We start from the raw sequence: 103,716 nt of genomic DNA, 5'->3' as shown, positions 1-103,716 counted from the left end.
CCCTGTAAAGCCCGCCCTCTCGGCGCATCCATGCGCCTCGCCCCGGCCTGCAGGAAACGCCTCAGCGATTTACAGCCGGACCAGAGCATCGCTGAAAGTCTTCACTCGTTCTGAAACAAGGTTATTGCTTCTGCTTATAAATTACTGGGGAGCCCACAGTCCAAAGGGAGAGGGAATAAACAAAAAAAAGCTCCCGATTGGGAGCTTTTTCACGGTCAGGACAGGTTAGTCGTCCAGGAAGCTACGCAGCACTTCAGAGCGGCTTGGATGACGCAGCTTACGCAGCGCCTTCGCTTCGATCTGACGGATACGTTCGCGGGTAACGTCGAACTGTTTACCCACTTCTTCCAGCGTGTGGTCGGTGTTCATATCGATACCGAAACGCATACGCAGGACTTTCGCTTCACGGGCGGTCAGGCCAGCCAGGACGTCGTGCGTTGCGGCACGCAGGCTCTCGGTGGTGGCAGAGTCCAGCGGCAGCTCGAGGGTGGTATCCTCGATGAAATCACCCAGATGCGAATCTTCATCATCACCGATTGGTGTTTCCATGGAGATTGGCTCTTTGGCGATCTTCAGCACTTTACGGATCTTGTCTTCCGGCATCAGCATGCGCTCGGCCAGCTCTTCTGGCGTCGGCTCGCGGCCCATCTCCTGCAGCATCTGGCGGGAGATACGGTTGAGCTTGTTGATGGTCTCAATCATATGCACCGGAATACGGATGGTGCGCGCCTGATCCGCGATAGAGCGGGTGATAGCCTGACGGATCCACCAGGTTGCGTAGGTGGAGAACTTGTAACCACGACGGTATTCAAACTTATCTACCGCTTTCATCAGACCGATGTTGCCTTCCTGAATCAGATCCAGGAACTGCAGACCACGGTTGGTGTATTTCTTGGCGATAGAGATAACCAGACGCAAGTTCGCTTCAACCATCTCTTTCTTCGCACGGCGGGCTTTCGCTTCACCGATGGACATGCGACGGTTGATGTCTTTGACCTGCTCGATGGTCAGGCCGGTCTCTTCTTCAATCTGCTGCAGCTTCTGCAGACCGCGATAGACATCGTCCTTCACGTCGTGCAGTTTTTCAGACCATGGCTTGTTCATCGCGATAGCCGCGTTGAACCAGGTTTCGCTGGTTTCGTTGCCGGTGAAGAGGGTGATGAAGTTCTTCTTCGGCATTTTGCACTGCTCAACGCACAGCTTCATGATGATGCGTTCCTGGGTGCGTACGCGATCCATCATCACGCGCATGCTGTTCACCAGGTAGTCGAACTGTTTTGGCACCAGGCGGAACTGTTTGAACACTTCAGACAGCTTCAGGATCTCTTCCTGAGCGGCAGCGTGGCTGCGGCCTTTCGCTTTGATGGTGTCACGCGTCACTTCGTACTGGGTACGCAGCTCGGCAAACTTCTCACGCGCCAGTTCCGGGTCGATGCTGTTGTCATCGTCCGCGGTGTCGTCGTCGCTCTCTTCCTCATCTTCGTCTTCGTCGTCATCCATCTCTTCCTGAGACAGCTCAGAACCGACGTGAGTGGCGGTAGGCGCCATATCTTCTTCAGCGTTCGGGTCGACAAAACCGGTGATCAGGTCAGACAGGCGCGCTTCTTCCGCTTCAACGCGATCGTACTGCTCCAGCAGATAGGTGATCGCTTCCGGGTACTCGGCAACAGAGCACTGAACCTGGTTGATCCCGTCTTCGATGCGTTTTGCGATGTCAATTTCGCCTTCGCGGGTCAACAGTTCAACGGTACCCATTTCGCGCATGTACATGCGGACCGGGTCAGTGGTACGCCCGATTTCAGATTCCACGCTGGACAGTACCTGTGCAGCAGCTTCTTCCGCATCTTCGTCAGTGTTGTTGGAGGTTTCAGCCAGCAACAGATCATCGGCATCCGGTGCTTCTTCCATCACCTGAATGCCCATGTCATTGATCATTTGGATGATGTCTTCGATTTGATCTGAATCGACGATATCTTCCGGCAGATGGTCATTGACCTCGGCATAGGTCAGATAGCCTTGCTCCTTACCACGTTGGACAAGAAGTTTCAGCTGTGACTGCGGGTTTTGCTCCATAAGACGGTATCCACACTTAATTCGTTTGATTGGTGTCGGCGATGGGGCTGCCAACCTTTAAAGCGAGGGCGTACTTATATTTTTGCCGCTGCCTCTCAGTGCGGCTGCCGGGGGCTTCCCGATCGATATTCGGCACTTAAGCCGTTAAATACTTCATCCTTCACGTTGTCTCTGCGTTAGCTGCGTTCTCTCATCCTGGTCATGTACTTATGTACACTCCCAGGACTTCGTTCGCTTGCTGCCTTGATACAACGCGAATGATTTTGTCTTTCACTTATTTTCTTGCCAGTTCCTGGTTAATCATCCAGAGCTCCCGGCGTTCTTCGCTGCTTAAACCGTGTGTGCGCTCGCGAGCTATCAACTCTTCCTGGCGCAGCTCAAGCATCGAATCAAACATATGGTTGAGTGAGTCGGTGAACGTTTTTTCTGCAATGTCCTTATCTGCTATATCGTCCCACATCGACAATTTTTCAAGGGTAGCGGCCTCTTTTGTGCCGCGATAATGCTCTAAAAGTTGTCCGGTGGTCAGACCTGGCTGAGACAAACACGTGTTGACCAGTTCTGAAAATAAGCCAAGTCCGGGCAATTTTTCGTGGTCCAAACCCGCCAGCGACGGCACCTGCGGCGCCAGCTCGGGGTTTTGGACCAGTAACCCTATCAGTATACGCATGGTTGTACGTTTTAGCTGAGGCGCGGGGCGAACCGTGCCGTTTTCAGCCTGTTTAGGCATTAAACGTTCAAGCTGGCTGTCATCCAGAATGCCGAGCTTGTTGCCTAGCTCCTGACGCAGGTAGATGCGCAGCGTTTCGCCGGGCACTTGACTGATTAACGGCAGCGCCAGCGTGCTGAGCTGCGCGCGCCCGTCAGGGGTACTCAAATCGACCTGCGGCATCAGGCTGTTAAACAAAAACGTGGAGAGCGGCTGAGCCTGCTCCATCCGCGCTTCAAACGCCGCTTTACCCTCTTTACGCACCAGCGTATCCGGGTCTTCACCGTCGGGCAGGAACATAAAGCGCAACTGACGCCCGTCGGTCATATAGGGTAGCGCGGTTTCCAGCGCGCGCCAGGCGGCGTCGCGTCCGGCGCGGTCTCCGTCGTAACAACAAATCACGTTGTTGGTCACGCGGAACAGCAGCTGAATGTGATCCGCTGTCGTGGACGTTCCTAACGACGCCACCGCGTAGTTGATGTCGTACTGCGCCAGCGCAACGACGTCCATATAGCCTTCGACGACCAGAAGACGCGGAGGTTCCGCGTTATCCTGCTGCGCCTCATAAAGACCGTAAAGCTGGCGGCCCTTATGGAAAATATCGGTTTCCGGAGAGTTGAGGTACTTCGGCAGGGCATCACCCAGCACGCGACCACCAAAACCAATTACCCGGCCTCGCTTGTCGCGGATTGGGAACATCACCCGTTCGCGGAAGCGGTCGTAGCTTCGTCCCTGGTCGTTGGTGACCAGCATGCCTGCATCGATGAGAGATTTACGATCTTCGCTATTGCCGCCAAAACGCTTTAACACGTTGTCCCAGCCGGGCGGGGCGTAGCCAATAGCGAAACGCGCAATGACATCGTCGCTCAGTCCGCGCTTGTTCAGATACTGACGCGCAGGCTCAGCCGCAGAGTGCTTAAGAGACTGTTGGTAAAACGAATTCAGGCCATCCATCAGTTGATACAGCGTTTGCCGTTGATGGCGCTCGATCTGACTTGGCCCACTGCCTGCTTCATACGGCACTTCAAGGTTATGCATTGCCGCCAGCTCTTCGACGGTTTCAACGAACTCGAGCTTGTCGTAGTTCATTAAAAAATCAACGGCATTACCGTGAGCACCACAGCCGAAGCAATGGTAAAACTGCTTTTCACCGTTTACGGTGAAGGAGGGGGTTTTTTCGTTATGGAACGGACAGCACGCATGGTAATTCTTGCCCTGCTTTTTCAGCTTTACCCGCGCGTCGATGAGATCGACGATGTCGGTTCTGGCGAGCAGGTCATTGATGAAAACGCGTGGGATTCTTCCGGCCATATGCCCCAAAATTTAAGCGACTTATAAACGAAAACAAGCCGCGCATTCCTTCCGGAAGCACGGCCTTACGACTATTACTCTGTCTGTCAATTGAGGGCTGAGGCCCTCAACCAATTAGTACAGACGAGTACGGCGTGCGTTTTCGCGAGCCAGTTTCTTCGCGTGACGTTTCACAGCGGAAGCTTTAGCGCGCTTACGTTCGGTCGTTGGTTTTTCATAAAACTCACGACGACGAACTTCAGCCAGAACACCTGCTTTCTCGCATGAACGTTTGAAGCGACGCAGTGCTACGTCGAACGGCTCGTTTTCACGTACTTTAATTACCGGCATGTAACTCTCACCTTTAATAAATTCGGTTTGCCGCTGGCATCAACGCCAGCTTATTTCAAAATGGTGCGGAATTTTACTGCAAATGCTGCTGCTTTGTAAAGCACCGATGCGATTTTGAAAGGGACTTTAATAAGGGTGAGGAGTATACACGAGCCTTCTTCCTGGGGCGAACAAAGTTTTACATCAACCCGCCCAGGCTCTACACTGCGCGGTATTGAAACGAGGTAAAACAAGTCATGCGTGTACTGGGTATTGAAACATCCTGCGATGAAACCGGCATCGCCATTTACGACGACGAACAAGGGCTTCTGGCCAACCAACTGTATAGTCAGGTGAAATTGCACGCTGACTACGGCGGCGTCGTGCCTGAACTGGCCTCTCGTGACCACGTGCGTAAAACGGTTCCCCTGATTCAGGCGGCGCTGAAAGAGGCCGGGTTAAGTTCAACCGATATTGATGCCGTAGCCTATACCGCCGGCCCGGGCCTGGTCGGCGCGCTGCTGGTCGGCGCGACGGTTGGCCGTTCGCTGGCCTTCGCGTGGGACGTGCCGGCCATCCCGGTTCACCATATGGAAGGGCACCTTCTGGCGCCGATGCTGGAAGAGAATCCGCCTGAATTCCCGTTTGTGGCGCTGCTGGTCTCCGGCGGCCATACGCAGTTGATTAGCGTCACGGGCATTGGCAAGTACGAGCTGCTGGGCGAGTCGATCGACGACGCCGCCGGTGAAGCGTTCGACAAAACCGCCAAGCTGCTGGGACTCGATTACCCAGGCGGCCCGATGCTGTCCAAAATGGCGTCGCAGGGAACGGAAGGGCGCTTTGTCTTCCCGCGTCCGATGACCGACCGTCCGGGGCTGGACTTCAGCTTCTCCGGGTTGAAAACCTTCGCAGCCAACACGATCCGCAATAACGACGACAGCGATCAGACCCGCGCCGATATCGCCCGCGCGTTTGAAGATGCAGTGGTGGATACGCTGATGATCAAGTGCAAGCGCGCGCTGGATCAGACCGGCTTCAAGCGTCTGGTGATGGCGGGCGGCGTCAGCGCCAACCGCACGCTGCGCGCGAAGCTCGCCGAGATGATGCAAAAGCGTCGCGGAGAAGTGTTCTACGCGCGTCCGGAATTCTGCACCGATAACGGGGCGATGATCGCCTACGCGGGGATGGTGCGCCTGAACGCTGGCGCAACGTCTGACCTGAGCGTGTCCGTGCGTCCGCGCTGGCCGCTGGCGGAACTGCCTGAGGCGTGAGTTTTTTTGCCCGGTGGCGCTGCGCTTACCGGGCCTACAAAACCGTAGGCCGGGTCAGGCGAAGCCGCCACCCGGCAACAAACCGCACTACACCCGCAGCATCCCTTTCTCTTCCAGAAACGCAATAATCGTCCCCAGGCCGTCCCCCGCCTTCAGGTTGGTAAACGTCCATGGACGCTCGCCGCGCATGCGGTTGGTATCGCGTTCCATCACCTCCAGCGAGGCGCCGACGTACGGCGCGAGATCGGTTTTGTTGATCACCAGAAAATCGGATTTGGTGATCCCCGGTCCGCCCTTGCGCGGAATTTTTTCCCCTTCGGCCACGTCGATCACGTAGATGGTCAGATCCGCCAGCTCCGGGCTGAACGTCGCGCTCAGGTTGTCCCCGCCGCTTTCCACGAAGATCAGATCCAGATTACCGAATTTCTCGCTGAGCGCTTCCACCGCCGCAAGGTTCATTGAGGCATCTTCGCGGATGGCGGTATGCGGGCAGCCGCCGGTCTCCACGCCCACAATGCGCTCCGGCGCCAGCGCGCCCGCTTCGGTCAGGATGCGCTGATCCTCTTTGGTGTAGATATCGTTGGTTACCACCGCAAGATGGTAGGTATCGCGCATCGCCTTGCAGAGCGCTTCCAGCAGCGCGGTTTTACCCGACCCTACCGGGCCACCCACGCCCACGCGCAGGGGATGTTTGTAATCAGCCATGTTGACTCCTCAGGAACGGAATAGTCGTGAATATTGGGTTTCGTGGCGCGCGGAAGCGATGGCGGACAGCGGCGTTGCTGCGCCCAGCGCGTCGTCGCGACGTAAAAAGGCCTGTTCAAGCCCAGCGGCAAAATGGTCGCTCAGTTCGATAATCAGCTGCTGCGCGGCCTGCTGCCCAAACGGCACCAGCTTAACGCCCGCCATGACCGCGCTCTCAATCCAGCTGTATCCCAGGCTCAGCGCCAGCTCGCGCACGTCAATGCCCCATCGCACGCCGAGCCACGCCATGCCGCAGAGCTGGCTTTGCCTGCACAGCGCCAGCCATTCTGCCGGGCAGTCCGGCTCCCAGCTTTTAATCAGGCGCGTAAAGGCCGCCCCGCGGTTGCGTTCTTCTTCACGCAGCTCTCGCGTTTCCCGGCAGGCGAGCAGGTATGCCGTCCAGCGTTTGGCCGTTGCCAGATCGTGCCGATCGCAGGCCTGACAGAGACGGTGAAACAGCGGCAGATCGACGCAGAAAAAACTCTGCTCCATCTGCTGGATCTGCCAGCGTTTAAAGGCGTCGGCGTCCGTGACCCAGCCCGCCTCAACGGCCCACTCCAGCCCCTGCGACCAGGTAAACGACCCGACCGGCAGGCTGCTGCTGGAGAGCTGCATCAGGCGCAGCCTCTGACGGGCGTGCTCCATCAGCTCATCAGCGCCAGCAGGGCGGAAACAATCAGCCCGCCGCCAAAGGTTTTACGCAGCCCGTCGTGACGGCGCAGCAGCACTCCTGCGGCGAAACTGGCGCACAGCACCGTGGCGCTGGCGAACATAAACCCGCTGGTGAAGAGCCAGAAGTTATGGCCGGACATCTCCACGCCGTGCGCCCAGCCGTGGAACATCGCCAGGGCAGGCACCGCCAGCAGCAGGCGATTTTCGGTTTTAAACATCATCACGCCGCTGACCGCCAGCGAGGCGATAATCAGCATCTCCATGCCGCTAAAGCCGCCGAGCAGGCTGCCCGCAACGGCGCCGACAAGCATCATCCCGAGGGTGGCAAACGGCAGCAGGAGCCTGCGGCCGCTCAGCGCTGAAAGCACGCCAGCACCGGTCAGCATCAGGAGATGATCGAGCCCGGTCAGCGGATGGAAAAAACCGGCCTGAAAGCTGTCGGCGCCGTGGCCGGGATGCGCGAGCGCGGGAACGGAAAAGGCCAGCAGTAACAGGAGGAGTAACTTGCGCATGATGGATCCTTAATGTGAATGGGTATGAGCGTGGCTATGGCTGTGGGCATCGCTGGCGTACGCGCCCGCTTCCGGTTCAAACGGCAGGCTGGCGTAGGTTACCTCCAGCCCAAACTGGCGCAGCATGTCGTCGAGAACGTGATCGTGGTGATAGCGCAGCTCGCCGGGCATGACCTGCAGCGGCACGTGGCGGTTGCCCAGGTGGTAGCAGGCGCGGGCGAGCAGGAACGGATCGGCGCAGCGCACCACGGAGACCGACTCCGGGGCGGCGATCACTTCGATCACTTCGCTGCCGTCGTCGGTGGTCAGCAGGTCGCCCCCGCGCAGCAGCAGGCCGCGCGGCAGCATCAGCCCGGCTTCGCGGCCGTCGTTAAGCGCCACGCGGGCGCGGCTTTTCACCCGCACGTCAATCGGCAGCGTGACGCTGGCGGTAGTCGGGTGCGCGTGGTCCAGGCGTTGGGTCAGATAAATCATCATCACTCCTCAAAACAGGAAATAGCGTTGCGCCATCGGCAGAACGTCAGCCGGTTCGCTGGTAATCAGTTCACCGTCGACGCGCACCTCGTAGGTTTGCGAATCGACGGTGATGTTCGGCTGCAGAGCGTTGTGGATCATGTCGGCCTTTTTCACCGTCCGGCAGCCTTTTACCACCGCCGTGGCGCTCTGCAGGTTGAGCTGCTGGGGGATACCGTTCGCGTGAGCCGCCTGCGAGACAAACGTCAGCCGCGTGGCGTGGCGCGCGGCACCCAGCGCGCCAAACATCGGGCGGTAATGGACCGGCTGCGGCGTGGGGATTGAAGCGTTGATGTCACCCATCGGCGCACAGGCGATCATCCCGCCTTTGACGATGGTGGCGGGTTTTACGCCGAAGAACGCCGGGGACCAGACCACCAGATCTGCCAGCTTGCCCGCCTCAATCGAGCCCACTTCATGGGCGATACCGTGGGTCAGCGCCGGGTTAATGGTGTATTTGGCGACGTAGCGCTTCACGCGGAAATTGTCGTTCTCGCCGGTCTCTTCCGGCAGCGCGCCGCGCTGGACCTTCATGCGGTGCGCCACCTGCCAGGTACGGATAATCACTTCCCCGACGCGGCCCATAGCCTGCGAGTCTGACGACGTGAGCGAGAACGCGCCGATGTCGTGCAGCACGTCTTCGGCGGCGATGGTCTCCCGACGAATGCGGGATTCGGCAAACGCCACGTCCTCGGCGATATCCGGGTCGAGGTGATGACAAACCATCAGCATGTCGAGATGCTCGTCGATGGTATTGACCGTGTAGGGCAGCGTCGGGTTGGTGGAGGAGGGCAGAATATTCGGGTGTGCGCAGGCGGTGATGATATCCGGCGCGTGGCCACCGCCCGCCCCTTCGGTGTGGAAGGTGTGGATGGTGCGCCCGCCAATGGCGGCCAGCGTATCTTCGACAAACCCGGACTCGTTCAGCGTGTCGCTGTGCAGCGCCACCTGAATGTCCATCTCTTCGGCCACCTCCAGCGAGCAGTTGATCGCCGCAGGCGTGGCGCCCCAGTCTTCGTGGATTTTAAGCCCGATGGCACCCGCGGCAATCTGTTCGCGCAGGGCGTCCGGATTGGATCCGTTACCTTTGCCGAGCAGGCCGATATTCACCGGCAGCGTATCGGCGGCCTGCAGCATGCGGGCGATATACCACGGCCCTGGCGTGCAGGTGGTGGCGTTGGTGCCCGCCGCGGGTCCAGTGCCGCCGCCGATCATGGTGGTGACGCCGGAGACCAGCGCCTCCTCCGCCTGCTGCGGGCAGATCCAGTGGATGTGGGTGTCGATCCCACCTGCGGTGACGATCTTCCCTTCGGCGGCGATGACTTCGGTTGCGGCACCAATTGGGATCGTCACGCCGGGCTGAATGTCCGGGTTGCCGGCTTTGCCGACGGCAAAGATCCGCCCGTTCTTGACGCCGATATCGGCTTTCACGATCCCCCAGTGATCGACGATCAGCGCGTTGGTCAGCACCAGATCCACGCAGTCGTCTGCGGTCATCTGCCCCTGACCCATGCCGTCGCGGATCACCTTCCCGCCGCCGAACTTGACCTCTTCGCCGTAGATCGTGAGATCGTCTTCCACTTCAATCCACAGCTCGCTGTCGGCCAGCCGCACTTTATCGCCGGTAGTAGGGCCGAACATATCGGCATAGGCCTGGCGCGAAATCTCAGCCATGTTTCACCTCACCCATTACCTCGCCGCGAAAGCCGACAATGCGCTGCGCACCCGTGACCTGAACCAGCGTCACTTCGCGCTTCTGGCCGGGCTCAAAGCGCACGGCGGTGCCTGCCGGGATGTTCAGCCGGTAGCCCCGGGTGACCTCACGGTCAAACTTCAGCGCCGGGTTGACCTCGTAAAAGTGATAGTGCGATCCGACCTGGATCGGCCTGTCGCCGTGATTTTCGACAACCACGGTTTGGGTTTCGCGTCCGACGTTGATCGCAATCGCGCCGGGCTGGATCTGGTATTCGCCTGGGATCATCACGCGCTCCTTAGACGATCGGGTTGTGGACGGTGACGAGCTTGGACCCGTCCGGGAAGGTGGCTTCCACCTGAATGTCCGGGATCATCTCCGGTACGCCCTCCATCACCTGGTCGCGGGTCAGGACGTGGCGGCCTGCCTCCATCAGCGAGGCGACGGTTTCACCATCGCGCGCGCCTTCCATGATGAAGGCGCTGATCAGCGCGACCGATTCCGGGTAATTGAGCTTTACCCCGCGCGCAAGGCGGCGTTCGGCAACCAGCGCGGCGGTGAACAGCAACAGCTTGTCTTTTTCTCTGGGGGTCAGTTCCATAACGTTTCTCTTATGTCTGCCAGATACGCGGCGAACAGGCGGTTTTGGTGGTGAGAAGCGGGCGAAGCGACTGCCAGACGTCGCGCATCACCCGCTGACAAATCAGGTTATCGTGGGAGAGAAAGCGCACCGACATGAGATCGTCTGCGAGCGTGGCGCCCGCATACGTATCCAGCGGGGCGAGCAGCGCACGCGCCGCGTCGAGATGTTCTTCTCTGGCCGGGTAGAACAGCAGCGTGCCAATCCACGGATGCCCGGCGACGGGCGTGAGATCGCCGTCGGCAAGGTGCTGACGTTCAATCAGGCGTGGCTCGTCCTCAACCCAGACTTCAAGGCGGCTTTCCAGCGTGCCGTGGCTGAAGGTCTCATTGATTACCGGTCGTCCCAGGCAGTACAGTTCCCACGCCAGCAGCGTGCTGGAGGCCTTCAGGTGGAAGACGGAGCGCAGCGCGGCATTCGCACCGGGGAAGATAATGGTGTCCTGCGGCAGCCACTCCAGCGTGGATCCCTCATCGAGATAAAAGTGCTGATGCAGGCGAGCCTGCGGGCCGCTGCTGCGATAGAACTTGCTGGCGCCGGGCATGGTGATAAGCGCATGGCTTTTGGCGTCCAGACGCACGGTGATATCCAGCGTATCGCCGCCCACAACCCCGCCCGGCGGGTGCAGAAGATAGAGGTGGCAGGTCTCGCCTTCGGGATAAAATGGACGCTGAACGGTAAGCGGCCCGACGTGATGAGCGGAGTGCAGGAGGGTTTTCTCAGGGGTGTGACAAAACTGCAGGGCAAGCGACGCCTGCCAGCCTTTGTACGAATTATCAGTGACCTGAGCTGCTAACATGCTGCATCCATCTGCTCATCATCGGGTCGTTTCAGTATGCCCTGGCAGAAATGAAGGCTGTCATATGAGTCGCTTATGGATAGCGGTTAAGACGAAACAAAAAAGCACGCCCGGAGGGCGTGCTGTCTGACAAACATCGCGATGCCGTTATTTCAGGTGCTCATGCAGCGCTGCGCCAGCCTGCTCCAGGGCAACCTTGACCGTAGGCTCTTCGCTCAGTGGATTGAGCAGGCCGTAATCGTGGATCATGCCGTTATAGCGCGTGACGGTCACCGGGACGCCAGCCGCATCCAGCTTACGCCCGAATGCTTCACCTTCATCCCGCAGAACGTCCAGCTCAGCTGTCTGAATCAGCGTCTCCGGGAAGCCTTTCAACTGCGCGGCGCTGGCGCGAAGCGGAGAGGCAAGGATATTGTTGCGATCGGCCGCGTTGGTGGTGTAGTTATCCCAGAACCATTTCATCATGTTTTTCGACAGGAAATAGCCGTTCTCGAACTGGTTATACGAGGCAGTATCAAAATTCGCATCGGTCACAGGCCAGAGCATGACGTTGTAGCGAATTTTTGGCCCATTAAATTGTTTTGCCTGTAGCGCCACGGAAGCCACCATATTGCCGCCCACGCTGTTACCGACCAGACCCAGACGGCTACCGTCCACGCCAATTTCCTGACCGTGCTCGGCTACCCATTTTGTCGCTTCAAAGGCCTGATGAATGGCCACCGGGAAATGGGCCTCAGGTGACGGCGTGTAATCAACGTAAACCGCTGCGGCACCTGACGCGCGAACCAGATCTCGGATTAAGCGTTCGTGAGTTGGGAAATCACCCAGCACCCAGCCGCCGCCGTGGAAGAACATAAATGCCGGGAGCGTGCCGGTCGCGTTTTCAGGTTTCACTATTTTCAGTTTGATCGCCTGACCATTTACCTGGATCGTTTTTTCTGAAACCTGAGCGGGCGGCAGTTTTGCGCCTTGCTGCGCGCCGATCAGTACCTGGCGGGCCTCCTGCGGGGTCATCTGTTCCATTGGTTTACCCTTGCCCGAATTCAGAACATTAAGAAATGCCTGTACGCCTGCGGTCGGAATAGGGGTATTGGTGGTGTGAGCGGACGCTGCAGCAGACGCGAATACGGAAGAAACCAGGATGGCGGCTAATGTTTTCATGGTAGTACCTCTTTAAGCGAGTGTTAGACAGTGATGTTAATTAAGTAGTGCGCTATTAAGTTGTTGTTATAATACTTGCGCGCAAGATACTTTTAGTCAAACTTTATTTATAATTTTTTTATAAAACTGGCTAAGGGTTGAAAGAGAAATGAAAGAAAACAAGACGTTAGATGATTTACTTTGCTTCTCACTGTACTCAGTCACCAACGCGTTCGTTCGGCAATATCGTCCCTTATTGCAGGAAATGGATCTTACCTATCCGCAATTTGTTGTTTTGATGGCGCTTTATGAGAAAGACAACATTCCACTTCGCGATCTCAGCGATAAGACGTTTTTTGATTCGGGCACATTGACCCCGCTGGTGCAAAAGCTTGAGGCCAAAGGGTTTCTCAACCGTATCGCGGTTGTGGGTGACGAAAGAATGAAAAATGTCGTTCTGACGGAGAAGGCTAACGCACTGAAAAAGCAGGTGATGGCGCTGCCGGACCAGATACGCTGCAGCATGCGGATGAATGATGAAGAGCTTGAGATGCTGAAAAAACTTTCCCGAACGCTGCTGGATGATTTGTAAGAATCCTTCGGTGGGGTTAACCCACCGAAGCGAGGTCATTAGCGGTAATCCTCCGCATCCACATCATACCCCGATGGCTCCCAGCGGATCGCCAGCAGCGAGGCCAGGCCGATAAACGGCGCCAGCGCAATTACCCAGAACACGGCGGTATCCAGCGAGGCGACCAGTAGCGGGAACAAGAACAGCGACAGCGTCGAGCTGCTGCGCATCAGCGTCTGGTTAAGGCCCACGCCAACGCCGCGCAGCGAGGTCGGGTAGCTCAGCGAGGCAAACGTCATGGTATGTGCGCCCGGTCCGAAGCCCTGGCCGAACAGGAAGAGCGCCAGCATCGCCACGGCAAGCACGCCTTCGGTGGCGCCTTCCGGACGACCAATCAGCCCCAGGCCCAGCAGCGCGACCAGCTGGCAGGCGTAACCCGCCAGCGACATTCGCCATGCGCCGAAGCGTGGCACGTATCGTACCGCCAGCAGTCCGCCAACGAAGGCAAACAGCAGGTTAAGCGCCAGAGATATCAGGATGGTGGTCAGCATCGACTGGACAAAGAAGCTGGAGATGATCACTGGCAGACCAAACGCCACCGCGTTATAGGCGAACGAGGAGACGACGGACAGCAGCGTGGCGAGCGTGGTGCGCCGCAAGTAGATGCCGCGGAACAGGTTCAGGTAGTTGGACCATTTCGCTTTATTCACGACGGGGGCTGGCTGGCTCAGCGCATCCTGCGGCACGTGGGCATTGATGTTGTATGAGTGGCGTAAAATGGATGCTGCCTCCTTCAGGTTGCCCTGATTTGCCGCCCAGACCGGCGATTCGCTCATATAGCGGCTGCGGATGGCAATAATCACCAGCGCCGGCACGGCGCCAAAGCCGAGAATCAAACGCCACAGCCAGTCGCTGTGGCTTTCCGGCAGCACGGCGTAGAAGAAAAGCACCAGCAGGTAGGAGATACTGATGGCGGCATACCAGGTGGGGCACCACATGGCGACGCTGGAGGCCTTATTGCCGGGGCCTTTCAGCCTGGCGAACTCGCTTAAAAACGCCATCGCCACGGGAAGGTCGATCCCGACGCCAAGCCCCATGACAAAGCGGGCACCCGCCAGCACATATTCGTTCGGAGCCAGCGCACAGGCAATAGCCGCTACGACGAAGAACACCATATCAGCCATAAAGACGCGATAGCGCCCGATTTTATCCGTGAGATAACCGCCGAGCAGCGCCCCGACAATGGCGCCAAAGGTAATGGCCGAGGCCACCATGCCGGTACCGGCGGGCGTCAGGTTAAATTCGCGGGTGATGTCTTTAATACCGAAGGCCAGCGCGCCCAGATCGTAGGCATCGAGGAAAATCCCGCCCAGCGCGATACCGACCACGATACGGGCGTTGGCCCGACCCTGAGAACCGTCATTAACGAGGCGTGAGACATCCGAGGCGCTGCGCACCCACTGGATGTCGCCATCGGGGTGTTTTCCTGCCGTTGAAAGGGGAGTGGTTTCTGTGATTTCTGCCATTTTCTTCTGATGTGGTTGTGTTGTGTCATTAACAGTTACCACAGGCAGAAGGTGACCAAAATCACATTTGGCTATAAGGCATAACTAACCTTACGGGGCGTCTTTTTTCTTCCTCTTGAGCTTCGTCCAGATTTTTGTCTCCTGACGACGCCACAGGCGCTGAATATTATCGTGATGACGCAGCAGGATAAGGCAGGAGAGCATCGACACCGGGAAGGTAAACTGGGGTTTAAACCACCAGACGTAGAACGGCGCGATCAGCGCGCTGACGATGGCGCCCAGCGACGAATAGCCGCTCAGCAGAATGGTCAGTAGCCAGGTCCCGGCCATCACGCCGGTCAGGTCCCAGCCGATTGGCGCAATGGCACCAAAGGCGGTCGCCACACCTTTGCCGCCTTTAAAGCCGAAGAATACGGGCCAGATGTGGCCGACACAGGCAGCAATCGCAATAAGCCCCAGCCAGAACGGCGTGACGCCCAGCGCATACGCGCCCCAGACGGGCAACATCCCTTTCAGAACATCAAAAATCAAAACCGCTACGGCTGCTCCCTTGCCGCCAATTCGTAGTACGTTGGTCGCTCCCGGATTCCCGGAACCACTTTCACGCGGGTCAGGTAACCCGGCGATGCGGCAGACCAGAATGGCGCTGGAGATTGAGCCGCAAAGATAGGCGAGGAGGATCATTCCAGGCGCGATTGCACTCATAACGCTGTTCCGTTTTGAAAATGTATCTGTATTCTCAGCATCTGTGGATAATACGCATAATTCGCCGGAAGTGGTATCCGGTTTAGCCAAAAAGCAGGCAGGTCGTGATGGATATTGTATTTATAGAGCAACTTTCGGTAATCACCACTATTGGTGTTTACGACTGGGAACAGACCATCGAGCAGAAGCTGGTGTTCGATATCGAAATGGGCTGGGATAACCGCAAGTCGGCAAAAAGTGATGACGTGAATGACTGTCTGAGCTACGCCGATATCAGTGAAACGGTCATCGCCCACGTTGAAGGGCAACGTTTTGCGCTGGTCGAACGGGTGGCGGAAGAAGTCGCAGAACTGCTGCTGAAAAAATTCAACTCACCGTGGGTGCGCATCAAGCTGAGCAAACCGGGCGCGGTGGCGCGCGCCGCCAACGTTGGCGTCATCATCGAGCGTGGCACAAATCTGAAAGGCAAGATTTAACGTCATAATAGCTAAACCCTTTTAGGTTATATCTGTCTTATAGCTGTATCTTTCACGGTAGCCGTTGGGGCGACCGTTTTTTTATATTTTTTTAGGGGTTTATAGATGAGCGATATGCACTCGCTGCTGGTGGCGGCAATACTGGGTGTGGTCGAAGGATTGACGGAGTTTTTACCGGTTTCCAGTACCGGCCATATGATTATCGTTGGCCATCTGCTGGGCTTTGAAGGCGATACCGCCAAAACGTTCGAAGTGGTTATCCAGCTGGGTTCGATTCTGGCGGTGGTGGTGATGTTCTGGCGCCGTCTGTTTGGCCTGATCGGTATCCATTTTGGCCGTCCGCCGCAGCACGAAGGGATGAGTAAAGGCCGCCTGTCGCTGATCCATATTCTGCTCGGGATGGTCCCGGCAGTGGTGCTGGGGCTGGTTTTCCACGACGCCATCAAATCGCTGTTTAACCCGATTAACGTGATGTACGCGCTGGTGGTGGGCGGCTTCCTGCTGATCGCCGCGGAAGTGCTGAAGCCAAAAACGCCGCGCGCGGAAGGGCTGGACGATATGACGTATCGTCAGGCGTTTATCATTGGCTGCTTCCAGTGTCTGGCGCTGTGGCCGGGCTTCTCACGTTCAGGCGCAACCATCTCCGGCGGGATGCTGATGGGCGTAAGCCGTTACGCCGCGTCAGAGTTCTCTTTCCTGCTGGCGGTGCCGATGATGATGGGTGCCACCGCGCTTGACCTCTATAAAAGCATCGGTTTCCTCACCACGGGCGACATTCCCATGTTCGCCGTTGGCTTCATCACCGCGTTTATCGTGGCGCTGATTGCCATCAAAACTTTCCTGCAGCTGATTAAGCGTATCTCGTTCATTCCGTTCGCGATCTACCGCTTTATCGTCGCGGCTGCCGTGTACGTGGTCTTCTTCTGATGACCAACCGCCCTCAGTCTTTCGGCTGAGGGCAATGCTTTTCCTTCCAGTCAGAGACCGCCTGAATTCGCCGTTTCGTGAGTTCTTCGCGAATTTCCGGTCCTTTGAATCCCGCCTCGACGACGTCCTTCGTCGGCACCGCTTTCGCTACCTCCCAGGCTTTACGCAGTAAACGTCCCTGCGGGTAGTCGCACGCTTCAAACCCGGTACGCCCGCGCACGTCAGCTTCGCTGGTCAGCGCGATTTGCTCCACGCGCTGGGGTTTGCGCCAGGCGTCGATGTTATCGAAAAGCTTAACGATGGTGGCCGGTTTCAGGATGGGGAAGGTGTGGATCAGATCGTGGAATTCAGCCACCAGTTTCGCCAGATCGCGGATTTCGTTCGGCACGCGCAGACGCTGGCACAGCCCCTCGACCAGCTTCACCCCGGCCGGACCGTGACCGTGGTGCCGTGGCCAGAGCTCTTTTGGCGTTAAGCCTTTGCCCAGATCGTGGCACAGGGTGGAAAAACGCACGTCCACGTCAGGGCTGAGCATGGCCGCCATGCTCAGGGTCATCAGCGTGTGCACGCCGGTATCAATTTCCGGGTGCCATTTCGCCGGAGCCGGGACGCCAAACAGCGCGTCTATTTCCGGGAACAGCACCTTCAGCGCGCCACAGTCGCGCAGGACCTGGAAAAAGACCTGCGGGTTACGCGTGGTGAGGGCATTCTCCGTCTCTTTCCAGACGCGCTCTGGCGTCAGGTGTTCAAGCTCGCCCGCCTCGGTCATGGCGGTCATCAGCGCCATTGTCTCATCGGCAATACGGAAGCTGAGATGGGCGTAACGCGCGGCAAAACGCGCCACGCGCAGCACGCGGAGCGGATCTTCAGAAAACGCCGGGGAGACGTGGCGTAAAAGACGGTTGCGCAGATCGTCCTGGCCGCCATAAGCGTCAACAATCTGGCCGTGCTCGTCCTGCGCCAGCGCGTTAATGGTCAGATCGCGACGCAGGAGATCTTCCTCCAGCGTGACGTCAGGCGCGGCATAGCAGGTGAAGCCCGTATAGCCCGAACCTGATTTCCGCTCGGTACGCGCCAGGGCATACTCTTCGCGGCTTTTCGGGTGCAGGAACACGGGAAAATCGCGGCCTACCTGCTGGTAGCCCGCGTCGAGCATCTCTTCCGGGGTGGCGCCCACCACCACCCAGTCTTTATCTTTGACCGGCAGACCTAACAACGCATCACGAACCGCACCACCGACCAGATAACTCTTCACGCCTGACACTCCCGTTTTCTCTTTTCCAGAATGATACGTAAGTCTGGCAGAGAAGACGAATTAGTTCATCCAGCGATCTTTACGCTTACGGCTTGGGATCAGGTGCGGCAGAACCAGACCCAGCACCAGACCGACGCCCAGCACGCCGCCGCCATACATAAACCACTGCATGATGATGGTGCGCTGTTTGTCATCGAGCTGCAGGTTGGCGGCATTCACTTTCTTCTGCGCGACAATCAGCTCGTTTTTCAGCTTCTGGTTCTCTTCTTTCAGCCCGTTAATCACACCGTCGCTCTGCGCCACTTTCTGCTGCATTTCGGCGGTACGCTGGTTCCAGGTTCCGTCGATGTTGTTCAGCTTGTCGGTCAGGGTTTTCACCTGATTTTCCAGATCCGGCACGCGGGTGCGCAGGCTTGGCACGGTGCTCAGCTCTTTCAGCGGGATCCAGGACGTACGGCCAGAACTGTCGCGAACCTGACCGTAGTTGGTGTCCGCGTTGGTCTGTAACAGGGTGACTTCCTCGCCGGCATTGACCGTGCCCACGAGGCGATAATTATCTCCGGGGCCACTGCGTACCCAGGTGTTCAGTTCGTCAGAAACGTAACGCTTCTCTTCAGCGTGCACGGCTGTTGCGGCGCTAAAAGCGAGTAAAGTAAGTCCAATCAGGCGTAATTTAAGCATCATTAGTCGTTATTTTCATAAATAGTGGAACGATAGTAGTGGCAACAGTGTCTCTACGCAAAGCATTCGTCAGCAATCAGAATCATCTGTGTCACGACTCTGGACATTTACGCCCGACAAATTGCTCATTGCATGGCAATTTGGCGCAAAATACTATGTACTGACAAACAAATGGCGAGGAAGTTCGCCCTCATTGACGCGTCTGTGACGCCCGCAAAAGTACAAGGCTATGGCTCAGGAAATCGAATTAAAATTTATCGTCGAAAAAGACAGCGTTGACGCACTCCGCCAGCATCTGCATACGCTCTCCGGCGAACACCATGCACCGGTACAACTGCTTAATATCTATTACGAAACGCCGGACAACTGGCTGCGCCGCCACGATATGGGGCTGCGCATCCGTGGCGCGAGCGGGCGCTACGAGATGACGATGAAAATTGCCGGCCGCGTGGTCGGCGGGTTACATCAGCGTCCGGAATACAATATCGACATCAGTCAGCCAGAACTTGAGCTCGAACGCTTCCCGACGGACGTCTGGCCGGAAGGCGAGCTGCCTGCCACGCTGGCAGAACAGGTGCAGCCGCTGTTCAGCACCGATTTCTGGCGCGAGAAATGGCTGGTGACGGAAGGTAAAAGCCGCATCGAAATCGCTCTCGATCTCGGTGAGGTGAAGGCGGGAGAGTTCCAGGAACCCATTTGTGAACTGGAGCTTGAACTGCTGGAAGGGGACGCGAATGACGTGCTGAAGCTGGCGCGCAGGCTGGTGAGCCAGTCCGGACTGCGTCAGGGAAGCCTGAGTAAAGCCGCGCGGGGTTACCATCTGGCGGCCGGAAATGCGCCGCGCGTCCTGAAAGAGACGACCATTTTGCGCGTCGCGCCGAAAGCCAGCGTTGAGCAGGGGCTGGAAGCCGCGCTGGAGCTGGCGCTTTCGCAGTGGCAGTACCACGAAGAGTTGTGGGTGCGAAATGTGAAAAACGCCAAATCCCACGTGCTCGCGGCGATTGCCCTGGTGCGCCATACCCTGGCGCTGTTCGGCGGTATCGTTCCTCGCAAAGCGAGCGCTCACTTACGTGATCTGCTGGCGCAAACCGAAACGCTGATGCTCTCGGACGTCTCGGCGCAAACGGCGATTTACAGCCCGCAAGCCGCTTCGGCAAAACTGGCGCTGACCGAGTTTCTGGTCACGCGCGGCTGGCGCGCGTTCCTGGATGCGAAAGCCGAGGCCAAAATTGCGGAAAACTTTAAGCGTTTCGCGGACATTCATCTTTCCCGTCATGCCGCTGAACTGAAGAGCACCTTTGCGTATCCGCTCGGCGATAAATATGGCGATCAGCTTCCCCGTCTTTCGCGCAACATCGACAGCATGCTGCTCCTTTCCGGTGCCTACGACGGGCCACAGGCGCAGGCGTGGCTGGAAAACTGGCAGGGGCTGAAGCATGCCATCGAAACCCGTCAGCATATTGAAATTGAGCATTTCCGTAATGAGGCCATTTCGCAGGAGCCGTACTGGCTGCACAGCGGAAAACGTTAACTCTGGCAAGGAACCCCTAGAATGCCGCTTTCTTCACCGTTACAGCAGCAGTGGCAGACCGTTTGCGAACGTCTGCCTGAGTCATTACCGGCGTCATCGTTAAGTGAGCAGGCGAAAAGCGTGCTCGTCTTCAGTGATTTTGTGCAGGAAAGCATCGCCGTCTACTCGGACTGGCTGGCGGAGCTTGAGAACGCACCGCCGCAGGCGGACGAGTGGCGGCACTATGCCGGCTGGCTGCAGGCCGCGCTTGAAGACGTCGCAGATGAGGCGACGCTAATGCGCGTCCTGCGTCAGTTCCGCCGTCGTGTGATGGTGCGCATTGCCTGGGCGCAGGCGCTGGAGCTGGTGAGTGAAGAGAGTACGCTGCAGCAGTTAAGCGAGCTGGCGCAGACGTTGATTGTCGCCGCGCGCGACTGGCTCTACGCCGCCTGCTGTAAAGAATGGGGCACGCCGTGCAGCGAGGAAGGGGTTCCTCAGCCGCTGTTGATTCTGGGGATGGGCAAGCTGGGCGGTTGCGAGCTGAACTTTTCCTCCGATATCGACCTGATTTTCGCCTGGCCTGAGAACGGCTCCACACGCGGCGGCCGTCGCGAGCTGGACAACGCCCAGTTCTTTACCCGTCTCGGTCAGCGTCTGATTAAGGCGCTGGATCAGCCGACGCAGGATGGTTTTGTCTACCGCGTGGACATGCGCCTGCGTCCGTTCGGCGATAGCGGGCCGCTGGTGTTGAGCTTTGCCGCGCTGGAGGACTACTACCAGGAGCAGGGGCGCGACTGGGAGCGTTATGCGATGGTCAAAGCGCGGATCATGGGCGACAGCGATGACGCCTACGCCAACGAGCTGCGTGCCATGCTGCGCCCGTTCGTGTTCCGTCGCTATATCGACTTCAGCGTCATCCAGTCCCTGCGCAATATGAAAGGGATGATTGCCCGTGAGGTTCGCCGTCGCGGGCTGAAGGACAACATCAAGCTTGGCGCGGGTGGTATTCGCGAAATCGAATTTATCGTCCAGGTCTTCCAGCTGATTCGCGGCGGGCGCGAGCCGTCGCTACAATCCCGCTCGCTGCTCCCGACGCTGAGCGCCATCGAGCAGCTTCACCTGCTGCCGGACGGCGACGCGCAAACCCTGCGCGAGGCCTATCTGTTCCTGCGTCGTCTGGAAAACCTGCTGCAAAGCATCAACGACGAACAGACCCAGACCCTGCCGGGGGATGACCTTAACCGGGCGCGTCTGGCCTGGGGCATGCGCGTGGATGACTGGTCAACGCTGACCGAACGGCTCGATGCCCATATGGCAGGCGTGCGCCGCATCTTTAACGAACTGATTGGTGATGATGAAAGTGAATCGCAGGACGATGCGCTTTCCGAGCACTGGCGCGAGCTGTGGCAGGACGCGCTCCAGGAAGATGACACCACGCCGGTGCTGACGCATTTAACCGACGACGCGCGCCATCGCGTGGTGGCGCTGATTGCCGATTTCCGTCTTGAGCTGAACAAGCGCGCCATCGGCCCGCGCGGTCGACAGGTGCTGGATCACCTGATGCCGCACCTGCTGAGCGAGGTCTGCTCGCGGGCGGATGCGCCGGTGCCGCTGTCGCGCATGATGCCGCTGCTGAGCGGGATCATCACGCGCACCACGTACCTTGAACTTTTGAGCGAGTTTCCGGGGGCACTCAAGCACCTGATTACGCTCTGCGCCGCCTCCCCGATGGTGGCCAACAAGCTGGCGAGCTATCCGCTGCTGCTGGATGAACTGCTCGACCCGAATACGCTGTATCAACCCACGGCGACGGATGCCTACCGGGACGAGCTGCGTCAGTATCTGCTGCGCGTGCCGGAAGAGGACGAAGAGCAGCAGCTGGAGGCGCTGCGTCAGTTTAAGCAGGCCCAGATGCTGCGCGTGGCGGCGGCGGACATCGCCGGAACGCTGCCAGTGATGAAAGTGAGCGATCACTTAACCTGGCTCGCGGAGGCGATCATCGACGCGGTCGTGCAGCAGGCGTGGGTGCAGATGGTGGCCCGCTATGGCCAGCCAAAGCACCTTGCTGACCGTGAGGGGCGAGGCTTTGCCGTGGTCGGTTACGGCAAGCTCGGCGGCTGGGAGCTGGGATACAGCTCCGATCTGGATTTAATCTTCCTGCACGACTGCCCGGTTGACGTGATGACCGACGGCGAGCGCGAGATTGACGGGCGTCAGTTCTATCTGCGCCTGGCCCAGCGCATTATGCACCTGTTCAGCACCCGCACCTCGTCGGGCATTTTGTATGAAGTCGATGCGCGCCTGCGTCCGTCCGGCGCGGCGGGCATGCTGGTCACCTCAACGGAATCCTTCGCCGATTACCAGAAGAATGAAGCCTGGACATGGGAGCATCAGGCGCTGGTGCGCGCCCGCGTGGTGTATGGCGATCCGCAACTCAAAACGCAGTTCGATGCCATTCGTAAGGACGTCATGACCACCCCGCGCGAGGGCAGTACGCTGCAGACCGAAGTGCGCGAGATGCGCGAGAAAATGCGCGCGCACCTGGGTAATAAACACCGCGATCGCTTTGATATCAAAGCCGACGAGGGCGGGATTACCGATATTGAGTTTATTACCCAGTATCTGGTGCTGCTCCACGCGCACGACAAGCCGAAGCTGACCCGCTGGTCCGATAACGTGCGCATTCTGGAACTGCTGGCGCAAAACGACATCATGGACGAGCAGGAGGCGCAGGCCTTAACCCGCGCCTACACGACGCTGCGCGACGAGCTTCACCACCTGGCGCTGCAGGAGCAGCCGGGCCACGTGGCGCTGGACTGTTTTGTCGCAGAACGCGCTCAGGTAACGGCCAGCTGGCAGAAGTGGCTGGTGGAACCGTGCGTAACAAATCAAGTGTGATATTATCGCGCGCAAATTGTGAATCTTTCTGGAGTCAGGAATGAAAGTAACACTGCCAGAGTTTGAACGTGCTGGAGTAATGGTTGTTGGGGATGTGATGCTGGATCGCTACTGGTATGGACCGACCAGCCGCATCTCTCCGGAAGCACCGGTACCGGTGGTTAAGGTCGACACCATTGAAGAGCGTCCAGGCGGCGCGGCAAACGTGGCGATGAACATAGCCTCTCTGGGCGCGCACTCGCGTCTGGTTGGCCTGACCGGTATCGACGATGCGGCGCGCGCGCTGAGCAAGTCGCTGGCGGACGTGAACGTGAAGTGCGACTTCGTTTCTGTTCCGACCCACCCAACCATCACCAAGCTGCGCGTGCTGTCACGCAACCAGCAGCTGATCCGCCTCGACTTTGAAGAAGGGTTCGAAGGCGTTGATCCCGAGCCGCTGCACGAGCGGATTAACCAGGCGCTGGGCAATATCGGCGCGCTGGTGCTGTCCGACTACGCGAAAGGCGCGCTGGCCAGCGTACAGACAATGATCCAGCTGGCGCGTAAGGCCAGCGTACCGGTGCTGATCGACCCGAAAGGCACCGACTTTGAGCGCTATCGCGGCGCAACCCTGCTGACGCCAAACCTCTCCGAGTTTGAAGCGGTGGCGGGCAAATGCAAAACCGAGGAAGAGCTGGTTGAGCGCGGCATGAAGATCATTGCTGACTTCGAGCTCTCTGCGCTGCTGGTGACCCGCTCCGAGCAGGGGATGACGCTGCTGCAGCCGGGCAAGGCGCCGCTGCATATGCCAACCCAGGCGCAGGAAGTGTATGACGTGACCGGTGCTGGTGATACGGTGATCGGCGTGCTGGCGGCGACGCTGGCCGCGGGTAACTCCCTGGAAGAGGCGTGCTACTTCGCTAACGCCGCGGCGGGTGTGGTCGTCGGTAAACTCGGTACCTCAACCGTGTCCCCAATCGAGCTGGAAAACGCGGTGCGCGGCCGTGCTGACACCGGTTTTGGTGTGATGACCGAAGACGAGCTTAAAGTGGCCGTCGCCGCCGCGCGCAAGCGCGGTGAGAAAGTGGTAATGACCAACGGTGTGTTCGACATTCTGCACGCGGGCCATGTCTCCTATCTGGCGAATGCGCGCAAGCTGGGCGATCGTCTGATTGTGGCAGTGAACAGCGATGCGTCGACCAAACGTCTGAAGGGTGAAACGCGTCCGGTGAACCCGCTGGAGCAGCGTATGATCGTGCTCGGCGCGCTGGAAGCCGTGGACTGGGTGGTGTCGTTTGAAGAAGACACGCCGCAGCGCCTGATTGCAGGTATTCTGCCGGACCTGCTGGTGAAAGGCGGAGATTACAAGCCGGAGCAAATCGCGGGCAGCGAAGAGGTCTGGGCCAACGGCGGCGAGGTGATGGTGCTCAACTTTGAGGACGGGTGTTCCACCACCAACATCATCAAGAAGATCCAGAAAGACAGTCAGTAAAAAACGGGCCTGTTGGCCCGTTTTTTTATGTCGGGTGGCGGCTGCGCCTTACCCGACCTACGCGTTCATGTAGGCCCGGTAAGGCGTAGCCGCCACCGGGCACAACAGGCCGCACTTACTCCTGGTCGTCCACCGGTGGAATAGCCGGTGCTGGCTTCACTTCTTCCGGCGCATTGCGGTTTTCCAGCTCGGTCAGACGCTGTTCCAGCAGTGCCAGCTTCTCGCGGGTGCGCAGCAGAACCTGGGTCTGCACGTCAAACTCTTCGCGGCTGACTAGATCAAGGCGAACCAACTGCGCCTGCAGCGTCTGGCGGATTTTCTTCTCAACATCATCACCAAATTCACGAATGCCTTTCGGCATGGATTCATGAACCTGACGCGCAATTTGCTCAATTTTCTTCGGGTCAATCATTGTCGTTTCCCTTGATGGAAAGGTGTCAGTGTCCATTGTAGCGCGTCATGCCCGGGGTAAACAAAATTGTTTGATGCTTATGCATTGCCCAGGATAATCAATAGCGTTATAGTTATCTCGCTTATTCTCAGGGCGGGGCGAAATTCCCCACCGGCGGTAAATCAGCTTAACGCTGAAAGCCCGCGAGCGCTTTGGGTGAATTCTCAAAGGTCAGCAGATCCGGTGTAATTCCGGGGCCGACGGTTAGAGTCCGGATGGGAGAGAGTAACGATCCAGTCGGGCATGGGCCCGCTCACGTTATCTTTTTGCCGCTTATACGGCGCTCCTAAGACTGCCCTGATTCTGGTAACCATAATGTTAATGAGGTTTTTTTACCATGAATCAGACGCTACTTTCCTCTTTTGGCACTTCAACTCAACGTGTTGAACATGCACTGGATGCACTGCGCGAAGGCCGCGGTGTGATGGTGCTTGACGATGAAAACCGTGAAAACGAAGGCGACATGATTTTCGCCGCCGAAAACATGACCGTTGAACAGATGGCGCTGACCATCCGTCACGGCAGCGGCATCGTATGCCTGTGTATTACCGAAGATCGTCGTAAGCAGCTCGAGCTGCCGATGATGGTCGAAAACAACACCAGCGCCTTTGGTACCGGATTTACCGTGACCATTGAAGCGGCGCATGGCGTGACCACTGGTGTGTCTGCGGCTGACCGTCTGACCACCGTACGTGCCGCCATTGCTGATGATGCGAAGCCCTCCGATCTGCATCGTCCAGGCCACGTCTTCCCACTGCGCGCGCAGGCTGGCGGCGTCCTGACCCGCGGCGGCCACACCGAAGCGACCATCGATCTGGTGACGCTGGCGGGCTTCAAACCTGCGGGCGTACTGTGTGAACTGACCAACGATGACGGCACCATGGCGCGCGCGCCGGAGTGCATCACCTTTGCGCGTCTGCACAACATGCCGGTGGTCACGATTGAAGATCTGGTCGAGTACCGCCAGGCGCACGAGCGCAAAGCCAGCTGAAACTGCTGATGTGAAAAAGCCGGGGAAACCCGGCTTTTTTACGTTTAGTGGTAGTTAATTTTGAACAGCACCACGGTTTCAAATGGTCCGGACTGGATCGCCTTTCCCGGCACCGGCGTCAGCTCAGCGGTATAGGTCTGTTCGTACTGCAACGTACTGCCGGTAAAATCGGCATACTCTTCGTATCGGTTAAAGGTGTAGGGCTGCGTTCCGTTAAGGATGCGTAATTTCAGGCCGTTACCGATGAGCAGGGCGGTATCTTCTTCGCTCAGCGTCTCGTTCGTATAGAACGACGAATCCATTTTAAACCCATCGGAACACTCGGCGTCCTGTATCTTGGTCGTTCTGACCGAGAACGTGCGCGTTCGCTTTCCCTGATTCATTATGTCGCGAGCGCTGAACGTACCAAAATCAATCTCCTGATTTTCCGGATAGATGCTGAAGGTCGCCCCGCAGTCGAGTACGGTGATATTGTTCAGGCCATTAATATGATACTTCAGGTTTTTCGCGTCGGACATCTGGTTGACGCCGCCCTTGCCGTCGAACTGCACCACGATATAATCCCCGAGCGTGCTGACGTAGCCGTGCGGCGGCATGACCTTGATTCTGACGTACAGACGAAAGCGCACGATGAACGTGCGTGAGGTGTGAATGTCGTTCGCATTGCCGGAACAGATGCGGTTCTCCCAGCCCATTTGCTGGATTTGGGCGGGGGTATAGATAGTGATCTGTTTGTTATCAAGGCACTGGGAGGTATCAACCCCGTTGGGTTGCCCCGTCGCATCGTAGTCAATCCCTTCATAGGTTACGCCGAGTTCGTAGTAGGGATCGGACGCCGACGGGTAGGGGTTAACCCAGGCGTAGATGTCCTCTTTTTCAAAATTACTGGTGGTGTTGTGGTCGCAGGTCACAGGGACTTTGATATCGTCAGATTCCCATATCTTTTCCCCCACCTGCGCGTTGCTGGGAATGGCAAAAGGGGAGATCGTTTTTGTCTCCTCGACGGGCCCGCCGGAAACGCCGAGATAGCAGTCAAGCGCCAGCGCCTCTCTGACGGGAAGAAGGGCGAACAGCAGCAAAAACAGGCAATTAGCGAGCTTGCGCATTGTTTTGACCCTTCCGCTCGCTGAGCTGGCATGGCGCCTTACCTGCACAGGTAACGTCCACTTTTTTCAGCGCGCCGTAATCATCAATGTAACCCACGCTGTAGTAGCTCCCGTGGTAGTCGCCGGTAGAGGTGGACGCCGTGGCAAACGGAGCAATCATCAGGCTGTCGAAGCCCGGAAGCTGGGTTTTCGCATTTTTACTCAGCCACGCGAGGGTGATGTAATAGGGCGTGGGGTTATGCACGCTGAGCCCCGTTGCGGTGGCGGTAATTTCCATGCGCATTTCGCTTTGATCACCCGGCTTTTTGGTGATGGCTTTTGGCCGCCAGAACAGCTTAATGCGGCTCTGCATCGCCACCTGCATAACGCTGCGCGCCTCGCTGGCGCCGCTTTTGGGCGGAACTTCGCGCAGGTTGAAGTAAAACAGCGACTCTCTGTCCTTCGGCAACTGCCCAGCCGCCGCCTGCTTCACAATCCTGACCTGCGATGACGCGCCCGCTTCAATACGCTGAATGGGCGGCAGCGCCATGAAGTGGCTGTCCTCTTTGCGCCCGTTTTCGTCTTCAATCCAGGAAAGCGCCAGGTAGGGTAAGGTTTTGCTCTGGTTATCGACTTTCAGGCTGCTTGCCTTGTCCCCTTCGGGAAAAACGATCCGCGTGCGGTCCAGGTTAATGGCGGCATGCGCGTTCAATGCGGTGCCGAGCAACATCAGGCTCAGGGCCTTGAGTGGGGTGAGTTTCATCATGGTTTCTTACTGGCAAGGCAGCATGAGCTGCATACTGTTTTCAAGGTGAGAAGGTAACGAGAAGCGACACTGATGGTTGTCTCCCCACGTGACCAGGAACTGTTGCTCAGGCTGGACGGCGCCCAGCCAGACGCGGCCCTCCTCGGCGACCATGCCGACCTGCAGGCCGTTATCCTGCAGGCGGACCAGGGCGCCGAGCGGCGGTGTCCCGGAAGGCGTTCGCAAAATGCCGGCAATATCGTTACCGGCTCGGGTCGCGATTTGACGATAGCCGATGGCACCTTCTGTCCAGGTGGAAGTGACCACCCGCGTATCGACGTCAACGCCGTCAGGCAAATTGTTCATGTTGACCCGCACGCTGGCCGGGGTATAGCTGGAAAACGACGGCAGAACGCCGATACCCGACGCGTTGGTTTCGTCATGCGATACGTTCAGCGGGATATGGCCCACGCCGTCAGTGCTGACCATGACGCGTGGCTCATTGCCGTAGCTGCGACGGTGCAGGGCAAACCCTTTCGCCGTCCCGGTAAACGATCCGTTCCAGCTGGCGCTCATTGAGTTGTACTCATTCGCCTTATAGCTGCCCGAGACGTTGAGATCCCCCAGCGAAGAGTAGTGCTGATAGTTTCCGCTGAACTGTGCGCCCGCATCGGCTTTTTCGCTCTCGGTGCCAGCAGAGACGCCCCAGGTATTGTTCCGGTCAGAGGTATCGTACCAGGAGACGCTCTGGCTCAGGCTGTCGCCGTTGCGCAGGTCGTAGTTTAGGCGATGGTCAGGATCGAGCGGCACGCTCAGCGAGAGATAAAACTGGTTATCGTCCTCTTCATCATCTTCGTAATGGGTTCTGCTCAGCGACAGGGTCAGGCCAAGGTTTTTCCAGCGGCCAAGGTCGAAGTTATAGCCAGCGGTGACGCTGCCGGTCGTGGAAGGCGAGTCGTCCCACCAGGTTTGGCGCAGCATGCTCAGATAAAGGTTTAGCGAGAGGGCCGATATGTACTGACTGGCGGTGACGCTGAGGGTCTGTTTTTCCGTCTGGCTGTCGCTGTTGTCGTTATCCAGATAGCGCGCATAGCTCAGGAACTGACGGTCCGAGTAGCGGTAGCTCGCCAGCGTAAGCTGGCTACCGGTAGTGTCGAATCGTTTACTGTAGTTAAAACGGTAGCTGTAGCCCGTTTGCGGATCCGCGCCCGGCAGCTGGCTGGTGGCCCGGGTGATATCAAACGAGAGCGCGCCCAGATACGCCATGTTTTGTCCCAGCCCGGCGGCCAGGGCGCGGTAGTGGTCACCATCGGCCAGCGTTCCGCCATAGAGTGAGGTTTGCGACAGCATCCCCCAGGAAAACTCGCCGCTCATGAAGGTACTGTCCTCAACGTCATGCGATGCGTCCTTTCGCGGCTTGCCTGCCGCCAGCTTGTAGCGAACCTGGCCCTGACGCGTCAGGAAGGGGACGGATTCGGCGGAGACCTGGAACGTACTCACCCGGCCATCTTCTTCCGTCACCTTTACGTCGAGCGTGCCCTGCACCGACTGGTTGAGATCCTGAATGATGAACGGGCCCGGCGGGACTTTTGTTTGATAGATGACCCTGTCGGCGAGGCTTACGGTGACCGTCGCGTTGGTTTGGGCAATGCCGGAGATTTGTGGCGCATAGCCGCGCAGTGACCACGGCAGCATGCGTTCATCGCTGATAAGCGACGCGCCGGTGTAGGTGAAGGCGTCGAAAATCGACGACTGGAAATCCGTCTCCCCGAGCGTCAGCTTTGCGCCCATGGTGGGGAGGGGGCGGAACATATAAACGCGCGAGAAGCGCCCGTTATGCTCTGAACCGCCGTCCGCGTGCGTCTGGTTGTATTGATAATCGCTGCGCAGCCGCCAGGCGCCGACGTTCGCGCCCGCCGTGCCGTAAGTGTTGGCATTATCTGAACTGCTGCCGCTGTTGGGCTGGTAGTGGCTGGCAAAAAGATTGTAGTCCAGCAGGACGCCCGCCACGCCGTTATCCCAGGTTGACGGGGGCATCCAGTCGGCAGAACGGTACTGCAGCCACGCCTGGGGAATGGACACGTTTAGCGTCTGGCTTGCTTGTTCAAAGGTAAAATGAATGTCCGGCAGCGGGGCGAAGTCTATACAGCCCTCTTTTTCAGTGAGCGATTCCCGTATTTTATCCTGCAGGCCGAACGTGTCGGCCAGTTCGGCGGGAATACAGACCTGAACTGCATCATTCACTTTTTTCCACGTTAACTGCCAGCCGTTTGTTAAGGGGGTGTCATTAATTGAAACCGTAACAAAATAACGACCGGGGACGACGGAGGCGCGATCTTTAAACTGTGTTAAATCGACGCTGTTGCGCTGATCTTTATCGATGGCATTAATATTAAATTCGGTACCAGAGGCGACTTTCGTCATTAACAGGGCGGTAATGATGATTATGCATGTTGATTTATGTTTCATCATCCTGTTGCTCAAGGTAAATATAAAATGCCGACTGGCATAACGAGCCAGTCGGTAGATAACGAGGTAAATTCGAATTATTTATACGCCAGCACATAGTTTGCGGTGGCTTCAACCTGACCCGGCGTTGCCGTTTTGCCGCTCAGTACTTCCATCTGCGCCTTAAAGTGCAGCGTCTGGGTGGCGGAGCCTGCCAGCAGGGTAACTTCACTGGCGCTACCCAGGGTGATATTCGCTTCCGCATTATCCAGCAGGCGGACGCCCACGTTCTGCGCGCCGCTGGCATACGTGTTGGTCATCAGGCTGGTATCCGTTGTATCCGTAGCGGAGCTGGTGAACGTGACGTCAACTTTGGTGATTGGGGTATCGGTTTCATCGCCTGGATCGTCCAGCTGGCAGTTTTCCAGGTTGATATCTACCGCAACGGGAGACGATTTTTTATTGGCATTAATAACGGCAGTCGTAATTTCACCCAGATCGACTTCTTTATCAACGCTATCAGGAGCAATGCTGCACGGCGCATCAATCACCACCCCTTTGAATTTGATCTTGCCTGAGCCTTGTTCTGCAGCCAATGCCGAGCCAGAAATAAGCGTGGCCATTGCCACGGCTAAAAGCGCTTTTTTTCCTGTAAACATGAAAATATCCTTTTTCAGTTGAATTCATATCCTGAATATTAATCAGAATATTGCCAGGAAAGTATATCGACCTCCGGCGGGGTAATGCGATTAATCACGCTTAAAAATCATTGTAGATATAATTAAAATATAAATACGGGTTATTGTAAGTGGATGAATTTCAAGAAGTGTAAATTATAATGCTGGATGCATTGTTTAGTGTTATTACGCACAATAATGTTCAATAAAAAACTTGAGTTTTTTATAATGAAGGAGGCGGGGCGTATATACCGTAAAAAGTTATTCCTTTAACAAATAATAGGCGCCTCCATTTCAGGAGGCGCCCGTCACGTCAGCCAATGCCTGCGGCCTGAAGTAAGACCAGACTTAGCCCCATCACCGACATCCCGCACAGGACGCCATAGCTTGGGTTGTTGTTTGGATCGATCTCTTTCGCCAGCGGCATCAGCTCGTCTACCGACAGCGCAACCATAATCCCCGCAACCGCGGCCATAATGGCAGCCATGACGACCGGCGAAACCAGGCTACCGAGGATGAGCCAGGCCAGCACGCCGCCAAGAATTTCCGCCATGCCGGAGATCCCGGCCCAGAAGATTGCCGTGCGCTTTGAGCCCGTAGCGGCATAGACCGGACCGGCCACCGCGAGTCCTTCAGGAATATTGTGCAACGCCACCGCCAGGGCGATGCCGAGGCCCATTTCCAGGTTGCTGCTGGCGGTGACATACGTCGCCACGCCTTCCGGGAAGTTGTGCAGGCTTATGCCGAGCGTCAGCAAAATGGCGGTGCGCTTAATGTTGCGCGGCGCGGGCGCTACGTTTTTTTGCATTAAGTCCTGAGGGTGCGCGTGGGGCAACATGCGGTCGAGCGCGAAGTATCCCAGCAGGCCAACGACAAACATGCCGTAGCCCAGCAGCGGAGACATGCCTTCCGTGCCCAGCGCCGCAGGGAGCATCTCCATCAGGGAGATGAGCAGCATGATCCCGGCAGCAAAGCCCAGCGAGAAGGCCAGCACGCGGTTTGATGGCTTTTGACCAAGCACGCCGAGGATCGCGCCGATGAACGTCGCGGCGCCCGCCAGTATGGTCAGGATCAGAGGGACTGACATGCATTGCTCCTTATGATAATGATTCTCATTAATATAAATGATTCATTTCTGGCAAAGCGAGGGGTCAGCCCCGGCTTTACACATTCCTTACATTCAAATTTCCTGATGATGATCTTCACGCTTATCTGCGTTCATCTTTGCCGGATTGCGCGTAATGTAGCACCATTAAATTGACACCTTCTGTAAGGATATCATCATGACTTCTTCCCGTATGCCAGCCCTGTTTTTAGGCCACGGCAGCCCAATGAACGTTCTGGAAGACAACGTCTATACCCGCGCATGGCGTAGCCTGGGCGAGACGCTGCCGCGTCCAAAAGCGATTGTGGTGGTATCCGCGCATTGGTTCACCCGCGGCACGGGCGTGACCGCCATGGAAGCGCCGAAGACCATTCATGACTTTGGCGGCTTCCCGCAGGCGCTGTATGACACGCACTATCCGGCCCCCGGCTCGCCTGAGCTGGCACAAAGACTGGTGGAACTGCTGGCGCCTGTTCCGGTTGCGCTGGATAAAGAAGCCTGGGGTTTTGACCACGGCTCGTGGGGCGTGTTGATTAAAATGTATCCTGATGCGGATATCCCGATGGTGCAGCTGAGCATCGACAGCACCAAACCGGCCGCCTGGCATCTGGAGATGGGCCGTAAGCTGGCAACGCTTCGTGATGAAGGCATCATGCTGGTGGCAAGCGGCAACGTGGTGCACAACCTGCGTACGGCGCGCTGGCACGGTGAGAATACGCCTTACCCGTGGGCGACCGCTTTTAACGACTACGTTAAAGCGAACCTGACCTGGCAGGGTCCGGCTGAGGCACATCCGCTGGTTAACTATCTGGATCATGAGGGCGGTTCGCTCTCTAACCCGACGCCGGAGCATTTCCTGCCGCTGCTGTACGTGCTTGGCGCGTGGGACGGTCAGGAGCCGGTTACGATCCCGGTCGACGGGATTGAGATGGGAAGCCTGAGTATGCTGTCGGTGCAGGTGGGGTGAAAATATGCCGGGTGGCGGCTTCGCCTTACCCGGCCTACAGGTCGAGCGTAGGCCCGGTAAGCGCAGCGCCACCGGGCAAGTCTTACTCCACAAAAATATGCGGATAGAACCGTGACAGATCCTGCGTGATCAGCGCGCGATCTTCGCGAATGCCAATTCCGGCAGGCAGATCGTTGATCAGCCAGCTGCCAATCAGCGTATAGCTGTCGCCAAACTTCGGCAGTGGATAGAACTCCTGGACGATCATCCCTTCTTCGCCGTACGGCCCTTCAACCGCTTCCAGCGTTTTACCGTTTTCGATAATCGACACGTTCGCGCCTTCGCGGGAGAAGATCGGCTTAACGACGTATTTCTCCATCTGCGGGTAATTATCTTCCGCAAAGTACGCAGGCAGCAGGTTCGGGTGATTCGGGAACATCTCCCACAGCATCGGCAGCAGGGCCTTGTTGGAGATAATGCTCTTCCAGGCCGGTTCCAGCCAGCGCACGCCCGCGTCTTCCAGCTTGGTGGAGAACATCTCGCGCAGCATGTATTCCCACGGGTAGAGCTTGAACAGGTTGCTGATCACCTGATCCTGCATGTCCGTGAACTGACCTTTTTCACCCAGGCCGATATCCTCGATATAGAGGAACTCGGTCGCCACCTCCGCCTCGGCGGCGCAATCCTGCAGATACTGAACCGTGCCACGGTCTTCTTCCGTGTCGCGGCAGCAGGCGAGATGCAGCAGGTTAAAGCCAAACTGCTCGCGTAGCTCGGCGAAGCGCTCGATCAGCTTCTCCTGCAGGCTGTTGAACTGGTCGCTGCCTTCCGGCAGGTTGCCAGCATTGGCCTGGTCTTCCAGCCAGATCCACTGGAAGAACGCCGCCTCGTACAGGGACGTTGGGGTATCGGCGTTGTTTTCCAGCAGCTTAGGCTCGCCTTTGCCGTCCCACGCCAGATCCAGGCGAGAGTAAAGCGAAGGTTGATTCGTTTTCCACGACTGGCGGACAAAGCTCCAGGTGTGCTTTGGAATGCGGAACTTGGCCATCAGCTCGTCGCTGTCGATGACTTTTTCCACCACCTTGAGGCACATCTGGTGCAGCTCGGCCGTTACCTCTTCCAGCTTCTCAACCTGGGCCAGCGTGAGCTTGTAGTAAGCGTCTTCACACCAGTACGGCTCGCCGTACATGGTGTGGAAGTTAAAGCCGTACTCGGTGGCTTTTTCACGCCAGTCCGGACGCTCGGTAATACTGACTCGTTCCATGATCAGCCGCCCATTGAGCGAGTAGAAGAGATGCCTGTCGCGCTGCGCTGCATGCTGGTCTGTTTCGCCACAGACTCACCGAACCCGCCGCGGGTGATGGTGCTGGTGGTCGCAGGCTTCGGCGCCATCGCCGTTTTCGGTACCGTCACGGTGCGGCCAGGGGTGGCTGCGCCGTAGCCTTTGCCGCTGGCATCGGTATATTGACCGTAAGCCGGGCTGGCCGGGTTTTTCGAGCTAAACAGCGGCTGCTGCTGGTAGCCTGCACCGCCGCCCATCAGACGACCCATCATGTAACCGGCCATCAGCGGCATCCAGAAGCTGCCGCTGGACTGCGCCTGCGCCTGATTTTCTGGCGCAGTGCCGGCCTGAGCCGGTGCCTGCTGGCATTGACCTTCGCCAAACTCCGCTACGCAGTCTTCGCGTGAGGCATATTTCGGCGCGGTGCGTTCCGCTTCTTTCAGCGCGCTGGTGTAGGCCGTTTTACATTCGGCCGCTTTACCGGTGGCGGCAGAGCAGTCGTCCGCGTTTTGATACAGCGAAACCGTTTCATCGTTTTTTTCACAGCCTGCCAGCATAAAGACAGCGGTAACCGCCAGCGCAACAGGAGTGAGGTGACGTGCGTTCCAGCTCTTGCGGAACGACGCGTGATTGATCGTTTTTGTCCGTTTCATATTTGTCTTCCAGGACCCAGTGGTAATAACGCTCAGGATAGAGGATGAGTGGTTGAAAATGAAGCGAAGAGGGGCGGAATCAGGGGGATCTTTACGTTGGCTTACGTTCGGATGTGATTTTGCGCCGGGTGGCGCTGCGCTTACCCGGCCTACGATTCAGTAGGCCCGATAAGCGAAGCGCCATCGGGCAATGCTTAGTTACGGAACGGATTATTGCTCTTGCTGGCAGGCGCGGTAGTGCGCGCGGCAGCAGGCTGTGCAGCAGGGGTCGTGCCGTTAGCGTTGAAGTTATCAACCGCGGCAACCTGCTCCGGGTTCTCCGGCGCAACGCTGTCAGGAGAGGTAGAGACTGGTTTGCCCAGTGCGCTGTTCAGCATCTGCAGGTCTTGCTCGTTCAGCGTACCCAGAGCCTGCTTAATATTCAGCTGGTTAATCAGGTACTGATAACGCGCGCTGGAGAGTTGCTGTTTCGCGTTGTACAGCGTGGTGGTCGCGTCGAGCACGTCAACGATAGTACGGGTACCGACGGAGTAGCCGGCTTCCATCGCGTCCAGGGAGCTCTGTGCCGACACAACGGCCTGTTTGTAGGCGTTGATGCTGCTGATTGAGGCGTTCACGTTGTTGAAGGATGAACGTACGGTCTGCACCACGTTGCGGTGGGCGCTTTCCAGCTGCTCGCTCGCGCCAACAAAGTTGTACTGCGCCTGTTTCACCTGGGAGTTGACCTGACCGCCCTGATACAGCGGCAGGGAGAAGCTCAGACCCACCTTGTTCTGGCCCATATTGCTGTCGTCATACTGGGCAGAGTTGGTCTTAGAGCCGCTGTAAGTGGTGTCAGAGATGCCGGTAGAGGCGCTCAGGCTCAGGGTTGGCAGATGGCCATCCTGCGCCTGACGAATTTGCTCGCGGGCCAGGTCCTGGCTCAGACGCGCCTGCAGCAACGTCAGGTTGCGGTTTTCCGCCTCTTTCAGCAGGGCGTTAACGGCCTGCGGCTTATCCGTTTTGAAGCTGTCGACGTTCAGGGAGGCCAGCTCAGGATAGTAATTCCCGGTAACCTGACGCAGGGATTCCAGCGCGTTGTCGAGGTTGTTACGCGCGGTCACTTCGTTGGCCAGCACGGTATCGTACTGTGAACGGGCGTTCTGCACGTCGGTGATCGCCACCAGACCCACGTTGAAGCGCTGGGTGGTCTGATCTAACTGACGGTAAATGGCCTGTTTCTGCGCTTCGGTGTAGGAGAGCGCGTCAATGGCGCTCAGCACGTTGAAGTACGCCGTGGCCGTGTTCAGGATCAGCGTCTGCTGGTCGGTCTGATAGGTCACATCCTGGATGCCTGCGCTTTTTTCCTGCAGGGTCAGGGCACGCCATTTGGACATATCAAACAGCGTCTGTGTTAATTGCAGTGAGGCGCTGGTAGCATTGGAGTTTACGCCGTTAGCGTCGCGGAAACCGTTGCTGTAGGTATAATCTGCACCTAACCCTAACTGTGGCAGCAAGGGGCTACGCGCTTCGTTAATCTTTTCAAACGCAGCATCACGATCGGCCGCTGATTTACGTAAATCAGGGTTGCCCAGACGTGCCTGCTGGTAGACCTGTAACAGGTTTTCCGCCTGGCTCATTGCACTGAAGCCCGTCAGGCTCAGGCCGATAAGGATGGGGAGCAATTTCTTCATTTGCATTCCTTGTTGTGAAGCAGTATTAGCGCTGATCTAATTAAAAAATAATTGCCGATTCTAACAGAATCATCCACACCAAAAGGTTGGCGTTACGTGCCATCTGGCGGTAATTTGCACCAATCTACCATATAGCCTTACAAACGGCAGCCAAACAGCCTTGAAATTCACAATTTCATCACCATTGCTACCAGGACTCGACTCATGCAAAAACCAGATAAGTTGCCCGTGACTTTCGCCAAAAACGATGTAGAAATTATTGCACGAGAAACGCTTTATAGCGGTTTTTTTTCAATGGATCTTTACCGTTTCAGGCATCGCCTGTTTAACGGGGAAATGAGCGGCGAAATCAGACGCGAAATTTTTGAGCGCGGGCATGCGGCAGTCTTGCTACCCTTTGACCCAGTGCGTGACGAAGTTGTGCTGGTGGAGCAGATCCGCATCGCCGCTTATGACGTCAGTGAGAGCCCGTGGCTGCTGGAGATGGTGGCCGGGATGATCGAAGAAGGCGAGTCGGTTGAGGACGTCGCCCGGCGCGAGGCGCTGGAAGAGGCGGGGCTGGTGGTCGGCCGCACAAAACCGGTGCTGAGCTATCTGGCAAGCCCGGGAGGCACCAGCGAACGCTTATCCATAATGGTGGGCGAAGTGGACGCCACGACCGCAGAAGGCATTCACGGTCTGGCTGATGAAAACGAAGATATTCGGGTTCATGTGGTAAGCCGGGAACAGGCTTACCAGTGGGTAGAAGAGGGGAAAATCGACAACGCAGCGTCTGTCATCGCCCTGCAATGGCTGCAGCTGCATTATCAGACATTACGAAACGAGTGGAAAAAATGAAGCGCTATACGCCTGACTTCCCAGAAATGATGCGCCTGTGCGAAACCAATTTCGCACAATTGCGCCGCCTGCTGCCGAGAAACGACGCACCCGGCGAAACGGTAAGCTATCAGGTGAGCAACGCGCAGTATCGATTAACGATAACAGAATCAACGCGCTACACTACGCTGGTGGAAATTGAGCAAACGGCTCCCAGCATTAGCTACTGGAGCCTGCCGTCGATGACGGTACGCCTCTATCACGACGCGATGGTCGCTGAAGTGTGTTCAAGCCAGCAGATCTTTCGCTTCAAGGCGCGGTATGATTACCCGAATAAAAAGTTGCATCAACGCGACGAAAAGCATCAAATTAACCAGTTTTTAGCCGACTGGCTAAGATATTGTTTAGCACATGGAGCAATGGCGATTCCGGTTTGTTAGCGTCATAAACCTACCTAAGGACACCATTTGGAAAGCCTGTTGAACCTGACTGTTGCTGGTGGGGCGCCAGTCAGGATATTACAAATCACCGATACCCACCTTTTTGCCGAAAAGCATGAAACGCTGCTGGGGGTGAACACCTGGGAGAGTTATCAGGCGGTACTGAGCGCCATTCACGCTGAAAACCGTGCATGCGATCTGATTGTCGCAACGGGCGATCTGGCGCAGGACCAATCTTCCGCGGCCTACCAGCATTTTGCTGAAGGCATCGCGAGCTTTAGCGTGCCCTGCGTCTGGCTGCCAGGCAACCACGATTTCCAGCCCGCCATGTACAGTTCTCTCCAGGATGCGGGGATTTCTCCGGCGAAAAGTGTTTTTGCGGGTGACCAGTGGCAGATCCTGCTGCTGGATAGCCAGGTGTTTGGCGTCCCGCACGGTGAGTTAAGCGAGTTTCAGCTCGACTGGCTGGAGACCAAACTGGCTGCTGAACCTGAACGTCACACGCTGCTGTTGCTTCATCATCATCCTCTGCCGGCGGGCTGCAGCTGGCTCGATCAGCACAGTCTGCGCAACTCCGCGGCGCTGGATCGCGTGCTGGCGAAGTTCCCGCGGGTGAAAAATCTGCTGTGCGGGCATATTCACCAGGAGCAGGATCTCGACTGGAACGGGCGCCGCATGCTGGCGACACCGTCGACCTGCGTTCAGTTTAAGCCGCACTGCGCCAACTTTACGCTGGATACCATCGCGCCAGGCTGGCGCTGGCTGGAACTGCATGCCGACGGCACGCTGACCACGGAAGTCTGCCGTTTGACCGGTGCACAATTCCGCCCGGACACCGCTTCAGAAGGCTATTGATGTCTACGCTCCTTTATCTGCACGGATTCAACAGCTCGCCGCGCTCCGCAAAAGCGACACAGTTTCGCCAGTGGCTGAGCGAGCATCACCCCGACGTTGAGATGATTATCCCTCAGCTGCCGCCTTACCCGGCAGAAGCCGCGGAGATGCTGGAATCCATTGTGCTTGCGCACGGCGGCGAAACCTTCGGTGTGGTCGGTTCATCGCTGGGCGGGTATTACGCCACCTGGCTCTCGCAATGCTTTATGCTGCCCGCCGTGGTGGTTAATCCGGCGGTACGGCCATTTGAGCTGCTGCGGGACTTTCTTGGCGAAAACGAGAACCCCTACACCGGCCAGCAATATGTGCTAGAGTCACGCCATATTTACGATCTCAAAGTTATGCAGGTCGACCCGCTCGAGGCGCCGGATCTCATCTGGCTGCTGCAGCAGACGGGAGATGAAGTGCTGGATTACCGCCAGGCAGTGGCGTATTACGCCTCCTGCCGCCAGACTATAGAAGAGGGCGGAAACCATGCTTTCACGGGCTTTGAGAATCATTTCACCCAGATTGTCGATTTTCTTGGACTGCACAGCCACTGACAATCAATGCGAATTGCTAGTTTAAATCATGACGCAAACCTATAACGCTGATGCCATTGAGGTCCTCACCGGGCTTGAGCCGGTTCGCCGCCGCCCGGGGATGTACACCGATACGACGCGCCCAAACCATCTGGGCCAGGAAGTTATTGATAACAGTGTGGACGAAGCGCTGGCGGGCCATGCCAAACGCGTTGACGTCATCCTGCACGCCGATCAGTCGCTGGAAGTCATTGACGACGGGCGCGGCATGCCGGTGGATATCCACCCGGAAGAGGGCGTCCCGGCCGTTGAGCTGATCCTCTGTCGTCTGCATGCGGGCGGTAAGTTCTCCAACAAAAACTACCAGTTCTCCGGCGGCCTGCACGGCGTGGGGATTTCCGTCGTCAACGCCTTGTCCAAACGCGTGGAAGTGAACGTCCGTCGCGATGGTCAGGTGTACAACATCGCGTTTGAAAACGGCGAGAAGGTGCAGGATCTGCAGGTTGTCGGGACGTGCGGCAAACGCAACACCGGCACCAGCGTTCACTTCTGGCCTGACGAGAGTTTCTTCGACAGCCCGCGCTTTTCCGTTTCCCGCCTGACGCACCTGCTGAAAGCCAAAGCGGTGCTGTGCCCGGGCGTGGAAATTACCTTTAAGGATAACGTCAACAACACCGAGCAGACCTGGCGCTACGAAGATGGCCTTAATGACTATCTGTGCGAAGCGGTAAACGGCCTGCCGACGCTGCCGGAAAAACCGTTCGTCGGCAATTTCACCGGCGACACCGAAGCGGTGGACTGGGCGCTGCTGTGGCTGCCGGAAGGCGGCGAGCTGCTGACCGAAAGCTACGTTAACCTGATCCCCACCATGCTCGGCGGTACCCACGTCAACGGCCTGCGTCAGGGGCTGCTGGATGCGATGCGCGAATTCTGCGAATACCGCAATATCCTGCCGCGCGGCGTGAAGCTGTCGGCGGAAGATATCTGGGACCGCTGCGCTTATGTGCTCTCCGTGAAGATGCAGGATCCGCAGTTTGCCGGTCAGACCAAAGAGCGCCTGTCGTCACGCCAGTGCGCGGCGTTCGTTTCCGGCGTGGTGAAAGATGCGTTTACCCTGTGGCTGAACCAGAACGTTCAGGCGGCAGAAATGCTGGCTGAAATGGCGATTTCCAGCGCCCAGCGTCGTCTGCGCGCCGCGAAGAAAGTGGTGCGTAAAAAGCTGACCAGCGGCCCTGCGCTGCCGGGCAAGCTGGCAGACTGTACCGCGCAGGATCTCAACCGTACCGAACTGTTCCTCGTGGAAGGGGACTCGGCGGGCGGGTCGGCCAAGCAGGCGCGCGATCGTGAATATCAGGCCATCATGCCGCTCAAGGGTAAGATCCTGAACACCTGGGAGGTCTCGTCTGATGAAGTGCTGGCCTCGCAGGAAGTCCACGATATCTCGGTCGCGATCGGCATCGATCCGGACAGCGACGATCTGAGCCAGCTGCGCTACGGCAAGATCTGTATCCTCGCGGATGCGGACTCCGATGGTCTGCACATCGCCACGCTGCTGTGCGCGCTGTTTGTGAAGCACTTCCGCACGCTGGTGAAAAACGGTCACGTCTACGTGGCGCTGCCGCCGCTGTACCGTATCGACCTCGGCAAAGAGGTTTACTACGCGCTGACGGAAGAAGAGAAAGCGGGCGTGCTGGAGCAGCTGAAGCGTAAGAAGGGCAAGCCTAACGTGCAGCGCTTTAAAGGGCTGGGCGAGATGAACCCGATGCAGCTGCGCGAAACGACGCTGGATCCGAACACGCGCCGTCTGGTGCAGCTGACGATCAGCGACGAAGACGAACAGCAGACCAACGCTATGATGGATATGCTCCTTGCCAAGAAACGTTCGGAAGACCGTCGTAACTGGCTGCAGGAGAAAGGCGATATGGCGGATATTGAGGCCTGATGCTGAAAAAGCCCTGCGATGCAGGGCTTTTTTTTGCCCGGTGGCGCTGCGCTTACCGGGCCTACGATCGATCCCCTCGCCCCTTTGGGGAGAGGGTTAGGGTGAGGGGAACACCCCGCACTGACATCAAAACTCCATCTTCACCGTAAACTGCACTTCGCGCGGGTCGCCAATCTGGTTGCCCAGGTTGTTGGTCGCAATGGACGACGTGTAGTAGGTCTTATCAAACAGGTTCTTCACGTTCACCTGCAGCGTCACCGGATACTGCAGCTTCATCTTATACGCCGCAAACGCATCCGCCACGAAATAGCCCGGCAGATAGTAATCCGCGCCGTTGGTTGCTGAACGACGGCTCACGCCGTGCCCGCCGCCGCCCAGCGTCAGGGTATTCCCGGCAAACGCATTATGAATGTCGTAGGTCAGGAACAGGGAGCCGGTATGGCGCGGCACGTTCGGCAGCGGTTTGCCCGCGTAGTCCGGGTCTTCCAGCACCTTCGCGTCGGTATATCCGTAGCTGGCGATGATATTGGTGTTCTCGGTCAGCGATCCGGCAAGATCCACCTCCACGCCCTGGGAGCGCACGCGGCCCGCGGTTTTGGCGATGGTTTCACCTCCCACGCTTTCGTTGTACAGCACGTTGCGTTTGTGAATATCAAACAGCGCGATATTGGCGGTAACCCCGTCGAACAGGTCGAACTTTGCGCCCACTTCGTAAGCATTTGACGTTTCCGGCGGCAGGTCGCCGATGTAGCTCGCAATGGACGACTGCGGCATAAACGTCTGCGAGTAGTTGGCAAACAGCGAGACCGCTGGCGTGAGCTTATAGACCAGCCCCAGCTTCGGCGTCCACTGTTCGTCGCGGCTGTCGGTATTGACGTTGAACGGACGGCCTTTGCCCGCGTACTGGGTGTAATACTGATAGCGCATCCCGGCGACGGCGATCCACTTATCGGTCAGGTACAGGGCATCCTGCGCGTACGCAGAGTAGCTTTCCTGCTTGAGCGTCTGGTCGCTGTCGGACGCCGACACGGTGGTGCATTTGCCGAGATGGCCATACGTCGGGTGATAGATATTGAAATCCTTGACGTTTTTACAGCGCATCATGTCCGTACGCAGCAAATCGTAATTCTCATACGACACGCCGGTCAGGATCTCATTGTAAAAGCCCGCAATATCCACATTGCCCTGCAGATCCGCGCGGGTGCTGTGCATGCGTTGGGTCGAGCCCTGGGTCGCATCCACACGGCGGGTCAGGTTGCCGGTTTTTGCATCGTAGGCCATGACGCGGGCCTGGTTATCGCTGTATTTGTCCTGGCTGTAGCTGTAGTCGAACTTCGCGGTCCACTGGCTATTAAGACGGTATTCCGCGTTGAGCTGAGCGAGGTCGGACTGCCCGTCGGTGATGTTAAACGGTTCGTCAAAGCGGGTTTTGCGATCGACATCAACGGCCTTTTTGGTGTTGAGATCGAAGATCGTACCGCGATCGAACGGCGTCTTATAATCGCGATGTGAATAGAGCACGGTCACGGTGGCATCATCGCCGAACCAGGTGAGCGACGGGGCGATAAAGGTGCTGCGTTCGTTGCCAAAATTACGCCAGTAATCTTCGTCCTGATACTCCCCCGTGAGGCGATACGCCAGGCGCGTGCCGTCGATCGGGCCGGTCACATCGACCTGTCCGGTGCCGCCGCCAAAGCTGGAAGAGGTGGCGGAAAGGGAACCGCCGAAGGTCTTCTCCGGGCGTTTGGTGACGATGTTAATCAGGCCGCCCGGATCGAGAATGCCGTACAGCGTGGAGGCCGGACCTTTCAGCACCTCCACGCGCTCGGTGGCGGCGTTAAAGCTGCGCGGCAGGACGGTGCGCAGGCCGTTGGTCATGATTGACCCGTCGCGGTTCGCGCCAAACCCGCGGCGCACAAAGGCATCCTGCGTACCGCCGAGGGTATTCGTCTGCACCACGTTGCTGACGTTATAGAGCGCTTCATCCAGCGTGGTGGCGTGCTGATCCTCCAGCACGTTATCGCTGACGGTATTGACCACCTGCGGGATATCCAGCATCGGCATGTTGGTCAGCGTTGCGGTAGAGGTGTTCAGCGGCTGGTAGCCGTTGGTGGCTTCCGCCGGAGTATTTGGATCGGCAGTGACGGTAAGCGTTTCGCCGTCTTTAGCCGCGGTGGTGTCTGCTGCCTGCGCCAGCGGCGCCATAAACAGTAGTGAAAAGAGCGCGCGCCCTTTTATCCCTGAGAGTGAAGGTGTGAATGTAGTCATTACATCTGTTATCCCGAAATATCCCGCGAATGCGTTCGCGGCAAACTGTGTGAGTCATTGCCCTTTACGGTCTGTCCGTTAGCCGGAAGTGGCATCGGACATGTAATTGAGAATCATTCAATCATGAGGGAATGTAGTAGTAAATGGAAAAAAGAAAAAATCGACTACAGCAGTTAACCGCGTACGTAAGCGCAGCGGGTTGATATTTAACTCATTGAAATAAATGTTTTTAAAAGCCTTGATGGGCTCATTTGTTCTCTGGTTTACCCCTGGTTTTTTCAGGGTGTTTCTTCGCTTGACTACTACATTGCGCGGCGTCAAACTCTCAAAAGAGAATGAGTTTTATTTTTATTTGTTGGTTTTTCATTACGTTGGCGTTCACGTGGCTCACAACACACACAAACCGGGTCTGGTTCTGGAGAACCTCTCTGCGGGCTATCAGAAAAAAATCATCGTTGATGATATCTCCCTTGCGATCCCTCAGCAGAAAATGACGGTGCTGGTCGGGGCGAACGGCTGTGGAAAATCCACGCTGTTGAGCACTATCGCGCGGCTGCTGCAGCCGCTTGGGGGAACCGCGCTGCTGGACGGTAAAGCCATTCATGAGCAGCCCACCAAAGCGGTCGCCCGTCAGCTTGGCATTCTCCCGCAGTCGCCGCTGCTGCCGGAAGGGTTAACCGTTTTTGAGCTGGTCTCGCGCGGGCGCTTTCCCTGGCAAAACGTTATGCGTCAGTGGAGCGACGAGGACGAGCGGGCGGTGGAAGAGGCCCTTCGACTGACCGGCACGGCAGAGTTTGCCCATATGCCGGTGGAAAGCTTATCCGGCGGCCAGCGTCAGCGCTGCTGGATCGCCATGGCGCTGGCGCAGCAAACGCCGTATATCCTGCTTGACGAGCCGACGACGTATCTCGATCTCCGCTATCAGGTGGAGATCCTGGAACTGCTGCACGCCCTGACCCGTCAGCACGGGCGCACCGTGGTGGTGGTGCTGCACGATCTCAACTTTGCCGTGAACTACGGTGATTCACTGGTCTTTTTACGCCAGGGAAAAGTCGAGGGGGTGTTACATGAAGGCGACGCCTGCACGCCGGCGCTGATCAAAGCGGTGTTTGATGTGGACGTGCATATGTCCATCAATCCCCTGACCGGCAAACCGTTCTTTATGCCGTTTCGCCAGAGCCTTGAACACCCATGATGCGCGCTTCTCTCGCCTTCCTGATTTTTACATTGCTGCTGGTGCTGGGCGCGATTGTGCATCTTGGCATCGGGGCGCGGTTTATCCCTCCCCGAACGGTAGTGGAGGCGTTCTTCCACTTCGATCCGCGCAATTTCGACCATAACATCATCATCAGACTACGGCTGCTGCGCCTCTGCGCCGCAATGGTGACAGGCGCCGCGCTCGGCGTGGCGGGCGTGCTGCTGCAGTCCGTGATCCGCAACCCGCTCGGCGAGCCGCATATTCTGGGGCTCAACGCCGGGGCTGCGCTGGGGGGGGTGATCCCCGGCGCGCTTGGGCTTTCGCTGCCGTTTGGTCGCCCGCTGATTGCCGCCGTCGGTGCCGCCGCGCTGTTTCTGCTGGTGCTGATGTTCTCCTCGTCCGGTCGCATCGGGCTCACGCCGATGAAGGTCACCCTGTGCGGCGTGGCGATGTCGGCGTTTGCCTCGTCGATTACCGCCGCGGTGTTAATCCTGGATGAACAGACGCTGCTCTCTCTGCGCACCTGGCTGGCAGGTGATATCGCCGGAGTCAACGCGCAGATGCTCCAGAGTGCCCTGTGGGCTGCAGCAGCCGGTTTTATTCTTGCTATCGGGCTGTCGCCCTCGCTCAACATGCTGGCGCTGGGCGACAGAATGGCGCAGGGGCTTGGCGTGTCGCTGCTGAAAACCCGCCTTCTTGCCCTGCTGGCCATCGCGCTGCTCTGCGGCGCGGCCGTCTCCCTCGCCGGACCGATTGGCTTTATCGGCCTTGTGGTGCCGCAGCTCATCCGCCGTCTGGTGTCGGTCGATTTGCGCGTGATGGTGCCGCTGTCGGCCCTGTGCGGCGCGCTGGTGTTGCTGCTGGCGGATATCGCTGCCCGCACGCTGTTTACCCCCTGGGAGCTGGCAACCGGCATCATGACGGCCCTGGTCGGCGCGCCCGTGTTCATCTTTATGGCGTCGAGGATGTTCAAATGAACCGGGCCGGACTCCGCGCGATCCGCGTTGGCCACCTGTCGGCGCTGATTCGCCCGAAAGCGCTGGCGTACCTGTCGCTTTTCGCGCTGGCGGCGCTAAGCCTGCTGGGCTTTGGCCTGACGCACGGTTCTCTGCCCATTCCAACCTCCGTCATCGGGCGTGCGCTGTTTTCGCCTGAAAGTCTGACGGCGGAGACGCGCTACGTCGTGATGGATATCCGTCTGCCGCGCCTGCTGATGGCGGTGCTGTGCGGCGCGATGCTCGGCATGGCGGGGGCGGCGATGCAGTCCATCACCCGCAACGGTCTGGCTGACCCGGGGCTTATCGGCGTGAAGGAGGGCTGTAGCGCGGCGGTACTGCTGCTGATTTTTCAGTTCCCGGCACTCAGCCTGGCCTGGCGTCCGCTGGTCGGCATGGCCGGTGGGCTGCTCACCGCGCTGCTGGTGATCGTCCTGGCGCGCGATATCTCGCGCCCGCGGTTCATCCTGATCGGCATCGGCGTGTCGTGGGCGTTTGCCGCGGCGATGGGCGTCTTTATGACCACCGCCGACGTGCGTGACGTGCAGACGGCGATGCTGTGGCTGGCGGGAAGCCTGCATGCGGCAAACTGGACGCTGGTAGGCCTGGCCGCACTCTGGGCCGCCCCCGCGTTTGCGCTGCTGCTGTTTACCGCCCGGGCCGCGGACGTGGCGTTGCTCGGCAATCAGGCCGCTACGGGCCTTGGCGTGCGCACAACCCGGCTGGCGCTGCTGCGGGTTCTCGCTCCGGTGGTGCTAACGGCGGCCTGCGTCTCCTGCGTGGGCAGCATTGGCTTCGTGGGGCTGATTGCCCCGCACATGGCGCGCCTGCTGCTGCGCGGCGGGCAAACCGCGCTCCTGACGGGAAGCGCCGTGCTGGGGGCGCTGCTGGTGCTGCTGGCGGATAACGTCGGACGTCTGGCATTCCTCCCGCTGCAGCTGCCGGCGGGAATTGTGATTTCATTGATTGGCGGACCGTTTTTCCTGCTGCTGCTCTGGCAGCGTCGGGACAGATTTTAGGGGACTATGATGCGCGTACTGTTTTCGATGCTGTTGCTGGTGGGGTTCGCAGTGAGCGCGGCGGAGCCGACGCAGGTATTTACCGACGATTTGGGACGCAAGGTGGTTGTGCCGGTTCATCCGAAGCGGATTGTTTCATTACACGATCTGGATATCACCATTCCGCTGATTGAGCTTGGCGTGCCGCCGGTGGCGAGCCATGGCCGCACGCGGCCGGACGGCAGCCATTTTCTGCGCTCCAGCGGCATGTTGACCGGCGTCGACTTCGATAATTCCGATATCAAATTTATCGGCACGGCGGATATCGACATCGAAGCCATCGCCGCCGCAAAACCTGACCTGATCGTTACCGAGCCGACCCGCAACACCCCGGTGGAACAGCTGGCGAAAATTGCCCCGACGGTGAGCATCGATCATCTCGACGGCGGCGCGCCGGAAATCTACCGCAAGCTGGCGCAGCTCACGGGCACGCAGGCAAGGCTAAACATTCTGGAACGCCGCTATCAGGAACAAATCAAGGCGCTGAAGGCGACCATCGACACGCGCAAAATCACCGTGTCGGTGATTCAGGCCAATCAGGGGAAATTCAACGCCATGCACAGCTACCACTCGCTGGGCCGCGTGCTGCGCGACGCCGGATTCAAATTCCCGCCACTGATTGAGTCCATCCCGGACGGAGGGCGCATCGACGTCAGCGCCGAGCGCCTGCCGGAGCTGGATGCCGATTTCGTCTTCGCTACCTGGCGCGGGGATACGGGCGGTAAACCGCAGGACGAGCTGGCGGCAATGGAGGCGGTCATGCCGGGCTGGTGTCAGTTCCTGACTGCCTGCCGAACCGGGCACTACGTGCTGATCTCGCGTGAAGAGGCGATCTCGAATTCGTTCGCGTCATTAGGGCTGATGGCCGCGCAGGTGCAGTCGCAGATTGCCGGGCGTCCGCTGCCGGAGGCGTCACGGTGATCCGCAAAGAGAAAGGGCGCGTGGATGTCTATGGCGACCGCTTTCGCGCGCGGGCGCATCAGCTAACGCCGCGTCTGCTGCAGGTCGCACGCTATATCCATGACAACCGCGAGGCGGTGATGGAGCAGACCGCCATGGAGATTGCTGCCGTATTGAAAACCTCGGATGCCACGGTGGTCCGCGCCATACAGGCGCTCGGTTTCGCCGGGCTGCGCGATCTTAAGCAGACGCTGGAGCAGTGGTTTGGCCCGGTGGTCACCTCCAGCGAAAAGATGTCCACCACGGTGAACACGCTCGCCAGCGACGTCAACGCGAGCATTGATTTCGTGCTGGAGGGACATCAGCACACCTGCGAGGTGTTATCTGAGCCCCACAACCGCTACGCGATGGCGCAGGCGGTCTCACTGCTGGCACAGGCAAGGCAGGTCGCCATATTTGGCATTGGCGCCTCGGGCATTCTGGCCGAGTACACCGCCAGGCTGTTCAGCCGTATGGGGTTACCCGCCACGCCGCTCAACCGTACCGGGATAGGGCTTGCCGAGCAGTTGATTGCGCTTCAGCGCGGCGACGTGCTGGTGATGATGGCGCAGAAATCCGCGCACCGGGAGGGGCAAACCACCCTGCGTGAAGCAAAACGTCTGGGCATTCCCACCATCCTGCTGACTAACGCCCTTGATTCGCGTTTCAGTAAGGAGGCCAGCGTGGTGATCCACGTTCCGCGCGGCGGTGAAAAGGGCAAAATCCCGCTCCACGGCACGGTGCTGCTCTGTCTGGAGATGATCATTTTGTCCGTCGCTTCTACCGAGCCGCAGCGCACCATCAAGTCCATGAAGCGCATCAACGAGCTCCATCGCGGGTTAAAGCCGGGGAAGAAAAGCAGCTAAAAACAACAAAGCCCGGTGGCGCTAGCGCTTACCGGGCCTACGGTTCAGGTTTTGTTGGCCGGGTAAACGCAGTGCCACCCGGCAAATTCCACGAACTTAAACCCCTTGCTCCAGGATGCGGATGTGGGTTTCCAGCACGTCACCCTTCACCGCGTCGCTCCACGCTTTCATGTGCGCGGTCTGCAGATGCGCTTCAAGATGCGCGACGGTTTCCCACTGCTCAACCATGATGATCGAGTCTGGCGCGGTTGCCTGGAAGCTGGCGTCAGTGGCGGCATCCACCATCGGCGCGTAGCCGTGGCAGCCTTCTTCTTTCAGTACGGTCGGGATAATTTTCGCGAACTGATCCAGCACCGCCTGGCGGTGATGTTGACCTGGACGAGTACGGATTTCTGCGATAACGGTAAGCATGTTTACTACTCCTTTAATTCCAGGCTACCAGTTAAGCAAAAATTTTCGCGAGATGCTTGCGATATTCTGCGATATAGCTCGGGACATCAGGCATTTTAATCACGTCGTTGACGATAAAGGTCGGCAGCGGATCCATGCCCAGGAACTGATTCGCCTTGTGGAACGGCAGGTACGCGCCGTCCACGCCCACGCCTTCGAAGAACTGATCTTTCTCGGTGAAGGCTTCCAGCGGGGCGTTCCAGGTCAGTGACAGCATATATTTTTTGCCCTGAATCAGGCCGCCTGAACCGTATTTTTTGGACGCGTCAGAGCGGGTGCGGCCATCGCTGGCATACAGAGAGCCATGACCTTCGGTGAACACGTCGTCCATGTATTTTTTCACGGTCCACGGCGCGCCCATCCACCAGCCTGGCATCTGCCAGATCACCACGTCAGCCCACAGGAAGTTCTGCACTTCGGCCTTCACGTCGTAGTTACTGTCTGCACGCACGACCTTAACATCATGCCCGGCGTCGCGCAGGAAACCATCCGCGACCTCGGTCAGGGTGTCATTCAACTGGCCTTTAGAGTGCGCAAATTCTTTTGCACCGTTAATAATCAGAATGTTGCTCATTTTTTGTCCTCGGTGATGAGAGTATGCCGGGTATTCTACGCGCGAGGACGGAGCGGAAAAATGAGCAAAATGTGCAAAGTCTTTTGCTGGAGATGCAATAATCCGCTACCAGCTAACCTTCACCTCAAAGCCGCCTTCCGCCGCATTGCTCAGCGAGACGCGCATCCCATGGAGCGCGGCAATGCGCCTGACGATAGAGAGTCCCAGCCCGCTGCCCGTGGCGTTCTGGCCCGGTGGACGATAAAAACGCTCGCCGATGCGCGTCAGCACCTCGGGGTCAACGCCGGGACCGTTGTCGCGCACGCTAAAGCTACGCGCGTCCAGCGTAACGTCCACCACGCTGCCGCGCGGACTGTAGCGGATGGCATTGTCCAGCAGGTTGCGCACCAGCAGGCTGAGTAGCAGGGGCTGTCCCTGACGCTTGACCTGCGGGGCATGGTTGTTGAGGCGAATATCAATCCCTGCCTGCTGCGCCGGATGCCAGATATCCAGCACCGCCGACTGCAGTAAATCGGCAAGCGTTATCGGTTCGACATCGTCCAGGTTGTCCAGCGAGTCCAGACGCGACAGCGTGAGGAGTTGGTCCACCAGCCGGGAAGCGCGGTCGATGCCCGCATGCAGCTGCGCCAGCGCTCTTTCCCGCGCCTGCGGATCGTCCTGCGAGAGCTGCGCCACGTCAGTTTGCACCTTCAGGGCCGCCAGCGGGCTGCGCAGCTCATGGGCCGCGTCGGACGTAAATCGGCGCTCGCGCGTCATCATCTCCTGGGTACGCGCGAAGAGGTGATTCAGCGAGTCGAGCAGGGGGCGCACTTCCGTGGGGACGCCATGAAGCACAAGCGCCTCGGTCGCATCCGGCGAGCGAGAGCGCAGGGTCTGCGCCAGCTTTTTCAGCGGCCTCAGCTCCCGGCTCAGGAGGAGAATTAGCAAGAGCAGCATCACGGGCAGCGCCACCAGCCAGGGCGTGAGCTGCGAGCTGACCACGTCCAGCGCCATATCCTGGCGGTACTCCCACTCCTGACCGACCACCACGCGGTACTTCCCGTCGGGTGAGGTCAGCCACAGGAAACGCCATTCGTCGTTGTCGTCCTGGAGCTGCCCGTTAGCAAACCCGTCGCGGCGATAGTGATACGGAATATCGCGCCCGTTCTCGCCGTCGTTCAGCAGCATTTTGCCGTCGACGGCGTAAATGGCAAAAGCCAGCGCGTCGTCATCGAGACGGCCATGCTTTACTTTTTTCGGGATCTCGCGCATCCGTTCGGGGGCGCGGATCTCGTCAAGATCCATCGTCAGCAGCCGTTTGGCAAACAGCATCTGCTGCGTGTCGAAGAGCTTATCCAGCTTGTGGGTGGTCTGCTGCCAGGCCACCAGGCTGGCGGCAAACCATGCTGTCAGGGAGAGCGCTAAAAAGAGAAGCGTTAAGCGCAGCTTCAGGCTCAGGCGTTGCGTCAGCTTCATGCGTCACCCAAGGTATAGCCGATGCCGTGCACGGTGCGGATAAATTCGCTGCCAAGCTTGCGGCGCAGGTGATGAACGTGGACTTCTACCGCGTTGCTGGAGACGTCGTCATCCCAGGTATACAGTTTTTCCTCAATCGTCTTGCGAGGGAGCACGCGGCCTGCATTGCGCATCAGCAGTTCCAGCAGCGCGAACTCTTTCGGCTTCAGCGTCAGCGGCTCACCGTCCAGCGCGGCGACGAGTCGGGTCGGATCGAGCGTAACCTTGCCGTGGCGTAGTTCGCTATGCGTCTGGCCGTGGCTGCGGCGGACCAGCGCCTCAAGGCGGGCGCCCACTTCAATCAGCGCGAACGGCTTGCAGAGATAATCATCCGCGCCAAGACGCAGCCCCTCCACGCGCTGGTTAAGCGCATCCCGCGCGGTCAGGATCAATACCGGCTCGCTGCGCCCGCTTTCGCGCCACGCGCGCAGGATGTCCAGACCGTCGATTTCCGGCAGCGTCAGATCCAGCACCACGGCATCATAGGGCGCAGACGCGAGCGCGGCCTGACCGGTTTTGCCGTCGGTAAACCAGTCCACGCTAAAGCCCATTTTGCTTAAACCCGCCCTGATACCGTCGCCGATTAACGTGTCGTCTTCTACCAGTAAAATGCGCATATTCCCTCCTTGATGTCGTCAGTAAACCCTCTGTAAGCGCCTGCTGTACAGCAATAATAAATAAATTTTTCCCTTAAGAAGTTGTTAAGGATTACCCTGTTTAATGGACTGCGAAACCAGATTAAAGGGAGAGTTAATATGAAAAAATTCGCTGCTATTGCCGCCATCATGATGATGACCACTGCCCCCGTTTTTGCCGCGCAGAGCGGATTTAACGGCCCGTCTGCCGCACAGACCCAGACCCAAACGCAGGCAGGCGGTTTTGTCGATAATGACGCCAACCTCACCACCGCGGTGAAGGTAAAAGAGATGAAGGACGACAGCTGGGTGAAGCTGCGCGGGAACATCACCCAGCGCCTGTCCGATGACCGCTACACCTTCCGCGATGAGACCGGCACGGTGAACGTGGAAATTGACCACAAGCGCTGGAACGGCGTGACCGTCAGCCCTCAGGATAAAGTGGAAATCCAGGGCAAGGTCGATAAAGAGTGGAACGATTTTGAAATCGACGTGAAGCAGGTCATTAAGCTGAACAAATAACCCGGAAAGGGCCGCATAAGCGGCCCTTTTTCTTTGTGACTCAACTCGTCAGATAGGGTAGTATCTGCGGCAATATTGCCTGAAACCCTTCGGTTTCTGAGTTGAGGAATCACACGTAATGAGCGATATGGCAGAGCGCCTCGCGCTACATGAATTCACGGAAAACGCCTACCTGAACTACTCCATGTACGTCATCATGGACAGGGCGTTGCCGTTTATCGGGGATGGCCTGAAGCCCGTTCAGCGCCGCATCGTGTATGCGATGTCCGAACTGGGGCTGAACGCCACCGCCAAGTTCAAGAAATCCGCCCGTACCGTCGGTGACGTGCTGGGTAAATACCATCCGCACGGCGACAGCGCCTGTTATGAAGCGATGGTGCTGATGGCCCAGCCGTTCTCTTACCGCTACCCGCTGGTGGATGGTCAGGGGAACTGGGGTGCGCCGGACGATCCGAAATCCTTCGCGGCGATGCGTTATACCGAATCCCGCCTCTCTAAATATGCCGAAGTGCTGCTGGGCGAGCTGGGGCAGGGGACCGTTGACTGGGTACCGAACTTCGACGGTACGCTGCAGGAGCCGAAGATGCTGCCTGCGCGTCTGCCGAACATCCTGCTGAACGGCACCACCGGGATTGCGGTCGGTATGGCGACGGACATTCCGCCGCACAACCTGCGTGAAGTGGCGAAAGCCGCCATCACCCTGATTGAGCAGCCGAAAGCCTCGCTCGACGATCTGCTGGATATCGTGCAGGGTCCGGATTTCCCGACCGAAGCCGAAATCATCACCTCGCGCGCGGAAATCCGCAAAATCTACCAGAACGGTCGCGGCTCCGTACGCATGCGTGCGGTGTGGAATAAAGAAGACGGCGCCGTGGTCATCACCGCGCTGCCGCATCAGGTTTCCGGTGCCAAAGTGCTGGAGCAGATCGCCTCCCAGATGCGCAATAAAAAGCTGCCGATGGTCGACGACCTGCGCGACGAATCGGACCACGAGAACCCGACCCGTCTGGTGATCGTGCCGCGCTCCAACCGCGTGGACATGGAGCAGGTGATGAACCACCTGTTTGCCACCACCGATCTGGAAAAAAGCTATCGCATCAACCTGAACATGATCGGTCTCGACGGACGCCCGGCGGTGAAAAACCTTCTGGAGATCCTCACCGAATGGCTGACGTTCCGCCGCGATACGGTACGCCGTCGTCTGAACCATCGTCTCGAGAAAGTGCTTAAGCGTCTGCATATCCTTGAAGGTTTGCTGGTGGCGTTCCTCAATATCGACGAGGTGATTGAGATCATCCGTACCGAGGACGAGCCGAAGCCCGCCCTGATGTCGCGCTTTGGCATCAGCGAAACCCAGGCCGAAGCGATCCTCGAGCTGAAGCTGCGCCATCTCGCCAAACTGGAAGAGATGAAGATCCGCGGCGAGCAGAACGAGCTGGAAAAAGAGCGCGATCAGCTGCAGGCGATCCTCGCGTCCGAACGCAAGATGAACACCCTGCTGAAGAAAGAGCTGCAGGCCGATGCCGACGCGTTTGGCGACGACCGTCGTTCTCCGCTGCACGAGCGCGAAGAAGCGAAGGCGATGAACGAGCACGACATGCAGCCGTCCGAGCCGGTGACCATTGTCCTGTCGCAGAGCGGCTGGGTGCGCAGCGCCAAAGGCCACGATATCGACGCGCCGGGGCTCAGCTACAAAGCGGGCGACAGCTTCAAAGCGGCGGTGAAAGGCAAGAGCAACCAGCCGGTAGCGTTTATCGACTCCACCGGGCGCAGCTACGCCATTGACCCGATCACGCTGCCTTCCGCGCGTGGGCAGGGCGAGCCGCTCACCGGCAAGCTGACGCTGCCGCCGGGCGCGACGGTTGACCATATGCTGATGGAAGCCGATGACCAGAAGTTGCTGCTGGCGTCTGATGCGGGCTACGGCTTTATCTGTACCTTCAACGATCTGGTTTCCCGCAACCGTGCCGGTAAGGCGCTGATTAGCCTGCCGGACAACGCTCACGTGATGGCACCGCTGGTGATCGAGAACGAAAGCGACATGCTGCTGGCGATCACCACCGCCGGACGTATGCTGATGTTCCCGGTCAGCGATCTGCCTGAGCTGTCAAAAGGCAAGGGCAACAAGATCATCAACATCCCGTCGGCGGAGGCCGCGAAAGGCGAAGATGGCCTGGCGCACCTCTTCCTGCTGCCGCCGCAGAGCACGCTGACCATTCACGTCGGCAAGCGCAAAATCAAGCTTCGTCCGGAAGAGCTGCAGAAGGTGGTGGGTGAGCGCGGTCGCCGCGGTTCGCTGATGCGCGGTCTGCAGCGTATCGATCGCGTGGAGATAGACTCTCCTGCACGCAGCGCTGCGGGTGACAGCGAAGAGTAATGTCGTGATATCCCCCTCTGTTCGGAGGGGGAATTTCAATAAAATTTCCCGTAAAATCGTTGTTAATTCGTGCGTTGCGATTAACAATACGCGCTCGTAATAAAGTCCTTACCTGGCCACAGGTGAAGTATAATTGTCAGCTGTTAGGGCTTCAGAGGTCGCTATGCTATATATTGTTCGTCTTATTCTTACCGTTATCTACTGCATTCTGGTCTGTATTTTCGGCTCTATTTATTGCCTGCTCAGCCCGCGTAATCCGAAGCATGTCGCCACCTTTGGCCATATGTTCGGGCGCCTTGCGCCGCTGTTTGGTCTGAAAGTTGAAAAACGTCTGCCGGAAGGGGCGGAGAATTTCGGTAACGCCATCTATATCGCCAACCATCAGAACAACTACGATATGGTGACGGCCTCTAATATCGTGCTTCCACCGACCGTGACGGTGGGCAAAAAAAGCCTGCTGTGGATCCCGTTTTTTGGTCAGCTGTACTGGCTTACTGGTAACCTGCTGATTGACCGTAATAACCGTGCAAAAGCGCACAGCACCATTGCAGAAGTGGTGAATCATTTTAAAAAGCGTCGGATCTCAATCTGGATGTTCCCGGAAGGGACGCGTAGCCGCGGCCGCGGCCTGCTGCCGTTTAAAACCGGTGCGTTTCATGCCGCAATTGCGGCAGGTGTTCCAATTATTCCTGTGTGCGTTTCCAATACTTCGAATAAGATTAATCTTAACCGCCTGAATAACGGGCTGGTGATTGTCGAAATGCTGCCACCCGTCGATACCAGCAAATACGGTAAAGATCAGGTGCGCGAGCTGGCTGCGCACTGCCGTGATCTGATGGCTGAGCATATTGCGCTGCTCGACAAAGAAGTCGCAGAGAGAGAAGCCGCCGGTAAGATTTAATCCGGCGTTGAAGGGAAAACGAATTCCCGCGTTGTTAGTCGTTTCAGATGGAGCTTATATGTCACTCAGTCGGCGTCAGTTTATTCAGGCTTCGGGGATCGCCCTTTGTGCGGGTGCGATGCCGCTGACAGCCAGCGCCGCCGGGCAGCAACAGCCGCTGCCTATTCCGCCACTCATTGAATCCCGTCGCGGTCAGCCGCTTTTCCTGACGCTGCAGCGCAGCCACTGGTCCTTTACCCAGGGGACGCGTGCGCCGGTCTGGGGCATTAACGGACGTTACCTTGGGCCGACCATACGCGTGTGGAATGGCGATGACGTTAAGCTCATCTACAGTAACCGTACCCCTGAAAATGTCGCCATGACCATCAGCGGCCTGCAGGTGCCTGGCCCGCTGATTGGCGGCGCGGCGCGCATGATGTCACCCAGTGCCGACTGGGCGCCCGTTCTGCCGATTCGCCAGAGTGCGGCAACCCTGTGGTATCACGCCAACACGCCTAACCGCACGGCGCAGCAGGTCTATAACGGCCTGGCCGGCATGTGGCTGGTGGAAGATGAAGTCAGCAAATCCCTGCCGATCCCGAACCACTACGGCGTGGATGACTTCCCGATTATCATCCAGGACAAACGTCTGGATAATTTCGGCACGCCGGAATACAGCGAGCCGGGCAGCGGTGGCTTCGTCGGCGATACGCTGCTGGTTAACGGCGCGCAGAGCCCGTATGTCGAAGTGTCCCGTGGCTGGGTGCGCCTGCGCCTGCTCAACGCGTCTAACTCGCGCCGCTATCAGCTGCAGATGAGCGATGGCCGTCCGCTGCACGTCATATCCGGCGATCAGGGCTTTTTACCGGCGCCGGTGTCCGTCAAACAGCTGGCGCTCGCGCCGGGTGAGCGTCGCGAAATTCTCATTGATATGACCAACGGGGATGAAGTCTCTGTCACCTGCGGTGAAGCGGCCAGCATTGTCGACCGCATTCGCGGGTTCTTTGAACCGTCGAGCATACTTGTCTCCACCCTGGTGCTGACCCTGCGTCCAACCGGTCTGCTGCCGCTGGTGACCGACAGCCTGCCCATGCGTCTGCTGCCGCAGGAGATCATGAGCGGCTCGCCGGTGCGCAGCCGTGATATCAGTCTGGGCGACGACCCGGGCATCAACGGCGCGCTATGGGACGTCAACCGCATTGACATCACCGCGCAGCAGGGCACCTGGGAGCGCTGGACGGTGCGTTCAGATATGCCGCAGTCGTTCCATATTGAAGGGGTGTCGTTCCTGATCCGCAACGTCAACGGCGCGATGCCGTTCCCGGAGGATCGCGGCTGGAAAGATACCGTCTGGGTGGACGGTCAGGTTGAGCTGCTCGTCTACTACGGCCAGCCTTCGTGGCCGCACTTCCCGTTCCTGTTCCACAGCCAGACGCTGGAGATGATGGACAGGGGGTCGGTGGGTCAAATGCTGGTCAACCCGGCACCGTAAATTGCTTTTCTCCCTCTCCCTGTGGGAGAGGGGTGGGGTGAGGGCAACAGCCCGCATAATACCCCTTCATTTCCCACAATGATCCAGCGTATAATCCCCGCCCTTTTGTCTATTTTTTCTTCGGAAGCATTATGAGCGCAATTTCCCTGATCCAGCCGGATCGTGACCTCTTCTCCTGGCCCCAGTACTGGGCGGCCTGCTTTGGACCGGCGCCGTTCCTGCCGATGTCCCGGGAAGAGATGGACCAACTGGGCTGGGACAGCTGCGACATCATTCTGGTCACGGGCGATGCCTACGTTGACCACCCGAGCTTTGGCATGGCCATCTGTGGCCGTATGCTTGAAGCGCAGGGCTTCCGCGTGGGGATCATCTCCCAGCCTGACTGGAACAGCAAAGACGACTTTATGCGTCTGGGTAAACCCAACCTGTTCTTCGGCGTGACCGCAGGCAACATGGACTCGATGATCAACCGCTATACTGCCGACCGTAAGCTGCGTCATGACGACGCCTACACGCCGGATAACGTGGCGGGCAAACGTCCGGACCGCGCGACCCTCGTCTATACCCAGCGCTGCAAAGAAGCCTGGAAAGACGTCCCGGTGATCCTGGGCGGCATTGAGGCGAGCCTGCGCCGTACCGCGCACTACGATTACTGGTCTGATACTGTGCGCCGCTCGGTGCTGGTGGATTCCAAAGCCGACATGCTGATTTACGGAAACGGCGAGCGTCCGCTGGTGGAAGTGGCGCACCGTCTGTCGCAGGGCGAGCCGGTGAGCAGCATCCGCGACGTGCGCAATACCGCGCTCATGGTAAAAGAGGCGCTGCCGGGCTGGCGCGGCGTGGATTCCCGCATCATCGATATGCCGGGCAAAATCGACCCGATCCCACACCCGTATGGCGACGATCTGCCGTGTGCGGATAACAAACCGGTAGAGCCAAAGAAAGCGGAAGCGAAGGCTATCGTCGTGCAGCCGCCGCGCCCGAAGCCATGGGAAAAGACCTACGTGCTGCTGCCGTCCTATGAGAAGGTGAAAGCCGACAAGGTGCTCTACGCCCATGCGTCCCGTATTCTGCACCATGAAACCAACCCGGGTTGCGCCCGCGCGCTGATGCAGAAGCACGGCGAGCGCTTTATCTGGATCAACCCGCCGGCCATCCCGCTCTCCACCGAAGAGATGGACAGCGTCTTTGCGCTGCCGTACAAGCGCGTGCCGCACCCGGCGTATGGCAACGCCCGTATCCCGGCGTATGAGATGATCCGCTTCTCGATCAACATCATGCGCGGCTGCTTCGGCGGGTGCTCCTTCTGCTCCATTACCGAGCACGAGGGGCGCATCATTCAGAGCCGTTCGGAAGAGTCGATCATCAACGAGATCGAAGCCATTCGCGACACGGTGCCGGGCTTTACCGGTGTGATTTCCGATCTTGGCGGTCCAACCGCGAACATGTATATGCTGCGCTGCAAGTCGCCGCGTGCGGAGCAAACCTGCCGCCGTCTCTCCTGCGTCTATCCGAGCATTTGCGAGCACATGGATACCAACCACGAGCCAACGATTAACCTCTACCGACGCGCGCGCGATCTGAAGGGCATCAAGAAGATCCTCATCGCGTCCGGGGTACGTTATGACATTGCCGTGGAAGATCCGCGCTACATCAAAGAGCTGGCGACGCACCACGTCGGCGGCTATCTGAAGATTGCGCCGGAGCATACCGAAGAAGGCCCGCTGTCGAAGATGATGAAGCCGGGCATGGGCAGCTATGACCGCTTTAAAGAGCTGTTCGACACCTACTCGAAGCAGGCGGGCAAAGAGCAGTATCTGATCCCGTACTTCATCTCCGCGCACCCGGGCACGCGTGATGAGGACATGGTCAACCTGGCGCTGTGGCTGAAGCAGCGCCGCTTCCGCCTGGATCAGGTGCAGAACTTCTATCCGTCACCGCTCGCTAACTCGACGACCATGTATTACACCGGCAAGAACCCGCTGAGTAAGATTGGCTACAAGAGTGAAGAGGTGGTGGTGCCGAAAGGGGACAAACAGCGTCGTCTGCACAAAGCGCTGCTGCGTTACCACGATCCGAAAAACTGGCCGCTGATCCGCCAGGCGCTGGAAGAGATGGGTAAAAAACATCTGATCGGCTCGCGCCGCGACTGTCTGGTACCGGCCCCGACGCTGGAGGAGATGCGCGAAGCGCGTCGCCAGAACCGCAATACGCGCCCGGCGCTGACCAAGCACACGCCGATTATGCATCAGCGTTCGAACGGTGGAGCGGGAATGAAGAAGAACGTAAAACGTAAGATCGGTTAAACCTGTAACAAAGCCCGGTGGCGCTAGCGCTTACCGGGCCTACAGGTCAGCGCGTAGGCCGGGTAAGGCGCAGCCGCCACCCGGCTTTTTTCTGCATAAGGGTAGGAGGCCCAAAATGAAAATTAGGAAGTTAACAGGAGCGATGCTGATTGGCCTTACGTTATGCGGTTGTGTAATGCACCGCCAGACACAGCCAGAAGTGGAAGGACGTCTAATCGACAGCGCAGGTAAGCCAGTCCCGGGCGCTAAAATAACATTAGAGAGGGAGCAAACGCTTTCTGACGACAACGGTCGTTTTGCTTTTCAGAGCCAGCATGAGTGGATCTTTTTTCTGCCAATAGGTCCGATGGACTGGATTTATCACACCCCGCTCCAGATAAGCGTCAACGGAAAGGAATATGGTGCAGAAGTAGGCGGCGGTCTCGGTGGGCCACATAAACTGGAAGGGAAAGCGTACAACGTTATTTGCACATTACCTGATCTTCCCGGAGAAGCGAGATGTCAGTCCGGTTTATAAATTAAAACGAGCCCGGCGGAAGACCGGGCTCGTTTTAAGTATTATCCGCCAAACTGATCCGGGTCTGGCCCAAGCCGCATGCCCTTATCCAGCTTCGCAATCTCGCCCAGCTCATCTTTGTCCAGCCGGAAATCCCAGACGTCGAAGTTCTCGGCGATGCGCGATGGCGTGACCGATTTCGGGATCACCACCAGGCCGTTGTCCAGATGCCAGCGAATGACGATTTGCGCCGGGCTTTTGCCGTATTTATCCGCCAGTTCGCGGATAATTTTTTGATCGAACACGCCCTGGCCACCCTGCGCCAGCGGACTCCAGGACTCGGTCTGGATTTTATGCGTGGCGTTCCAGGCATGAAGCTGCCGCTGCTGCAGCAGCGGATGCAGCTCGATCTGGTTAATGACGGGCGCGACGCCCGTCTCGTCAATCAGCCGCTGCAGGTGATGAACCTGGAAGTTACAGACGCCGATACTTTTCACCAGCCCCTCTTTCTGCAGTTCAATCATCCCTTTCCAGGCATCAACGTAATGGTCGATGGCCGGAACCGGCCAGTGCATCAGATACAGGTCGACGAAATCGAGCTGGAGTTTCTCCAGGCTCTCCTGCAGGGCTTCGCGGGGACGTTTTTGATCGTCATTCCACAGTTTCGTGGTGATGAACAACTCATCGCGAGGGACACCAGCGCTGGCCAGTGCGGTACCTACGCCGTCCTCGTTTTTGTACGCGGCGGCGGTGTCAATCGACCGGTAGCCGACTTCCAGGGCTTTATGAATGGCGGAGACGACCTCGTCGTTACCGGCTTTCCATACACCTAGCCCCAACTGGGGCATCACGTTGCCGTCCTGCAGCTTGATTACGGTTTGGTTTGCCATTTTTCCTCCTTCAGGTGCGCATCGCCGGAGGGAGACTCCGGCGATGGGGTGTGCATTAAGTCTGGACGAAATGTCAAAAAACGAAAGTCGGGGGGACAAAAACGCTTAGCGTGCCGCCTCGTAAATACGACGGCTGACGTCCAGCGTGATGTCGCCGTGCTCGCCCAGATGGGTCATGCCGTGCTCTTCAAGTTTCGCCAGCAGGGCAGGGATGGAGCTGCCGTCCAGGCCGTAGCCAGACAGACGCGTTGGCACGCCCAGACCTTCAAAGAAGCTGCGGGTTGCTTCGATGGCAGCATCAATGCGCGCGTCGTCAGAACCCTCGGTAATGTTCCACACGCGCTCGGCGTACTGCAGCAGCTTGGCGCGTTTGGTGTCGCGTTTTTCGTTCCACAGTGCAGGCAGCACAACGGCCAGCGTTTGCGCATGATCCAGACCGTGCATCGCCGTCAGCTCGTGGCCCAGCATGTGGGTCGCCCAGTCCTGCGGCACACCAGCGCCGATCAGGCCATTCAGCGCCTGTGTAGCCGCCCACATCACGTTGGCGCGAACGTCGTAGTTTTCCGGCTCTTTCAGCGCTTTCGGACCCTCTTCGACGAGCGTCAGCAGAATGCCTTCCGCGAAGCGATCCTGAATTTTGGCATTCACCGGATACGTGACGTACTGCTCAACGGTATGTACAAAGGCATCGACCACGCCGTTCGCCACCTGACGCGCTGGCAGGGTATAGGTGTAAACCGGATCCAGAATGGCGAACACTGGCTGAACGTGTTCGTTCATGAAGGCCTGCTTGTCACCGGTGGTTTTACGGGAGATCACCGCGCCCTTATTGGATTCAGAACCCGTCGCTGGCAGGGTCAGCACGGATCCCATCGGGATGGCGCTTTTGATGTCGCTGCCGCGGGTTTCCAGGATGTGCCACGGATCGATGCCGTCAGCGTAGTGCGCCGCAGCGGCGATGAATTTAGTACCGTCCAGCACGGAGCCGCCGCCGACCGCCAGCAGGAAGGTGATGTTTTCTTCGCGGGCGATTTTTACCGCATTCATCAGCGTTTCGTAGGACGGGTTTGGCTCAATGCCGCCGAACTCACGCACGTCCAGACCGTCCAGCGCGCTGTAAACTTGATCCAGCACGCCGGTTTTTTTCACGCTGCCGCCACCGTAGGTGATCAGCACGCGGGCGTCAGCAGGGATCTGTGCGCGCAGGTCAGCGATAGCGTCTTTACCAAACAGAATGCGGGTTGGGGTGTGGAGATTAAAGTTGTTCATTGCTCGTTCCCTTTAGTGGGTGAAAAACCGTGGTGCGCAGAGGGCGACCTGATGCTGCTCATTGTGGCTATCCGGGGCTACGCCCTCAATGCACATTCCTGCCGATGTCTTGCCCATTTCTACAGAGCGCTGGAGAAAGCGCGGAAAACAACGCACACTGTCAACGTCGAAAACCGTACCCGGAGTAACGCAAGATGAACCGTGAGGCTATCTGCCAGCAGCTCACTGTGCAGATTAAGAGATTGATAGATAATGAAAATCGTGCCAGCGAGTTGCTGCCGGATATTCGCCTGCTCTATGGCACGCAGCCGGGGACGCGCACGCCGGTCATGTACCAGCCGGGCATCGTTTTTCTCTTCTCAGGCCATAAAATTGGCTATATCAACGAGCGCGTGTTCCGCTACGACACCAATGAATATCTGCTTCTGACAGTACCTTTACCCTTTGAATGTGAAACCTTCGCGACAGAGGCGGTTCCGCTGGCGGGTATTCGCGTCAATGTCGACATCCTTCAGCTGCAGGAGCTGCTGATGGAGATTGGCGAAGATGAACTCTTCCAGCCTTCGATGGCCTCAAGCGGGATTAACTCGGCGACGCTGTCGGAAGAGATCCTCTGCGCCATTGAGCGTCTGCTGGATGTGATGGAGAGGCCGCTGGACGCGCGCATTCTGGGCAAGCAGATCGTCCGCGAGATCCTCTACCACGTGCTGCTGGGCCCGGGCGGCGGCGCGTTACTCGCTCTGGTGAGCCGACAGACCCACTTCAGCCTGATAAGCCGCGTGCTCAAGCGTATCGAAAGCCAATACACGGAGAACCTCAGCGTCGACCAGCTGGCGGCGGAAGCGAACATGAGCGTCTCGGCGTTTCACCATAACTTTAAATCGGTAACCAGCACCTCGCCGCTGCAGTACCTCAAAACCTACCGGCTGCATAAGGCGCGGATGCTGATGATCCACGACGGCATGAAGGCCAGCGCGGCGGCGATGCGGGTGGGCTATGAAAGTGCCTCGCAGTTCAGTCGGGAGTTTAAGCGCTATTTCGGCGTCACGCCGGGAGAGGATGCGTCACGTATTAGAACGATGCAGGGAGTCTGACGAAAAACGTAGGCCGGGTAAGCGATAGCGCCACCCGGCTTTGTTGAATTATGCGCTGCAGTACTTCTTCTTAATCACTACCGCGATGGTTCCCACCAGACCCGCCACCAGCAGGAACATCGGCAGCACCATCAGGAAGGTCATCACCTGATCTTCGTGGTGTTTCACGAAGGGGATCATATTCAGCGCGTAGCCGAGCGTTGTGACCACGCCAACCCACAGCAGGGCGCTCAGCCAGTTGAAGAACTGGAAGCGGCGGTTCGACAGACCGGAAATGCCCGCCATCGTCGGCAGAAGGGTGCGAACGAACGCGAGGAAACGTCCGGCCAGCAGCGCCAGCAGGCCGTGCCGGTCAAACATACAGGTCGCGCGCTGATGATATTTATGCGGCAGCTGCGCCAGCCAGCTTTTGACGACGCGCGTGTTCCCCAGCCAGCGGCCCTGCAGATAGCTCAGCCAGCAGCCCAGGCTGGCAGCGGAGGTCAGGATAACCATCGTTGGTGTGAAGTCCATGACGCCTTTACCGATTAACGCCCCGGCAAGTAAAAGCAGGCTGTCACCGGGTAAAAACGAGGCTGGCAGTAATCCATTTTCCAGAAACAGAGTTGCGAACATCACGAAATAGACGATACCGACGACGTGAGGATCCGCCAGCGCGGCAAAATCGTGGTGCCAGAGCGCCGCGATAATATCTTGAATAACAGCCATGGACTTTCCTGTGGAACAGCAGATATAGCGCTATTGTACTCCCTTATTTGCCCGTCGGGTTTGATCCCGGGCGCAACTCATGCAGACTTTTCCGCTTGCGGTGTCCACAAAAGCGTCCAGGGAGTACATTTTCAGCCAGCACTCTACACGATACGCTCGAACCCTGCTGCTAAATCCGCAATCAGATCGTCAACATTTTCTAAACCAATATGCAGTCGAATCAGGGTACCGCTGAAGTCCACGTCGCCACCGGGGCGCAGGGCCGCAATCTGTTCCGGCTGGTTAGCCAGGATCAGGGATTCAAAACCGCCCCACGAGTAGGCCATGCTGAAGAGGGTAAAATTATCCAGATAGCTGGCCAGCTCGTCATTATTCAGCCGTTTTTTCAGCACGAACGAGAACAACCCGCTGCTGCCTGTAAAGTCACGCTGCCAGAACTCATGGCCTTTACTGCCGGGTAGCGCGGGGTGATTCACGCGCTCAACCTGCGGATGCTGCGCCAGCCATTCGGCCACCGTCAGGCTGCTTTCATGGTGCTGACGCAGGCGAACGCCCAGCGTGCGAAGCCCGCGGCTGGTCATGTAGGCCGTGTCGGCATCCACCATCTGGCCCATCAGGTAGGCATTTTCACGCAGCTGATCCCAGCAGCGCGCGTTGGAGACCGCCGTGCCAATCATCCCGTCAGAGTGGCCAATCAGGTACTTCGTCGCCGCCTGAATCGAAATATCAATGTCGAAGTCCAGCGCTTTGAACAGCACGCCTGCCGCCCAGGTGTTGTCGATCATAACGATCGCCTCTGGCGCTTTACTGCGCACGGCCTTCACGATAGCCGGCACGTCGTGGACCTCCATGGTGAGCGACCCCGGTGATTCCAGGAACACAATGCGCGTGTTTGGCTGAATAAGTTCGGCAATACCTTCACCAATCAGCGGGTCGAACCAGCCGGTCGTCACGCCGAGCTTGCTGAGGATTTTGGTACAGAAGTCCTGGCTGGGCTCGTAGGCGGTGTTGGTCATCAGGATGTGATCGCCCTGTTCCACAAACGCCAGAATGGTATTGGCGACCGCCGCCGCCCCGCACGGGAACAGCGCGCAGCCTGCGCCGCCTTCCAGCTCGCACATCGCTTCCTGCAGAGAAAAATGGGTTAGCGTGCCGCGACGGCCATAAAACAGCCCGCCTTTTGCGCGGTTGCGCGTGGCGATTTTTTTCTCCTCAACGGTGTCAAACACCAGCGAGGAGGCGCGTTGAATCACGCTGTTAACCGATCCCTGGGTATATTTTTTGCTGCGTCCTGCCTGTACCAGCGTGGTATCAAGATGCTTCGTTGTCATGTTCGCTAACCCTGTTTTTATACGTCTGGACGTCCAGACTACCACGATTGGAAAAAACTGCACCCGCAGGCTTATCGAATAAGCAGAAAATATTAGCAAAAAACCGCATAAGAAATTTTTACTGCGTAAGCGCAAGGAAAGTGAACGAAAATTGCGGCACTATGCAAATACTAATGAGAACTACTATCAATTCGACGACGTTTTGATATTATTACGTTCAGATTTTGTGATTTGCGTCCTGGAGATACAGAGTGGGTAATAATTTGATGCAGGCGGATCTCTCCGTTTGGGGCATGTATCAGCATGCTGACATCGTGGTTAAGATTGTGATGATCGGCCTGATTCTGGCGTCCGTTGTCACCTGGGCTATCTTCTTCAGCAAGAGCGCCGAGCTGCTTTCGCAGAAGCGTCGCCTCAAGCGGGAACAGCAACAGCTGGCAGAAGCCCGCTCTCTGGATCAGGCTTCAGATATGACCTCATCCTTCCACGCGAAAAGCCTGACTACCCTGCTGGTGAATGAAGCACAGAACGAGCTGGAACTCTCCGCGGGCAGTGAAGATAACGAAGGCATCAAAGAACGTACCGGTTTCCGTCTGGAGCGTCGCGTGGCGGCCGTTGGCCGACACATGGGGCGCGGTAATGGTTATCTGGCGACCATCGGCGCGATCTCACCGTTTATCGGTCTGTTCGGTACGGTCTGGGGCATCATGAACAGCTTTATCGGTATCGCGCAGACTCAAACCACCAACCTGGCGGTTGTGGCACCGGGTATCGCAGAAGCGCTGCTGGCGACGGCGATTGGTCTGGTCGCGGCGATTCCGGCGGTGGTTATCTACAACATCTTCGCGCGCATGATTGGCAGCTACAAAGCGACGCTCGGTGACGTTGCCGCGCAGGTACTGTTGCTGCAGAGTCGCGATCTCGACCTGAATGCCAGCGCCGTTAAGCCGGTGCACTCGGCGTCCAAACTGCGCGTGGGTTGATATTATGGCGATGCGTCTAAACGAAAATCTGGACGATAACGGCGAAATGCATGAGATCAACGTGACGCCGTTTATCGACGTCATGCTGGTTCTGCTGATTATCTTCATGGTGGCCGCGCCGCTGGCCACGGTCGACGTGAAGGTGAATCTGCCGGCCTCGTCCAGCCAGCCGCAGCCGCGTCCGGAAAAGCCTGTCTATCTGTCCGTGAAGGCCGATAAATCCATGTTCCTTGGCAACGACCCGGTAACGGCCGACTCTGTCATCCCGGCGCTGGATCAGCTTACCGGCGGTAAGAAAGACACTACGGTCTTCTTCCGTGCGGATAAAACCGTGGATTATGAAACCATGATGAAGGTAATGGACACGCTGCATCAGGCGGGTTACCTGAAGATTGGGCTGGTCGGTGAAGAGAAAGCGGCCAAAAAATAGAACGAAAGCTGGCGAAAGCCAGCTTTTTTGTTTTCTGCCACGCAACATCGTTATTATTTTCTGCTGTATATCCCCATTCTTCATATTTCTTTATCAATAAAGCCAACGTTAATAATGTATTGATAGTTAAGTAAATATCAGTATTCGGTTGCGCCATTAAAATATATCTTTTGCTGAAATGGCGTAGTGGAATATCCCCACTACGCTTAAAAAAAGATAATAAAAACAGTCCTTCTTCGAAGGATCTTTTCACCTGCACAGCAAGAGACTCCCTATGGCTACGATGACATGGCTGTATCCGCACGCGCCTCAAAACGATCTGTTTTCGCTTTCTGCCATTCGACGACGCGCCGACAGGCTAATACTGGTGCTCATCTGGTCGCTGTGGGCCATCTCGCTGGGCGTGGGCTATATCAACGAAAACATCATGCAGGGGGTGATTGTCGGCACTTCACTGGCCTGTTTATCGACGCTGCTGACGCTGGTGTTCCCCGGCGCGCTGTTACTCCGCCTGAGCTCTGCGTTTGTGCTAATGGCATTTTCCGCGCTGCTGATTCATCTGGGCGAAGGTGAAACCGAATACCATTTCTCGGTTTTCGTCCTGCTTTCCGCGCTCCTTGCCTGGCGAGACTGGCGCCCGCTGGTGATGGGGGCGGCGGTCATCGCATTACATCACCTGGTGTTCAACTATCTGCAGGAAAACGACCTGTACGGCGTCGTGGTGTTCATGCACACCGGCTTTCATATGGTGGTTTTCCACGGGCTGTTTGTGGTGGTCCAGACCGCGATCCTGGTTCTGTTGGCGATTCGTATGGAGCAGGACGCCCGCTCGGCGAGCGAAGTGGCAAGGCTGGCGGGGGTGATCAACCGCGAACCGGGGTACCTCACGCTGGCCGTCGATGCGGCACCCGCAGAGTCTCCCTTTGCCCGCACGTTCAGCCTGACGCTGGGCACCATGCGCGCCACGCTTGAGCAGGTCAGCGCCAATATTGGGCAACTGCTGGAGGCATCCCGCGCGTTAGGACAACGCAACAGAGCGCTGTCGGAACGTACCGATCACCAGGCAAGTTCGCTGGCGACGGCGGCCAGTGCGATGGAACAACTGAGGGCTGTCGCCACCCTGACCAGTGAAAAAGCCCGCCAGGTTCGGGAGGTGGCATTCAGTACCAGTAACGTGGCGGAGCAGGGAGGCCATAACGTAAGGCAGGCGATTGCGGCGATGGAGCACATTCGCGAGGAGTCGCAGCGCATTTACGCCATTCTGGAGCTGATCGACGGGATTGCGTTCCAGACCAATATCCTGTCGCTTAACGCCTCGGTCGAGGCTGCCAGAGCGGGGGAACATGGCAAAGGCTTCGCGGTAGTTGCCTCGGAAGTGCGCGTGTTGGCCCAGCGCAGCGAGGGGGCTGCAAAAGACATTCGCCAGCTGCTGACCGCATCGCAGGCAACCACGCTGCAGGGCGTCGAGCAGGTAGAGCAGGCCGGTATGACAATGAAGTCGATTATTGAGAGCATTGAAGGGCTCCGCTCTCTCCTGGAGGAGTTGTCGCAGATGAGCGAGCAGCAGCGGGCGAGCATTGCGCAGATGAACGACAGTATTGCCAGCATCGATGCCAGCGTGCAGGAGAACGTGCGTCACGTAGCGCAAACGCTGCAGGTGGCTGAAGCGCAGCGGCAGCAGACGGGGCAGTTAAAAGAGGCGATTGCCGTATTCAGATTTAATTAGCGTTGCGGTTCGGAAGGGGCGCTGGCGCCAGACGCCAGCGCGTCCTCATCAAGCGCAACGCAGGTGACGTTTGAGGTGCGGTACTCACCGTCTGACAGTTTGCGCGTCAGGCGCAGAGTGGCGATTTCTCTGGCAAGCAGATACTGGTAATTGGCCTCGAGGCGACCCAGAAGCTTCTCTTTCAGCTCTGGCCGCTGTTCCATGATGGCGTTCATCACGGCACCGTAAATTTCTTCTTTGACCTGTAGCGGATAAATTTCACGGCGATTCTGCCATTTCAGCCGCACCAGCGTTGCCGGGATCGATACCAGGTCCTGGGTAATACGCGTCATCTCGTCATTTTTTGTGTTTCGCAGCGCATCGAGATTTTGCTTTAAGATAAATTCATCACTTTTCTTATCATCTAAAGTCAAATAAACGTCGTTGTTTTTAACTTCCTTCACGTTAATCCTCCCCCAGGCTATAAAAAATTGGGTTGTTTTTTTCACGCGTAATTAAGTTAAGCCAAATTTCATTGCCCGCTTCGTTAATTTCTTTGGTTTTTTCGGCCAATATTTGACTTAGTTTCTGGGCATCTATTTCTCCTTCGGCCTGCAGATCGTTCAGCAGGTGGACGAAGGCTTCAATTTTTATGGCGCGAAATAAGCGGTCTTTAATATGGCGATCGTGCTCTTCCAGCAACATATTACGGGATTTGCCGGTGCGGGAAACACCAATTAATATATCAGGCTCGAAATCAGAGAGCTTTCTTTTCCCCTGAGTGAAACTGACCTCTTTTTCTGCTTCCATCGGTTGCTGTTCCACAGGCGTAATGTGGTACTTAGCCGGGACGAGATAGTCGGGCAGCATTTTTAATTTCCTTTAATTTCAACAGGGTGGGGTTGGTAAAGGCGTGAGATTCGTTGACAATATCATGAGGCAAATTTAAAATCAAAAAAAATGGAGCCTACCCATGAACAGCATCTTTTTTACGGTCATCACATTACTATTACTGACCGCTGGTGTGCTTTTATTGATGCAGGAGTTCAATAAAACGAAAGTGTCGAAAGACGCCAGTGAACCGCCGCAACCGGAACTCATGACAAAAGAGGAAGGAGAAGACCATTTCTCTGTTTTGATGAACTCCGTTACGCCTGTCTGGTACTGGCGGGTGAACCATGAATATATCGACTTTTTACACGCGACAATTAAACGTATGAAAATGTCGGAAATTAATGACACGCCAGGACTGTTTGAGGCACAGCGTCGCTGTAGCGACCTGAATTCAGCCGTGTATAAATATTATGACAATATCAAAAAACGCTGCCTTAACGGCGAGAAGGTCTCTTATTCCGATCTGGACGTATTAAATTTGCGTCAGTGTTTTCGTGAGTTCAGCCTGGAAGCCTACCCGGAGCTGGTGGTGCTGGTCTGGCCGGAGTACGCCCGTCCGGAAGTTAACCCCGACAACGTCTGAGTCACCAGACTGGTGAGTTATTGCAAACAGTCAGCGCCATTGGGATATACTGGGCGCTGGTTTCTTTTGCAAACAGGACTTTATGGAACGCTTTTTTGAAAACGCCATGTACGCCTCTCGCTGGATACTGGCCCCCGTCTATTTTGGCCTTTCTCTGGCGCTTATCGCGCTGACGATTAAGTTCTTTCAGGAAATTCTGCACGTTCTGCCGAACATTTTTTCTATTGCCGAGGCGGATTTGATTCTGGTTCTGCTGTCGCTGGTGGATATGACCCTGGTGGGCGGACTGCTGGTGATGGTGATGTTTTCCGGCTACGAGAATTTTGTCTCCCAGCTGGATATCGACGAGCGTAAAGAGAAGCTCAGCTGGTTGGGCAAAATGGATGCCTCGTCGCTGAAGAATAAAGTGGCCGCGTCGATTGTGGCGATCTCTTCTATCCACCTGTTACGCGTGTTTATGGACGCGAAGAACGTGCCGGATAACAAACTGATGTGGTATGTCATTATCCATCTGACGTTTGTGCTGTCTGCGTTTGTGATGGGGTATCTGGATAAGATCAGTAAGAAGTAATTCCCCTCACTTAAGCTCCCTCTCCCTGTGGGAGAGGGCCAGGGTGAGGGCATCAGACCGCACTATTTATCCGACGACGCCTGCCACAGATTCAACTCTCCATCCGCGACATGCTGGTCAATCCGCTTGAGTTCATCCTCAGTAAAGTGCAGGTTATCCAGCGCCCGGGCGTTCTCCTCAATCTGTTCCGGGCGGCTTGCGCCAATCAGCACTGACGTCACGCGCGCGTCTTTCAGCAACCAGCTCAACGCCATCTGCGCCATGGTCTGACCCCGCGCCTGCGCCATCTCACTCAGCAAACGCAGACTGTTCAGGTTGGCTTCGGTCAGCATTTTTTCGTTCAGACCGCGGACTTTCTTGCCTTCACGCTGCATGCGAGAATCTTCAGGAATACCGTTCAGGTATTTTCCGGTCAGCAGCCCCTGCGCCAGCGGGGTAAAGGCGATACACCCGGTCCCGTTTGCTGCCAGCGCATCCAGCAAACCGGTCTTATCGACCCAGCGGTTGAGCAGGTTATAGGACGGCTGGTGGATCAGCAGGGGGATCTTCCACTCGCGCAGCAGCTCGGCCATTTTTTGCGTGCGCCCGGTTGAGTAGGAGGAAATGCCCACATACAGCGCTTTCCCACTCTGCACAGCCTGTGCCAGCGCAGAGGCTGTCTCTTCCATCGGCGTGTTTTCATCCACGCGGTGGGAATAGAAAATATCCAAGTATTCGACGCCCAGGCGCTTCAGGCTTTGATCGAGGCTGGCGAGCAGATATTTGCGTGACCCGCCCGAACCATATGGCCCCGGCCACATGTCGTAACCGGCCTTGGTGGAGATAACCAGCTCGTCGCGGTACGCGGCAAAGTCCTCCCGCAGCAGGCGGCCGAAATTCTCTTCCGCGCTACCCGCCGGAGGTCCGTAGTTATTGGCCAGATCGAAATGGGTGATGCCGAGGTCGAAGGCTTTGCGCAGCAGCGCCCGCTGGGCTTCAAGAGGCTGGACGTGACCGAAGCTGTGCCACAGTCCCAGCGACAGCGCGGGCAGGCGCAGGCCGCTCTTGCCACAGTGGCGGTACTGCATGTTCTCGTAGCGGTCAGGGGCAGGATACCAGGACATGATGTCTCCTTTTCTTATCGATAATTTTTTGAAACGTCGTTTTCATTCTGAACTTATCACACCACAAAGCGCGAAGATAATGGTTAACGGCGGCTGTGCGACCAGTGAAGCCACGCTAATTAAAAATGATCACAAAACGTTATAATTTCCCTCTTTCCTGCCGATAACGAGAGAAGTACTCGCCTCTGGGCGAATTCACCCTCACGGCAAGGAAGACTTATGAATATGCTCCGTAATTTCACGATCCGTTTCGTCATGCTGGCGATTCTCGGGATCTTTTGTTTAATGTGGGCGGGTGTGGGGCTTTACAGCACCTGGTCCCTGTCTCGCGTTTCAGATGGCAACGAGGTGGACCGCCAGCTGGTCAAGCAGATGACGGTGCTCAGTCAGGGCAACGATCAGTATTTCCGCTTTGTGACCCGTCTGAGCCGCGCAATGGAAGTCAAAGCCGCAGGCGGCACGCCGGATCTGGCCTCTGCCCAGCAGGCGCTGGATAACATGGGCAAGAAGCTGGCTGAGATGAAAGCCATTTCTCCAGGCCCAATGGATGAGCAGGTCTCTTCACGGGCGATCGGTGCCTGGCAGGCACTGCTCGAACAGGGCGTGACGCCGCAAATGCAGCAGGCGAAACTGGGCGCGCTGGACGGCTATCGTCAGCAGGCCAACAACGTCACCCCACCGCTGAGCCGCGCGTTCGGTGCGGCGGCCGAAGAGTTCAACAATGCTGCCGCGAAGTCGCTCGACAGTACCCGCGTGGTGGTGGACGGCCTGACCAGCATGACCCGCACGGTGATTATCATCGCCACGATCGTCGGCCTGCTGATCCTGCTCTTCACCGACCGTTACCTGGTGGCGATGCTGGTTAAACCGCTGGATCGCATTCGCCAGCAGTTCCGCCAGATTGCCCAGGGCGATCTCAGCCAGCCCATCGAGCCGTTCGGCCGCAACTGCGTGGGCCAGCTGGTGCCGCTGCTGAGCGCCATGCAGGACAGCCTGCGCGAAGCGGTCAGCACGATCCGCTCCGGCAGTGAGAATATCTGGCGCGGCGCGACGGAGATTTCCAGCGGTAACAACGATCTCTCTTCCCGTACCGAAGAGCAGGCGGCGGCGCTGGAAGAGACTGCTGCCAGCATGGAACAGCTGACCGCCACGGTGAAACTGAACGCCGAGAGTGCGCGCCAGGCAAGCCAGCTGGCCGATGTGGCCTCAACCACCGCCAGCCGCGGCGGCTCTCTGGTGGAAGAGGTGGTGACCACCATGAGCGGTATTTCGGAAAGCTCGAAGAAAATTGCTGAAATCACCAACGTCATTAACAGCATTGCCTTCCAGACCAATATTCTGGCACTCAACGCGGCGGTTGAAGCGGCGCGCGCGGGCGAACAGGGCCGAGGCTTTGCCGTTGTCGCAGGCGAAGTTCGCAACCTGGCAAGCCGCAGCGCCAACGCGGCAAAAGAGATTGAAGGGCTGATTACTGACTCCGTGTCCCGCGTCGAGCAGGGGGCGAAGCTGGTGGGCGATACCGGCACCACCATGGATGCGATTTTGCGGGACGTGACGGAAGTGACGACCATTATGAAGCAAATAGCCTCGGCCTCAGAGGAGCAGAGTAAGGGCATTTCACAGGTCGGAATTGCCATTACCCAGATGGACGGCGTTACGCAGCAAAACGCCTCGCTGGTGGAGGAGGTTTCCGCGGCGGCGGCGGCGCTTGAGCGTCAGACCGAAGATCTTCAGCGCTCGGTGCAGAAGTTCCGCCTGACGGCATAACGCAACGTGATAAGGCCGCCTTGTGCGGCCTTATATTATTAACGCCTTCCTCATTCAGCGGCGCTGAAACTGCTATTCTTTTGCTAACCCCTGACGTTCTGGGCTCTCTTCTACGAGGTGTTGCTATGAACAGATCGTTATCTTTTATCCCTGTCCTTTCTCTCATTTTTCTGACGCTTTTCTCGGTTTCCGCCAGTGCGACCCAGCAGGCGCAGGAACGGCGCGTAGCGCGTGATGTCAGACAGGAAACCCGCGACGCGTCACGGCAGGTGAAGCAGACCTGCGTGGCGAACAATAACCAGAGTAATCACGACTGCCGCCAGGACAAGCGTCAGATGAAACAGGCCGGACGGCAAAAAGCGCGGGATATTAAGTATTAACATAACAGGTGAGGCGGCATGCAAGCGTATTTCTTGCCGCCTTTTTAAAAAGGTAAGTCAATATTTTTTAAATATTAAATTATTTGCTTGTAACAATGTATTTGGCATTTTCTGCACATTCCAGAACATGAAAATTAATATTGTCTTAAGATTCAGTCGACATAATGAATTATCTTCTTGATACCGGAAATAATTCAATTTATGAAAAACCGTATTATTTTATTTGCTGCTCTGGCAGGTTTTGCCGTGGTCAATACTGCGATGGCCCAGAGCGTCACGGTCGATGTCCCTGCCGGGTATAAGGTCGTGATTGTTCCGCAGTCAGCCACGGTTCCTGAGGCGGTAAGCGTTGCGCCTGCACCGGCACAAACAACGTATGCCGCTCCTGCACCGGTCTATCATCCGCGTGCACGCCATGTGGCGAGCGTGGCGGAAGGGATGGTGATTGAGCATCAGTATGACGATCACCATTGATGTATTCCGGGTGACATTTCTGGCCTTAAGTTGAGGGCAAAAAGTCGTGATTGGGTGCAGGGAGTTATTACTGAACAGCCATGAGGCCGGGCACGCGCTGCGACGCCCGGCGAAGTTTATCAGTGCGTCGCTTCACCAATCAGCGCGCCCGTGCCCGCGCCAACGGCTGCACCTTTCAGCACGCTCTTGCCGGTAACCGCCGCGGCACCTGCGCCCACGGCAGCCCCTACGGCGCCGCCTTTACGCGCGGCTTTACCTTTGTCGCCGTTTTTGAACATAGCCCCCGTGCCTGCGCCAACAACGGCACCGCCAACGGTCGATTTCAGATCTTTGCCCGTGGCCGCGCCAATGGCAGCGCCTGCTACCGCGCCAGCGGCGGTTTTATCGATGGCCATTCCCGAGGTGGAAAAAATGAGGGCGCTGATAACCAGCGTTGTTTTAATCAGTTTCATAACAGATCCTTTGTGACTGCTGTCGGTTGATACGTCACTTCTCACTCTGAGATGAGAAAAACGCACAGATAGTGCCAGCAATACCGGCTCAACCTTTAGGCCAATCATGCCCTGAGCAAGGATCTCTGTTGCCGGGCGGCGATCCGCCGGCAGAACATTACGCCTGACGCTTATCTTCCGTATTGGTCTCGAAGTCGCTCGCCGCGTGGCGTTCGTGGAGCTGCTCGTTCAGCTCGCCGCTGGTGCGGTTAACGATGCGTCCGCGCTTAACGGCATGGCGATTCGCCACGTCTTTCGCCCAGCGCTGCACGTTGGTGTACTTCTCTGCATCCAGGAACTCGGCGGCGTTGTACACGCTGCCCAGCGCCACGCAGCCGAACCATGGCCAGATGGCGATATCCGCGATGGTGTATTCCTCACCCGCCACGTAGCGACCGCGCGCCAGCTGTTTATCCAGCACGTCGAACAGGCGTTTAGCTTCCATGGTGAAGCGGTCAATCGCGTACTCGATTTTCACCGGGGCATAGTTGTAGAAGTGGCCAAAACCGCCGCCGAGGAACGGCGCCGCGCCCTGCAGCCAGAACAGCCAGTTCAGCGTCTCGGTGCGTCCCGCGGGATCTTTCGGCAGGAAGTGGCCGAATTTCTCTGCCAGATAGAGCAGGATATTGCCGGATTCAAAGACGCGCGTTGGCGGGTTCGTGGAGTGGTCACGCAGTGCCGGGATTTTCGAGTTCGGGTTCACCTCAACGAAGCCGCTGGAGAACTGATCGCCCTCGCCGATGCGGATCAACCACGCGTCGTACTCTGCGCCCGTCACGCCCAGCGCCAGCAGCTCTTCAAGCATGATCGTCACTTTCTGGCCGTTCGGTGTTCCCAGCGAGTAGAGCTGCAGCGGGTGCGAACCGACAGGAAGATCTTTCTCATGCGTTGCGCCGGAAATGGGGCGGTTGATGTTGGCGAACGCGCCGCCGTTGTTCTTTTTCCATTCCCACACTTTGGGTGGCTGATAGGTGTTGTCTGACATGTTGGCCTGCCTTTTTTGTGATGTGTTGAGGCAGTGTAGCAGGAGATTTGTGAACCGTTTAACGTTGTGAGCGCAAGCAATTAACCGCTATTCCTTCTGCTGCTTATATATATCAAATCTGGCATAAGCTTAATCGAAAATCGCATTTTCATAACTAATGCGTTAATGGATAAAGCTGCATATGATGCTTCAACATAAATAAAAGATGCAGTCATAAACACTTTATAAGGCAAGGAGTTAGTGAGATGCGCAAGCTTCTGTTATCGGCAGTGGTCGTTTCGATCGCGTTAGGCCTGGCGGGCTGTGATGATGCGAAAAATAAAGAGACCAATACGCCCCCTGCGGCAAAAAGCGACGCGCCAAAAGCGGGCGGTTCGCTGATTATCGGGATTACCTCCGGCGATCCGTTAGCCGTGAATCCGCTCTATGCCAGCGACCGTACCACGTTAACCATCATGCAGGCGCTCTATGCCCCGCTCTATAGCTTCAACAACGGTAAGATCGAGTGGGGCCTGGCGGAAAGCCTGACGCCCTCCGCCGATAACCTGAGCTACACCCTGACGTTAAAACCCAACCTGAAATGGCAGGACGGACAGCCGCTGACGGCGGACGACGTGGTCTTTACGTTCAATAAGCTGCTGGATGCCAAACAGCACAGCTTCTTCCGCAGCATGTTCACCTACGGCGATAAGCCGGTACAGGTAAGCAAGGTTGACGACCGCACCGTTAAGTTCACCTTACCGCAGGTCAGCGCGGCCTTTACCGGCACGCTGGTACAGATCTACCCGATCCCGCAGCACGTGTTCGCCAGCGAAGGCGACCTGGAAAAGAGCAGCAAAAACGATGCACCGGTCGGCTCCGGGCCGTTCAAATTTAAAGAGTACCGCGCCGGGCAGTACTACGCCCTGACCCTTTTTGACGATTACTGGAACGGCAAAGCGAAGCTCGATTCGGTCACCTACCGTTTCGCCAAAGACAGTAACGCCGCCAACCTTGCGCTGCAAAACGGTGAAATCAACCTCAAGATGGTTGATCCGCAGGATGTGAACCGTCTGAAAAATACCGGTAAGTTTGACTTCGTGGTCTATCCGGAAGGCCGCCTGGCCTATATGACGTTCAACCAGAACGTGCCGGTGATGAAGAGCAAAGAGCTGCGTCAGGCCATTGCTTACGCCATCAACAAAGACGAGCTGACCCAGACCGCTTTTACCTCGCTGGACTACGCCAAACCAGCGACCTCGTTCCTGACGCCCGATACGCTTTACAAAACGGATGACGTTGAACAGTACACATTCGATCTGCAAAAGGCCAAAGAGCGGCTTAAAGCGTCCGGTGCGCCGGACAACCTCAAGCTGCGCCTGGCGTATGTGAACACCAACAAAACCCAGGAGAGCATGGCGCTCTATATTCAGCAGGCGCTGAAGGGTATTGGGGTGAACGTGGAGTTGATGCCGCTGGACTCCAACGCCATGTCTCAGCGCAGCCTCGATATGAACAACACCGCGTGGGAGCTGAACCTGGGCGGCTACATCATGGGCTCCGAGCCGGACGGCTACAAATCGCTGTTCATGAGCAATGAAGCGTATAACTACGCGCACTACAAAAATCCGCAGTTTGATGCCCTGTGGGATAAAGGCGCCGTGGAAACTGACGCCGCGAAACGGGCTGAGATCTACAAGCAAATTCAGCAAACGGTGGCAAACGACATGACGTACTACCCGATCACCTATACCAATGCGACCGTCGCGGTGGACAAGCGTTTTGGCGGTACCGAGGAAGCGGAGCCGAAACCGGTCTATCTGTTCCAGGATCTGTCAAAAATCTATCAGAAATAAGCGATTGCCCCGACCGTCGGGTCGGGGCCTTGGTAAGGGCATGTCGTGAACACACTTCTCACGCGTCGGCTGCTGCAGCTGCTGCCGATGCTGTTCTTTATTTCACTGGTGGCGTTTTTGCTGGTCAAACTCGCGCCCGGCGATCCGGTGGCGGCGTACATTACGCCGCGTATGGCTCCGGAAGATATCGAACGTATCCGCCAGAGCCTGGGGCTGGATAAGCCCCTGGTCACGCAGTACGTCCTGTGGCTGAAAAACGTCCTGCAGGGCGATCTCGGCTATTCGCTGATCTACCACCGTCCGGTGCTGGAGATGATCGGCGAACGCATTCCGGCCACGCTGGGGCTGATGGGCGCGTCGCTGCTGCTGGCGATCGTGCTGGCCATCCCGCTCGGCCTGCTGGCGGGGGCATTTAAGCACCGCTGGCTGGATCATCTCCTGAACCTGTTCGCCTATATCGGCATCTCGGTGCCGATTTTCTGGTTCGGCATCTTGCTCATTACGGTCTTTGCCGTGCAGCTTAACTGGTTCCCCAGCATGGGGATGCGCACCATCGGTATGGAAGATAATGCGCTGGACGTGTTGCGTCACGGCGTGCTGCCGTGTATTGCCCTCACGTTTTATAACCTTTCCAGCTACGTGCGCTACATCCGCTCCAACACCATCTCGCAGCTCTCGGCCGACTACGTGCAGACCCAGCTGGCTTACGGCGCCACGCGTTCCAGCATTCTGTTCCGCCACGTGCTGAAAAACGTGCTGCTGCCGGTGATCACCCTGTTCGGCCTGTCGTTTGGTGAGCTGATTGTGGGGGCCTATGTGACGGAAAGCGTCTTCTCGTGGCCGGGGATGGGGCTGCTTGGGATCCAGTCGATCGCCTCGCTGGACTACCCGCTGATCATGGCGATCATCATGCTCTCATCGATGATGCTGATCGTCGGTAACCTGATCGCCGATCTGCTTTATCGCTTCGCCGATCCCCGCATTCGTACGCTGAGGTAACCCGGATGAGCAGACGCTGGCAGCAGGTTCGTCACCAGCTGCGCCGCAATCGTCCGGCGCAGTTCTCCCTGTTTGTGCTTTTTATTTTCGTTGTCGCCGCGCTCTGTGCGGGGTTAAGTCCGTACGATCCGGATCGGATGGCGCTCGGCGCACGCACGCTACCGCCGGATGCCGCACACTGGTTCGGCACCGACGAGTATGGACGCGACTACTTTACCCGCGCGCTGTATGGCGGCCAGATCTCCCTGATGGTCGGTTTTCTCGCCATGCTCTTTTCCACGCTTATCGGTACGGTGGTGGGAACGGTAAGCGGCTATTTTGGCGGCTGGCTGGATAACCTGATGATGCGCGCCGTGGATATCCTGATGGCAATTCCGGCCTTCTTCCTGCTGCTGGTGGTGAATGCGTACCTCAAGCCGGGCGTGGATAACATCATTCTGATCATCAGCCTGCTGACATGGATGAACATGTCGCGGCTGGTGCGCGCAGAAACCTTATCGGTGAAAGAGCGCGAGTATGTGCTTTATGCCCGCGCGTCGGGGGAAAACCCGCTGCGCATTATCGTGCGCCACATTATTCCCGGCGTGCTGCCGACCATTATCGTGGCGGCCACGCTCAATATCGCCTCGGCCATTCTGATGGAGTCGACGCTCAGCTTCCTTGGGCTCGGCGTGCAGGCACCGGCGGCGTCGTGGGGAAGCATGCTCAACAACGCTCAGTCGTATATTGGCGAAGCGTCGTGGCTGGCGATGTTCCCCGGCATTCTGATCCTGCTGACGGTGTTCAGCTTTAACGTGCTGGGCGATGTGTTCCGCACCGCCTTTGAGCCAGGAGCGAATCGCGATGAGTAACCTGTTAGCGCTTGAGAACCTGCAAACCACCTTCCGCACCCGCGAGGGCGAGGTTCACGCGGTGCGCGGCGTGAGCTTTCAGGTGCAGCCGGGAGAACTTGTCGGCATCGTCGGCGAGTCGGGCTGCGGGAAAAGCGTCACCTGTAAGTCGATCATTCAGCTTCTGGGGAACAATGGACGGATAACCGGCGGCAGCATTCGCTTCCAGAATGACGATCTGGCGCAGAAAACCCCTGCGCAGATGCGCGCTATTCGCGGCAACGAGATCGCGATGATTTTCCAGGATCCGATGACCGCCCTGAACCCGGTGCTGACCATCGGCAAACAGATGGCCGAGATCCTGATGCGCAATAAAGGACTGACCAAAAAAGCGGCCAAAGCGGCGGCGATCGCCATGCTGGAACAGGTGGGGATTGCCGAGGCGGAACGCCGATACGACCAGTATCCCCACGAGTTTAGCGGCGGGATGCGCCAGCGGGTGATGATCGCCATTGCGCTCTCCTGCAACCCGAAGCTGCTTATTGCCGATGAGCCGACCACCGCGCTGGACGTCACCATTCAGGCGCAGATCCTGCGTCTGCTGAAAAGCCTGCAACAGCAGACCCAAACCGCGATTCTGCTGATCACCCACGATCTCGGCGTGGTGGCGCAGGTCTGCAGCCGCGTGGTGGTGATGTACGGCGGGCTGGTAATGGAAGAGGGGAGCGTGGAAGACATTTTTTATCGCCCTGCGCATCCTTACACCCAGGGGCTGCTGGCCTCGCTGCCGCGTCCGGATGAGGTTAATCAACGTTTATCGCCCATTGAAGGCGCACCGCCTGGCCTGCTTAACCCGCCGCCGGGCTGTCCCTTCGCCGAACGCTGCCCGAAACGCATGCCCCAGTGTGAACGGCAGCCCGCTTTTTACGCCATGGGAGAGGGCCATCGCGCCGCCTGCTGGCTATGGGCCGATAAGGAGATTCAGGCATGAGTGAACAACAGGTGCCATTAGTGAGCGTGCGCGATCTGCGCAAACACTATCCGCTTAACGGCGGTTTGCTGCGTAAAGGCGCGGCCGTGAAGGCGGTTGATGGCGTGAGCTTTGATATCCAGCCCGGCGAGACGTTTGGCCTGGTGGGCGAATCCGGCTGCGGGAAATCTACCCTCGGGCGCGCCATCCTGCGCCTCTTCGATATCACTGCGGGAGAAATCCACTTTGCCGGACAGGCGATTGCCCACGCCCGCGAAAAAGAGCTCAAGCCGCTGCGTAAACGTATGCAGGCAATTTTTCAGGACCCTTACTCCTCGCTTAACCCCGGCATGACGGTACGACAGCTGGTGGCCGAGCCGTTGCAGATCCACGGCTACAGCCGTGAAGAACAGCGCGAACGGACGGAAACGCTGCTCTACAAAGTCGGGCTGAAGCAGGAGCACCTTGAGCGGTTCCCGCATGAGTTCAGCGGCGGGCAGCGCCAGCGCATCAGTATTGCCCGCGCGTTGTCCGTACGCCCTGAATTTGTGCTGTGCGATGAGCCGCTCTCGGCACTGGACGTCTCGGTGCAGGCGCAGGTGGTGAATATTCTGCAGGATCTGCAGCAGGAGCTGGGGCTGACCTATCTGTTCATCGCCCACGATCTCTCGATGGTGCGTCATATCTCCACCCGCATTGGGGTGATGTACCTCGGTAAGCTGGTGGAGGTGGCCCCGGCGAATGAGCTGTATCAGCGTCCGGCGCACCCTTATACCCGCGCGCTGCTGGCGGCGGTTCCCCAGCCCGACCCGCGCATTCGCAACCTCGAAGACGCAACCCTGCGCGGCGAAATGCCCGGCCCTACGTCCGCGCTGCCGGGCTGTAAGTTCTGCAGCCGCTGCCCGCATAGCATGCCGGTTTGCCAGACACAGGAGCCAGCGATGCAGGAGATCGCGCCAGGACATTTTGCGGCGTGCTGGTTGTTTAAGATGTGAGCCTTAAACGTGTCGGGTGGCGCTTCGCTTACCCGACCTACAGGGTTTTGTGTTTTGTCGGCCGGGTAAGGCGAATTATTTACCACGCAGGTGTATGATAAACGCTCCTCTGTCAGGTTAATTACAACGTGCAGACGACGACAACCTATAAAAATTGCCGCCTGCCTGTTTTAGGTTGGATACATGCGTAAAGGAACGTTAAGCAGTGATGCGCCCTTCGGGACATTGTTAGGCTATGCGCCCGGTGGCGTGGCGATTTACTCTTCAAATTACGGCAGTCTGGACCCGCGAAACTATCCGGAAGACGCGGATTTTCGCAGCTACATCGGCAACGAATACATGGGCCACAAGTGGCAGTGCGTTGAGTTTGCCCGCCGTTTCCTGTTTCTCAACTATGGCTTCGTGTTTACCGACGTCGGCATGGCGTGGGAGATCTTCTCCCTGCGCTTTTTGCGTCAGGTGGTGAACGATAACATTCTGCCCCTTCAGGCTTTTGCCAACGGCTCAAAACGCGCGCCGCGCGCCGGGGCGCTGCTGATCTGGCAAAAGGGCGGCGAGTTTCATGAGACCGGCCACGTGGCGGTGATCACCCAGCTTCTGGACGATAAGGTGCGTATCGCCGAGCAGAACGTCATCCACTCTGCGCTGCCGCTCGGGCAGCAGTGGACGCGCGAACTGCGCCTGAGCGTGGAGAACGGGCGTTATACCCTCCATGACACCTTCAACGACACGGAAATTCTCGGCTGGATGATCCAGACCGACGATACGGAATACAGCATTCCCCAGCCGGAAATCGACGGCGAACTGCTGAAAATCAGCGGCGCGCGGCTGAAAAACAAACGTCAGTTCGACGGCAAGTGGCTCAACGAAAATGACGCGCTGCAGCAGGCGTATATTCGCGCCAACGGGCACGTGATCAATAAAGATCCCTGCCAGTACTTCACCATTACCGAAAGCGCCGAACAGGAGCTGATCAAAGCCACCAACGAGCTGCACCTGATGTATCTGCACGCCACGGACAAGGTGCTGAGAGACGACAGCCTGCTGGCGCTTTTCGACATCCCGAAAATCCTCTGGCCGCGCCTGCGCCTCTCCTGGCAGTGGCGTCGTCACCATATGATCACCGGTCGTATGGATTTCTGCATGGATGAGCGCGGCATCAAGGTCTACGAGTACAACGCCGACTCCGCCTCCTGCCATACCGAGGGCGGGCTTATCCTTGAGGAGTGGGTGAAAAATGGCTATCGCGGCAACGGGCATAACCCGGCAGAAGGGCTGCTGGAAGAGCTGACCGGCGCCTGGAAGCACAGCCACGCGCGGCCGTTTGTCCACATCATGCAGGACAATGATGTCGAAGAGGACTATCACGCGCTCTTTCTTCAGCGTTCGCTGATGCAGGCCGGGTTCGAGACCAAAATCCTCCACGGGCTGGGGGCGCTCAGCTGGGATGCCGCCGGACAGCTGATTGACGACGAAAGTCGCCACGTCAACTGCGTGTGGAAAACCTGGGCGTGGGAGACGGCGATAGAGCAGATCCGCGAGGTCAGCGAAACCGAATACGCCGCCGTGCCGATCCGGACCGGGCATCCTGAAGGCGAAGTGCGCCTGATTGACGTCCTGCTGCGCCCGGAGGTGCTGGTCTTTGAACCGCTGTGGACCGTCATTCCCGGCAACAAGGCGATTCTTCCGGTGCTGTGGCAACTGTTCCCGAATCACCGTTACCTGCTCGACACCGATTTTGAGGTCAACGATCTGCTGAAGCAGACCGGATACGCCGTCAAGCCGATTGCCGGGCGCTGCGGCAGCAATATCGACCTGATTAGCGCCCAGGACGAACTGCTGGATAAATCCAGCGGCAAGTTTGTCGACCGTAAAAACATCTACCAGCAGCTGTGGTGCCTGCCAAACGTCGACGGCAAGTACATTCAGGTCTGTACCTTTACCGTGGGCGGGAACTACGGTGGGACCTGCCTGCGCGGCGATGACTCGCTGGTGGTGAAGAAAGAGAGCGATATTGAGCCGCTGATCGTGGTTAAAGATAAGTAGCTCTTACCCGCAACAAAAAAGCCCCCGCAGGGCATCCTGCGGGGGCTTTTCGTTACTGTTCTTCCTCTTCCTGCCCGTTGATCTTCAGATCGATGATGCGGCCAATCTGGTCATGATAGACCGTCAGCAGGTTGTACTGGCTCATCTCGGAGATGATCTGCGGTGAAACATTAAAGCTGCGGGCCAGCTCCTCCTGGTGAAAATAGCCCGGCTGACGCCGCCTCACGTGGGCCCGACGGCGATTGTACTGATACCACAAAATCAGCAGCCAGCCGTTGAGCGCGGCAAACAGCAGGTAGAGCAACACCGTATTAAAAGACGCAATAATGACGCCCCAGCGGTAGTCGCTCTCCTCGGTGAGCTGCATCCAGAGCCGGGCATACAGGAAAAACAGAAAGCCTCCCCACGCCACCAGCGTTAACGCGGCATCGAAAAGACGTGGCAACAGCCGATGTTCGGTCAGAATTAAGGTATTTTCGTTCATTAAATGCGTCCTTTTCCCCGGTCCGGACTGATCCAGCGCGCGCGGGCACGCTGGCGTTTAAGCATGACTTTTGGAAATGCGACAAGGGTGGTGAACAGGCCGATCATCCAGTACACCATCGGGAACCAGATCACCCAGAAAAGCGAGCTGGCCACCTTCCGTTCATAGCGCCGTTCGATGTACAAACTGACGAGGAACTGCAGCAGGCACATCACGCCCAGCAGTAGCCCGGTAAACTCCGGTGGAAAAAGGCTCTCCACGGTCAGCCTGGCAGGAACAGGAGCGATATGGCTGAGAATAAATAACAGCACCGTCATCGCATAGGCGAAGGCCCACAGCGTTGACAGGGCATACTCGAGAAACAGGGGCCACATGCGGTGATGCTCCCAGCGCACAATCCTGCGAAGGTTGACCAGAAACACCTCCGCGCCGCCCTGGGCCCAGCGCAGACGCTGTTTCCACAGGCCCTTGAGCGTCTCCGGCATCAGGATCCAGCACAGCGCCCGCGGCTCGAAAAAAATATCCCAGTGGCGCAGCTGCAGCTTCCAGCTGATGTCGATGTCTTCGGTGATCATGTCCGGGCTCCAGTACCCGACGTCCGCCAGTGCCTGTCGGCGAAAGGCGGCGATGACGCCCGAGACGGTAAAGACCCGGCCATAGATCCGCTGCGTCCGTTTGATGAGCCCGATAATCGATGAGAACTCGCCCACCTGGATGCGGCCGATCAACGTGGAGCGCGTGCGAATACGCGGATTCCCGGTGACCGCCCCAACGTGGGGATACTGAATCAGCGGCGCCACCAGATACGCTGCCGTATCGCGATCGAGAAGGGCATCACCGTCAATGCAGACCAGCAGATCGCCCCGGGCCGCCGCTGCCCCGGCTTTGAGCGCCAGCGCTTTCCCCTGGTTTTCCGCGAGATTAATCACCCGCAGGCGTGGCTGCTCCTGCGCCAGCGCCTGCAGCACCTGCGCGGTGTTGTCAGACGAGCCGTCGTTGATGGCGATAACCTCGATATTTTCATACCGCTGATCCAGCGCGGCGCTAATCGTCTCCCGGGCATTTCGTTCCTCGTTGAAGCAAGGGATCAGAATGGAGATGAGCGGCTCACCGGCGAGCGTCGGGGCGGGCGTCTCTTTATCCCACGACCAGTGGCGTTCAAGCTGAAACCAGAAATAGAGCCCGCCGGTTATCCAGAGCACGGACATGAACAGCGGCCAGAAGAACACAAAATCCAGAATCAGCTCGCCGGTAAAGAGGGCGGCCACGCCTAACGGCAACCCGAATACCAGACATAAAATGGAAAAGGCGATAATGCGATCAGTCATTGTCAGGGTACCAGTACGAAGAAAATACAGGCCTGATGCGTGAGATATCAGGTTGGTTGTTGATGAAATCATCGGGGTAGTAGCCGTAATTTTTGACGCCGTTCAGCTGGAGCACGCGCATCCACTGTGCCAGCTGGCTGTCGGAAACGGCGCGCTGCGGTTTCCGATCCCAGTCCCTGGCCTGCAGTTCAAAAATGGTTTTATCGAGCGCGCCGGGACGCGTGGCGACCGCTTTCACCAGACGCGCCAGCCATGCATCACTTTCGTCTGCCGGGACGGACTCCATCAGCGGCATGGCCATCGGCACCGTCCAGTCATACTCCGCCAGAAAATCGTCAAGATTCTGCGCGAACCACGCTTCGCTTTCGGGCTGCAGAATGGGTAAGGCGAACATATTGCGGGCGGTTTTTATCTGCGGGCCGCGAATGTGCTTCACCGCCAGGCTCAGGGCATGGGTAAACCCAATCAGCAGCTGGCTTTTCTGACGTGTTGTGGTCTGAGGGCCATCGTCCACGTCGGTCAGCACCGCATCGTCATGGAACAAGATCCCGTTGAAGCTGGCATAGCGGGCCAGATCTTCATAGATGTCCGTCACCTGCTGGCGCACCTGCGGGTCCCACGGGGAGAGCCGGATATAGGGATCGGTGGCTTCGCGCAGCTGGCCTGACGAGCGGTCCCGACACTGCAGGCGCGGCAGGGCAGGATTGAGATCGAACGAGAGAACCGGCATCCACGCAAAGACTTTCACGCCCGCGCGGGTTTGCAGTTGCCAGGAGACAAAATTAAACAGATCGGCCCGGACCGGCAGCTGGCGGTTGGGAAAATAGAGCGCCTTGATCCTGCCGTCGCCCTGCGGGTCGGCAAACGCCTGCAGGAAAACATGGCTGATTTTCATGTCGTAGACCCGCTGGATCAGCCTGTTGATATTTTGGGTCTGCTGGGCCGGATCGGGATCGTAAACGTAGTCGAGATCGACGTGCATGACGCGCACGGGTTCGCGCTCCTGAACCTGGCTGACCGTACTGGCAAATGCCTTGAGGGAGGGATTACCGGCGATCAGCAGACGAGGGATGTTCCCCAGCTCCTGCACGTTCCCCAGCCCGTCTTCAAGGGTAAAGGCCAGCTGATAACCCTGCTGTCTGGCGATGGCAAGCGACGTGCCGTTGGCCGCACCATAGGGCCAGACCCAGGCGCGCGGCGCCTTGCCCGTTACCTGCGTGATTTTGTCAGTCACTTTGCGAACGTCATCGCCGATCCGCTGGTTGAACTGCCGATCGGTTTCATAGCGGCCCGTCGCTTTATCATAAAAGCGGTTGGCGATGGCCGGTTCGCGGCTGCCCTGCGGGTTAGCCGGGATGCCGTAATGCGAGGCCCAGGTGTGCGATCCGATCTCAATCAGCGGAGACCGGCTGAGCTCGCGCACCATGTCCCACGTCGCGAAGCGATCGCGGGGCGTCATCAGGCCGCCGAAGTTAACTTTTTGATTTTCCGGCGTATCCACCCAGCTGCCCACCGGCGCCCACAGCGCAGGAACGTTCCACGCCTGAAGCAGTGGCCAGACGCGGGTGTAAAAGCTGCTGTAGCCATCGTCAAAGCTGAGCAGAACGGCTTTGGGCGGCAGCGTTTTTTTTCCGTCATGGGCATCGAGAATGTCCTGCACGCTGATGACGTGATAACCGTTGTGCAGCAGCCAGCTTATCTGCTCGTTTAGCGCGCTGGTTCGCACGGAGAGGTAGCGCTGATCGGCGGCATCGTCTTCGACGTCGTGGTAGGCCAGTACCAGAAACTGGTTCTGCGGCCAGGGTTTGCTCGCCTCCAGCTGCGGCCGATCTTTGGGCGCAATAAACGAAAATGCCTGCGCGCAGACGCTCGCGCTGAGGCAGAGCCAGCCGAGGAGTATCAGGCTCGCGGAAAAACGTGTGTTCATCATCATCATCCTTAAAAGCGTAAAGTCGCATCAAACGTGACGGAGAGGTTGCTCTCGCGTTTGCCGTCGTAAGGGCGCTTGTCCCAGTTCAGCATCACGCCGGTATCCATGACGTTGTTCCACTGAACGCGTTGTCCGTAACCCAGCAGAGCGATGGCGCCAGCGGACTGATTTTTCTGCCAGTAGCGGCCGCCTCCCGCCACGAACTGCTGGCTCCAGAGGGTGTCGTAATGGCGGAGCATCTCATGGTCAACGGCCAGGGCGGCCGTCACGGAAAGATCCCGTGCCGGGTTGTAATAGAGGGTGTCCCGCAGGCTGTTTTTGCTGGCAGCGATCCCCGGTTCGAGATCCAGCGTCAGGGACGGTGTCTGCCAGAGACGCTCCTTACCCGTGAGGGTGTATTCCTGTCGGCGGTTATGGTCCGAGAAGCGGCTGAGGGCGGCGTTGAACTGATATTCACGACGCTCGTTTTGATACCAGCGCACCCCGCCTTCCCCCCGGTTGGCGCTGATCCCGTTGCGTAACGCCCGCAGGGGCGTGGTGCGCGACAGGCGCTCAAGGCTGCCGCTGACCTGCCAGTTATCGGTGACAAAGTACGTTGTTGAGAGGCGAGCGCCCGGCTTGTTCGCCCCGTGATAGCGGTTGCTGGAGAGCTCGGCTTCGAGTTGGAGATCGCGTGGCCGCCATTCGATACCGCCCAACAGATGGCGGCTGGTGCCTTTGCCTTCATCGAAATTACCCTCTGCATAGCGGGTGCCGGCAAACAGCCGCCAGTTATCCGCTACGGGCGGGCCATAGAGCGTGGCGTCCCAGTTGAGGTCGTGCGTCCCGCTGACGGGGTTATCGGAGTGCAAACCCTTGCTCGCGTTGAGGCGCAACTCGGACATATGGTGGACGGTGCGGAGCCTGTCCAGACGCCTGGCGCTGCGATCGCGCGGCGCGCGGGTGATGACGTCGTCGGCCAGTAAATCCATCTGCCGCCACTCCTGCAGATCCATAGCGACGTAAGCCTGCTGCTGCTCAAGCTCCAGATTCGAGGGCTCCAGCGCCTCCGCCATTTTCAGCGTTTGCTCCGCCGCGCGCGGCAGACCCCGCGCCTGAAGCAGCGTGGCGTAGTCAATCTGCAATCCCTGATTGCCCGGCGCGGTTGTCGCCAGACGTCGCGCCAGCTTTTCGGCTTCCGGCAGGGCATTCGTCGCCAGCAAATAGTTAAAACGGAGCGACTGACCGGCAAGCCATCGATCGTTCGGCTGAGGGGTAGGGGAACCGAAATCGTAACGGGTCCTGGGAACGTTGCGGGACTGGCGCTCTGCATACCGGCGGGCGGACGGATACTCTCCCGTATCCAGCCAGGCGTAGAAAAGCGCGTGCTCTTCGTCCTGCGGGTCAGATGCGTATTGCGGATAGCGTTGCAGAAGCGCGAAGGCGGCGGCAGCGTTTTTCTCCTGCAGATATGCGGAGATCACCCAGCCGATTGCCCAGCCCGGCACCGGATGCCGGGCTGCCGTCAGATCCTGATATTCGCTGATGACCCGCGGGTAATCGGCATGAGCGTACAGCGCGCCGAGCCGGTCGATACGCGCAAGGACGATGTCTTCCGCCGCCTGTGGATCGCCTTGCCAGCGAGACAGCAGCGCGTCGTAACGATTCAGCGCAGATTGCGCAAGTTGCAGGCGCTCCTTTTCTGATCTGCCTGGCACATCTGCAAGGCGAACGCTTTCGGCTGCGGCATTCAGCTCAAGACGACGACGTTCCGCGGGGGACAGCGCCACCTTTTGTGAAAGCAGGAGCGCGGGGGTATTGACCCGGTTATCCGTTAGCGCGTCGATCAGCTCGCGAAGAAGCGCGTGATTTTCTGGCGCGATATCCAGCGCGCGCGTGTCGGCTAAAATCCGATCCCAGCTTTTTCCCTGGCGTTGCCAGACGTACGCCAGTGTCTGGAGATGCGCCTGCGAGGGATCCTCCGCCACCAGCTGTCGGGCTTCCTGCAGGGCAACCGTATCTTTACGGGCATCGGCCAGGGTTTTGATATAGCCGATACGATAATCGTCGTTATCCGGCGCAAGGCTGCGCGCTTCTTTCCAGAGCGCCAGAGCGGGCTGCCACGCTTTTTGATTTCGCCTGGCCTGTGCGACAGCCGCAACGCCGCGGGCGGGCAGCGGCATATAAATGCTGTAGCGCTGCCAGACCTGAATAACCTCGTCATCATGGCCTGCCCAGGCCGCCACCTGTAACCAGTCCGCAACGTGTTCAGGCGTCAGGGCATGCTGCTGCTGATAACGCTGAAGATAATCGAGAAACGACGTGTAATTACCGTTACGCGCCTGTTGAATCTGTTGCTCATAAACGGATTCCGTAGCCTGAACCAGAACAGGAAAGAGTAATAACAGAAACAATAATGTTGGGGTGCGATAAAAGAATAATGTACTGAAGCTAAGTGATCTTTCCATATCTATTTGCCATTTGTTTTTCATGAATCCATTGCATAACACGGCCGCCTTTAAGCTCAGCGTAAAAGGCCATAAATGAGAACATTAAATCTGAATGCAGTGATGTTACTGGGTACTTACTTAAAGGTAATTATGGAACCTCATCTCAGTAGACTGGATGGGAGGTAATGTACACCTGATATGTTGCCGGATAAATATGCTGAAAAGCGGCTGCGTAGTTTTGAGATAATTCTGTAATGAGCAGCTTTTTGTGTTTATTTTGAATTGAATTATTAATTGTAATGCATTGAAATATAATGGTTTTATTTTTATTGTGACAGTTTTGTATATATTTTTAATGACGCTTATCTGCCTCAATTAAAGTACTTTCTGGTGCATGTTTGGGAAGTTTCATGACAAAAATTCTTAATGTTTAGAGAAGTGACTTTTCTGCGATTGTTTTTTATTTATAATTAATGGCAGCCATTGAATGATAGTCTACAGGAAGTCTTACTCATCAATGTGTGTATTGAGGGATGTCCAAAGCCAGAATACATTTATCGTTAATATAACAGCGCTATAAAACGAAGGCGGTATTCTTTTCGCAGGATCGTTCTTGCTTTAATCTAAAAGGGATGGTTAGTGGCAACTTCAATAGTGTTAGTGACTCAGGATCGCTACCTTGTCAGGGGCATGCGGATATTTTTTCCGGATATTATCCTGCTCGATTCGATTGACAGAAACATATTTGATAACGGTGCAGATGAATATTCTGTATTGATTGATAGTCGTTGTCCGCTCCGTTTATATGATTACCTGATACGCCATCCGGCCAGAACGAGAAAAACGATCTGCTGCGTTATGCTTGATATGCGACACCGCGAGGAGAATCTGCTCAGTATGAAGCTGTTTATGAATACGTCGCTGACGGCGCCGGATATGGCCTCGCTGTTTAACCTGGTGCTCAATATGAAGGGCCGTCGCCTGACCACGAAGTGGCTGCTGAATTTACGGCTGAGCACGCATGAAACGATCATGTTGCGGTTGCTGAGGGCAGGGATGTCAATGGAGGAGATTGCAGGCGAGCTGAATACGTCGGTGAAAAGTCTCTATCGCAAACGGACGGCGCTCTCAGAACGGCTGGGGGCGGAGAATTTCAACGAGGCGTGTTTGTTTATCTTCAAAAACAAACTGCTGGGCACAGGTGGGAACGATCCCTAAAGTTGTCAGGAATTCAAAAGCAAAAAACCGCCACGAGGGCGGGTTCGTTAATAAGGTGCGTGTTAACGCGCTTATCTCGATACCGGCGGATGTAAGGTGGCAAAAAATGAGCGGGTGGCGGTTGGATTTTGGGGGAGAGGAAACGCGTATTATAATGAAAAACGAATAGTATCTTCTGCTCTTTAACCCCGTTTATGAACTGCCTGAGGCTAAGCCAAGTGTTTTATCCTGAGCGGGTGATACCAGAAGGAGACTCCTGGAAGTGATTGAAAAATTTAAAAGGACGTTAGAAATGAATAAATATCTGTCTGGTCTGTGTGTTGTTTCTTTTTTTTATTTTTCTTCAATAGGTTACGCGCACTCTGCGGGTCTAAATAAAGTTCAGGTTAGTATCAAACCCAGCAGCGGTAATCTAGGATATATCCCGGTAATTTCTGATGCAGATGAAATCGAGCCTTCTGATTTCAGGGAGTCGGATCTACAGGAGATGCAGGATAGCCTGAGGAAGATGAAGTCCAACAACCGCAAAGTCGATGAGCTAACTCAGAAGGTTTCACAGCTTGAGAGAAAGAATTCTGAGCAGGAGAGTAAGATCGAGCGATTGCAAAGAAGCCTTGATGACATGAAGCGGAGCAACGACAACCTTTCAAATCAGGTCAGCAATTTATCCGGCAAAATTAAGTGATAAAAAAGAACCACCACCTGTATTAACTTACCGGGCTATTAGCGTAAGCGTGCCTGCATGAAAGCCACGCTTATCAGCGCCCAGAAATCGGCCGTAGCCATATAGCAAAAACCCAGCCATAGGCTGGGTTTTCTAAATAGTGGTGCCCGGACTCGGAATCGAACCAAGGACACGGGGATTTTCAATCCCCTGCTCTACCGACTGAGCTATCCGGGCAACGGGGCGCATTAAACCCGATCTGCCCGGTGGCGTCAACGAAAAATGTTGTTTTCGTTACGGACTGCGCAATCTCTCACCATTTCGCCGCATCCTTAAGCGAAAAAGTGCGTCCAGAGCGCGGAGAGCGGCATGGCGAGCAGCAGTGCGGGCAGCATGTTCACCACGGCAAACATCTTGATCCCACAGATGCGCAGCCCGGTAGCCAGCAGCAGCAGGCCGCCGACGGCGGTAAAGTCTGCCATCATCGCCGGCGTAGTGAGCGGGAGAATTAACGTGGCGCAGGTAGCCAGTGCCAGCTGGATAAGCAGCATCGGGACGCAAATCGCCGCCACGGCAATGCCGAGCGTGGTGGCAAAAATGGTGGCGGTGAAGAAATCAAGAAACGCTTTTGCAATCAAAATGCTCGGGTCGCCCGTCATCCCTTCCTGCATCGAACCGAAAATCCCGGTGCCGCTGGCGCAAAACAGAATAATGATGGCGACATAGTTCTGAATAAACGTCTCGTGCGTGCCGTGTTTCGCCTTGCCCGGTCGGGCTATCAGGTTTTTGGCTTTGCTCACCGCGCTGTTAATGCCTTTTTCCAGATAGCAAAATTCGCCAATCAGCGCGCCGAGCAGGGTGGCCAACACCATCACCGGCAGGTTGGCGCATTTGACCACCAACAGAATACCGATCCCTAACGATGCAAGGCCGAATATTGAGGGCATGGAGGTGCGAATACGCTCCGGCAGCCGCTGGCTTAGCACTGCGCCGAGTACGCCGCCCAGCAATACGGCTCCTGCGTTGATAAATGGCCCGATAACCAAAATTAACTCCTGTTATTTAATCATTGATATTGCATTATTATGGCACGTCAGCACTGCGCGGGCCTTAGCTTTGGGTGGTTTCGTGCATACTGATTCCTTCTTGCACCTCAAAATAAAAGGTGACATTATTGCGCGAATTTTCTCCTCCCTGTCTCACCGTTCGGTGAGGGTAATTGCGCTTATGAAAACCATGAAAATCGCCGTCAGCCGCGAGCTGCTCTCAACTGTGTCTACGCACCGCGAAAAGGTGACGCTGGACAGCACGGATTTCACCGATGTGGCAGCCGTCGTCATGACGACGACAGAGAGTCGCAGCGGCATCCTTGCATTGCTGAAACGCACGGGCTTTCAGCTACCGGTGTTTATTTTCTCTCAGGAGCCAACGGAGGTGCCTGACGGCGCCACCGCGGTCATCACGGGTAAAGCTCAGGAGTTTCTGGAGCTGGAAACTGCTGCCAGCCGTTACGAAGAGAACCTGCTGCCGCCCTTTTTCGACACCCTGAGTCAGTATGTGGAGATGGGCAACAGCACTTTCGCCTGTCCAGGACACCAGCACGGCGCCTTTTTCAAAAAACACCCGGCAGGGCGACAGTTCTATGATTTCTTCGGTGAGAACGTGTTTCGCGCCGACATGTGCAATGCCGACGTGAAGTTGGGCGATCTGCTGATCCACGAAGGGTCCGCCAAGCATGCGCAAAAATTCGCGGCGAAAGTGTTCAACGCAGATAAAACGTACTTCGTGCTGAACGGGACGTCGGCGGCCAACAAGGTGGTGACCAATGCGCTGCTCACCCGCGGCGATCTGGTGCTGTTCGACCGCAACAACCATAAATCTAACCACCACGGGGCGCTGATCCAGGCGGGTGCCACGCCGGTTTATCTGGAGGCCGCACGTAACCCGTTTGGCTTTATTGGCGGGATTGACGACCACTGCTTTGACGACGCGTATCTGCGGGATCTGATCCGCGAGACGGCGCCGGAGAAGGCCGACGAGCCGCGTCCGTTCCGTCTGGCGATCATTCAGCTAGGCACCTACGACGGGACGATCTACAACGCCCGTCAGGTGATCGACAAGATCGGCCATCTGTGCGACTACATCCTCTTTGACTCCGCCTGGGTGGGCTACGAGCAGTTTATTCCGATGATGGCGGAAACATCCCCGCTGTTGCTGGAGCTGAACGAGAACGATCCGGGGATTTTCGTGACCCAGTCGGTGCACAAACAACAGGCCGGATTCTCGCAAACCTCGCAGATCCATAAAAAGGATAACCACATTCGTGGTCAGGCGCGTTTCTGCCCGCACAAGCGGCTGAACAACGCCTTTATGCTGCATGCCTCCACCAGCCCGTTTTACCCGCTATTTGCGGCACTGGATGTCAACGCGAAAATACATGAAGGGGAGAGCGGACGCAGGCTGTGGGCGGAGTGCGTCGAGCTGGGCATTGAGGCGCGCAAGGCGATCATTGCCAACTGCCATATGATTAAACCGTTTATCCCGCCGGTGGTGGCGGGGCGGCCGTGGCAGGATCATCCGACGCACGCCATTGCCAGCGAGCTGCGCTTCTTCAGCTTCGAGCCGGGGGCCAAATGGCACGGGTTTGAGGGCTATGCAAGCGAGCAGTACTTTGTCGACCCGTGCAAGCTGTTGCTGACCACGCCGGGCATCGATGCCGAAACCGGGGAGTACACCGATTTCGGGATCCCGGCGACGATTCTGGCGCACTACCTGCGTGAAAACGGCATCGTGCCGGAGAAATGCGACCTTAACTCGATTCTGTTCCTGCTGACGCCTGCCGAAAGCAGCGAGAAGCTGGCGCAGCTGGTGGCGATGCTGGGGCAGTTTGAACAGCATATTGAAGACGATACGCCGCTGGCGGACGTGCTGCCGACGATCTTCCAGAAATACCCGGTGCGTTACCGGGATTATACCCTCCGCCAGCTGTGCCAGGAGATGCACGATCTCTACGTCAGCTTTGACGTGAAGGATTTGCAGAAGGCGATGTTCCGCAAGGAGAGCCTGCCTGAGGTGGTGATGAACCCGCAGGATGCCAATCAGGCGTATATTCGCGGAGACGTGGAGCTGGTTCGCATACGGGATGCCGAAGGGCGAATTGCGGCCGAAGGGGCGCTGCCCTATCCGCCGGGCGTACTGTGCGTGGTCCCGGGTGAAGTCTGGGGCGGGGCGGTACAGCGTTACTTCCTGGCGCTGGAGGAGGGCATCAACCTGCTGCCGGGCTTCTCGCCGGAACTGCAGGGCGTTTACAGCGAGAAAGATGCCGACGGGATTAAGCGGCTGTATGGGTATGTGTTGAAGTAGACTCTTGCCCGAACGTAGGCCGGGTAAGCGTCAGCGCCACCCGGCGACTTGCCCGGTGGCGCAAGCTTACCGGGCCTACAATACAGCTTCAGGCTTCTGCGCGGCGGTACATCCTCCTCGGATGCCCAATCTTGCCGTACAGCATCTCCACGCTGAGAAAGCCCGTCTCCACGCAGTGTTCCAGATAGCGACGGGTAGTGGTTTTACTTAATCCCGTCTCGCTTACCACCTCATCCACAGTAAAGCAGTGCGTGGCTTTGTCGTTGAACAGCGACTGCACCCGCGCCAGCGTGTTTTCCTCAATGCCCTTGCTGCCGTTGTCCTGGCGGTAGTTTTTCGCCTGAAGCTGATACAGCGAATCCACGTTCTGCTGGTCGACAATCTTCCAGACCCTCTGCTGTTCGGCAAACTGCACGAAGCGCTCCAGCGACTGGCTAAGCCGCTTCCAGGAGACGGGCTTGAGGATGTAGTCGAACGCGCCGTTGCGGATCGCCTGGCTGCAGGTGTCCATATCGCTGGCGGCAGTGATAAAAATCACCGAGCAGTTGGCGCGGGCCAGCATGGGGTTATTGATCAGCGAGATCCCTTTGCCGTCCGGCAGATAGTTATCCAGCAGCACCAGCTGCGGCTGTTTGTTTGCAAGCTCTGCCTGGGCCGCAGCCAGCGACGAGGCAATGCCCACCAGCCTCAGACGCGGATGTTTGCCTATCAGCTCCGCGTGCAGTTGCGCCAGTTCGTTCTCGTCTTCAACAATCAGTACGTCGATAAGTTCATGTTGCATAGTCGGTGTCTTCCAGTTGCCGGGCGGTTCCCGTGGCCGGGATAAACAGGGAGAAAATGGCGCCGCGCGGCGTATTATCGGCAACTTCTATCGCGCCGCCAGCCTGTGTGACATAGCTTTCGATCAGATACAGACCAATCCCATGATCGCCGCGTGTTTTGGTGGTGATGCCGCGTTCAAAGATCCGGTCACGGATCTCCGGCTTGATGCCCACGCCCTGGTCGGCCACTTCAATGATCAGCTCCTGTTCGCTGAGCTTTATCAGCACCTCCACCGGCGCGTGGGGAAGCGGCGACCGCTGTGTCGCTTCGATGGCGTTATCCAGCAGGTTGCCAATAATCGAAATCAGCTCTTGCTCCCCCAGCGGCAGGAACGGTCTGTCCAGACGACAAGCCGGGTCGAAACTCAGTTCGACGCCTTTCTCCCGCGCGCGGGCGGCCTTGCCCAGCAGCAGGCCGCACAGGGTCGGGGAGCTAAAGCGCGAAGAGATAAAGTCCAGCAGCTCCTGGGCGTGTTCAGACTGCGCCTGAATGTAGCCAATCGCCTCCTCATAGCGGCCCATGTGCAGCAGGCCGGAGAGGGTGGTCATCCGGTTTAGCTGCTCATGACGCATGATGCGGAGGTTATCGACATAGCGTTTGACCTGGCTGAGCTGGGCGCTCAGCGAGTCGATCTCGTTGCGATCGCGGAAGGTGATCACCCAGCCCTGTAGCGATCCCTCAAGCATGATGTGGACCCGGCTGGCAATCACCGTCAGATCGTTAAAACGGCAAATCTCATCATGGGTATCTTTCGCCAGCATCGTCTGCGTGTCGAAGAACGGGACCGGATCGATCACCTGGCTTATCAGCTGCCCGCGCAGCTCACGGGCCGGCTGGCTCAGCCCCAGCAGCTTGCGGGCCGCCTGGTTGATCACCTCAATCCGCCTTTGATCGTCAATGGCAATCACCCCTTCATAAATAGACTCCATCAGCGCCTTCTGCTGGCGCACCAGCAGGCCGATCTCGCGCGGCTCAAGGGAGAAGATCTGCTTCTTAATACTGCGGGTAAAGAACCAGGAGAAGATAAAGAGAGCAATCAGCAGCAGCACGGCGGCAATCAGGATATTGACCACTTTACTGACGGTAATGGTGTCCAGGTAGCTGGTGAGATAGCCGACCGAAACAATGCCGACCACCTGTCCGGCAGCGTTGAAAATGGGGGCCTTACTGCGCAGCGAAATGCCCAACCCGCCTTTGCGGATGGTGGTGGTGCTTTTACCCTGCAATACGGCGTCGTTGTCGCCGCCTACCAGCGTGGTGCCCACTCTGTCGGCGAAGACGGAGTGAAAAAGATGCTGGCCCTTATTATCGCCAATCACAATAAAGCTGGCGTCACTGTGCGCAGAAATCTTCTGCATAAAATCATGGATGGCGATGATATTCTTCTGTTCAACTTCATGTCGCAATGTTGGAATAAGCGCAATCTCTTCAGCCTGTATTTTGGCGCGCGTGCTCATTTCCTGATAAAGCTGTTTCCCGACATCGGCATAATAATATCCGCCCAGTAACGCAAAAAGCACTGAGAAAAAGGCAACCAGCGAAATAAACAGCTTGATCTGGAAAGAGACTTTCATAACTATCACGCAAGGTAGCGACAAAGATCGCCAATATATCATCTTTTTTCACGCGGGCGCCCGCTTTGCCGAAAACTTGTGATCCCTTGCACAGCGGGCGTTGTAAAAGCATCATCCCAAAGACGGGTGGCCTCTGGCTGCACGAATAAATGTTATTTGTTTGTTCAATTCAGAAAAGAAACCATAAAAACCACGACAATAAATAAGGCATAAATCACATTAAATAAAAGAAACCATTAAAACCATAGCTGCCATTAAAACTTCGCTTTTAATATGTCATTCCTCACATAAAGTAAGCCTTTGTGACTCTAAGCTGAACGCACAAAATAACCAAGGGGCTTATTATGAGCACAACTGACGATTCTTTCTCTGTTACCCACGACCCGATTGAAATTCAGCGGCCTTCGCTTAAAGAGCGCTGGTGGCATATTATGGATACCTGGAAAATCGGGATTATTCCTCTGCCGCTGTTCGTTCTGGCGGGCGCGCTGATCGCCATTGATTGCCTGGGCGGAAAACTGCCGAGCGATATCGTGGTGATGGTGGCGACGCTGGCCTTCTTCGGCTTTGCCTGCGGTGAGTTTGGTAAACGCCTGCCGATTGTCGGCAAGCTCGGCGCGGCGGCGATTTGCGCCACCTTTATCCCTTCCGCGCTGGTCTATTATGGCCTGCTGCCGGACGTGGTGGTCGAGTCCACCACCAAGTTCTACAAATCCACCAACATCCTCTACCTCTATATCTGCTGCATTATTGTCGGCAGCATCATGAGCATGAACCGCACGGTGCTGATTCAGGGCTTCCTGCGCATCTTCTTCCCGATGCTGTGCGGCGAAATCGTCGGCATGCTGGTGGGGATGGGCGTCGGCCTGGCGCTGGGTCTTGAGCCATTCCAGATCTTCTTCTTTATCATCCTGCCAATCATGGCGGGCGGCGTTGGGGAAGGGGCGATCCCGCTTTCCATCGGCTATGCCACCCTGCTGCATATGGACCAGGGCGTGGCGCTCGGTCGCGTGCTGCCGATGGTCATGCTCGGCGGTCTGACGGCGATCATCATCTCCGGCTGCCTGAACCAGCTTGGTAAACGCTACCCGCATCTGACCGGTGAAGGCCAGCTGATGCCTAACCGCGCCAATGCCGATGCCACCGTCTCTCAGCCTGCATTCTCCGGCAAAGCGGACGTGACCACGATCGCCTCCGGCGCGCTGCTGGCGGTGCTGCTCTACATGCTGGGCATGCTCGGCCACAAGCTGATTGGCCTGCCTGCGCCGGTCGGCATGCTGTTTATGGCGGTGCTGGTGAAGCTCTGCAACGGCGCCTCTCCGCGCCTGCTGGAAGGCTCTCAGGTGGTGTACAAATTCTTCCAGACCTCTGTGACCTACCCGATTCTCTTTGCCGTTGGCGTAGCCATCACCCCATGGCATGAACTGGTGGCCGCCTTCACGCTGACCAACCTGCTGGTGATTATCAGCACCGTCTCCGCGCTGGTGGCGACCGGGTTCTTCGTCGGCAAAAAGATTGGCATGCACCCGATTGATGTCGCCATCGTCTCCTGCTGCCAGAGCGGCCAGGGCGGTACCGGCGACGTGGCGATCCTGACCGCAGGCAACCGCATGAGCCTGATGCCGTTCGCCCAGATTGCTACCCGTATCGGCGGGGCGATTAACGTCTCCATCTCTCTGCTGATTCTGGGCAACTTCCTCGTTTAAGTTTTCAGGAAAGAACAATGAAACTCGCAAGCTTTTTATACCAGGGAAAACGCAGCTACGGCATCGTGCAGGCCGACGGCGTGATTGATTTAGGCCGCCGTCTGGGCGACCGCTACAGCGACCTCAAGGCGTTGCTGCAGGGCAACGGGCTGGCGCAGGCCACCCGCTACCTGAACGATGCCGTGGACGTGCCGATGAGCGCCATCACCTTCTTACCGGTGATTGAGCAGCCGGAAAAAATCCTCTGTGTGGGCATGAACTACGCCGACAAGCGCAAGGAGTTTGACCAGCACAACCCGGCCCCGACGCTGTTTGTCCGCTTCCCGGATTCACAGACCGGCCACAACGAGCCGGTGCTGAAGCCGCGCCACTCCAGCGAATTCGACTACGAAGGCGAACTGGCGGTGATCATCGGTAAAGGCGGGGAGAACATCAGCCGCGACGACGCCCTGCGCCACGTGGCGGGCTACAGCTGCTACATGGACGGCTCCGCCCGCGACTGGCAGCACACCTGGTTCACCGCTGGTAAAAACTGGCGTCAGACCGGCGCGTTTGGTCCGTGGATGGCGACGGCGGATGAGATCCCCGATCCGCACCAACTGGCGATTCGCACCTGGCTGAACGGCCGCATGGTGCAGGAAGACAACACCAGCAGCATGATCCACAAGGTTGCGGAGCTGATCGAGTACATCAGCACCTTCACCCGCTTAAGTCCTGGCGATGTGATCATCACCGGATCCCCTGGCGGGGTGGGTAAAAAGCGTAACCCGCCGCTGTTTATGAAAGAGGGCGATCGCATTGAGGTGGAGATCGAGCATATCGGTCATCTGAGCAACGTGATTGTGGAAGCGCCAGCCGTCGGGCTTGCGGCAGCACATTAAGTAAGGCGGCAGCATGCACTCGCAACCCATCGATTTTTGCCACACGCTGGTGGCGAAACACCCGGAACGCTTAAGTCAGATCCGTTATCTGCTGGCAGACAGCGGCCTTGGCCTGGACAACGACATCACGCTGTTCGTCGAAGCCTGGTCCGGCTCGCAGCTGGTGGGTTGCGCAGGGCTTGCCGCCAACGTCATCAAGTGCGTGGCGGTTAACGAGCAGCTTCGCGGCGAGAACCTCAGCGCGCGGCTGCTGGCAGAGGTGGAACATGCGGCGCTGGAGCGCGGCCATTTTCACCTCTTCCTCTGCACCCGTCCGTGCAACCGGGAGCGTTTTGCCCGCAGCGGCTTCTGGCCGATTGCCCAGAGCGGGAACAACGCCGTGCTGATGGAGAACACCCCGCAGGGGATCGCGCGCTACTGCCGTTCTCTGCGCGCGAACCGCAAGTGCGGGGAGAAGATTGGCGCCATCGTGATGAACGCCAATCCGTTCACCCTCGGCCACCGCCATCTGGTGGAGCAGGCGGCGGCGCAGTGCGACGCCCTGCACCTGTTCGTGGTGCGTGAAGACGCCTCGTTCTTCCCGTTCAGCGCGCGGCTCGAGATGGTGCGCGCGGGCGTGGCGCATCTGCCGAACGTGGTGGTGCATGAAGGCTCGCAGTACATCATCTCTCGCGCCACGTTTCCGGCCTACTTCCTGAAGGAGACCGGCAAAGTGCAGCAGGCGTGGAGCGAGATTGACGTGCTGATCTTCCGGGACTTTATCGCCCCGGCGCTCGGCATTACGCACCGCTTCATCGGTTCGGAGCCGTTCTGCGATATCACCCGCCAGTACAACCAGACGCTGCACGACCTGCTGGCCTCGCATATCGAGGTGGTGGAAATGCCGCGCATCAAGGCCACCGGCAACGCCATATCGGCGTCCGAAGTGCGCCGATTACTGAAGACACAGCAGTTTTCCCGGATCCGGGAGATTGTCCCGGACTCCACCTTCGCGCATCTCGAAACGCATTACCGTGCGAGTGCGGAAGTCGCTTAACTACCAGGAATTTATCATGAAAATTGTAAGGGAGGCGCTGGCCGGAACGCAGGAGTCCAGCGACCTGATGGTGAAAATCGCGCCCGCTCACGGCGAGCTGGAGATCGTCATCCACAGCGAAGTGATTAAGCAGTTTGGCGAGCAGATTCGCCAGGTGGTCAACGACACATTGCGCGCCATGAACGTGCACCAGGGATTAATCATTATTGAAGACAAAGGGGCGCTGGACTGTGTGATTCGCGCCCGTCTGCAAAGCGCGCTGATGCGTGCCGCCGATGAACAGACCATCAACTGGGGGGCGCTGAAATGAGCAAACTCCGCCGCAGCATGCTGTTCCTGCCGGGCGCCAACGCCGCCATGCTCTCCACCGCCTTTATCTACCGTCCCGACTCCATCATGTTTGACCTGGAGGATGCCGTTGCCCTGCGCGAGAAGGATACCGCGCGCATGCTAGTGTTCCACGCGCTGCAGCATCCGATGTATCAGGATATCGAAACCGTGGTGCGCATTAACCCGCTGAGCACGCCGTTTGGCCTGCTTGATCTGGAAGCCGCCGTGCGGGCAGGCGTGGATGTGATTCGTCTGCCGAAAACCGATACCCCGGACGACATCTATGAGCTGGAGGGTCACCTCGAGCGCATCGAGCAGGCGTGCGGCCGCGAGATCGGTTCCACCCGCGTGATGGCGGCGATTGAGTCGGCCATTGGCGTCATCAACGCCGTGGCGATTGCCCGCAGCTCTCCGCGCCTCATCGGCATTGCGCTGGCCGCCTTTGACTACGTGATGGACATGCAGACCGAGCGCGGCGACGGCACCGAGCTGTTCTACGCCCGCTGCGCCGTGCTGCACGCCGCCCGCGCGGCGGGTATCGACGCCTTCGACGTGGTGTGGTCAGACGTTAACGACGAGGCCGGGTTCCTGCGCGAGGTCGATTTGATCCGCAAGATGGGCTTCAACGGCAAATCGCTGATTAACCCGCGCCAGATTGACCTGCTGCACAACGCCTACGCCCCGACGCAGGAAGAGGTGGATCACGCCAGAAGGGTGATTGAGGCGGCAGAAGAGGGCGAGCGTAACGGCCTGGGCGTGGTGTCGCTTAACGGCAAAATGGTGGATGCACCGATTATTAACCACGCGCAGGTGGTGCTGGAGCGCGCGGCGGCTTCCGGCGTGCGTCGGTAAGGATAAGACAATGAATCAGACTGAACTTCTTCATGTGAATTTTCCCCATCTGCGGGACTTAAAACCCTTTGATACCGCCCACAGCACCACGCCGTGGCTGGCGGACAGCGATGCGAAGCACAGCCGCAAGCTCTGCGCCTCTGTTGAAGAGGCGGTTAAGCGCTGCGGCCTGCGGGACGGGATGACCATCTCCTTCCACCATGCGTTTCGCGAAGGCGACCGGGTGATCAACACCGTCGTGGCGCTGCTGGCGCGAATGGGCTTCAAAAACCTGACGCTGGCCTCCAGCTCGCTGATGACCTGCAACGACGCGCTGATTGAGCATATCGAAAGCGGCGTCATCACCCGGATTTACACCTCCGGCATGCGCGGCAGGCTGGCGGACGCCATCTCCCACGGGCTGATGGACGAGCCGGTGCAAATTCACTCCCATGGCGGGCGCGTGAAGCTGCTCCAGGACGGCGAGCTGAATATCGACGTGGCATTTCTCGGCGTGCCGTGCAGCGATGAGTTTGGCAACGCCAACGGCACGCACGGCAAATCGTGCTGCGGCTCCCTGGGCTACGCCATGGTGGACGCGCACTTTGCCCACAAGGTGGTGCTGCTGACTGAAGAACTGGTGCCATTTCCTAATATGCCCGCCAGCCTGGTGCAGGACCAGGTGGACTACATCGTTCAGGTCGAGAGCGTGGGCGACCCGGCGAAAATCAGCGTCGGCGCGGCGCGCGTCACCAGCAACCCGCGCGAGCTGATGATCGCCCGCTATGCGGCGGACGTGATCGAGCATTCCGGCTACTTCAAGCCGGGCTTCTCAATGCAGACCGGCTCCGGCGCGGCGGCTACGGCCTGCACCCGCTTTATGGAAGAGAAGATGGAGCGCAGCGGCGTGAAGGCGCGCTTTGCGCTCGGCGGCATCACCGGCAGCCTGGTGGATCTGCACGAGAAGGGGCTCATCGAAAAGCTGCTCGATACCCAGTGCTTTGACGGTCAGGCGGCGGCCTCGCTGGCGCGCAACCCGAATCACGTGGAGATTTCCACCAACGTTTACGCCAACCCCGGCAGCAAGGCGGCAAGCTGCGATCAGCTCGACGTGGTGATCCTCAGCGCGCTGGAAATCGACGTCGAGTTCAACGTCAACGTCATCACCGGATCCGACGGCGTGATGCGCGGCGCGTCCGGCGGGCACTGCGACGTGGCCGCCGCGGCGAACCTGACCATCGTCGTTGCCCCTCTGCTGCGCAGCCGCATTCCGACTGTCGTGAAGCGGGTTACCACGCGCCTCACGCCGGGCGAAAGCATCGACGTGCTGGTTACCGATCACGGCATCGCGGTCCACCCGGCGCGCCCGGAAATCCGCGAGCGGCTGCTGGAAGCCGGGCTGAAGGTTGTAGATATCAACGCGCTGTACGAGCGAGCGATCTCCCTGACCGGCGTCCCGAAACCGATTGAGTTTACCGACAAAATCGTCGGGGTGATCCGTTACCGCGACGGCAGCGTGATCGACACCGTGCGACAGGTGAAGGAGGAAGTATGACTTTAGCGACACCCGTGCGGGCGGGTGTCAGCCTTGACGAACTGCTGGCGGCGAAAGAGCGCCGCGCAAAGCGCCAGGCTGACATGCTTGAGCACTATCAACAACCGGTGATTTCCCTCACGCTGGTCACGCCAGGTGAAATCAAGGACAGCCTGCGCTACCGCAATACCATGGGCGTGGCGCTGCAGATGTGCGACCAGCTGCTGTGGGAAAACCGCTGGCAGGTGCTGGACCGTCAGGTGCTGTGGCTCCCGACCGGACCTGAAGCCCTCTGGTGCGTGGCCCATCCGGCGGTGGAAATCAAAGCGCACTGTGCGGATCTGGAGCAGACGCACCCGCTCGGCAGGCTGTGGGATCTGGACGTGATTTGCCCTCAACACGGCCACGTCGGGCGTCAGTCGCTGGGGGCGAATCTCAGGCGCTGCCTGATCTGCGACGCGCCCGCCCACGCCTGTTCCCGTTCGCGCAACCACCCCGTTGAGCAGGTGGTTTCCCGCGTGGAGAAGACGATCGATGACTGGTTTGCTCGCGACTAAACCGCGCCCGGTTGACGTGCCCGCGCTTGCCGAAGCGGCGCTGTGGCAGGAGCTGGAGCTGACGCCCAAGC

At 57.6% G+C, this 103,716-nt stretch carries 97 protein-coding genes, 1 tRNA gene and 1 riboswitch (1 of these 99 cut by a window edge); of the genes, 51 read left to right on the top strand and 47 right to left on the bottom strand.

Going from position 1 to position 103,716, the window contains the following annotated elements; translation table 11 throughout:
- Positions 1-225 precede the first annotated feature (225 nt).
- From rpoD to rpsU, 3 genes are all read right to left on the bottom strand, one after another.
- Entirely contained in the window at positions 226-2,073 is a 1,848-nt protein-coding gene (rpoD, locus tag ACMWJS_RS09930) for an RNA polymerase sigma factor RpoD (protein ID WP_023333459.1), read from the bottom strand.
- Between the two features lie 274 nt (positions 2,074-2,347).
- Entirely contained in the window at positions 2,348-4,093 is a 1,746-nt protein-coding gene (dnaG, locus tag ACMWJS_RS09925; protein WP_262752000.1) for a DNA primase, read from the bottom strand.
- A 114-nt stretch (positions 4,094-4,207) separates the two neighbouring features.
- Entirely contained in the window at positions 4,208-4,423 is a 216-nt protein-coding gene (gene rpsU / locus ACMWJS_RS09920; RefSeq protein WP_001144069.1) for a 30S ribosomal protein S21, read from the bottom strand.
- A 236-nt stretch (positions 4,424-4,659) separates the two neighbouring features.
- Between rpsU and tsaD the strand changes: the two genes are divergently transcribed.
- Complete coding sequence (gene tsaD / locus ACMWJS_RS09915; protein ID WP_414747006.1) at positions 4,660-5,673, top strand: tRNA (adenosine(37)-N6)-threonylcarbamoyltransferase complex transferase subunit TsaD; 1,014 nt, start codon at positions 4,660-4,662, stop codon at positions 5,671-5,673.
- Between the two features lie 87 nt (positions 5,674-5,760).
- Here tsaD and ureG read toward each other — a convergent pair whose 3' ends face one another.
- The 9 genes from ureG to ACMWJS_RS09870 all read right to left on the bottom strand — a co-directional run bounded on the left by ureG (position 5,761) and on the right by ACMWJS_RS09870 (position 12,407).
- A complete protein-coding gene (gene ureG, locus ACMWJS_RS09910; protein ID WP_008503187.1) occupies positions 5,761-6,378 on the bottom strand; it encodes an urease accessory protein UreG in 618 nt (205 codons plus the stop codon).
- A gap of 9 nt (positions 6,379-6,387) precedes the next feature.
- The gene (locus tag ACMWJS_RS09905) at positions 6,388-7,062 is read right to left on the bottom strand and encodes an urease accessory protein UreF (RefSeq protein ID WP_229226314.1); all 675 of its coding nucleotides are present in this window, start codon (positions 7,060-7,062) and stop codon (positions 6,388-6,390) included.
- A complete protein-coding gene (locus ACMWJS_RS09900) occupies positions 7,062-7,601 on the bottom strand; it encodes a HupE/UreJ family protein (RefSeq protein ID WP_414747005.1) in 540 nt (179 codons plus the stop codon). The genes ACMWJS_RS09905 and ACMWJS_RS09900 overlap by 1 nt, the downstream gene beginning before the upstream one ends.
- A gap of 9 nt (positions 7,602-7,610) precedes the next feature.
- Positions 7,611-8,075, bottom strand: a complete 465-nt coding sequence (gene ureE / locus ACMWJS_RS09895; RefSeq protein ID WP_126534136.1) for an urease accessory protein UreE — start codon at positions 8,073-8,075, stop codon at positions 7,611-7,613.
- Between the two features lie 9 nt (positions 8,076-8,084).
- Positions 8,085-9,788 (bottom strand): urease subunit alpha, encoded by a 1,704-nt coding sequence (gene ureC, locus ACMWJS_RS09890; protein WP_024906477.1) that lies wholly within the window; start codon positions 9,786-9,788, stop codon positions 8,085-8,087.
- Positions 9,781-10,095, bottom strand: a complete 315-nt coding sequence (locus ACMWJS_RS09885) for an urease subunit beta (RefSeq protein WP_196346545.1) — start codon at positions 10,093-10,095, stop codon at positions 9,781-9,783. The genes ureC and ACMWJS_RS09885 overlap by 8 nt, the downstream gene beginning before the upstream one ends.
- A gap of 10 nt (positions 10,096-10,105) precedes the next feature.
- Positions 10,106-10,408: an urease subunit gamma gene (locus tag ACMWJS_RS09880; RefSeq protein ID WP_003862556.1), complete on the bottom strand. Its 303-nt coding sequence runs from the start codon at positions 10,406-10,408 to the stop codon at positions 10,106-10,108.
- A gap of 10 nt (positions 10,409-10,418) precedes the next feature.
- Positions 10,419-11,246, bottom strand: a complete 828-nt coding sequence (locus ACMWJS_RS09875) for an urease accessory protein UreD (RefSeq protein WP_262811137.1) — start codon at positions 11,244-11,246, stop codon at positions 10,419-10,421.
- Between the two features lie 147 nt (positions 11,247-11,393).
- Positions 11,394-12,407 carry an alpha/beta hydrolase gene (locus tag ACMWJS_RS09870; RefSeq protein ID WP_414747004.1) on the bottom strand — a complete coding sequence of 338 codons (1,014 nt, stop codon included), beginning with the start codon at positions 12,405-12,407 and terminating at the stop codon, positions 11,394-11,396.
- 148 nt (positions 12,408-12,555) lie between these two features.
- On the opposite strand from ACMWJS_RS09870, the gene ACMWJS_RS09865 reads away from it, so the two are divergent.
- A complete protein-coding gene (locus tag ACMWJS_RS09865) occupies positions 12,556-12,978 on the top strand; it encodes a MarR family winged helix-turn-helix transcriptional regulator (RefSeq protein ID WP_023617355.1) in 423 nt (140 codons plus the stop codon).
- A 38-nt stretch (positions 12,979-13,016) separates the two neighbouring features.
- Here ACMWJS_RS09865 and ACMWJS_RS09860 read toward each other — a convergent pair whose 3' ends face one another.
- Both ACMWJS_RS09860 and plsY read right to left on the bottom strand, forming a co-directional pair.
- Complete coding sequence (locus ACMWJS_RS09860; protein ID WP_045909990.1) at positions 13,017-14,483, bottom strand: MFS transporter; 1,467 nt, start codon at positions 14,481-14,483, stop codon at positions 13,017-13,019.
- Positions 14,484-14,573: 90 nt separating this feature from the next.
- The gene (plsY, locus tag ACMWJS_RS09855) at positions 14,574-15,188 is read right to left on the bottom strand and encodes a glycerol-3-phosphate 1-O-acyltransferase PlsY (protein ID WP_008502955.1); all 615 of its coding nucleotides are present in this window, start codon (positions 15,186-15,188) and stop codon (positions 14,574-14,576) included.
- A 107-nt stretch (positions 15,189-15,295) separates the two neighbouring features.
- Between plsY and folB the strand changes: the two genes are divergently transcribed.
- On the top strand, positions 15,296-15,664 hold the full coding sequence (folB, locus tag ACMWJS_RS09850) for a bifunctional dihydroneopterin aldolase/7,8-dihydroneopterin epimerase (RefSeq protein WP_023309215.1): 369 nt from the start codon (positions 15,296-15,298) through the stop codon (positions 15,662-15,664).
- A gap of 105 nt (positions 15,665-15,769) precedes the next feature.
- Positions 15,770-16,591, top strand: a complete 822-nt coding sequence (gene bacA / locus ACMWJS_RS09845) for an undecaprenyl-diphosphate phosphatase (protein ID WP_023617357.1) — start codon at positions 15,770-15,772, stop codon at positions 16,589-16,591.
- Positions 16,592-16,604: 13 nt separating this feature from the next.
- Here bacA and ACMWJS_RS09840 read toward each other — a convergent pair whose 3' ends face one another.
- Positions 16,605-17,846 (bottom strand): multifunctional CCA addition/repair protein, encoded by a 1,242-nt coding sequence (locus tag ACMWJS_RS09840; RefSeq protein WP_045910159.1) that lies wholly within the window; start codon positions 17,844-17,846, stop codon positions 16,605-16,607.
- A gap of 60 nt (positions 17,847-17,906) precedes the next feature.
- Positions 17,907-18,527 (bottom strand): TIGR04211 family SH3 domain-containing protein, encoded by a 621-nt coding sequence (locus tag ACMWJS_RS09835; protein WP_025912514.1) that lies wholly within the window; start codon positions 18,525-18,527, stop codon positions 17,907-17,909.
- 229 nt (positions 18,528-18,756) lie between these two features.
- Here ACMWJS_RS09835 and ACMWJS_RS09830 point away from each other — a divergent pair, with 229 nt between their 5' ends.
- The 3 genes from ACMWJS_RS09830 to hldE are packed head-to-tail and all read left to right on the top strand — an operon-like array spanning position 18,757 to position 24,406.
- Positions 18,757-20,058 carry an inorganic triphosphatase gene (locus ACMWJS_RS09830; protein ID WP_334755960.1) on the top strand — a complete coding sequence of 434 codons (1,302 nt, stop codon included), beginning with the start codon at positions 18,757-18,759 and terminating at the stop codon, positions 20,056-20,058.
- A gap of 21 nt (positions 20,059-20,079) precedes the next feature.
- Positions 20,080-22,935, top strand: a complete 2,856-nt coding sequence (gene glnE, locus ACMWJS_RS09825) for a bifunctional [glutamate--ammonia ligase]-adenylyl-L-tyrosine phosphorylase/[glutamate--ammonia-ligase] adenylyltransferase (protein ID WP_414747003.1) — start codon at positions 20,080-20,082, stop codon at positions 22,933-22,935.
- A gap of 40 nt (positions 22,936-22,975) precedes the next feature.
- The gene (gene hldE / locus ACMWJS_RS09820) at positions 22,976-24,406 is read left to right on the top strand and encodes a bifunctional D-glycero-beta-D-manno-heptose-7-phosphate kinase/D-glycero-beta-D-manno-heptose 1-phosphate adenylyltransferase HldE (protein WP_003862540.1); all 1,431 of its coding nucleotides are present in this window, start codon (positions 22,976-22,978) and stop codon (positions 24,404-24,406) included.
- Between the two features lie 115 nt (positions 24,407-24,521).
- On the opposite strand, the gene ubiK is transcribed toward hldE, so the two are convergent.
- Positions 24,522-24,818, bottom strand: coding sequence for a ubiquinone biosynthesis accessory factor UbiK (gene ubiK, locus ACMWJS_RS09815; RefSeq protein ID WP_014071796.1), 297 nt, complete (start codon positions 24,816-24,818; stop codon positions 24,522-24,524).
- A 119-nt stretch (positions 24,819-24,937) separates the two neighbouring features.
- A riboswitch (FMN riboswitch) is annotated at positions 24,938-25,088 on the top strand.
- Positions 25,089-25,194: 106 nt separating this feature from the next.
- Between ubiK and ribB the strand changes: the two genes are divergently transcribed.
- Positions 25,195-25,848 (top strand): 3,4-dihydroxy-2-butanone-4-phosphate synthase, encoded by a 654-nt coding sequence (ribB, locus tag ACMWJS_RS09810; protein WP_028017147.1) that lies wholly within the window; start codon positions 25,195-25,197, stop codon positions 25,846-25,848.
- Between the two features lie 44 nt (positions 25,849-25,892).
- On the opposite strand, the gene ACMWJS_RS09805 is transcribed toward ribB, so the two are convergent.
- The 5 genes from ACMWJS_RS09805 to zupT all read right to left on the bottom strand — a co-directional run bounded on the left by ACMWJS_RS09805 (position 25,893) and on the right by zupT (position 31,890).
- A complete protein-coding gene (locus ACMWJS_RS09805) occupies positions 25,893-26,954 on the bottom strand; it encodes a type 1 fimbrial protein (protein WP_414747002.1) in 1,062 nt (353 codons plus the stop codon).
- Entirely contained in the window at positions 26,938-27,696 is a 759-nt protein-coding gene (locus tag ACMWJS_RS09800; protein WP_048224917.1) for a molecular chaperone, read from the bottom strand. Before ACMWJS_RS09800 ends, ACMWJS_RS09805 begins: the two co-directional genes overlap by 17 nt.
- A gap of 9 nt (positions 27,697-27,705) precedes the next feature.
- Complete coding sequence (locus ACMWJS_RS09795; protein ID WP_414747001.1) at positions 27,706-30,150, bottom strand: fimbria/pilus outer membrane usher protein; 2,445 nt, start codon at positions 30,148-30,150, stop codon at positions 27,706-27,708.
- 74 nt (positions 30,151-30,224) lie between these two features.
- Complete coding sequence (locus ACMWJS_RS09790) at positions 30,225-30,785, bottom strand: fimbrial protein (RefSeq protein WP_045909983.1); 561 nt, start codon at positions 30,783-30,785, stop codon at positions 30,225-30,227.
- Positions 30,786-31,116: 331 nt separating this feature from the next.
- The gene (gene zupT / locus ACMWJS_RS09785; protein WP_045909982.1) at positions 31,117-31,890 is read right to left on the bottom strand and encodes a zinc transporter ZupT; all 774 of its coding nucleotides are present in this window, start codon (positions 31,888-31,890) and stop codon (positions 31,117-31,119) included.
- A 196-nt stretch (positions 31,891-32,086) separates the two neighbouring features.
- Here zupT and ygiD point away from each other — a divergent pair, with 196 nt between their 5' ends.
- The gene (gene ygiD, locus ACMWJS_RS09780) at positions 32,087-32,875 is read left to right on the top strand and encodes a 4,5-DOPA dioxygenase extradiol (protein ID WP_032653440.1); all 789 of its coding nucleotides are present in this window, start codon (positions 32,087-32,089) and stop codon (positions 32,873-32,875) included.
- Positions 32,876-32,957: 82 nt separating this feature from the next.
- On the opposite strand, the gene ACMWJS_RS09775 is transcribed toward ygiD, so the two are convergent.
- The 3 genes from ACMWJS_RS09775 to tolC all read right to left on the bottom strand — a co-directional run bounded on the left by ACMWJS_RS09775 (position 32,958) and on the right by tolC (position 36,462).
- Positions 32,958-34,118, bottom strand: a complete 1,161-nt coding sequence (locus tag ACMWJS_RS09775) for a glutathionylspermidine synthase family protein (RefSeq protein WP_045909981.1) — start codon at positions 34,116-34,118, stop codon at positions 32,958-32,960.
- A gap of 2 nt (positions 34,119-34,120) precedes the next feature.
- Positions 34,121-34,789, bottom strand: a complete 669-nt coding sequence (locus ACMWJS_RS09770; RefSeq protein WP_262808577.1) for a DUF1190 family protein — start codon at positions 34,787-34,789, stop codon at positions 34,121-34,123.
- Between the two features lie 194 nt (positions 34,790-34,983).
- Complete coding sequence (gene tolC, locus ACMWJS_RS09765) at positions 34,984-36,462, bottom strand: outer membrane channel protein TolC (protein ID WP_045909979.1); 1,479 nt, start codon at positions 36,460-36,462, stop codon at positions 34,984-34,986.
- Between the two features lie 204 nt (positions 36,463-36,666).
- Here tolC and nudF point away from each other — a divergent pair, with 204 nt between their 5' ends.
- Genes nudF through parE form a run of 5 tightly spaced genes read left to right on the top strand, consistent with a single transcriptional unit; the run spans position 36,667 to position 41,075 of the window.
- A complete protein-coding gene (gene nudF, locus ACMWJS_RS09760; protein ID WP_024906492.1) occupies positions 36,667-37,299 on the top strand; it encodes an ADP-ribose diphosphatase in 633 nt (210 codons plus the stop codon).
- Positions 37,296-37,718: a DUF1249 family protein gene (locus ACMWJS_RS09755; RefSeq protein WP_003862516.1), complete on the top strand. Its 423-nt coding sequence runs from the start codon at positions 37,296-37,298 to the stop codon at positions 37,716-37,718. Before nudF ends, ACMWJS_RS09755 begins: the two co-directional genes overlap by 4 nt.
- A gap of 27 nt (positions 37,719-37,745) precedes the next feature.
- Positions 37,746-38,573: a 3',5'-cyclic-AMP phosphodiesterase gene (gene cpdA, locus ACMWJS_RS09750; RefSeq protein WP_414747000.1), complete on the top strand. Its 828-nt coding sequence runs from the start codon at positions 37,746-37,748 to the stop codon at positions 38,571-38,573.
- Positions 38,573-39,154, top strand: coding sequence for an esterase YqiA (yqiA, locus tag ACMWJS_RS09745; RefSeq protein WP_008502976.1), 582 nt, complete (start codon positions 38,573-38,575; stop codon positions 39,152-39,154). The genes cpdA and yqiA overlap by 1 nt, the downstream gene beginning before the upstream one ends.
- A gap of 28 nt (positions 39,155-39,182) precedes the next feature.
- Positions 39,183-41,075 (top strand): DNA topoisomerase IV subunit B, encoded by a 1,893-nt coding sequence (gene parE, locus ACMWJS_RS09740; RefSeq protein WP_014833290.1) that lies wholly within the window; start codon positions 39,183-39,185, stop codon positions 41,073-41,075.
- 126 nt (positions 41,076-41,201) lie between these two features.
- Here parE and ACMWJS_RS09735 read toward each other — a convergent pair whose 3' ends face one another.
- Positions 41,202-43,343 (bottom strand): TonB-dependent siderophore receptor, encoded by a 2,142-nt coding sequence (locus tag ACMWJS_RS09735; protein ID WP_414746999.1) that lies wholly within the window; start codon positions 43,341-43,343, stop codon positions 41,202-41,204.
- A 382-nt stretch (positions 43,344-43,725) separates the two neighbouring features.
- Here ACMWJS_RS09735 and ACMWJS_RS09730 point away from each other — a divergent pair, with 382 nt between their 5' ends.
- From ACMWJS_RS09730 to ACMWJS_RS09710, 5 genes are read left to right on the top strand one after another with little or no spacing between them, the layout of a single operon-like run.
- Positions 43,726-44,538 (top strand): ABC transporter ATP-binding protein, encoded by an 813-nt coding sequence (locus tag ACMWJS_RS09730; protein WP_414746998.1) that lies wholly within the window; start codon positions 43,726-43,728, stop codon positions 44,536-44,538.
- Complete coding sequence (locus ACMWJS_RS09725; protein ID WP_414746997.1) at positions 44,535-45,518, top strand: FecCD family ABC transporter permease; 984 nt, start codon at positions 44,535-44,537, stop codon at positions 45,516-45,518. The genes ACMWJS_RS09730 and ACMWJS_RS09725 overlap by 4 nt, the downstream gene beginning before the upstream one ends.
- Positions 45,515-46,555 (top strand): FecCD family ABC transporter permease, encoded by a 1,041-nt coding sequence (locus tag ACMWJS_RS09720; protein WP_414746996.1) that lies wholly within the window; start codon positions 45,515-45,517, stop codon positions 46,553-46,555. Before ACMWJS_RS09725 ends, ACMWJS_RS09720 begins: the two co-directional genes overlap by 4 nt.
- A gap of 9 nt (positions 46,556-46,564) precedes the next feature.
- Positions 46,565-47,515, top strand: coding sequence for an iron-siderophore ABC transporter substrate-binding protein (locus ACMWJS_RS09715; protein ID WP_414746995.1), 951 nt, complete (start codon positions 46,565-46,567; stop codon positions 47,513-47,515).
- A complete protein-coding gene (locus ACMWJS_RS09710) occupies positions 47,512-48,399 on the top strand; it encodes a MurR/RpiR family transcriptional regulator (RefSeq protein ID WP_032664435.1) in 888 nt (295 codons plus the stop codon). Before ACMWJS_RS09715 ends, ACMWJS_RS09710 begins: the two co-directional genes overlap by 4 nt.
- A 96-nt stretch (positions 48,400-48,495) precedes the next feature.
- On the opposite strand, the gene ACMWJS_RS09705 is transcribed toward ACMWJS_RS09710, so the two are convergent.
- The 4 genes from ACMWJS_RS09705 to qseB all read right to left on the bottom strand — a co-directional run bounded on the left by ACMWJS_RS09705 (position 48,496) and on the right by qseB (position 51,534).
- On the bottom strand, positions 48,496-48,810 hold the full coding sequence (locus ACMWJS_RS09705) for a putative quinol monooxygenase (RefSeq protein WP_008502984.1): 315 nt from the start codon (positions 48,808-48,810) through the stop codon (positions 48,496-48,498).
- 31 nt (positions 48,811-48,841) lie between these two features.
- Positions 48,842-49,423, bottom strand: coding sequence for an NAD(P)H-dependent oxidoreductase (locus ACMWJS_RS09700; RefSeq protein ID WP_024906501.1), 582 nt, complete (start codon positions 49,421-49,423; stop codon positions 48,842-48,844).
- 105 nt (positions 49,424-49,528) lie between these two features.
- Positions 49,529-50,878: a quorum sensing histidine kinase QseC gene (gene qseC, locus ACMWJS_RS09695; RefSeq protein WP_325818832.1), complete on the bottom strand. Its 1,350-nt coding sequence runs from the start codon at positions 50,876-50,878 to the stop codon at positions 49,529-49,531.
- Complete coding sequence (gene qseB, locus ACMWJS_RS09690) at positions 50,875-51,534, bottom strand: quorum sensing response regulator transcription factor QseB (RefSeq protein WP_414746994.1); 660 nt, start codon at positions 51,532-51,534, stop codon at positions 50,875-50,877. Before qseB ends, qseC begins: the two co-directional genes overlap by 4 nt.
- Before the next feature lie 138 nt (positions 51,535-51,672).
- Between qseB and ACMWJS_RS09685 the strand changes: the two genes are divergently transcribed.
- The 6 genes from ACMWJS_RS09685 (at position 51,673) to ACMWJS_RS09660 (ending at position 59,646) form a co-directional block, all read left to right on the top strand.
- Positions 51,673-52,074: a YgiW/YdeI family stress tolerance OB fold protein gene (locus ACMWJS_RS09685; protein WP_252077733.1), complete on the top strand. Its 402-nt coding sequence runs from the start codon at positions 51,673-51,675 to the stop codon at positions 52,072-52,074.
- A 118-nt stretch (positions 52,075-52,192) separates the two neighbouring features.
- Positions 52,193-54,451 carry a DNA topoisomerase IV subunit A gene (gene parC / locus ACMWJS_RS09680; protein ID WP_045909972.1) on the top strand — a complete coding sequence of 753 codons (2,259 nt, stop codon included), beginning with the start codon at positions 52,193-52,195 and terminating at the stop codon, positions 54,449-54,451.
- Between the two features lie 163 nt (positions 54,452-54,614).
- Complete coding sequence (gene plsC / locus ACMWJS_RS09675) at positions 54,615-55,352, top strand: 1-acylglycerol-3-phosphate O-acyltransferase (RefSeq protein ID WP_414746993.1); 738 nt, start codon at positions 54,615-54,617, stop codon at positions 55,350-55,352.
- A gap of 58 nt (positions 55,353-55,410) precedes the next feature.
- On the top strand, positions 55,411-56,823 hold the full coding sequence (gene ftsP / locus ACMWJS_RS09670) for a cell division protein FtsP (RefSeq protein WP_045909971.1): 1,413 nt from the start codon (positions 55,411-55,413) through the stop codon (positions 56,821-56,823).
- 131 nt (positions 56,824-56,954) lie between these two features.
- Positions 56,955-59,129, top strand: coding sequence for a YgiQ family radical SAM protein (locus tag ACMWJS_RS09665; RefSeq protein ID WP_414746992.1), 2,175 nt, complete (start codon positions 56,955-56,957; stop codon positions 59,127-59,129).
- A 115-nt stretch (positions 59,130-59,244) separates the two neighbouring features.
- The gene (locus ACMWJS_RS09660; protein ID WP_025912494.1) at positions 59,245-59,646 is read left to right on the top strand and encodes a carboxypeptidase-like regulatory domain-containing protein; all 402 of its coding nucleotides are present in this window, start codon (positions 59,245-59,247) and stop codon (positions 59,644-59,646) included.
- A 41-nt stretch (positions 59,647-59,687) separates the two neighbouring features.
- Here ACMWJS_RS09660 and dkgA read toward each other — a convergent pair whose 3' ends face one another.
- Both dkgA and yqhD read right to left on the bottom strand, forming a co-directional pair.
- Positions 59,688-60,515: a 2,5-didehydrogluconate reductase DkgA gene (gene dkgA / locus ACMWJS_RS09655; protein WP_048029017.1), complete on the bottom strand. Its 828-nt coding sequence runs from the start codon at positions 60,513-60,515 to the stop codon at positions 59,688-59,690.
- Positions 60,516-60,620: 105 nt separating this feature from the next.
- Positions 60,621-61,784, bottom strand: a complete 1,164-nt coding sequence (gene yqhD / locus ACMWJS_RS09650) for an alcohol dehydrogenase (RefSeq protein WP_024906510.1) — start codon at positions 61,782-61,784, stop codon at positions 60,621-60,623.
- Between the two features lie 194 nt (positions 61,785-61,978).
- On the opposite strand from yqhD, the gene ACMWJS_RS09645 reads away from it, so the two are divergent.
- A complete protein-coding gene (locus tag ACMWJS_RS09645; protein WP_045909966.1) occupies positions 61,979-62,878 on the top strand; it encodes an AraC family transcriptional regulator in 900 nt (299 codons plus the stop codon).
- Positions 62,879-62,926: 48 nt separating this feature from the next.
- Here the strand turns inward: ACMWJS_RS09645 and yghB are convergent, their stop codons facing one another.
- Positions 62,927-63,586 carry a DedA family general envelope maintenance protein YghB gene (yghB, locus tag ACMWJS_RS09640; RefSeq protein ID WP_024906512.1) on the bottom strand — a complete coding sequence of 220 codons (660 nt, stop codon included), beginning with the start codon at positions 63,584-63,586 and terminating at the stop codon, positions 62,927-62,929.
- Between the two features lie 143 nt (positions 63,587-63,729).
- Positions 63,730-64,917: a cystathionine beta-lyase gene (gene metC / locus ACMWJS_RS09635; RefSeq protein ID WP_045909965.1), complete on the bottom strand. Its 1,188-nt coding sequence runs from the start codon at positions 64,915-64,917 to the stop codon at positions 63,730-63,732.
- Between the two features lie 251 nt (positions 64,918-65,168).
- Here metC and exbB point away from each other — a divergent pair, with 251 nt between their 5' ends.
- The 3 genes from exbB (at position 65,169) to ACMWJS_RS09620 (ending at position 68,056) form a co-directional block, all read left to right on the top strand.
- Positions 65,169-65,900 (top strand): tol-pal system-associated acyl-CoA thioesterase, encoded by a 732-nt coding sequence (gene exbB, locus ACMWJS_RS09630; RefSeq protein WP_334755970.1) that lies wholly within the window; start codon positions 65,169-65,171, stop codon positions 65,898-65,900.
- Positions 65,901-65,904: 4 nt separating this feature from the next.
- The gene (exbD, locus tag ACMWJS_RS09625; protein WP_045909964.1) at positions 65,905-66,330 is read left to right on the top strand and encodes a TonB system transport protein ExbD; all 426 of its coding nucleotides are present in this window, start codon (positions 65,905-65,907) and stop codon (positions 66,328-66,330) included.
- A 274-nt stretch (positions 66,331-66,604) separates the two neighbouring features.
- Positions 66,605-68,056 carry a methyl-accepting chemotaxis protein gene (locus tag ACMWJS_RS09620; protein ID WP_414746991.1) on the top strand — a complete coding sequence of 484 codons (1,452 nt, stop codon included), beginning with the start codon at positions 66,605-66,607 and terminating at the stop codon, positions 68,054-68,056.
- On the opposite strand, the gene ACMWJS_RS09615 is transcribed toward ACMWJS_RS09620, so the two are convergent.
- Both ACMWJS_RS09615 and ACMWJS_RS09610 read right to left on the bottom strand, forming a co-directional pair.
- On the bottom strand, positions 68,053-68,499 hold the full coding sequence (locus ACMWJS_RS09615) for a hypothetical protein (protein WP_045909962.1): 447 nt from the start codon (positions 68,497-68,499) through the stop codon (positions 68,053-68,055). The two genes, ACMWJS_RS09620 and ACMWJS_RS09615, sit on opposite strands and share 4 nt — an antisense overlap.
- Before the next feature lies 1 nt (position 68,500).
- Positions 68,501-68,905 (bottom strand): hypothetical protein, encoded by a 405-nt coding sequence (locus ACMWJS_RS09610; RefSeq protein WP_414746990.1) that lies wholly within the window; start codon positions 68,903-68,905, stop codon positions 68,501-68,503.
- 103 nt (positions 68,906-69,008) lie between these two features.
- Between ACMWJS_RS09610 and ACMWJS_RS09605 the strand changes: the two genes are divergently transcribed.
- Together ACMWJS_RS09605 and ACMWJS_RS09600 are read left to right on the top strand one after the other, a co-directional pair.
- Positions 69,009-69,512: an ESA_00282 family adhesion-associated protein gene (locus tag ACMWJS_RS09605; protein ID WP_045909961.1), complete on the top strand. Its 504-nt coding sequence runs from the start codon at positions 69,009-69,011 to the stop codon at positions 69,510-69,512.
- An 82-nt stretch (positions 69,513-69,594) separates the two neighbouring features.
- On the top strand, positions 69,595-70,083 hold the full coding sequence (locus ACMWJS_RS09600) for a TIGR00645 family protein (protein ID WP_008499805.1): 489 nt from the start codon (positions 69,595-69,597) through the stop codon (positions 70,081-70,083).
- A gap of 62 nt (positions 70,084-70,145) precedes the next feature.
- On the opposite strand, the gene ACMWJS_RS09595 is transcribed toward ACMWJS_RS09600, so the two are convergent.
- Positions 70,146-71,186, bottom strand: a complete 1,041-nt coding sequence (locus ACMWJS_RS09595; protein ID WP_334755972.1) for an aldo/keto reductase — start codon at positions 71,184-71,186, stop codon at positions 70,146-70,148.
- Between the two features lie 219 nt (positions 71,187-71,405).
- Here ACMWJS_RS09595 and ACMWJS_RS09590 point away from each other — a divergent pair, with 219 nt between their 5' ends.
- From ACMWJS_RS09590 to ACMWJS_RS09580, 3 genes are all read left to right on the top strand, one after another.
- Entirely contained in the window at positions 71,406-72,953 is a 1,548-nt protein-coding gene (locus ACMWJS_RS09590) for a methyl-accepting chemotaxis protein (protein ID WP_104950115.1), read from the top strand.
- 125 nt (positions 72,954-73,078) lie between these two features.
- A complete protein-coding gene (locus tag ACMWJS_RS09585) occupies positions 73,079-73,333 on the top strand; it encodes a hypothetical protein (RefSeq protein ID WP_048029030.1) in 255 nt (84 codons plus the stop codon).
- Positions 73,334-73,534: 201 nt separating this feature from the next.
- Positions 73,535-73,807, top strand: coding sequence for a hypothetical protein (locus ACMWJS_RS09580; protein WP_045909956.1), 273 nt, complete (start codon positions 73,535-73,537; stop codon positions 73,805-73,807).
- A gap of 119 nt (positions 73,808-73,926) precedes the next feature.
- Here ACMWJS_RS09580 and ACMWJS_RS09575 read toward each other — a convergent pair whose 3' ends face one another.
- Both ACMWJS_RS09575 and yghU read right to left on the bottom strand, forming a co-directional pair.
- Entirely contained in the window at positions 73,927-74,259 is a 333-nt protein-coding gene (locus tag ACMWJS_RS09575; RefSeq protein WP_008499797.1) for a glycine zipper domain-containing protein, read from the bottom strand.
- A 157-nt stretch (positions 74,260-74,416) separates the two neighbouring features.
- On the bottom strand, positions 74,417-75,283 hold the full coding sequence (gene yghU, locus ACMWJS_RS09570; protein ID WP_008499796.1) for a glutathione-dependent disulfide-bond oxidoreductase: 867 nt from the start codon (positions 75,281-75,283) through the stop codon (positions 74,417-74,419).
- 245 nt (positions 75,284-75,528) lie between these two features.
- Between yghU and ACMWJS_RS09565 the strand changes: the two genes are divergently transcribed.
- From ACMWJS_RS09565 to gss, 6 genes are all read left to right on the top strand, one after another.
- Positions 75,529-77,118 carry an ABC transporter substrate-binding protein gene (locus ACMWJS_RS09565; RefSeq protein WP_414746989.1) on the top strand — a complete coding sequence of 530 codons (1,590 nt, stop codon included), beginning with the start codon at positions 75,529-75,531 and terminating at the stop codon, positions 77,116-77,118.
- A 45-nt stretch (positions 77,119-77,163) separates the two neighbouring features.
- The gene (locus ACMWJS_RS09560) at positions 77,164-78,117 is read left to right on the top strand and encodes an ABC transporter permease (RefSeq protein WP_008499794.1); all 954 of its coding nucleotides are present in this window, start codon (positions 77,164-77,166) and stop codon (positions 78,115-78,117) included.
- 5 nt (positions 78,118-78,122) lie between these two features.
- Positions 78,123-78,968, top strand: a complete 846-nt coding sequence (locus tag ACMWJS_RS09555) for an ABC transporter permease (RefSeq protein WP_021242100.1) — start codon at positions 78,123-78,125, stop codon at positions 78,966-78,968.
- Entirely contained in the window at positions 78,961-79,938 is a 978-nt protein-coding gene (locus tag ACMWJS_RS09550; protein WP_031275156.1) for an ABC transporter ATP-binding protein, read from the top strand. Before ACMWJS_RS09555 ends, ACMWJS_RS09550 begins: the two co-directional genes overlap by 8 nt.
- Positions 79,935-80,912: an ABC transporter ATP-binding protein gene (locus ACMWJS_RS09545; RefSeq protein ID WP_334755975.1), complete on the top strand. Its 978-nt coding sequence runs from the start codon at positions 79,935-79,937 to the stop codon at positions 80,910-80,912. Before ACMWJS_RS09550 ends, ACMWJS_RS09545 begins: the two co-directional genes overlap by 4 nt.
- 183 nt (positions 80,913-81,095) lie before the next feature.
- Positions 81,096-82,958, top strand: coding sequence for a bifunctional glutathionylspermidine amidase/synthase (gene gss / locus ACMWJS_RS09540; protein WP_414746988.1), 1,863 nt, complete (start codon positions 81,096-81,098; stop codon positions 82,956-82,958).
- Positions 82,959-83,010: 52 nt separating this feature from the next.
- On the opposite strand, the gene pgaD is transcribed toward gss, so the two are convergent.
- From pgaD to pgaA, 4 genes are read right to left on the bottom strand one after another with little or no spacing between them, the layout of a single operon-like run.
- The gene (gene pgaD / locus ACMWJS_RS09535) at positions 83,011-83,442 is read right to left on the bottom strand and encodes a poly-beta-1,6-N-acetyl-D-glucosamine biosynthesis protein PgaD (protein WP_111967477.1); all 432 of its coding nucleotides are present in this window, start codon (positions 83,440-83,442) and stop codon (positions 83,011-83,013) included.
- Positions 83,442-84,770 carry a poly-beta-1,6-N-acetyl-D-glucosamine synthase gene (pgaC, locus tag ACMWJS_RS09530; protein WP_048224868.1) on the bottom strand — a complete coding sequence of 443 codons (1,329 nt, stop codon included), beginning with the start codon at positions 84,768-84,770 and terminating at the stop codon, positions 83,442-83,444. The genes pgaD and pgaC overlap by 1 nt, the downstream gene beginning before the upstream one ends.
- Positions 84,763-86,700 (bottom strand): poly-beta-1,6-N-acetyl-D-glucosamine N-deacetylase PgaB, encoded by a 1,938-nt coding sequence (gene pgaB / locus ACMWJS_RS09525; protein ID WP_414746987.1) that lies wholly within the window; start codon positions 86,698-86,700, stop codon positions 84,763-84,765. Before pgaB ends, pgaC begins: the two co-directional genes overlap by 8 nt.
- An 8-nt stretch (positions 86,701-86,708) precedes the next feature.
- Positions 86,709-89,147 carry a poly-beta-1,6 N-acetyl-D-glucosamine export porin PgaA gene (pgaA, locus tag ACMWJS_RS09520; protein WP_414746986.1) on the bottom strand — a complete coding sequence of 813 codons (2,439 nt, stop codon included), beginning with the start codon at positions 89,145-89,147 and terminating at the stop codon, positions 86,709-86,711.
- 672 nt (positions 89,148-89,819) lie between these two features.
- Between pgaA and ACMWJS_RS09515 the strand changes: the two genes are divergently transcribed.
- On the top strand, positions 89,820-90,347 hold the full coding sequence (locus ACMWJS_RS09515) for a LuxR C-terminal-related transcriptional regulator (RefSeq protein ID WP_045909946.1): 528 nt from the start codon (positions 89,820-89,822) through the stop codon (positions 90,345-90,347).
- Between the two features lie 292 nt (positions 90,348-90,639).
- Positions 90,640-91,032: a hypothetical protein gene (locus ACMWJS_RS09510; protein ID WP_045910153.1), complete on the top strand. Its 393-nt coding sequence runs from the start codon at positions 90,640-90,642 to the stop codon at positions 91,030-91,032.
- A gap of 140 nt (positions 91,033-91,172) precedes the next feature.
- On the opposite strand, the gene ACMWJS_RS09505 is transcribed toward ACMWJS_RS09510, so the two are convergent.
- Positions 91,173-91,248 (bottom strand) — tRNA-Phe (locus ACMWJS_RS09505).
- A 95-nt stretch (positions 91,249-91,343) separates the two neighbouring features.
- On the bottom strand, positions 91,344-92,057 hold the full coding sequence (locus tag ACMWJS_RS09500) for a DUF554 domain-containing protein (protein ID WP_032653359.1): 714 nt from the start codon (positions 92,055-92,057) through the stop codon (positions 91,344-91,346).
- A 181-nt stretch (positions 92,058-92,238) separates the two neighbouring features.
- On the opposite strand from ACMWJS_RS09500, the gene ACMWJS_RS09495 reads away from it, so the two are divergent.
- Positions 92,239-94,374, top strand: a complete 2,136-nt coding sequence (locus ACMWJS_RS09495; RefSeq protein WP_414746985.1) for an ornithine decarboxylase — start codon at positions 92,239-92,241, stop codon at positions 94,372-94,374.
- 88 nt (positions 94,375-94,462) lie between these two features.
- Here the strand turns inward: ACMWJS_RS09495 and ACMWJS_RS09490 are convergent, their stop codons facing one another.
- Entirely contained in the window at positions 94,463-95,155 is a 693-nt protein-coding gene (locus tag ACMWJS_RS09490; RefSeq protein WP_045909944.1) for a response regulator, read from the bottom strand.
- Positions 95,145-96,770, bottom strand: coding sequence for a sensor histidine kinase (locus ACMWJS_RS09485; RefSeq protein WP_045909943.1), 1,626 nt, complete (start codon positions 96,768-96,770; stop codon positions 95,145-95,147). The genes ACMWJS_RS09490 and ACMWJS_RS09485 overlap by 11 nt, the downstream gene beginning before the upstream one ends.
- A gap of 344 nt (positions 96,771-97,114) precedes the next feature.
- Between ACMWJS_RS09485 and ACMWJS_RS09480 the strand changes: the two genes are divergently transcribed.
- The 8 genes in view from ACMWJS_RS09480 to citG are tightly spaced (at most 17 nt apart) and all read left to right on the top strand, a layout consistent with a single transcriptional unit that may run on beyond the window.
- A complete protein-coding gene (locus ACMWJS_RS09480; RefSeq protein ID WP_021242090.1) occupies positions 97,115-98,476 on the top strand; it encodes a 2-hydroxycarboxylate transporter family protein in 1,362 nt (453 codons plus the stop codon).
- A gap of 17 nt (positions 98,477-98,493) precedes the next feature.
- Positions 98,494-99,357, top strand: a complete 864-nt coding sequence (locus tag ACMWJS_RS09475; protein WP_045134818.1) for a fumarylacetoacetate hydrolase family protein — start codon at positions 98,494-98,496, stop codon at positions 99,355-99,357.
- Between the two features lie 13 nt (positions 99,358-99,370).
- Positions 99,371-100,393: a [citrate (pro-3S)-lyase] ligase gene (gene citC, locus ACMWJS_RS09470; RefSeq protein ID WP_414746984.1), complete on the top strand. Its 1,023-nt coding sequence runs from the start codon at positions 99,371-99,373 to the stop codon at positions 100,391-100,393.
- A 16-nt stretch (positions 100,394-100,409) separates the two neighbouring features.
- On the top strand, positions 100,410-100,703 hold the full coding sequence (gene citD / locus ACMWJS_RS09465) for a citrate lyase acyl carrier protein (RefSeq protein ID WP_090418625.1): 294 nt from the start codon (positions 100,410-100,412) through the stop codon (positions 100,701-100,703).
- A complete protein-coding gene (gene citE, locus ACMWJS_RS09460; protein ID WP_023344877.1) occupies positions 100,700-101,575 on the top strand; it encodes a citrate (pro-3S)-lyase subunit beta in 876 nt (291 codons plus the stop codon). Before citD ends, citE begins: the two co-directional genes overlap by 4 nt.
- Positions 101,576-101,585: 10 nt before the next feature.
- The gene (gene citF / locus ACMWJS_RS09455; protein WP_414746983.1) at positions 101,586-103,109 is read left to right on the top strand and encodes a citrate lyase subunit alpha; all 1,524 of its coding nucleotides are present in this window, start codon (positions 101,586-101,588) and stop codon (positions 103,107-103,109) included.
- Positions 103,106-103,645 (top strand): citrate lyase holo-[acyl-carrier protein] synthase, encoded by a 540-nt coding sequence (citX, locus tag ACMWJS_RS09450; protein ID WP_167213563.1) that lies wholly within the window; start codon positions 103,106-103,108, stop codon positions 103,643-103,645. Before citF ends, citX begins: the two co-directional genes overlap by 4 nt.
- A protein-coding gene (gene citG / locus ACMWJS_RS09445) for a triphosphoribosyl-dephospho-CoA synthase CitG (RefSeq protein WP_414746982.1) crosses the window boundary here: on the top strand, positions 103,623-103,716 show its 5' end (the start). Its footprint extends 710 nt past the window's final position; 94 of the gene's 804 nt are visible here — the first part of the coding sequence; its start codon is at positions 103,623-103,625; the stop codon falls past the right edge of the window. The genes citX and citG overlap by 23 nt, the downstream gene beginning before the upstream one ends.

The organism is Enterobacter sp. HK-058-C-ECC (assembly GCF_047531125.1).
GTDB lineage: Bacteria > Pseudomonadota > Gammaproteobacteria > Enterobacterales > Enterobacteriaceae > Enterobacter > Enterobacter quasiroggenkampii.
This window is presented reverse-complemented; position numbering and strand designations above follow the sequence as displayed.

Bases quoted from the DNA above. Each gene is read 5' to 3' on its own strand.
- rpoD (WP_023333459.1), bottom strand. From the start codon at position 2,073: ATGGAGCAAAACCCGCAGTCACAGCTGAAACTTCTTGTCCAACGTGGT.
- dnaG (WP_262752000.1), bottom strand. From the start codon at position 4,093: ATGGCCGGAAGAATCCCACGCGTTTTCATCAATGACCTGCTCGCCAGA.
- rpsU (WP_001144069.1), bottom strand. From the start codon at position 4,423: ATGCCGGTAATTAAAGTACGTGAAAACGAGCCGTTCGACGTAGCACTG.
- tsaD (WP_414747006.1), top strand. From the start codon at position 4,660: ATGCGTGTACTGGGTATTGAAACATCCTGCGATGAAACCGGCATCGCC.
- ureG (WP_008503187.1), bottom strand. From the start codon at position 6,378: ATGGCTGATTACAAACATCCCCTGCGCGTGGGCGTGGGTGGCCCGGTA.
- ACMWJS_RS09905 (WP_229226314.1), bottom strand. From the start codon at position 7,062: ATGGAGCACGCCCGTCAGAGGCTGCGCCTGATGCAGCTCTCCAGCAGC.
- ACMWJS_RS09900 (WP_414747005.1), bottom strand. From the start codon at position 7,601: ATGCGCAAGTTACTCCTCCTGTTACTGCTGGCCTTTTCCGTTCCCGCG.
- ureE (WP_126534136.1), bottom strand. From the start codon at position 8,075: ATGATTTATCTGACCCAACGCCTGGACCACGCGCACCCGACTACCGCC.
- ureC (WP_024906477.1), bottom strand. From the start codon at position 9,788: ATGGCTGAGATTTCGCGCCAGGCCTATGCCGATATGTTCGGCCCTACT.
- ACMWJS_RS09885 (WP_196346545.1), bottom strand. From the start codon at position 10,095: ATGATCCCAGGCGAATACCAGATCCAGCCCGGCGCGATTGCGATCAAC.
- ACMWJS_RS09880 (WP_003862556.1), bottom strand. From the start codon at position 10,408: ATGGAACTGACCCCCAGAGAAAAAGACAAGCTGTTGCTGTTCACCGCC.
- ACMWJS_RS09875 (WP_262811137.1), bottom strand. From the start codon at position 11,246: ATGTTAGCAGCTCAGGTCACTGATAATTCGTACAAAGGCTGGCAGGCG.
- ACMWJS_RS09870 (WP_414747004.1), bottom strand. From the start codon at position 12,407: ATGAAAACATTAGCCGCCATCCTGGTTTCTTCCGTATTCGCGTCTGCT.
- ACMWJS_RS09865 (WP_023617355.1), top strand. From the start codon at position 12,556: ATGAAAGAAAACAAGACGTTAGATGATTTACTTTGCTTCTCACTGTAC.
- ACMWJS_RS09860 (WP_045909990.1), bottom strand. From the start codon at position 14,483: ATGGCAGAAATCACAGAAACCACTCCCCTTTCAACGGCAGGAAAACAC.
- plsY (WP_008502955.1), bottom strand. From the start codon at position 15,188: ATGAGTGCAATCGCGCCTGGAATGATCCTCCTCGCCTATCTTTGCGGC.
- folB (WP_023309215.1), top strand. From the start codon at position 15,296: ATGGATATTGTATTTATAGAGCAACTTTCGGTAATCACCACTATTGGT.
- bacA (WP_023617357.1), top strand. From the start codon at position 15,770: ATGAGCGATATGCACTCGCTGCTGGTGGCGGCAATACTGGGTGTGGTC.
- ACMWJS_RS09835 (WP_025912514.1), bottom strand. From the start codon at position 18,527: ATGCTTAAATTACGCCTGATTGGACTTACTTTACTCGCTTTTAGCGCC.
- ACMWJS_RS09830 (WP_334755960.1), top strand. From the start codon at position 18,757: ATGGCTCAGGAAATCGAATTAAAATTTATCGTCGAAAAAGACAGCGTT.
- glnE (WP_414747003.1), top strand. From the start codon at position 20,080: ATGCCGCTTTCTTCACCGTTACAGCAGCAGTGGCAGACCGTTTGCGAA.
- hldE (WP_003862540.1), top strand. From the start codon at position 22,976: ATGAAAGTAACACTGCCAGAGTTTGAACGTGCTGGAGTAATGGTTGTT.
- ubiK (WP_014071796.1), bottom strand. From the start codon at position 24,818: ATGATTGACCCGAAGAAAATTGAGCAAATTGCGCGTCAGGTTCATGAA.
- ribB (WP_028017147.1), top strand. From the start codon at position 25,195: ATGAATCAGACGCTACTTTCCTCTTTTGGCACTTCAACTCAACGTGTT.
- ACMWJS_RS09805 (WP_414747002.1), bottom strand. From the start codon at position 26,954: ATGCGCAAGCTCGCTAATTGCCTGTTTTTGCTGCTGTTCGCCCTTCTT.
- ACMWJS_RS09800 (WP_048224917.1), bottom strand. From the start codon at position 27,696: ATGAAACTCACCCCACTCAAGGCCCTGAGCCTGATGTTGCTCGGCACC.
- ACMWJS_RS09795 (WP_414747001.1), bottom strand. From the start codon at position 30,150: ATGATGAAACATAAATCAACATGCATAATCATCATTACCGCCCTGTTA.
- ACMWJS_RS09790 (WP_045909983.1), bottom strand. From the start codon at position 30,785: ATGTTTACAGGAAAAAAAGCGCTTTTAGCCGTGGCAATGGCCACGCTT.
- zupT (WP_045909982.1), bottom strand. From the start codon at position 31,890: ATGTCAGTCCCTCTGATCCTGACCATACTGGCGGGCGCCGCGACGTTC.
- ygiD (WP_032653440.1), top strand. From the start codon at position 32,087: ATGACTTCTTCCCGTATGCCAGCCCTGTTTTTAGGCCACGGCAGCCCA.
- ACMWJS_RS09775 (WP_045909981.1), bottom strand. From the start codon at position 34,118: ATGGAACGAGTCAGTATTACCGAGCGTCCGGACTGGCGTGAAAAAGCC.
- ACMWJS_RS09770 (WP_262808577.1), bottom strand. From the start codon at position 34,789: ATGAAACGGACAAAAACGATCAATCACGCGTCGTTCCGCAAGAGCTGG.
- tolC (WP_045909979.1), bottom strand. From the start codon at position 36,462: ATGAAGAAATTGCTCCCCATCCTTATCGGCCTGAGCCTGACGGGCTTC.
- nudF (WP_024906492.1), top strand. From the start codon at position 36,667: ATGCAAAAACCAGATAAGTTGCCCGTGACTTTCGCCAAAAACGATGTA.
- ACMWJS_RS09755 (WP_003862516.1), top strand. From the start codon at position 37,296: ATGAAGCGCTATACGCCTGACTTCCCAGAAATGATGCGCCTGTGCGAA.
- yqiA (WP_008502976.1), top strand. From the start codon at position 38,573: ATGTCTACGCTCCTTTATCTGCACGGATTCAACAGCTCGCCGCGCTCC.
- parE (WP_014833290.1), top strand. From the start codon at position 39,183: ATGACGCAAACCTATAACGCTGATGCCATTGAGGTCCTCACCGGGCTT.
- ACMWJS_RS09735 (WP_414746999.1), bottom strand. From the start codon at position 43,343: ATGACTACATTCACACCTTCACTCTCAGGGATAAAAGGGCGCGCGCTC.
- ACMWJS_RS09725 (WP_414746997.1), top strand. From the start codon at position 44,535: ATGATGCGCGCTTCTCTCGCCTTCCTGATTTTTACATTGCTGCTGGTG.
- ACMWJS_RS09720 (WP_414746996.1), top strand. From the start codon at position 45,515: ATGAACCGGGCCGGACTCCGCGCGATCCGCGTTGGCCACCTGTCGGCG.
- ACMWJS_RS09715 (WP_414746995.1), top strand. From the start codon at position 46,565: ATGCGCGTACTGTTTTCGATGCTGTTGCTGGTGGGGTTCGCAGTGAGC.
- ACMWJS_RS09705 (WP_008502984.1), bottom strand. From the start codon at position 48,810: ATGCTTACCGTTATCGCAGAAATCCGTACTCGTCCAGGTCAACATCAC.
- ACMWJS_RS09700 (WP_024906501.1), bottom strand. From the start codon at position 49,423: ATGAGCAACATTCTGATTATTAACGGTGCAAAAGAATTTGCGCACTCT.
- qseC (WP_325818832.1), bottom strand. From the start codon at position 50,878: ATGAAGCTGACGCAACGCCTGAGCCTGAAGCTGCGCTTAACGCTTCTC.
- qseB (WP_414746994.1), bottom strand. From the start codon at position 51,534: ATGCGCATTTTACTGGTAGAAGACGACACGTTAATCGGCGACGGTATC.
- ACMWJS_RS09685 (WP_252077733.1), top strand. From the start codon at position 51,673: ATGAAAAAATTCGCTGCTATTGCCGCCATCATGATGATGACCACTGCC.
- parC (WP_045909972.1), top strand. From the start codon at position 52,193: ATGAGCGATATGGCAGAGCGCCTCGCGCTACATGAATTCACGGAAAAC.
- plsC (WP_414746993.1), top strand. From the start codon at position 54,615: ATGCTATATATTGTTCGTCTTATTCTTACCGTTATCTACTGCATTCTG.
- ftsP (WP_045909971.1), top strand. From the start codon at position 55,411: ATGTCACTCAGTCGGCGTCAGTTTATTCAGGCTTCGGGGATCGCCCTT.
- ACMWJS_RS09665 (WP_414746992.1), top strand. From the start codon at position 56,955: ATGAGCGCAATTTCCCTGATCCAGCCGGATCGTGACCTCTTCTCCTGG.
- ACMWJS_RS09660 (WP_025912494.1), top strand. From the start codon at position 59,245: ATGAAAATTAGGAAGTTAACAGGAGCGATGCTGATTGGCCTTACGTTA.
- dkgA (WP_048029017.1), bottom strand. From the start codon at position 60,515: ATGGCAAACCAAACCGTAATCAAGCTGCAGGACGGCAACGTGATGCCC.
- yqhD (WP_024906510.1), bottom strand. From the start codon at position 61,784: ATGAACAACTTTAATCTCCACACCCCAACCCGCATTCTGTTTGGTAAA.
- ACMWJS_RS09645 (WP_045909966.1), top strand. From the start codon at position 61,979: ATGAACCGTGAGGCTATCTGCCAGCAGCTCACTGTGCAGATTAAGAGA.
- yghB (WP_024906512.1), bottom strand. From the start codon at position 63,586: ATGGCTGTTATTCAAGATATTATCGCGGCGCTCTGGCACCACGATTTT.
- metC (WP_045909965.1), bottom strand. From the start codon at position 64,917: ATGACAACGAAGCATCTTGATACCACGCTGGTACAGGCAGGACGCAGC.
- exbD (WP_045909964.1), top strand. From the start codon at position 65,905: ATGGCGATGCGTCTAAACGAAAATCTGGACGATAACGGCGAAATGCAT.
- ACMWJS_RS09620 (WP_414746991.1), top strand. From the start codon at position 66,605: ATGGCTACGATGACATGGCTGTATCCGCACGCGCCTCAAAACGATCTG.
- ACMWJS_RS09610 (WP_414746990.1), bottom strand. From the start codon at position 68,905: ATGCTGCCCGACTATCTCGTCCCGGCTAAGTACCACATTACGCCTGTG.
- ACMWJS_RS09605 (WP_045909961.1), top strand. From the start codon at position 69,009: ATGAACAGCATCTTTTTTACGGTCATCACATTACTATTACTGACCGCT.
- ACMWJS_RS09600 (WP_008499805.1), top strand. From the start codon at position 69,595: ATGGAACGCTTTTTTGAAAACGCCATGTACGCCTCTCGCTGGATACTG.
- ACMWJS_RS09595 (WP_334755972.1), bottom strand. From the start codon at position 71,186: ATGTCCTGGTATCCTGCCCCTGACCGCTACGAGAACATGCAGTACCGC.
- ACMWJS_RS09590 (WP_104950115.1), top strand. From the start codon at position 71,406: ATGAATATGCTCCGTAATTTCACGATCCGTTTCGTCATGCTGGCGATT.
- ACMWJS_RS09585 (WP_048029030.1), top strand. From the start codon at position 73,079: ATGAACAGATCGTTATCTTTTATCCCTGTCCTTTCTCTCATTTTTCTG.
- ACMWJS_RS09580 (WP_045909956.1), top strand. From the start codon at position 73,535: ATGAAAAACCGTATTATTTTATTTGCTGCTCTGGCAGGTTTTGCCGTG.
- ACMWJS_RS09575 (WP_008499797.1), bottom strand. From the start codon at position 74,259: ATGAAACTGATTAAAACAACGCTGGTTATCAGCGCCCTCATTTTTTCC.
- yghU (WP_008499796.1), bottom strand. From the start codon at position 75,283: ATGTCAGACAACACCTATCAGCCACCCAAAGTGTGGGAATGGAAAAAG.
- ACMWJS_RS09565 (WP_414746989.1), top strand. From the start codon at position 75,529: ATGCGCAAGCTTCTGTTATCGGCAGTGGTCGTTTCGATCGCGTTAGGC.
- ACMWJS_RS09555 (WP_021242100.1), top strand. From the start codon at position 78,123: ATGAGCAGACGCTGGCAGCAGGTTCGTCACCAGCTGCGCCGCAATCGT.
- ACMWJS_RS09550 (WP_031275156.1), top strand. From the start codon at position 78,961: ATGAGTAACCTGTTAGCGCTTGAGAACCTGCAAACCACCTTCCGCACC.
- ACMWJS_RS09545 (WP_334755975.1), top strand. From the start codon at position 79,935: ATGAGTGAACAACAGGTGCCATTAGTGAGCGTGCGCGATCTGCGCAAA.
- gss (WP_414746988.1), top strand. From the start codon at position 81,096: ATGCGTAAAGGAACGTTAAGCAGTGATGCGCCCTTCGGGACATTGTTA.
- pgaD (WP_111967477.1), bottom strand. From the start codon at position 83,442: ATGAACGAAAATACCTTAATTCTGACCGAACATCGGCTGTTGCCACGT.
- pgaC (WP_048224868.1), bottom strand. From the start codon at position 84,770: ATGACTGATCGCATTATCGCCTTTTCCATTTTATGTCTGGTATTCGGG.
- pgaB (WP_414746987.1), bottom strand. From the start codon at position 86,700: ATGATGAACACACGTTTTTCCGCGAGCCTGATACTCCTCGGCTGGCTC.
- pgaA (WP_414746986.1), bottom strand. From the start codon at position 89,147: ATGGAAAGATCACTTAGCTTCAGTACATTATTCTTTTATCGCACCCCA.
- ACMWJS_RS09515 (WP_045909946.1), top strand. From the start codon at position 89,820: ATGCGGATATTTTTTCCGGATATTATCCTGCTCGATTCGATTGACAGA.
- ACMWJS_RS09510 (WP_045910153.1), top strand. From the start codon at position 90,640: ATGAATAAATATCTGTCTGGTCTGTGTGTTGTTTCTTTTTTTTATTTT.
- ACMWJS_RS09495 (WP_414746985.1), top strand. From the start codon at position 92,239: ATGAAAACCATGAAAATCGCCGTCAGCCGCGAGCTGCTCTCAACTGTG.
- ACMWJS_RS09490 (WP_045909944.1), bottom strand. From the start codon at position 95,155: ATGCAACATGAACTTATCGACGTACTGATTGTTGAAGACGAGAACGAA.
- ACMWJS_RS09485 (WP_045909943.1), bottom strand. From the start codon at position 96,770: ATGAAAGTCTCTTTCCAGATCAAGCTGTTTATTTCGCTGGTTGCCTTT.
- ACMWJS_RS09480 (WP_021242090.1), top strand. From the start codon at position 97,115: ATGAGCACAACTGACGATTCTTTCTCTGTTACCCACGACCCGATTGAA.
- ACMWJS_RS09475 (WP_045134818.1), top strand. From the start codon at position 98,494: ATGAAACTCGCAAGCTTTTTATACCAGGGAAAACGCAGCTACGGCATC.
- citC (WP_414746984.1), top strand. From the start codon at position 99,371: ATGCACTCGCAACCCATCGATTTTTGCCACACGCTGGTGGCGAAACAC.
- citD (WP_090418625.1), top strand. From the start codon at position 100,410: ATGAAAATTGTAAGGGAGGCGCTGGCCGGAACGCAGGAGTCCAGCGAC.
- citE (WP_023344877.1), top strand. From the start codon at position 100,700: ATGAGCAAACTCCGCCGCAGCATGCTGTTCCTGCCGGGCGCCAACGCC.
- citF (WP_414746983.1), top strand. From the start codon at position 101,586: ATGAATCAGACTGAACTTCTTCATGTGAATTTTCCCCATCTGCGGGAC.
- citX (WP_167213563.1), top strand. From the start codon at position 103,106: ATGACTTTAGCGACACCCGTGCGGGCGGGTGTCAGCCTTGACGAACTG.